This window comes from Flavobacterium xizangense, from assembly GCF_054075145.1.
Genome location: NZ_JBSIPG010000009.1, coordinates 1 through 115,343, shown reverse-complemented (window position 1 = coordinate 115,343; position 115,343 = coordinate 1). Strand labels below are relative to the sequence as shown.

Sequence of the window (115,343 nt, the reverse complement as noted above, 5' to 3'; positions counted from 1 at the left end):
AGTAAATATTAAAGAAGTCAAACCAACTTCAACACTTTTTTACAGACAACAGCATAATACTTTTTCTTTTGCAACAACAATAGATTATCAACCCGCATCTGAAAAAGACCTGGCAGGAATTGTTTGCCTGCAAAGTGAGCGTTTTAATTATGTTTTTGGTATCACCAAAAAAGGGAAGGACACTTATATTGTATTGCAAAGAACAGAAAAGGGTCAATCAAAAATTGTTGCAAGCACTAAAATTGAAATCAAACAGAATATCCGTCTGCAGGTAAAAGCAACAGGAGACATTTATCAATTTAGCTACGCTGTAAATGGCGTTGATTTTGAAAATTTGGGAGGAAGTGTTTCGGGAGATATTCTTTCAACTAATGTAGCTGGTGGTTTTACAGGAGCATTAGTAGGTCTATACGCCACAGCAGCAAACGATGCTCATGCTGAGTAAAAATAGAGAGCTTTAAAAACAATTGAATTTTATAATTCAGGCATTTAAATAATAATTTTTGACACTAAATACCACCATATAATGACATCAATAATTAGATTTTTTGCATTTACTGTTCTTTTATTAATAGGACAAAAAGGATATTCCCAAGACCCAAATTTTCATGTCTACTTAAGCTTTGGCCAATCAAACATGGAAGGTTATGCCAAAATAGAACCTCAGGATATTGCTGCAGTTGATGATCGGTTTCAGGTTTTGGAAACAGTAGATTGTCCTGAAATAGGGCGTTCAAAGGGCAATTGGTATACTGCTGTTCCTCCATTATGCCGCTGTAATACTGGATTGACTCCAGTGGATTATTTTGGGAGAACTTTAATTGCCAATCTTCCAAAGAATATAAAAGTAGGTGTTATAAATGTAGCTGTCGGAGGTTGTAAAATCGAGCTTTTTGATAAGGATAAAACAGCAGAATATGTTGCAACGGCACCAGACTGGATGAAAGGTATTCTAAAACTATACAACGACAATCCGTATCAAAGACTGGTTGAAATGGCAAAAATTGCTCAAAAAAAAGGGGTAATTAAAGGAATTTTACTGCATCAGGGGGAGTCTAATACGGGTGATACACTTTGGCCGAAAAAAGTAAAAATCGTTTACGATAATCTCATGAAAGATTTAAATCTCGACCCTAATAAAGTTCCATTGCTTTCGGGTGAAACCGTAAATGAAGATCAAAATGGTAAATGCGGAAGTATGAATAAAATTATAGCTACACTTCCTAAAACAATAGCCAATTCCTATGTGATTTCTTCAAGCGGATGTAGCGCTGAACCCGATTTTTTACATTTTAATGCAGCAGGCTATAGAGATTTAGGAAAACGTTACGGCGAGAAAATGCTATCTTTATTGGGCTATAAATTGTACAATGGAAAAGATTTTTTCAGGATAACTGCACCTATTGGTTTTGATCAACCAAATTCAAACATACCATCAGGAAAAGTAGAAACCATCAGTTATCCATCCAAAACTGTTGGTACAAATAGAAATGTTACTATTTATACTCCACCGGGCTTTAATACAAAGAAAAAATATGCTGTTTTGTATCTTTTACATGGAATAGGTGGGGATGAAAAAGAATGGCTTAACGGCGGAAATCCGCAGATTATTTTAGATAACCTTTATGCTGAAGGAAAATTAGAACCTATGATCGTGGTTATGCCAAATGGCAGAGCCATGAAAGATGATAGTCCTTCAGGAAATATAATGGCTCCGGATAAAGTACAAGCCTTTTCAACCTTTGAAAAAGATTTACTGAATGATTTAATTCCATTTATCGAAAAAAAATACCCTGTTTATAAAGACAGAGAGCACCGAGCAATTGCCGGCTTGTCTATGGGTGGAGGACAATCTTTAAATTTTGGGTTAGGGAACTTGGATAAATTTGCGTGGGTTGGTGCATTTTCGGCCGCTCCAAATACTAAAATGCCTGAAGAATTAATTCCCAATCCAGAAGAAGCCAAAAAGAAATTAAAACTACTGTGGATTTCCTGTGGCGATAATGACTGGCTGATTATGAACAGCAAACGTACTCATGATTATTTGTATAAAAATGATGTTCCTCATATTTACTATTTAGAACTGGGAGTGCATGATTTCAAAGTTTGGAAAAACGGATTATATATGTTTTCGCAGTTTTTATTTAAACCTGTAGATCAGTCCACTTTTTCAGAATATACTATTTTAGGTGATCAGGCTCAGACTAACATCCGTAATGCTAAATATCCTCAAATATTGCCAGATAACCGTGTAGTTTTTAAAATTAAAGCGCCAGAAGCTTCGAAAGTACAAATTGATTTAGATAAAAAATATGATATGTCCAGAGATTCAGACGGATTATGGACGACTACTACCGGAGTAATCAATAAAGGATTTAATTATTACTCGTTACTAATTGATGGCGTGGCAGTAGCCGATCCGTCGAGCGAAACTTTTTATGGCATGGGGCGCATGGCCAGCGGTATTGAAATTCCGAATAGAGAAGGCGATTATTATGCCTTAAAAATGGTGCCACACGGAGATGTCAGAATCAAACAATACTTTTCAAAAGCAACTAATTCCTGGCGTGAAATGTATGTTTACACACCTCCGGGTTATGAAAATTCAACCGAAAAATATCCTGTTTTATATCTGCTGCATGGAGGAGGCGAAGACCAAACCGGATGGGCTACTCAAGGTAAAGCGAATTTAATTTTAGACAATTTAATAGCCGAAAAAAAAGCAAAACCAATGGTAATCGTTATGCTGGATGGCAATCTGGGAAATACAGGAGGAGTTGCCGGATTTAACGAAAATGCATTGAAAGCTTTTGAAAATGAATTAAAGACGGGTGCAATCCCTTTTGTGGAAAGTAATTTTAAAGTAGCAACAGATGCTAAAAACAGAGCTTTAGCCGGATTGTCGATGGGAGGTTTGCAGACACTTTATGCTGGGGTTAAAAATTCAGACATGTTTTCTAGTATAGGCGTATTTAGCTCTGGTTGGTGGGCAAATAATGACACATTATCTGCACCTCAATATGAGTTTATGAAAAATAATACTGCAACCATTAATTCAAATATTAAAAATTTTTGGATTTCAATGGGAGGGAAGGAAGATATTGCATATGAAAACTGCAAAATAATGATGAGCAAATTTGACCAAATGGGTATTAAATATCAATATAGTGAGTATTCGGGAGGTCATACCTGGCCAGTATGGAGACATGATTTATTTATGTTTGCTCCTTTGTTATTTAATTAATTCAAATGCGTTAATGAATCCCAAAAGACAACAAAAAAGTTATGAAAACATATTTAATTGCCATAGTACTTTTTTTTGGAATTTCATTATCTGCACAACAGACAAATGATTTAAAGCTTTGGTATAAAAATCCTGCCGGTTCAGTTTGGGAAAATGCCTTGCCAATTGGAAATGGTTTTCAGGGCGCTATGATATATGGAAATGTCGATAAAGAAATTTTTCAATTGAATGAAGCAAGCGTCTGTAGCGGAAGTCCAAACAGAAATGACAATCCTGATGCAAAAAATGCATTGAGTGAAATTAGAAGACTTATTTTTCAGAAGGAATATAAAAAAGCTGAAAAACTCATTAATGAAAATATAATCACTAAAAAATCCCACGGACAAATGTTTCAGATCGTAGGAAATTTGGAGTTGAATTTTTTGGATCACAACAACTTTACTCATTATTATAGAGAACTTGATATAGAGAATGCGGTTACAAAAACAGTTTACAAAGTACAGAATGCCACCTATACACGTGAAGCATTTATGTCTTTTCCCGATAGAGTTTTAATAATAAAACTTTCTGCGGATAAACCCGGTAAATTGTCGTTTGCAGCTGCTTTTACCTCGGAACATAAAAAACAGGAAATATCCGTTAACGGCAATAATGAAATATCACTTTCTGGCACTACAAGTGATCATGAAGGCATTCAAGGAAAGGTCAATTTTAACGCATTGGCAAAATTTAAAGTGAAGGGCGGACGAATAAATATTGCCGATAATTCCTTAAAAATTGAAAATGCAGATTCGGTTTTGATTTATGTTTCTATTGCAACTAATTTTATTAGTTATAAGGATATCAGCGGCAATGAAAAGAAACTTGCAAAATCTTTTTTGGATAATGCATTTGACAAGGACTATGACAAAATGAAGAAAGCTCATATTGCTTATTATCAAAAGTATTTTAAAAGAGTCAAACTTGATTTGGGCGTAACTACCGCATCTAAGTTTCCAACAGATGAAAGACTGGCGAATTTCAGGAATGTTTCAGATCCCTCTTTTGTAACGCTTTATTTTCAATACGGACGATATTTATTGATTTCATCTTCACAACCAGGTGGCCAGCCTGCCAATTTGCAAGGTATTTGGAATCACAGCATGAATCCTGCGTGGGATAGTAAATACACCATCAACATAAATACAGAGATGAATTACTGGCCCGCTGAGAAAAATAATTTATCAGAAATGCACGAGCCTCTTCTAAAAATGATTGAGGAATTAGCTCAAACTGGTAAAGAAACGGCAAAAGTAATGTACGGAGCTCGTGGCTGGATGGCGCATCATAATACTGATATCTGGAGAATTAACGGCGCTGTTGATGGCGCAACCTGGGGAGTCTGGAATGCAGGTGGAGGCTGGTTAAGTCAACATTTATGGGAACATTATCTTTATACCGGAGATAAAAATTATCTTAAATCAGTATATGAAATACTTAAAGGTGCGGCCGATTTTTATACTGATTTCTTAGTAAAAGATCCTGCAAATGGTTGGCTGGTTGTAGTTCCCGGAAATTCGCCAGAGAATGCTCCAGAAGCGCATCAAGGTTCAGCAGTTACTGCCGGTTCAACGATGGATAATCAAATTGTTTTTGATGTTTTTAGTACTGCAATTAAAGCATCAGAAGCATTAGGAATAGACAAACAATACGCAGACAGCCTAAAGATATATAGAGAAATGCTTCCTCCGATGCAAATTGGAAAATACAACCAGCTTCAGGAATGGATGGATGATGTAGATGATCCAAAGGATAATCATCGACATATTTCGCATTTGTACGGTTTGTATCCTTCTAATCAGATTTCGGCTTATAAAACGCCTGAGCTTTTTGCAGCAGCTAAGAATACATTGTTGCAAAGAGGCGATATTTCTACAGGCTGGAGTATGGGTTGGAAAGTAAACTGGTGGGCAAAAATGCAGGATGGAAATCACGCTTATAGTTTAATTCAAAATCAATTGACTCCGCTTGGCGTAAATAAAGACGGTGGCGGTACTTATAATAATCTTTTTGACGCGCATCCGCCTTTTCAAATTGATGGGAATTTTGGATGTACATCAGGAATTACGGAAATGTTAATGCAGAGTTCAGACGATGCTGTTCATTTGCTTCCCGCTCTTCCAGATGCTTTGAAAGAATATGGAGAAATAAGAGGTTTGAAAGCAAGAGGAGGATTTGAAATTAAAGATATGAAATGGAAAAACGGAAAATTAATGGCTATCAGTATTCAGTCTAATCTTGGAGGAAACCTTAGATTGAGAACTCCAAATCAAATCATTGCCAAAAATGAAATGAATTTTAAAACTGCTTCGGGAGTTAATTCAAATGTTTTTTACCAAACAAATGAGGTCAAAAAGCCTCTTATAGCTAAAGAAGCTTCTATTAAACCTTTGGAGATACAACAAACATTTTTATATGATATTGGTACTAAAAAAGGTAAAATATACAATTTCTCAATTAAGGAATAAATAATTCAATTGTACTTATTCATTAAAAGTTAACGAAGATTAAAAGACGAATTTTAAAAAATCTTTCTATTAAATTCAAAGAAAACATGAAAAATCATTTTGTATATCTAATAAGTTTAATTTCATTTTTTTGTGCAAATGCGCAGCAATATCCGTTTAAGAATCCTTCTCTTAGTTCGGCAGAACGTGCAAAAGATCTAATTTCAAGATTGACACTGGAAGAAAAAGCAGCGTTAATGTGTGATCAGAGTGATGCAATACCACGATTAGGAATCAAAAAATTCAATTGGTGGAGTGAAGCATTACACGGTTATGCTAATAATGATAATGTGACGGTTTTTCCTGAACCTATTGGAATGGCAGCATCATTTGATGATCAGTTGCTATATCATGTTTTTGATGCTGTTTCAGATGAAGCTCGTGCTAAATACAATCAGTGGATTAAAAATGGTAATGAAAACAAGCGTTTTTTAAGTCTTTCGGTTTGGACTCCGAATGTAAATATTTTTAGAGATCCGCGCTGGGGTCGTGGTCAGGAAACTTATGGTGAAGACCCGTATCTTACTTCGCGAATGGGGATTTCTGTTGTTAAAGGATTGCAAGGTCCTACAGATGCTAAATACCGAAAACTTTTGGCTTGTGCGAAACATTTTGCGGTTCATTCTGGACCAGAGTGGAGCAGGCACGAATTGAATCTTAATAATGTAAATCCGCGTGAATTGTATGAAACGTATCTGCCAGCATTTAAATCACTGGTTCAGGATGCCGATGTTCGTCAGGTAATGTGTGCTTATCAGCGTTTAGATGATGAACCATGTTGTAGTAATACTCGTTTATTGCAAGGCATCCTTCGTGACGAATGGGGCTATAAATATATGGTAGTATCGGATTGCGGAGCGGTTACAGATTTTTATACCACCCATAAAGTTTCGTCTGATGCTACACATGCGGCATCTAAAGCGGTACTTGCAGGAACTGATGTCGAATGTGTTTGGGAAAAATATCCTTTTAAAAATTTACCAGAAGCAGTCGAGAAAGATTTGATAAAAGAATCTGATATTAACAAAAGCTTGCTTCGCGTTTTAATTGGGCGTTTTGATTTGGGCGAAATGGATGATGATGCTATTGTTCCCTGGACTCAAATTCCAGCAACCGTACTCAATAGTAAAGAGCATCAAAAGTTAGCGCTTGAAATGGCTCAGGAGTCAATGACACTTTTGCAAAATAAAAATAATATTCTTCCTTTAAATAAAACAATTCACAAAGTGGCAGTTATTGGTCCAAACGCTGACGATGAGCCAATGCTATGGGGAAATTATAACGGCACGCCTGTTAAAACTATTACGATTAAAAACGGAATAGAATCAAAAATTACGGCTAATAAAATTTTTTATGATAAGGGTTGTGATTTAGTGGAAGACAAAGTAAATCAAAGTTATTTCAGTCAAATTTCATTTGAAGGAAAAAAAGGGATGAAAGCAACTTATTGGAATAACCCGAATAGAGAAGGTGCTCCAGTTGTCTCGCAACAGATTTTAAATCCTATAAAAATGACAACTGCAGGTCAACATGAATTTGCTTCAGGAGTTAAATTAGAAGGATTTTCGGCAAAATATGAGACAGAATTTTTAGCCACGTCAAATGACACACTTGTATTTAAAACAGGGGCTTGCGGTGTTTTCGAATTACTAGTTGACGGAATTTCAAAAGCAAAATATACTACATGGAGAACGCTACCAGGAAAAATTCCATTTGTAGTTGAAGCGGGTAAAAAATATAAAATCGAAATTCTGTATGCTCAATCAAATAATTGGCAGGCAAATCTTGAATTTGATTTCGGAAAAGAATTTGATATAGATTTCGGAGGATTAATCCAGAAATTAAAAGGTATCGATACTGTGGTTTTTGTAGGCGGGCTTTCGACTTTGCTTGAGGGCGAAGAAATGCCGGTTTCTTATCCGGGTTTTAAAGGAGGTGACAGAACGAATATAGAACTTCCTGCAGTTCAAAGAAAATGTCTGCAAGAATTAAAAGCTGCCGGTAAAAAAGTGGTTTTTGTAAACTGCTCGGGTTCTGCGATTGCCTTAACGCCAGAGACATCAAGTTGCGATGCCATTTTACAGGCATGGTATCCTGGAGAATCAGGTGGTCAGGCTGTTGCCGATGTGCTTTTTGGAGATTTCAATCCTGCTGGAAAACTTCCAGTTTCATTTTATAAGAACTCAGACATTTTAGGCGATTTTGAAGATTATTCGATGAAAGGACGCACATACAGATATACAGCAGATGTTTTGTTCCCTTTTGGTTTTGGTTTGAGTTATTCTAAATTCGATTTAAGTACAGCAAAACTGACTAAGGCAAAAATAAAATCGAATGAAAGTACACAATTGAACTTTTTAATAAAAAATCTAAGTAAACATGAAGGAACAGAGATTGTTCAGGTATATATCAAAAAAATAAATGATACGGATGGCCCATTAAAAACCTTAAAGGCTTTTAAACGAATCAATTTAAAAGCTGGAGAAAGTCAAAATGTAGCAATTGATTTGCCATCTTCTTCATTTGAATTTTATGATCAAAATACTAAAAGTATGAAGGTAACTCCAGGTGAGTATGAGGTGTATTATGGTAATAGTTCAGCAACTAAAGATTTAAAAATAATTAAAGTGCTTGTTCAGTAATTTGCCGTAATTCAGCGCCTGCTTTGGGAAATATTATTTTTAGAAGTAAGCTTAAAATTCTAATACTATTTTTAATTAATATGTTAATAATTGCATTTTCAATTAAAAAGTATATATTTAATTTAAATTTCCTCAATAATTTATGGCTCCAAAAAATTGTGTTAGAGCGATAGTTATTTTATTTTTTGTAGTAAACAATTTGTTTTCTCAAGATAAATTTGAAAACTATCAATTTCGATTAGTAGATAAAGAAGCTTCGAAAAGTGGCATTTATACTATTTCACAGGATCAGTCTGGTTTTTTGTGGATGGGTACAAATGGCGCTGGTTTGTTTAAATACGATGGAGTTAATTATCTTGCGTATGAACAAAACTCCAAGAAAAGTAATTCTATTAATAGCAATTTGATTTATGCTACTTATGTAGATACCCGCAACCGGTTGTGGATAGGAACTGATGAAGGATTGTGTCTGTACAATCGAAACTTAGATAATTTTGATAGTATAGATATTCAGAAGAAAATTAAAAAAGAGACTGTAATTTCTATTAAAAGCATCATTGAAGACAATAATGGAAATCTAATGTTAGGAACAGTTAATAACGGTTTACTAAAATTAAATACTACGACGAGGGAAATTACTAAAGTTAATTCTGATGTAGCAAATAACTCAAATTATCTTATCAATTGCCTTGTAAAAGATAAAAAAGGTACAATTTATCTGGGAACAAACTTAGGTTTGAAAGTATTCGACCCTATAAAAAATGAGACTAAAAAGGTTAACATTGGTAATGACAATCGGATACTATCGGCAAGCATCGTGTCAATGTGTTTAGACAGTAATCAAAATTTATGGATTGGCGACGGATTTAAAGGTTTAATAAAGGTCGATTTACATTCCAAGGTCAAGCAGGTATTTTTCTATCCAATTACCAAAAAAAGAATTATGTCAATATTGGCAAGAGATTCTAAAACAATTCTTTGCGCAACTGAAAATGATGGTTTAATCATTGTAGATGATCAGGGAATTGTTCAAAAAAAATATGTAAACAGCAAATTCAATACGCGTAGTTTAAGTTCAAATTCAGTGTGGTCTTTATTATTAGATAAAGAGAATAGAATTTGGCTTGGTTATTATAATAAAGGCTTAGGTGTTTTTGATAAAATAAACAGTAAAGTCAATATCATAGAAAGTTTGCCGGGAAATCCACAATCCTTACAAACAAATTGTGTAACTGGAATTGCCAAAGACCATCAGGGACAATTATGGATTTCCATGGAAGGTGGCGGAGTGGATGTTTATAATCCCATAACCAAAGACTTTAAACATATTACCAAATCAGATCCTAGTCTATATTCTGGATTAACCAATGACAATATCACAAAGGTATTTATTGACAAAAAACAAAATATCTGGTTGTCAAGCTGGAATGAGGGAATTTTTCTTTTAAAGAAAGGAAGCAGGAGTTTTATTAATTACAATACCAAAAATGCTCCTAATCTCGCCTCAGATAATATTATGAGCATTACTGAAGATTCGAGAGGCGTAATTTGGATTGGAACTTTTGCTAAAGGACTGCATTATTATACCCCGTCAGACGGACAATTTCATCACTGTAATGCTAAACCATTTTTGACAAATGCAATAACAAATATTGACATCAGAAATGTAATGGTTGATTCAGATGATGCCGTTTGGGTTGGTTCAACAACTGGACTTTATAAAGTGGTTACGAGTGATTTTGTCACTTTTTCGGTGACTTCTTTTAGAGATAAAATGTCGGAAAAACTTAAAAATCATAAAAGTACTCATACTATCAATGCTTTATATCAGGCCAAAAACAAAGAAATCTGGATTGGGACTGATGGCGCAGGATTGTTCAGTTATAATAAAAAAACAGATGTTCTAAAGTGGTACATAAACTTTAAAGGACTGCATGAAAAATCAATTTCGGCGATTACAGAATCTAATGACGGATGCATTTGGTTAAGCGGAAAGAAAGGAATCACCAAACTGAATTTAAAAAACAATACTACAATTAACTATTCTACATATGATGGTTTGCTAGGGAATGATTTCAATAACAATGCAGTTTTTAGAGATGAAGATGGAATGCTTTATTTTGGAAGTTATGAAGGTTTAAATTATTTTAATCCTTCTAATTTGGTTAAAAGTAAAAAGCAATTGTCTGTTTATTTTACTGATTTAAAACTTTTTAATAAATCGGTCGGACCACTCGAAAAAAATTCGCCACTTATAAAAGTACTTTCTGAAACAAAAAAAATAATTCTTAAACACGATCAGTCTGTATTTACAATTGATTTTATTGCGGTAAATTATTCTTTTCCTGCCCGAAATGAATTTGCCTATTATTTGGAAGGTTTTGATGATTCCTGGAATTATGTCGGAAACAAACGTTCGGCAACTTATACCAATTTAGCTCCCGGAAATTATACATTTATAGTTAAAGCTTCAGAAAAAAATGGCGCTTGGAGTAAGGTGCCGCTGGAATTAAAAATCGAGATATTACCGCCTTGGTGGAAAACATCTTTTGCTTATTTATTTTATACTCTTTTACTGGGGGCAGCAATTCATTTTGCCAATCAGTACTATCAAAATCGATTCAAACAAAAACAAATGATCGAGTTTGAAAAACAAAAAGCCATTCAGATTGAAAAATTAAACAATAAAAAATTACAGTTTTTTACCAATATTTCACATGAATTCAGAACTCCATTAACTTTGATTTTGAATCCTTTAGGCGATATAATTAAAAATAATAGTCAACAGCTTCCAGAAGGTGTACTGAATAAATTGCAAACGATTCAAAAAAGTTCTGACAGGCTTTCAAGACTGATTAATGAGTTAATGGATTTTAATAAACTTCAGTTCAATAAAATGAACCTTCAATTGCAATTGATTGAAGTAGTTGGTTTTACAAAAGAAGTTGTCAGTTATTTTAATGAAGAAGCATTAAGTCGCGGAATTCAGCTCGAATTTGAGTCAAATAAATCGTCATTAAAAGATTGGATCGACCCGAAAATGTTTGAAAAAATTATTTTTAATGTAGTTTCAAATGCTTTTAAAGTTACTCCGGATAACGGAAAAATTATGGTAAAAATTATCATTAATAATGAACCAATTCATTTCCCTTTAATAGATTCACCAGATGCTACTCCTTATTTTACCATAGTTGTTGAAGATACCGGTTCAGGTTTAGATAAAAAAGATATTAAAAGAATTTTTGACCGTTTTTATCAGGTGAACAATCTGAATAAGGCGTATTATGGAAGCACTGGTATTGGTCTGGAAGTTGTTCGCGGATTTGTAGAATTGCATAAAGGAATAATCGAAGTTGAAAGTGAATTGGGAGTAGGTACCGTTTTTAAACTGCTTTTTCCTGTTGGAAAAGAGTTTTTTGATGAAAACGAAATATTGTTTGAAGAATATAAAAAGGAAAACAAAATTAGCTTTAAACCTATAGTCGAAAAAGAAGAAACTCAATTGACAGAGGATGAAGAACATCAGGATCGAACGTATACGATTTTGATCGTTGAAGACAACGTTGAACTTCGGAATTATTTAAAAAATGAGCTCAAAAAAGAGTACAAAGTCATCGTTGCCGAAAATGGGCAAGTTGGTCTGGACTTAGCTTTGCAAAAACTACCTGATTTAATTTTAACCGACGTGATTATGCCTGTTATGAATGGTTTGGAATTATGTAAAAATATAAAAGCCAATTTAAAAACGAGCCATATTCCGTTAATGATGTTGTCTGCAAAAGCTTTGGTTAAAGATAGATTGGAAGGAATTGATTCTGGCGCTGATATGTATTTAAGCAAACCTTTTGATATGGATATTTTGAGATCTAGTTTGGTGCAATTAATTAATAGCAGGCAAATTATGTTCAATAAATTCTATAACGGAATTACCACAACAGCTAAAGAAAAAACTACAACTTTAGATAATGAATTCATAAAAAATGTTCTGAAATACATCAATGAAAATATTCGTGAGACCGAATTAAGTGTCGAAGTCTTGGCTTCAAATGTATTTTTGAGCAGAAGCCAACTGTATCGAAAAGTTAAAACATTAACAGGTGTATCAGTCAATGAATTTATTCGGAATGTTCGTTTAGAAAAGGCTAAAGAATTAATAGAATTAGGAAATGATAATATAACGGAAATCAGTTATAAAGTAGGGTTTAGTTCACCTTCTTATTTTACTAAATGTTATAAAGAAAAGTTTGGATGTCTGCCAACACAAAAAGTAAACAATAATTAATTACGGCAATTTTTTTACTAAAAAAAGACGAAGAATTTCGTCTTTTTTTTTGCTTTGAAATGGATCTGACAGGTTTTTATAAACCGCTTATTATGTTGTTTTTAGCCTTTTTTTATTTTTTTAAAAGAAGAAATATAAGGCTCGATTTCATCTCTTGTTGATTGCGAAATAGAAATTTATAAGTCATTTATTTTTTTCATATCAAAAAAATAAGATGCTAAAATTAGTAATAATATATTTTTCATTTCAATTGATTAAGCGCTGTAAAACCCTGAATTTCCTATTTTTTTAACTACGATGCTACAAATTTGATAGATTATGCATCAAATGTAGTATGTGAAATTTATGTTAACAATCTACTTTTGGTATAATCAAAATTAAAATAAACATGAAACAAATTACTAACAATCTTAAACCAACTAGAAAATGAATTAAAACCATATTTATGTAGTACGAGCGACTTTTTAAAATCAAAATTTAAGGATAGAATTTATCAATTGCGAAAAAAATAAAATGCGTTCCATAATTAGTTTCTGAAATTAAAAAGAAAGCGGCAATACAATAAATAACAAACAAAACTTTACAACCAACAATTATTTAACTAAAACAAAAAACCAATTATGAAGTTAAAATTAAAATTTGCAATAATCGCATTGCTGATGATAAGCTATCAGAATATGATGGCACAATCCAAGACCGTACAAGGTGTGGTTACAGATCCTTCGGGATTTCCATTACCTGGTGCCAGTATTACCGTACAAGGTTCAAACAATAGTGCATCGACAGATTTTGATGGTAAGTACTCTCTAAAAGGAGTTAATCCAACAGATAAAATTATATATTCTTATGTTGGATTAGTAACACAAACGATTACTGTAGGAACGCGTACTACAATTGATGTTTCATTGGCTGAATCAGCGCAGAACTTACAGGAAGTTGTAGTTGCTTACGGTACACAAAAAAGAACAAAAGTAACCGGAGCAATTTCAACCGTTTCATCAAAAGATATTACAGCAGTGCCTATTACGAATGCAGAATCTGCTTTGCAAGGTAGAGCAGCAGGTGTTACTGTTGTAAATGGCGCACCTGGTACTAGTCCAACGGTTAGTATTCGTGGTTTAGCGACAATGGGAAATAGCACACCTTTATATGTAATCGATGGAGTTTTAACAGGTAATTTATCAGGATTAAATCCTAGTGATATTGAGAGTATTTCTGTTTTAAAAGATGCCTCAACGACAGCTTTATATGGTTCTAAAGCCTATAATGGTGTAATTATGGTAACTACAAAAAAAGGAAAAAAAGGAGCAGGTACATTAAATTTTAGTTCTTATGCAGGTTTTCAAAAGATTACTAAAAGATATGATGTTTTAAATACACAACAATATCTGAAATATGCAAAAGATTTAGGAAGTGACTTAACAGCAAGAGCTGCTGAGTTTGGCAATATAAATACAAATTGGCAAGACGAAATTTTTCAGGATGGTGTAATGCAGGATTACAATTTAAGTTTCTCAAATGGGACTGAAAACTCTACAGGTCGCTATTCTGCAGGATATTTAAAGCAAGAAGGAGCTGTTATAAATACTGGTTTTGAACGTTACTCTTTTAGAGCAAACAATACACAAACCATTGGAAGGTTAACAGTTGGAAGTAATATTGGAGTATCTTTTAGCAAGACTAATCCAGAGCGTGCATCAGGTGGTAGAACATTATTAGAGCATGCTATTAAAATGGCACCTTATTTACCTGTTTACAATGCAAATAATTTAGGAGGTTATCAAGGTCCTTCTACTGCTGATGGGCAGGATGCAGAAAACCCAGTTCGTGTGGCAAATTTAGGATATCAATACATTAAGGGGTTATCTATAATTGGAAACATTTATGCAGAAGTAGAAATCATTAAAGGGTTAAAATTCAGATCACAAGTTGCTTTGGATTATTTTACAAATGAAGATCATACTTTTATCCCAAGCTACAGCGATGGTTCAGCTCATAAACAAGCTTATTCATCAACTGCAGAAACAAATTCTCAAGGTCAAACTATTGTTTTTGACAATAGTTTAACTTACAAAACTACCATTGCAGAAAAACATCACTTAGAAGCAGTAGGAGTAATTACTAAAATTGAGAATAAATTTCAGAATCTGGTAGCAAGTAGCCGTTATTATATTTCAGATGAAATTGATCAATTGAGACTTCAAGATGCAAATTTAGCATCAACAAGCAGTGAAACAAATAATTTAGGTTATGTAGCTCGTATTAATTACGACTATGATGATAAATACCTATTCGCAATTTCCGGACGTAGAGATGCATCTTCTCGTTTTGGTTCTAATAATCGCTATGGTAATTTTTACTCTGTTGCTTTAGGTTGGAATATTGCAAAAGAAAGTTTTATGGCAAATTCTATATTCAGTACATTAAAACTTAGAGCCAGTACAGGAACAACAGGTAATGACCTTATCGATAATTATCAGTACAGCGGAACTTTAGCAGCAAATTATATCTATCCAATTAATGGAGCAGCGGCTTCAGGTGTTACAGCAGGTAGAGCTTCGAATCCAGATTTGAAATGGGAGTCTAAAACAGATAGAAATATAGGTTTGGATTTTGGTTTATTTGATGAAAAATTCACTGGAAGCTTTGAATATTTTAACAATAAAGGTAGTGATATCCTTTTCGCAGTACCACTTCCTGCTTCTGTAGGTTCAGCTGGTGGAGGAACTCAAACTCAAAATATTGCTAATACAAAAGTACATGGATTTGAACTTTCACTTGGTTACAATGACAGAAAAGGAGATTTTACATGGTCGGCTGTTGCGAACTTAGGAACAAGCAAAAATGAGGTAACAAGTTTGGCTCCGGGCGTAACTAGCGTATTAGGAGGTCCATCAGGAAGAGCTGGTTTAGAGAATTTCTCAAGATTAGAAGTTGGTCAGCCATTGTTTTATTTCTGGGGTTATCAAACGAATGGAATTTATCAAAATCAGGCAGAAGTAGATGCTGCTTTAGGTGCAGGCCAAACTACAGTACAACCTGGTGATATTCGATTTGTTGATAGAAACGGAGATAAAGTTATCAACTCGCAAGACAAAACAAATATCGGAAATCCATATCCAGACTTCACCTATGGTTTAAACCTTACAGCAGCTTATAAAAAATTCGATTTCAACTGTTTTATAACTGGAGTAAGCGGCAATGATGTTTTTAATTCAAACAAATTTGATTTAGAGGCTATGCAACGTTTATTTAATGCCAGTACAGATGTTTTAGACAGATCAATTGTTCAAAATGGAGTAGTTACTAATCCATCGGCTACATTGCCTAGGGCACTTGGAGCAAGCCAAAACTGGTCATCAGCTAGTCAACGTTATGTTGAGGATGGTTCTTATACAAGATTGAAAAATGTGACTCTGGGATACACTTTATCTGGAGATACTTTTGATAACCATTTTTCAAATATCCGATTCTATGTAAGTGCGCAAAATCTTGTTACAATTACGAAGTACTCTGGTTTAGATCCTGAAATTGCTCGTGTAGATGCTAATGCAAATTCTGCCGGAATTGATATAGGAAGATATCCACAGCCTAAATCAGTAATTTTTGGACTTGATGTTACATTTTAATTTATAAAGATGATGAGAAAAATAAAATATACAGTTGCAATATTGTTGGGAATTTTTACAATAAATTCATGCAACGACAATGATTTAGAATTGAGTAATCCAAATGAGTTATCGCCAGAAACGTACTTTAAAAGTGAAACTCAGGTGCAAGCTTCAGTAAATGCAGCTTATGCCAACTTGCAGACAAGAGGATTATACGCAAGACATATTTTCTTTGCCTTAGACAATATGGCGCAGGAAAATAAGGGAAACCCTCAATTGGAAGGAAATAAAAAGCCTTTTCTTGATTTCTCTTTTGATGCAAGTAGTGATATTATCCAATTTTATTGGGAGACTTGTTACTTAGGAATTTCCAAAGCTAATTTTGTTTTAGATAATGAAGATAAGATTAATGCTTTGCCAAATTCAATTTTATCACAAGAGAAAAAGAATAAGTTTTTAGGCGAAGCTCATTTTTTAAGAGCATACTATTACTTTCTTTTAGTACCGCGATTTGGGGACTTACCAATTTATACTAAACAAACTATTGTGGGTAACCCAAGAAGCCCTAAAGATGAAGTATATAAATTGATTGTTTCTGATTTTGACTTTGCTTCGAAAAATCTATTAAGCAAAAATGTTGAAGACAAAGGACGAGCAACAAAAGAAGCCGCTTTTGCTTATTTAGGAAAAGCATTGTTGTACCAAAAGAAATATGATGAAGCTCTAGCTGCTTTTAGTAAAGTGACAGGATTTAGTTTAGAAGCTAATTTCTACAACAATTTTATGGATGAAACAGAACATGGTCCTGAATCAATCTTTGAAATTGAATATGATGAGAAATTAGGTGTTGCTGATAAATGGGGTAGTGATACTGCCGGAGATGGTGTTGCTGAATCTACACTTAGAGGTCAGGAATATGGAAATCTTGGATGGTACAATGTATATCCATCTGATAATTTATTGGACGAATATGAGCCAGGCGACAAACGTTTTGGAGATACTTTTTATGTACCGGGATCTAAATACAATAACGGAAACAATACAATGACGGCTGCTAATTTCTCTTCATCAGAAGGATTAAGAAGAGCAGGTTGGAAAAAATACCAAAACTATTATAAACGTACTGATGAAAATTTGGATTCAAGTATCAATTTCAAGGTAATGCGTTATTCAGATGTATTGCTTATGATGGCAGAATGTGAAAGCTTAAGATCTGGCGGTGTGCAGGCAACAGCTATTGGTTACATTAATCAGGTTCGTGCAAGAGCAGGTGTACCATTGTTGGCAACAACACTTACAAAAGACCAGGTTTTTACCGCTCTTATTCACGAGCGTAAAGTGGAGTTGGCTGGTGAGCAAGTTCGTTTTGATGACATCATTAGATGGGGAATTGCTAGTACTCAACTAGCAGGAACCGGATTTAAAGCTGGCAAAAACGAATTATGGCCAATACCAAACAGAGAAACTTCTTCTAATCCAAATATTAAACCAAGTAATAATAATCCTGGTTATTAAATGATTAAAGAGTTAGTTAGGTTAAGTTAGTTAGTTTGACAAACAGCACATGAAAATGTGCTGTTTATCAATATGTTACCTTTAGTTATTTCAATGATGTAAAAAGTTGATTTTCAAATGCTAACATAAATATTTAAAAATAAATCTAAGTAATACATCGGTTTATTCCATATGAAAAAAATTGCGGCACTTTTTTTAATCGTAACATTATTTTACAATGTTTTAGGATTTTATATGATGTTTGCTGAACAACAAGAGCAAGTATGGGTGACTGCTATGGAAAAAACGGAAGATTCAAATTTTGAAGTTATCGAAATTCAGATTGATCCCTACGCGTATGTTGTGGATTCTGGTTTTGAAGAGGTCAATGAAGACTTTACAATCGAAAATAAGACCTATCATGTTTTTAAGAAAAGAATTGTAAACAATGTTCTAAAATTATATTGTTTAAAAAATTACCATTTCAAAGTTTTTAGCAAGGATTTGAAAAAAATTGTAGATAGTCAGATATTTGACACTTCTTCTAACAAAGACAATCCCGGCAAAAAAATAATGAAATCCTTTATTTCAGATTATCTTGCTACCAATGATGCAATTGATTTGGTAGTTACGATATCCAAAACATTTTATCCTGCCAAATCGTGTCCTTTTGCACCAAAGAGAGATCTTCTTTCAGGATATTTTACGACGATTTGTCCTCCTCCAGATATGGTATAATATTTCTTTCACGTTAAAAATTTAAAAGATCTTGACTATTAATCAAGTCCTCAATTCAATCTTTGGTTTTGCCATAAGATGAATTCTAAATATTTAAATTTTTCACTTAATCAATTAGAATAATTGATTTAAGAAACTATTACATAACCATATAAACCTAACCAAAAATGAAAATGTATAAATTTTTGTTTAAAGTACTTTTGTTTAGTGCTTTAAGCATATCTGCGTTTGCTCAAAACAAAGACAATAAAAACAAACCTGAACCAACAGGAGCAAGCAATATGGCTTATAAATGGAGCGAAATTGCTATTCGTGCAACGGCAAATGACACGGATAAATTTAAGCCGAGACCAACTGTAACGTCTCGTTTTTTAGGATTAACATTTGTAGCTGTTTTTGATGCCTGGAGCCGTTATGATCAAAAGGCAATTCCGGTATATCTAAAAGATGCGGAAAGAAGACCTCAGAAAGAACAGACACTCAAAAACAAAGAAATCGCTATTAGTTATGCTGCTTATGGTGCCTTAAGTGAATATTATTTTTCAGATAAAGAAATGTTTAAGGCTTATATGATTGAATTGGGATTGGATCCTAACGATAAATCTCTTGATCCTAAAACACCTGTAGGAATAGGAAATTTAGCAGCTAAAGCAGTAATCGAAGCCAGAAAACATGATGGTTCAAATCAATATGGAGAAGAAGATGGATCAAACGGAACTCCCTATTTTAACTATGTAAATTATAAGCCAGTAAATACTGCAGACGAAATGGTTGATGTAAACCACTGGCAACCTAAATATTTTTCAGATGGAAAAGGCGGTAAGTTCGCACCAGGTTGTATGACGCCATTTTGGGGCAAAGTAAAGCCTGTTGGTTTAAAATCTGGAGATCAGTTTCGCGCAATTCCTCCTCCTTCGTTAGATTCAGAACAACTTAAAAATGAAGTTAAAGAATTAATCGACTTGCAACATAATCTTACTAACGAACAAAAGGCATTAGTAGAGTTTATGCGTGATGGCCCAAAGTCCGTACAACAAGCTGGACACTGGCTAAAATTTGCTCAGGATGTTTCAAGACGTGATAAGCACACGCTGGATCAGGATGTGAAAATGTTTTTTTATAATCAGGTGACGGCTATGGATTGTTTTATAGCATGTTGGGATACTAAAATGTTTTACGATTTTGCTCGTCCTTATGCTTTAGTGCATTATTATTTTAAAGACAAAACCATAAATGCCTGGGGTGGGCCTGGTCATGGAAATATAGATATGAAAGGACAAGACTGGAGACCTTATTCACCAGATATTTTTTTATGTCCGGCTTTTCCGGGGTATGTTTCAGGACATAGTACAATTAGCGGAGGCTGTGGTGAAGCATTAAAATTATGGACAGGAAGCGACATTTTTGGAGAGTCTGCAACAGTGAGTACGCCAGGATCAATGACAGAACCAAATAACATCGGAAAACCTGTTGTTCTAAAATTCCCAACCTTTTCAGAAACAGCAAATATGGCTGGAATTTCCAGAGTAATGGGAGGTTATCACATTCAGGCAGATAATGTTGAAGGTCTTAAATTGGGTAGAAATGTGGCTCAGGAGGTTTGGAAATTTTACAATTTTCATATCGGAAACAAAACTGTCAATAAAATCACAGCAATTGAATAAGTTTCCTACTATTCAAAAGGGATTAATCTATTCTAAAGATGTTTTAATTATGAAAATTAAGCCGCTCGTTTTTTTATTTATAATGTCTGTTTTGGCAGTGTCTTGCGATTATTTTTCTAATCCTAATGATAAAATGATTAAGATTTTGGAAGCCAGAAAGAAGATGTATAATGTGAAAAATAACCCGTTTGCAGCTCAGGCAGAAGTCGCTTATTATGATTCTATAATTAACAGTTCTGATGAAGGTTTTTTCAAATTATTCAACGAATTAAATAAAGGAAATGCATTATTGAAATTCGGGAAAGAAGCTGAATCTGTATCAATTATGGAAAGTGCCATCAAAAGAAAAAAAGCGATTGATGGCAAAGATGATCCGCAAGCGTTAAAATGCCTTGCAATTGCTTATATGAGACTTGGTGAAAAACAAAATTGCGTGAATTACCACAATCCGGAATCGTGTATTATGCCCATTCAAAAAAACGGTATTCATACCGTACGTCAAGGATCTCAAAATGCAATTGAAATTTATAAGAAGTTATTGGATTTAGATCCAAATGATTATGAGTCAAGATGGTTGCTTAATATCGCTTACATGACATTAGGCGCTTATCCTTCAGAGGTTCCTCAAAAATGGCTGATACCAAATCTGAATAAAGACAACTCGGACTACCATGTAAAACCTTTTTTGGATGTTGCGCCAAACGTGGGTATAAAAAGCAGAAATATGTCGGGCGGGGTAATTGTTGATGATTTTAATAATGACGACTATTTGGATATAGTAACTTCAGACTGGAGTTTGGATGGTGTCATGCATTATTATCAAAATGATCTAAAAGGAAAATTTTCAGATGTATCCAAAATTTCAGAAATAGGAAGATTTAAAGGTGGTTTGAACATGATTCAGGCGGATTATGATAATGACGGCGATGTTGATATTTTCGTTTTAAGAGGAGCCTGGATGCGTAAATACGGCAGACAGCCCAACTCATTATTGCGCAACAACGGCGATGGCACTTTTACTGATGTCACCATTAAAAGTGGTTTATATTCTGAATTTCCTACTCAAGCCGGTAATTGGAATGATTTTAATAATGACGGCTATTTAGACTTATTTATTGGCAATGAGTCTTCAGATGACGGATCATATCCTTCAGAATTGTATCTTAATAATCAGGATGGAACATTTACGAATGTTGCAAAAGAAGCTAAATGTGGCATTATTGCTTTTGTCAAAGGAGCAACTTCCGCGGATTATGATAATGATGGCGATATTGATTTATTTCTTTCCGGAATGAATAAAAGGAAAATATTATTAAAAAATACCGGACTTAAGAATGGCATTCCGCAATTTAAAGATGTTACCGACGAAGCGGGTTTAGCAGGAATCAATGTCATGACTTTTCCAACCTGGTTTTGGGATTATGACAATGATGGCTGGCAGGATATTTTTGTTTGCGGTTATCAGTATAACGGTTCAATTGCAGGTGAAATTGCAATGGAAGCATTAAATATTCCAAATGGAAGCAGCAAAATGTATCTATATCACAATAATCATGACGGTACTTTTTCTGATGTTTCTGTAATGTCGGGTCTAAGTAAAACTGTTTTTGCAATGGGGTCCAATTTTGGAGATCTTGATAATGATGGTTTTTTGGATATGTACCTAGGCACTGGAAATCCTGATTACAAATCCTTATCGCCTAATAAATTATACAGAAATATGGGCAACGGAAAATTCGCAGATGTCACAGTTTCAAGTCGTATGGGAAATCTTCAAAAAGGGCATGCCGTAGCTTTTAACGATTTAGATAATGACGGCGACAGCGATATTTTTATCGAAGTTGGAGGCGCTTACTTTGGAGATGCTTTTAATAATTCCTTATACCTGAATCCCGGCCAAAACAACAATCGTTGGATAAAAATGAAACTGGAAGGTACAGAAAGCAATCGTTCGGCAATTGGTGCGAAGGTAAAAGTAAGCTTCAAAGAAAACGGTATTTCACGATCTGTGTACAGAATTCTAAATTCAGGTGGAAGTTTTGGAGCCTCGGCTTTGCGAATGGAAGTCGGAATTGGACAAGCAAAAATCATTGATCAAATCGAAATTATCTGGCCAAAAAATCAAAAAAAGCAAGTGTTTAAAAATGTAAAGCCAAATCAATTCATCAAAATTATTGAAGGCGAAAAAGAATTTTCAAACATAAATCTTAAAAAACTTTCCTTTCCTACGGCCGGAGCGAGATCGCCTATCTGTATGTAATAAAATGCATGGAGTTAAGAGGTTAATCCATTAGACAAATTGATAAATTTTAGAAATATAAAAATGAAAAATATAAATACGATAGCTGGTTTTTTGAGCATAGTGAGCTTTTTATTACTTGTGAGCTGTTCCAAAGACTCTGATCAAAAGATCTTTACAACTTTAGATCGTTCTGATACTGGAATTGATTTCAGCAATAACCTGAAAGAAAATGATTCCCTTAATTATTTTACCTACAACTATATTTATTTGGGTGGAGGAGTTGCAACCGGTGATATTAATAATGATGGTCTGGTTGATATTTATTTTACAGGAAATCAGGTATCCAATAAATTATACTTAAACAAAGGAAATTTAAAATTTGAAGACATTACTAAAAAAGCTGGTGTTGGAGGTGATAGCCGTTGGTATACGGGAGTTACCATGGCCGATGTAAATGGAGATGGTTTTTTGGATATTTATTGCAGCGTGGGAGGAAAATTTGGCCCTAAAAACAACGAGCTATATATTAATAACGGAAACGGCACTTTTACAGAAAAAGCCAAAGAATATGGTATTGACGACATAGGAAACAGTGTTCAGGGTACATTTTTCGATTATGATAAAGATGGCGACTTAGATTTGTTTGTAGCTAATTATCCGCCTACGAAATTTAATTCTGCAACGGGCGATTATGTGCAAATGATGCTTCATGTTAAAGACAATGAATCAGGGCATTTATACCGAAATGATGGAAATCGTTTCACGAATGTTACCGAACAGGCAGGCGTAAAGAACTATGGTTTATCATTAAGCGCCACAGTCGGAGATTTAAACAATGACAGCTGGCCTGATATCTATGTTTCAAATGACTTCAACTCACCAGATTTTCTGTATATAAACAATCAGGATGGAACTTTTAAAGAAGTTGTAAAAGAGGCAATGGCGCATAATTCATTCTACGGAATGGGCGTTGATATTTCAGATTTCAATAACGATGGAAATTTAGATGTTTTTCAGGTAGATATGGATGCGAAAGACAATCGTCGTAAAAAAGCAAACATGTCCAGTATGAATCCGAAACTTTTTTGGGACGTAATTGACGCGGGCTTTAATTACCAGTATATGCACAATTGCATGCAGTTAAATACCGGAGTTTACGAAAATGGGATTCCACATTTTGGAAATGTCTCACGTATTACCGGTACATCATCTACAGATTGGAGTTGGGGACCTTTATTCGCCGATTTTGACAATGACGGAAACAAGGATTTGTTTGTAACAAATGGAACAAGAAGAGAAATTAACAACAATGATTTCTTTCATAGTTTAGAGGCCCTTAATCTGCAACCAAAAGACTTGCTTAAAAAATCACAGGAAATTCCTTCTGAAAAAATTGATAATTTCATGTTTCAAAACAAAGGTAATTTAAATTTTGAACAGGCAAATAAAAAATGGGGAATAGAATTTAAAGGTTTTTCAAATGGAGTCGCTTATGTTGATTTAGATAACGATGGCGACTTGGACATTGTAGTAAATAATATCGATGATTATGCGTCAGTTTTTGAAAATTCAAGTTCAAAACTAAATAATTACATCAAGGTAAATTTTAAAGGCAACTCAAAAAACACTTACGGTCTGGGAAATCGTGTGTATGTACGAACCAAAAAAGGAACCCAGCTGCAAGAACTTACCTTAACAAGAGGATTTCAATCATCTGTGGCTCCTGAACTGCATTTTGGAGTTGGCAAGGAAAAAACAATCGATGAGTTAAAAGTGGTCTGGACGAATGGTAAAGTGCAAAAGTTGTATAATGTGAAATCCAATCAAACGCTTCATTTAAAAGAACAGGATGCTAAAGAAGAAGCCGTTGTCGCAACAACCCCTAAAAAACAATTATTTACAACTGAAACCAAGATATTCCCAGTTTTTAAACACGAAGAAAATAAATACGATGATTTTAAAGATCAGGTCTTATTGCCTCATAAAATGTCAACTTTTGGTCCTGTGATTGCTGTAGGCGATCTGAATAAAGATGGTCTGGAAGATTATTTCATTGGAGGTTCTGCAACTTATTCTGGGAAAATGTTTTTTCAGACTAAAAATGGTTTTGTAGAAAAAATCAGTCCGGCATTGGAACTGGATAAAGCTAGTGAAGATACGGGTGCGTTAATTTTTGACGCTGATAATGATGGAGATAACGATTTGTATGTAGTAAGTGGTGGTTATGAATTTTTGATTAATGATCCAAAATTACATGATAGATTATACCTCAACAACGGAAAAGGTGATTTCACTAAAGCGCCAACAGGAGTATTGCCAAGAATGTTGGTAAGCGGTTCAAAGGTATATCCAATCGATTATGATAAAGATGGAAAGCAAGATCTTTTAGTTTTAGGAAGACAGGTTCCGGGACAGTATCCTTCGCCAACTACAACCTATTTGTTGCATAATTTGAGCACTTCAACACAGCCAAAATTTGAAATTTCTAAAAAGGCACCAAAAGAATTTATAAATCTGGGAATGGCGACAAGTGCCGTAATTACGGATTTCAATAATGATAAATTAGATGATATCATTGTAGTAGGTGAATGGATGCCAATTCGTATTTTCCAAAATACAAAAGCAGGTTTCAAAGAAGTCACAAAAGAAATGGGACTTAACGATGACACGACAGGCTGGTGGTGGAGCATTCAGCAAGGCGATTTTGATAAGGATGGCGACATGGATTATATCGTTGGAAACAATGGATTGAATTACAAATACAAAGCGACTCCAAATGAGACCTTTGATATTTTTGTGAAAGATTTTGACAACGATAAACACAAAGATATTGTATTGAGCTATTATAATGATGGTAAGCAATATCCGGTGCGCGGACGTGGTTGTTCGTCACAACAAATTCCGAATATCAAGAAGAAATTCAAAGATTATGAAAGCTTTTCAGAAGCTACATTGGTTGATGTTTATACTGAAAAATCACTTAAAGAAGCCTTACATTATAAAGTCAAATCTTTTGCCAGTATTTATTTAGAAAACAAAGATGGAAAATTTGTAATTCATCAATTACCTGTTGAAGCACAGCTTAGTTGCATTAATCAAATAATGGTGGAGGATTATGATAAAGATGGAAATCTTGATGTGCTCCTCACTGGAAATATGTACAACTCTGAAGTAGAAACTCCTCGAAACGATGCCGGTCATGGATTGTTTTTAAAAGGGAATGGAAAAGGAAAATTCAGATCGATATCAGCAGTTGAAAGCGGATTTTTTACTCCGGGTGATGTTAAAAACATGGAAAAAATAAGCGTACAAGGAAAAACATATCTCTTAGTCACTAAAAATAATTCGTTTTTGCAGAGTGTTAGAATTAATTAAAGTGTTTTTTGAAACTTTCGGATGAATGTCTTAACCTGAAAGGACTAAGACATTCTCAAATAACAATTAATCAAAAATAGTAGAAATGAAAAAAATATACTTGTGCTGTCTCTTCATAATTCCCCTTATGATGAATGCACAAACTGATATTGACGCGCTTATGATGAATAAAAATAATTTTTGTTTTGGGGCGGTCTATCAATATAGCAGTTGGGACAAATACTGGGAAGGAACTTTTAAAAGAGAAAATCGTAATCTTGGAACGGTATCTGCTCAAGGCCCTGCTTTTATGGGAGATTATGGAATATTAGACAAGCTGAATTTTCTTGTCAGCCTTCCTTATGTTGAAACCAAGGCTACAGCAGGAACGATGAAAGGTCAAAAAGGAATGCAGGATTTAACAATGACTTTGAAATACATGCCAATGAAAAAGAAAATTGGTTCAGTTACTTATTCTGTATTGGCTTTAGCAAGTTATTCACTTCCTACCTCAGATTATGTGGCTGATTATTTGCCACTAAGTATCGGGATGCGCAGCAATACTGGAACATTTAGATTAATGGGAGATGTGCAGTATCAGCATTTTTTTGCCACTTTTTCTGCGGCTTATCTTAAAAGAGGGAACATCACAATTGATCGAAATTCTTATTTGGACGATGAAATTCATTATACTAATGAAGTAAATATGCCCGATGTTATAAATGTCAATTTAAGATTAGGATACCGTTCTTCAAGATTAATTGCAGAAGCTGTTCTCGATAATTCGGTTACACAATCGGGAGGTTTTGATATTACAAAAAACAACATGCCTTTCCCAAGTAATACGATGAATGCTTTCAAATTAGGTTTAAATGGAAAATACACGGTTATAAAACAACCTGAATTAGCAATTGTAGGCGGCTATAACGTAGTGACAGAAGGCAGAAATGTTGGCGAAGCAACTTCATTCTACGGAGGCATTTTCTATCTGATTAATTTTAATAAAAAAAGCAAATAAGATGAAAAATAGTATTCAAAAAATAGTCTTAAAAAGTCTGGTTCTTTTAATTTTTGTAACAGGACTACTATATTCCTGCGATGATGATATTACAGAGCGTAATGAGGAATTTCCACAATTGAATCCTAAAAATACAGATGCAGATGCGGGCAGCTGGAAAACATATCTTTTAACTGCGCCTGATGAATTCTCAATAGATGTACCTGTAGCGACAAATTCAGCTGCCTATACAAGGGAAATTAATGAAATTAAGAGTTTTCAGGTTAGTATCACCAAAGAACAAAAAAGCATTATAGAATACTGGAGTGCAGGAAGTGTACTGCGTTGGAATGAAATTTTGAGAACATTGGTTGCGAGACATAATCGTCCGCCATATCAAAATGAAGACGGAACTTATCCAGCTCCTTCAGCAGCAAATCCATTTGCTTATCCTCAATTTCCATTTTCTAATCCTCCTTATGCTGCGAGAGCTTATGCTTATGTAAGTGCTGCGCAATACGATGCGCTTATTGCTGCCTGGCATTACAAAAAACTTTATAACAGAGCAGCACCTTACACTGTTGATCCAAGTTTGCAGGTTTTAGTTCCTAAAAGCACCTTGCCATCTTATCCTTCAGAAGATGCTGTCGTAACGGGAGTTACTGTTGAACTCTTAAAATTATTATTTCCAACTGAAATCGCTTACGTAAATGAAAAAGCGGAAGAAGAAAAACTATACCGTATTATCAGTGGCGCCAATGTTCGTTCTGATGTTGATGCCGGAATAGTTTTAGGAAGAAAGGTTGCGACCAAATTTATAACTCGTGCTTCAACTGACGGTGCCGGAGCAGCTATTGGCACACCTGCAATTTGGGCAGCGTTAGAATCGCAAACTGCAGCAACGGGAGAAATTCCATGGAAATCATTAGAAATACCTGCAAGACCTCCAATGTTGCCGTTATTCGGAAAAGTAAAATCATTTTTGATGACAGAGGCAGATGTTGTGGCAAATCGTCCGCCAGCGCCGCCTTCAACAAAATCTGAAGCTTTTGCTAAAGAATTAGCCGAGATAAAAATGTTTAGTCAGGACAAGTCTCGTGAACATTTGCAAATTGTAAGTTTCTGGGCCGATGGAGTAGATACTTATACACCTCCTGGGCATTGGAACGTCATTGCTTCTGAAACTTTTGTACAGCAATCGTATAGTGAAGTTCGTTGGGCACGAAATTTAGCCTTATTGAATGTTGCCATGATGGATGCTGCGATTAGTTGTTGGGACGCTAAATACGCCTATTTCAATCCGCGTCCTTGTCAAATGGATCCTTCAATTAAAACAACTACCGGAGTTCCTAATTTCCCGGCTTATGTTTCTGGACATTCGACTTTTAGTGCTGCTGCCTGTACAGTTTTATCGCATTTCGTTCCCGCGAAAAAAACAGAATATGAAGCAATGGCTTTAGAAGCATCAAACTCAAGAATGTATGCCGCCATTCATTACAGAAGTGATTGCGAAAAAGGATTATCACTGGGTAAAAAAGTGGCTGGTTTTGCTGTTTCAAGAGCTACGACTGACGGAGCTGAATAATTGAAAAGTAAATAATTGATCGTACAATAGAAATTATTGTTTCTAATTTTAAACCTGACACGTGTAAAAACGTGTCAGGTTTTTTATATTTAGTCGCATAAATAAAGGCCAGGCGATATAGAATGCTCCATAGTGAATTATAAACTTATTGCAGTTCCGTTCCTCTTCTCTCTTTTAGATCGGTTTCAATCTGAATTTCCATTTTTTTATCGATTACGTAGTAGCATAATAAAACGGCACTTATAATGAATATAAAGCCCGGATAAATGCTTACTGAAAGTTTAATTCCTTCTACTGCTGCTGGTACCTGATTGATTTCTTCTGCAACATAGCCATATTTAGACAAAAAAGCGGCTCCTAATGCGCCACCAATACTGATTCCTATTTTTAGCCCTAATAACATGGCCGAAAAAACAGTAGCAGTTGCTCTTCGATTGTTTTTCCATTCGCTATAATCAGCCACATCAGCAATCATAGCCCACAATAAAGGAATTGTTATACCGTAAAGAAAGCCATGAACTAATTGTGTAATAAAAACCATTTTAATAGCAGTTCTGCTGTAAAAATTAAAAAGCAGCAAGCTAATTGCAGATAAGAAAATAAAAGCGATATAGATATTTCTCTTACCAAATAAATCTGCTAGCGATTTTGAGAAAATAATGCCTATAATCATAAAAATAATTCCTCCCGCATTAAAAAGACTAAACGCTGAAGTTGGAACATCTGTTGGCCACTGAAAATCTACAAATCCCATATTTATTAAAAAAATATTCAGTTTTTCGATGAATGAAGTAAAACCAATATCATTCAGAAAAACGGTTTGAGCAGTAGGATCCAGGTAATATTTAAAGTAAAAAACATACATTCCGCCTTTTAATGAAAGGGTTATAAATACTAAAATTGTAACCAGTACCATAACCAGCCAAGGTCCGTTTTTGCACAAATCCAAGAAATCCTGCTTCACAGATGATTCCTGGTTTTTTGATGGTATGATTCTTTCTTTGGTTGTAAAAAAAGTAATCAGCAGACAAATTGTGCCAATAATGGCAAATAAAATCATGGTATTTTTAAAACCAACCGCTTTATCGCCGTGCCCAAATATCAACACTAATGGCAATAAAAGGGACTGAATTACAAATTGAGCAATCAATACGGCGACAAAACGATAAGAAGAAAGGCTGTTTCTTTCTTTCATATCACCCGTTAAAACGCCACTTAAGGCGACATAAGGCAAATTGTTGGCGGAGTAAATCAGTACAAGGAAAAAGTAAGTCAATAAAGTGTAGACAATCTTACCGGTTTCAGAAAAATTTGGCGTTAAAAAAGTAAGAACAGAACCAATTCCAAAAGGCAATGCGGTCCATAAAATCCAGGGTCTGAATTTTCCCCAATGACTTTGAGTACGATCAGCAATAATACCCATTATGATATTAAAAAATGCACCAATAAAACCGCCAATAAATATGATAATACTTGCAGTTCCGGCAGGAATCTTATAAACATCGGTATAAAAGAAAGCTAAAAAGGTAAGCAATGTTTGAAAAATCAAATTCGCCGCAAAATCCCCCAAACCGTATCCTATTTTTTCTATTACAGAAAGTTTTTCAGATGTTTTACTAATACTTATGTATTGTTTTTTGTTTCTATCTGTGAATTGGTTTATAGTTAAAATAGTACTGAGTTTTCTCATCTGTCAAAAAATTTCCCTTCTTTATAATTTGAATAAAATAGTATCTGTAAAAATAGCTTGAAAGTTGAAATAAGTTTGTCACTTTTGAAGCCTTTAATAGAACATTTGAAGCATTCTTTTGTTTCGATAAATCTTTTAAATATAAATTGCTATTTTCGCTTCATAAGTTTTCAAAAGCTTCTAAAATTCAAATCATTATACTCACTTTTTTATTTTATTTTTTATGCGCATTCTACACCGTTTACTAATTGTTTGCTGCTTTTTTTTAAGTTGCAATAAAAAACAGGATGATAAAGAATATCATAAATATACGAATGATTTGGTCAATGAAACAAGCCCGTATCTTTTGCAGCACGCACACAATCCTGTAAATTGGAAAGCGTGGAATAAGGAAGCTTTAGATCTCGCAAAAGCAGAAAATAAACTTATTATAATTTCAGTAGGATATTCTTCTTGTCACTGGTGTCATGTAATGGAAAAAGAAAGTTTTGAAAACGATTCTGTTGCCAAATTAATGAATGACAATTTCATCAGCATAAAAGTAGATAGGGAAGAACGTCCTGACATTGATCAGATTTATATGAATGCCGTACAATTGATGACAGGCGAAGGCGGATGGCCGTTAAATTGTATTGCGCTTCCAGATGGCCGACCTATTTTTGGCGGTACTTATTTTACAAAAGAACAATGGATAAAAGCTTTAACGGAGATTTCTAATTTATATAAGAAAGATCCAAGCAAGGCGAGTGAGTATGCTGATAAATTAGTAAATGGAATTAAAAAATCACAGTTAGTTGCAATCAATAATAATGAAGCCAATTTTAATAAAGCTGAAATTTTAGCGGCTGTAAAATTATGGAAAGAACATTTAGATTTTAAAGATGGAGGTTTAGTTGGTCAAACCAAATTTCCAATGCCAGCTTCTTTGCAATTTTTGCTACGTTACAGTGTTCAGAATAAGGATAAATCCATTCAGAATTTTGTTGACAATACACTTACAAAAATGTCTGATGGCGGAATGTATGATGCTATTGGAGGAGGATTTTCCAGATATTCTGTAGATGCAAAATGGCACATTCCGCATTTTGAAAAAATGCTGTACGATAATGCGCAATTGGTAAGTTTATATTCGGATGCTTATCTGGTTTCAAAAAATGAAAACTATAAAAAAACAGTTTACGAAACACTGAATTTTGTAGAAAAAGAACTTATGGCTTCAAACGGAGCTTTTTATTCTTCTATAGATGCTGATAGTAAGAACAAAGAGAAAAAACTGGAAGAAGGTGCTTATTATGTCTGGGATAAGAAAGAATTACAACTTTTATTAAAATCAGATTATCCGCTTTTTCAGCAGTACTATAATATTAATGAAATGGGTCTATGGGAAAACGGAAAGTATGTTTTGTATAAAACGCAAGCAGATAAAGATTTTGCAATCAAAAATAAATTGACACTGGCAGAACTAAATTCTAAAATAAAAAACTGGAAACAAATACTTTTATCAGCAAGAAACTTAAGATCCAGACCACATGTAGATAATAAAACATTAACTTCATGGAACGCTTTAATGTTAAAAGGCTATGTTGTTGCTTATAAGGTTTTTAAAAATCAACATTATAAAGAAATCGCTTTAAAAAGTGCCAACTTTATTGTTGACAACCAATTACAAAAAGATGGAAGTTTGAATCATAGTTATAAAGAAGGCAAAAGCAGTATTTCTGGTTTTTCAGAGGATTATGCTAGTGTTGTAGATGCTTTTATTGCGCTTTATCAAATTACGCTTGACGAGAAATGGCTCAACAAATCCAAGCAATTAACGGATTATGCAATGAAGCATTTTCAGGATAAAAATTCAGGTCTTTTTTACTTTACTTCTAATACTTCGACAGGCTTGATTACAAGAAAAATAGAAGTTGTAGACAATGTCATTCCGAGTTCGAATTCGATTCTTGCTCATAATTTATTTCTCTTAGGACATTATTATTCTGATGATACTTACGTGAAAACTGCCCGACGTATGCTGAATAATGTAAAAGCCAACACTTTGGACTCGCCTATGGAATATTACAATTGGTTAGATTTAATGCTGAATTATACTGATAATTATTTTGAAGTGGCTATTTCAGGAAGAGATGCCATGGTGAAAACGAATCAACTTCAAAGTTATTATTTGCCTAATATTTTGATTGCCGGATCCACAAAAGAGAGTAGGCTTCCTTTATTAGAAAATCGTTTTGATGAAAATGAAACTTACATTTATATATGTTTAAACAAAGCCTGTAAAAAACCTGAAGTAGATGTTGTAACGGCGGTTAGTAAAATCAATAGCAATATTCAGTAAATAATATTTAAATGTTTCTGATTAATAGGGTTTTACTAGAAAAATACTGGTGATTTCTTTTTACGACTTATTCAAAGAATATTTAATAAGGGTTGTAAATCTGTAAATTTTTTTATCAAAGCCAAAGGTAAAATGTAGATATTGTATTTTTTTAGTATAAAAAAGATAGACATTGTTTTTTTAAGCTGATTTTTTTATCAAAAATTAATATTTTTTATAACACAACCGGTTGTGTATTGAATAATTTTTTTATATTTGTAATAAATACACTTATTCAGAACACCAAATATTATCTTCAGTTTTAAAGCGAATAAATCGTCGCATGTTAAAAATATTGGATAGCAATACATCGAATAAGAAAACTAAGTTCAGTTTATAATTAAAGTTATAAATATTTTACTGTGAGCCAGTTAAATATTGAAACATAAAAAATGGTTTAAAAGTTGGTGGTGGGGTTATAAGTGTTATTTTACAGAATTTGTTTATAACTAAGTGCCTGTTAGTTTTTAAATCGTAAAGCCGGAAGCTTGATCCCTTTCGGCTTTTTCATTCTTCAACAACTAAACTATTTATAACGTGATTAATCGAAGAAAATAATAATAAAAAGAATTATTTAGAATCATGAAAATAAAAATTATTGTTCTGCTTTTCATTTTCTTAGTTTTTTCTCAAGTCTGGTCTCAAAATATACTTTTAAAGTCACCAAATAACAAAATAGTGGCTGCAATGCAAGCTGTTGGCTCGAATGTCAAAGGGGAGTGGTATTTAAAAGTGTCTCACAAAACGGATGCTCATACAATGAATATAATTTCAAAGATAAACTTAGGACTTTCAAGAAGTGATCAGGATTTTTCAAAAGAACTTCGGTTTTTAAAAGTATCGAAGCAAAAAGGCATCAAAGTGCATTATGAACTTCCATTTGGTAAGAAATCGGTACGTGAAAACGAAGCCAATGAAATAGTTGTTTCTTTTGAAAATCCCAGCAAGGCAAAGCTGAATCTTATTATTAGAGTGTATAATGATGGCATTACCTTTCGATATGAATTTCCAGAAAAAAAAGGTTCTTATATAATTAATGATGAATTAACTGCTTATCAAATACCAAAAGAAAGTAAGCGATGGTTAGAAAAATGGAATCCGGCAAATGAAGGACTTTATGATTCGAGCAGTGATGATAAAATACCCCAGCGAGAATGGTGTTATCCGGCGCTATTTAATTCACCGGATAAATCATGCTGGTTTCTGTTACATGAAGCGGATTTAAACCGCAGTTATTGCGGAACAAAATTGAGCAATATAAAAGATATCGATACATACAAACTTACATTTCCCGATCAACAAGATGGTAGAGGCACTGGCGAATCAAAGCCCAAAATTTCACTTCCGTGGAAGTCACCTTGGAGGGTAATTACTATTGGAGGTTTAGCCGATATTGTCGAAAGTACTTTAATCGAGGATGTATCGATTCCAACTGCTTTTAAAACTACTGATTGGATAAAGCCTGGAAAAGTTTCCTGGAATTATTGGTCCAATAATCATGGAACTAAAGATTATAAAATCGTTTGCGAGTTTACTGATTTAGCAGTAAACATGAATTGGCCATATACGCTTTTGGACTGGGAATGGGATACGATGACGAATGGTGGAAATTTAGAAGATGCTTTAAAATATATTGATTCAAAAGGTATAAAACCATGGATGTGGTATAACTCAGGAGGCGATCATACATGGGTGCCTTCGACCCCAAAAGATAGAATGCTGACGCATAAAAATAGAATTGAAGAATTTACAAAACTTAAAAAAATAGGTGTAGCTGGAGTAAAAGTTGATTTTTTTGAAAGTGAAAAACAGGACATGATCAACTATTATTTGGATATTTTGGAAGACGCAGCTCAATTTGAAATGATGGTTTATTTTCATGGCTGTATTGTGCCACGCGGCTGGTCGCGAACTTATCCAAATTTAATGACTTACGAAGCTGTACGCGGGGCTGAATGGTACAACAATGGCCCAGAATTTTCGACCACAGCACCAGAGCACAATACCATTTTACCTTTTACAAGAAATGTTGTAGGAGCAATGGATTATACGCCCGTTACTTTCACAAATTCTCAATTTCCGCATCATACTTCTTACGGGCATGAGTTGGCGCTTTCAGTCATTTTTGAATCTCCTTTGCAGCATTTGGCAGACCGGCCTGAAGGATATTATTCACTGCCTGATGAAGCGAAAAATTTCTTAAAAGAAGTTCCCACAACTTGGGATACTACCAAATTAATAGATGGCTACCCGGGTAAAGATGTGACAATAGCACGCAAAAAAGCAGACGCTTGGTATCTTGGAGGAATTAGTGCATCTGACCGTGAGGAAATTACTAAAAAAATCAAGCTTGACTTTTTAAGTGCCGGGGTTAAATATCGAGCCGTTGTTATTGCCGATGGCATTCATGATAAAGCATTTATGTCGCAAGTTTTGGAAGTAAATAAAGACAGTACTATTGAGGTAAAATTACTGCGAAGAGGAGGCTTTGCAATTTCATTGACTCCAATTGATCACTAGTTTAAAATTAATAAACATTGCATGCATTAACTATAAAACCAAACCAAAAAAAACTACAATGAGAAACCAAACCAAAATTTTATTTGCGCTATTTTGTTGTCTGTCGGCAATAAAAATGGAAGCCCAAAATCCTATCATCAACGATATTTTCACTGCTGATCCGGCACCAATTGTACATAAAGGTACATTGTATTTATATACAGGACATGATGTAGCAACGGAGCAGGACACAAATTACAAAATGGCCGATTGGCACGTATTTTCTACAACCAACATGAAAGACTGGAAAGATCATGGAGCATTGCTTTCACCCAGCACATTTTCCTGGGCTACGGGCGATGCTTATGCAGCGCAATGTATCGAGAGAAATGGAAAGTTTTACTGGTTTGTCTCTACATTTCATAAAAAAGATGATGTAAGCGGTGGCGGTGCCGCAATTGGCGTAGCCGTTTCAGACAGTCCTACAGGTCCTTTTAAGGATGCAATTGGAAAAGCGCTTATAATAAATGAAATGACAACAGACATGAAGTATGCCTGGGATGACATCGATCCAACTGTATTTGTTGATGATGATGGACAAGCGTATTTGTTTTGGGGTAATGGCAGTTGTAAATGGGTAAAACTTAAAAAGAATATGACAGAAGTAGAGGGAGCCATTACTACTTTCAAACCTAAAAATTATATCGAAGGCCCTTGGGTTTACAAAAGAAAAGGACTTTACTATCTGGTATATGCTAGTGCAGGCACAAAACCAGAAATGATAGAATACTGCACCGCTAAAAAAATAACAGGTCCATGGACTTACCAAGGAATCATTCAGGAAAATGTACCCAATAGTTTTACCACACATCCGGGCATTATTGACTATAAAGGCAAATCCTATTTTTTCTATCATAACGGAAGCTTGCCAACTGGCGGTAGCTATAGACGCTCAATTTGCGTCGATTATATGCATTATAATAAAGATGGTACCATTCAGAAAATAATACAAACTACTGAAGGGGTAAAGGAAATCAAGTAAAAGTATCTCAATTTAATTTTTATGAAATGAAAAAAAGAATTAGCATCATTTTTACCTTCTTTATTTTAATTAGTCAGACGGTTGTTTTTTCACAAGAGAAAAAGGCTAAAAATCCAATTGTTCTTGCCGATGTACCTGATATTTCAATAATTAGAGTGGGGAAAAATTATTACATGAGTAGCACTACGATGCACATGAGTCCGGGTTTGCCTATTATGAAATCTACAGATCTGGTCAATTGGAAACTGATTAATTATGCCTATGATGTTTTGGCAGATGTGCCGGAATTAAATTTAACTGAAGGAAAAAGCACCTATGGAAGAGGTTCATGGGCAAGCAGTTTGCGTTTCCATAATGGGACTTATTATGTTACAACTTTCGCGCAAACCACTGGTGAAACTTATATTTTTAAGACGAATGATATAGAAAAAGGAAATTGGCAAAAAGTTTCTTTTCAACCAGCTTATCACGATCACTCTCTTTTTTTTGATGACGATGGAAAAGCGTATTTGATTTATGGAACGGGTCAAATTAAATTAGTTGAACTAAACGATGAATTAACCGGAATCAAACAAAATGTTCCGGAAAAAATTATCATAGAAAATGCCAGTGAACCCGCTGGAAATAATATCATGCTCCAAGCTGAGGGTTCGCAATTATTCAAAATTAAAGGGAAATATTATTTATTTAATATCTGTTGGCCGAAAGACGGAATACGAACCGTAGTTATACATAAAGCAGATCATATTACCGGTCCTTGGGAAGGAAAAATTGGTTTACAGGACTTAGGTGTTGCACAAGGCGGCCTGATCGATACTCCTGACGGACGCTGGTTTTCTTATCTCTTCCGCGATTTTGGTGCTGTTGGGCGAATTCCATATTTGGTTCCCGTAAAATGGGAAAAAGACTGGCCAGTATTAGGTGAAAACAATAAAGTTTCTGAAAATTTAGATTTACCAGCCAGTAAAGGTTTGATTCCGAATTTAGTAGCTTCTGATGAATTCGATAGGAAGAAAGGACAAGAAATTTTTCCATTAGTTTGGCAATGGAATCATAATCCGGATAATTCCCTTTGGTCTTTAAAAGAAAGAAAAGGTTACTTGCGTCTTAAGACGGGAAGAATTGACAACGATTTTCTTTTAGCCAGAAATACACTTACACAACGCACAATCGGGCCAACGAGCAAAGCTTCTGTTTTATTGGATGTTTCACAAATGAAAGATGGCGATTTCGCCGGATTGAGTGTTTTACAAAAAGAGTATGGTTTAGTAGGAGTAAAAGTTGAAAATGGGCAAAAGGTAATCGTAATGGTTAGCGCTCAAAATGATAATACTATTGAAAAAGAGCAAATTCCATTGAAACAAAATCAGGTTTATTTCAAAATTGATTGTGATTTCACGAATAAAAAAGATGAGGCAAACTTCTTCTACAGTTTAGATGGAAAAGATTGGAATCGGATAGGTGAAACATTAAAAATGAAATATACGCTGCCTCATTTTATGGGCTATCGTTTTGGCTTGTTTAATTATGCAACAAAAAATAGTGGCGGATATGCAGATTTTGACTGGTTTAGAATTAACTATTAAAATAAAAAAGAATCATGATTATAGATAAAAATTTCACAAGCGAATCCTTGGTTCGACTTCACTTTTTAGTATTGTTTTTGGGATTGATTTTACCAGTTTTGGTTATTAGTCAAAATAAAAAGAAGGAAGGTAAAGCGGAGTCCAAAACACCTCAATATCGTAATCTTTTTAAGGAAGCAGGTTATAACCAAAATGATATTGATAAAAAATTAGCAAAAGCCTATTATGATGTTTTTGAAGGGCCAAATAAAGTTTATTTTGAAGAAGGCGATTCTTTAGGATATGTTTCGGATATTAAAAATAAAGATGCCCGCACCGAAGGAATGTCTTACGGAATGATGATTGCCGTTCAGCTGAATAAAAAAGAAGTTTTTGACCGAATCTGGAGATGGTCTGTAAAATACATGCAACATCAGGAAGGTCCAAGAGAAGGTTATTTTGCATGGAGTGTAAATCCTGAAACTAAAAAACAAAATTCGGCTGGCTCTGCTTCAGATGGAGAATTATATTATATCACAAGCCTGCTCTTTGCTTCAAATAAATGGGGTAACAGTACAGGAATAGATTATTATAAACAAGCCAGAAGAATATTGGATAATATGTGGAAAAAAGACGGCAGTAATAATGTCCATAATATTATAAATACCGAGCACAAGCAAATTTCATTCGTGCCCGAAGGCGGTGGTTATAATTGGACAGATCCTTCTTATCATGTTCCTGCATTTTTCGAAATATGGGCATTGTATGCGAAAGATGGCCACGAGCAATTTTATAAGGAATGTGCTGCTGTTTCTCGTGAATTTTTGCACAAAGTAACTCATCCTGTAACGGGCTTAAATTCAGATTATACTGAGTTTACCGGAGAACCTCATCCTACACCTTGGATGCCACCTGGATTTCGATATGATTCCTGGCGCGTTCCCATGAATATTGCAATGGATTATAGCTGGTACGGAAAAGATAAAAAATGGCAGGAAGAGTATGCTTCAAAATTTCAAAATTTCCTAAGATCGAAAGGGTTGGATATTTATGAAGATCAATTTAATCTGGATGGTTCTAGACCCGATTTTATTCTGCAGGCTGGTCCGGTCAAAAAACTCAGACATTCTATTGGATTAGTTGGAACTGCAGCAACTGCATCATTAGTTAATAAAGATAAAAGAAGTATCGATTTTGTTCATGCCGTTTGGAATGCCAAACTGGAACCTTATGAAGATGGTTACTTTGATCCTTATTATGATGGGCTAATGTATCTGTTTAGTTTAATGCATCTTAGCGGAAATTATAAAATTATTGCCCCATCAGTTAAATAACTTTTAAACTTAAAAAATAAAAATATGAAACAGTATGTAATTTTTATGTTGCTATTTATTTTGTCAGCAGGAGCAGGTTTTTCACAAACAAACCAAACTTCAATTATCGAAGATTTTAAACCTTCAACAGTTAATCAGCCCGGGCAGGAATATCCACAAGTAAATTCTCAGGGATATGCACGTTTTCAAATTTTAGCTCCAGAAGCCAAATCTGTTGTGGTAAGTCTTGGATTGGGCGGAGCAAAAGGAGGTACTCCACTTATAAAAGCGGACGATGGCTTTTGGAGAGGTACTACTTCCGGAGCAATGGATGAAGGATTTCACTATTATCATGTAACTATCGATGGAGGAGTTTTTAACGATCCGGGAGCACTAAACTTTTATGGTTCAACCCGATGGGAAAGTGGGATTGAAATACCGGCCCATGATCAGGACTTTTATGCATTGAAAAATGTCCCTCACGGAAATGTACAGCAAATTCTTTTCCCATCAAAAAGTACCAACACGTCACGCAGAGCTTTTGTGTACACACCACCATCTTATCATAAAGATAAAAATAAGAGTTATCCTGTTTTGTATTTACAGCATGGCTGGGGAGAAGACGAAACGGCTTGGAGTAATCAGGGACACGTTAATTCAATCATGGATAATTTAATTGCAGAAGGTAAAATTAAACCATTCATTATTGTAATGACTTACGGAATGACAAATGAAATTAAATATGGTGGGCTGGCAAGTTTTAAAATAGAACCATTTCAAACGGTTCTTGTAGAAGAATTAATTCCGTATGTTGATTCAAATTTCCGTACACTCGCCACTCCGGCTAATCGTGCCATGGGGGGCTTATCAATGGGAGGCATGGAAACAAAAATGATAACACTTAATAAGCCTGAAGTTTTTTCTCACTATGCACTGCTTAGTGGAGGAATTTATAAGTCTGAAGACATTAAAGATAAATCAAAAGTTAAACTTGTTTTTTTAAGTTGTGGAAGTAAAGAAAACCCTGACGGTATTAAAAACGCGGTATCAAATCTTAAAAATACGGGCTTTAATGCTGTTTCCTATATTTCAGAAAATACAGGTCATGAATTTCAAACCTGGCGCCGAAGCTTCAAAGAATTGGCACCACTTTTATTTAAAGAGTAGCGATTTTGAGGATTACTAATCTGTTCATCAAATTTACAGTATCTGGCGATGAATTGTACTAGCCCCAAAACATGACAAATAAACAATTCATCAGTCCAGGTACTTGTTTTGGCTTTAATAATTAAATATAAAATTATGCGTAAACTTAATAGTATAGTAGTGGTAATTTTCAATGAATCTTTATTGAAAAAAGTAATTATATTTTTTTGTTTGTTTAGTCTTGCAAACAAGTCATTTTCTCAGAATTTATTAGTAAACGAAAAAGAATATTTCGAAACTCTGGGCCTGAATGTCTGGGTTTTTAATAACGAATACAACGGAATGTTTTTTGACGAAAAAACGGCCGGAATAGAATTTATCCATCATGGTGTCAGAACGGTAACCGGCGGAGCTATCAGACTTCAAAACACACCAGAACAATGGGACTTGATTCCAAAAATGACGAGTCGAAAAGTAGACAAAGCAAATAATACCATTGAAGTTACACTACGATATGAAGAATTTGATTTTGATTCCAAAATAATAGTGACTTCAAAAGGAAAAGGTTTTATAATCACTGTTTTATTGGATAAACCTGTTCCAAAGAAATTAGAAGGAAGAGCAGGATTTAACATGGAATTTTTGCCTTCCTCTTACGTCGAAAGTAATTATCTGGTTGATGGAAGAGCGGAAACATTTCCGAGATATCCTGCAGGAAATACTGAAATTCAACCTTTATCTCAAAAAATACCTCAATTTGCGGGACATACCACATTTGACGATCGTGGAAGAAATGAATTTATAGTGACACAACCACTGGCATCGGGTAAAAATTTGATTTTTGCTCCTGAAAATCCTGAGCATAAGGTAAAAATCCAATCCGAAGATCAGGAAGTTTTACTTTTTGATGGAAGAAATATTGGGCAGAATGGCTGGTTTATTGCGCGAAGTATTCTTCCTTCAAATAAAACAGGAAAAGTGTTGACTTGGTATGTAGAACCGAATGCAATTCCTAACTGGAAAAGAGAACCTGTAATTGGATTTTCGCAAGTAGGATATATGCCAAACCAAAACAAAGTGGCCGTTATTGAATTGGATAAAAATGATAAAGCATTAAGCAACGCATCACTATTTAAGCTTGGCGAAGATGGAAAATTTACTGAAAAACTAAAAGGCGATGTCAAAATTTGGGGAAGTTATCTAAGATATAATTATGCTCAATTTGATTTTAGTACTGTTAAAGAAAAAGGACTTTATTATATTCAGTACGGCGACCAAAAAACAAATACTTTTCAGATTGAAGATGATATTTACTCGAAAATATGGTATCCAACTATGGATGTTTGGTTTCCTGTTCAAATGGATCACATGGAAGTAAATGAGGCGTACAGAGTTTGGCACGGAAAACCATTTTTAGACGATTGCCTTCAGGCACCAATCAATCATGAACATTTTGATGGTTATAAACAAGGTCCTACAACAGACACTAAATACAAATCTTTAGAACGTATTCCGGGAATGTCCGTAGGAGGTTGGTTTGATGCCGGTGATTTTGATATTCAAACTTTTTCGCATGTTAGTGTTATCAATAGTTTTGTAGAATCATGGGAAGCTTTCAAACTAAAAAGAGACGAAACCTATATTGATCAAAAAACACAGTTTGTAGATATTCACCGCCCTGATGGGCAACCTGATTTATTACAGCAAATAGAACACGGCGTATTGAATCTTGTGGCACAAGTCGAGAATATTGGCCATCCGGTTAGAGGAATTGTTGTGCCTAATTTGCATCAGTATCATCATTTGGGCGATGCTTCTACAGAGACAGATAATCTTCCTTATAATTCATCTCTTAAACCTTATGAGTCAAATGGCGTTTCCAGTGGTACGCTTGATGACAGATGGGCATTTACCAACCGAACTTCATTTCTTGATTTTAGAACAGCAGGAGCTTTAGCGGCAGCCAGCAGGGCTTTAAAAGGATATAATGATGCACTTTCTGCAAAATGTTTGTCTCTAGCTATAAAGCTGACCAACGAGGCAACCGAAATAGAAAAAAAGGCAAAACCAGACAATAGCCCAATGTCAAGATGGGGTAAAGGAAGTGATATGATTGCAATACTACAACTTTATCTAAGCACAAAAGAGGAGCAATATAAAAAAGGCTTTTTAGATAGAATTTGGAAAGCATTGGACGATAATTTAGAATTTAATATGAATTCGGCTCTATTAGCTGTGCCTTATATGGATGATAATTATAAACAAAAATTACGTGGCTATGTAGTGAAGTATAAAGAAAAAACGGAGAAAGAAAATGCCGAAAACCCTTATAGTGTGCCGATAGCAAAAAGAGGCTGGGGCGGTACTTCGCAAGTTATCAATTGGGCAAGTACAAATTATTACATTCATAAAATTTATCCGGATATAATGAATAAGGAATATGTGTATCAAGGATTGAATTACATTTTTGGCTGTCACCCTTATTCTAATTTATCTTTTGTGAATGCAGTGGGAAACAAATCCAAAAAAGTAGCTTATGGAGGTAACAGAGCTGACTTTACAACTATTGCGGGAGGAGTAGTGCCGGGACTTATTTTTCTTAAACCAGATTATTTAGAGAATAAAGACGACTGGCCATTTTTTTGGGGCGAAAATGAATGTATTATTGATGGTGGAGCGTGGTATGTTTTTCTTGCGAATGCTGTAAATGATTTGGCTAAAGAAAAATAACAAACTTAAATTAAACTAAATATGAAACAATTTCTAAATATTGCCATTATAATTTTCAGCTTGTGCTTCGAATCAGGCTGGAGTCAGGAAACACAAATTGTTGAAGATTTTAAAACATCATCAGTTAATCAGCAGGATAAACAATTCCCTCAGGTTAATTCACAACGACGTGTACGTGCTAGTATCGCTGCGCCAAATGCTAATAAAGTGCAACTCGATATTGGCGGTGTGAAATATGATATGCGAAAAGACGCCAATGGAGTCTGGACAGGAGAATCCAATCCGCAAGATGAAGGATTTCATTATTATCAATTAAACATTGATGGCGCTTCAGTTCCAGATCCTGGGAGTTTGTATTTTTATGGTGCGGGAAGGTGGGGTAGTGGCATAGAAATTCCAGCCAGGGATCAGGATTTTTTTGCCCTGAAAAATGTGCCTCATGGTTTGGTAAGCGAAAATATTTACTTTTCAAAATTGACAAATTCTTTTAGACGATGTTTTGTCTACACACCTTCTGGTTACAATGAAAGTTCAAAAACACGTTTTCCTGTGCTTTATTTACAACACGGAAGTTTTGAAGACGAAACAGGTTGGTCTGCGCAGGGCAAAGCAAATTTGATTTTAGATAATCTGATTGCGTCAAAGCAGGCAACTCCAATGATTATTGTTATGGATAATGGCTATGCTTATAAACCACAAAGCAATGAATTAAAGGATAAAAAAGAACGTCCGGAATCCATTTTTGAAGAAGTGCTTATTGGCGAAGTTATTCCGATGATCGATTCTAAGTTTCGTACAATCGCCGATCGAGAACATAGAGCTATTGCAGGTCTTTCGATGGGTGCCAATCAAACAATGAGAATTATGATGAATCATTTGGATACTTTTTCATATTACGGAGGATTTAGCGGTACAGCTAATTATCCAAGTGTAGATCCAATTGACGCTTCAGTTTTTTTAGAAGGAAAGTATAAAGACGGCAATGCGCTTAATAAAAAAATAAAACTTTTTTGGCTAGGATTAGGAACCAAGGAGCCAAATCCCTTTCCTAAATCAATTGGAGCATTTAAAACTATGCTAGACCAACAGCGAATCAAATATGTTTATTATGAATCCTCAGAAACTGCTCACGAATGGCTAACATGGCGCAGATGTTTATATCAGTTTGCTTCTAAGTTGTTCAAATAGTATTAGAGTAATTAAGAAAAAAAGGGATAAATTTTTAGACGATTATTGCTAAAGATTTATCCCTTTGTTTTTGCGTAAATTTAATTTCCAAAATGCTTTTGAACCGCCAAAACTAAAAACATGAAATCTGTAGATCCGCCTCCCATAACATATTCGGTTTGTTGCCAAAAGTAGGGCCATTTTTTAAGTTCGGGTAAGTTTGGTCTAATAAGCGCCGTGCCTGAAGTAACTCCGCCAGGAATATAAGACCAATCTGCGCGATTCATACCATACGCTACCAATACTGAATTAGATCCAATTCCCGAAGCAAAAGAAGCTGTATTATTACCCGGATGAACTCCAAGTATGAAATTTAAAGCGTTACTGTATACTTCATAGTTGGCAAACTCTGGCCATGATTTCGAAAAATAATATTGCTGTACACCAAACTCCTGCAAAGTCCATCCAGCTCCCCAAATATTAGGCGTATAAGGAACTCCGTACGGAGAATCTTTAAGGGAATTGTTTTTGGTTTTTACACTCCATTTTTGTGCCTCAGAATTCAACTTGTCAAGGAAGGATTTCTCTTTAATAAGATGTTTTATTCTTCCAACTCTCCATCCTAAATTTTCGAAATCTTTTAAAACATCTCCTTGTAAATCGATAATTTGATTAATGTAGTTTGCTTCGTTAGTGGCCTGCGCCAATTCAACAAGCAATGTTATTTTACTTTCCGCTCTTTTTGATTTTGCAAAAGATGTTTTATATAATGCCTTGGATGTTTCCAGACATTCTCTAGCTAATTTTGGATTACTGTTTTTTAAAACCCTATACGAAGCTGCAAGTCCGGCCGCGACATACAATTCCCGATCAGGATTGTCTTCGGTAAAAACCCATCTATCATCATCTTTACCATTTGGATTTGCAGTCCATTTGTTATCAGTAACTCCTCCAAAATCTCCAAGAAGTACATATTGTTTTAAATCATTAGTAATAATTCCTCGATACAAACGTCCCATAGAACGATAACCTGCCAATATAGACGCCAGTCCGTGTTCCATTTGCTGTAATGCATCAGATTTGCCATCGGGCTGGTGAATTTCAACAATTCTTTTATCTATATCAATACTTGTTGCATCATAAGATTCAATATTAAACTCCTCTAACATGAGTGCCAGATTCCATACCGTTCCTATTTGAGATTCTACTCTTAAGTCATCATCTCCGGCATCGTGCCATCCGCCTTGGTTTAAATTCGGAACAACTTTATTCGATTTATATTTTGTAAGTGTTGAGGGCCCCTGAACATAGCCATCAAAATGGTTAAGATTAACTGGAGCCATCTGAGCATCATCTAAATGACAGAAGTTATGCCAAATCCGATACTTTTCATTTACCCTCACATGACACATTTGCACAGGTAAAAAGTATTCCAGAACAGGCTGCCAAACATTTCGATCATATAATTTTTTGCTTATTTGAAAAGGAGAAGTTTCATTTCCTCTATAACTTAACGTATACATTCCTTCTTCTTTTACTTCAGAAAAATCTATTTGGTAATAGTTATATCTTAAAAAATCTCCCCATTTTTTAGGCTTTATGGTTTTGATATTTTTCTTGCCAGATTCATCATGTTTTATCAAAATTAATTCAGATGGTTCGGTATCATTTGGATCCGTTTCCAAAATAGCTACTTTTGATTGTGTTGGATAATAACCCACTTGTGAAACCTGAACTACCGGTTTGTAAGTCCAATTTGGAATAACATTGGGAGAAACGGTAATATCGATAACTCTTTTTCCGGATTTTGCAGCAATAGGAGCGCGAATGATAAACCATCCGTTATTATGATTAATTCTTCCGTCCCATAATGCAATATCTTCTAAATTAGACTGAATACTTACTCTTGACAAATCGCTTTCTGGAGCAATTGTAATTTTCTTTCCTTTACAAAGCGGTATTCCCAGGTTTTGCCCATCAATTTGTGGTTGAACAGGTCCATAAGGAGAATGCGTGAAAATGCCAAAATTTCCATCACAGATATAAGATTTCCCAAATAAATCACCGGGAAACAATTCAATATTAAAACCAATTTTACTTAACCATTTTGCATCAACTTCATTTTCTAAATCAACGGTTATCCGAAAATTATTCCCTTCTGTAGGCGTTACGTTTACTTTATATTTCAACTTTAAATCTGGATAATCTATTGGATTAAAACCTACATGATTTTTAGTATCATCCGGATAGGATAAGGATTGTGAAATTGTTTGTGTTGCAGGATCTATTTTCTTCTCTACTTCTTTTGGTACTGGAGACCATTGTCCAGGTGAAATTTCTAAGCGCAAATCTCCATTTGCCATAACGCGTTCACCATGTTGAATCATTGTCACACCGGTTTGATGGCCGTCGGGATAAATATCATCAAAAACGGTTACCTCTAATCCCCGGGCAGAAAAATACCCCTTAGGGTGGAGTTTTAAATTATTTTGTGCCTCCATTTTTATTTGTAGCAGCGTTGCTAGTAACACAAAAACAAGAAGAGCTTTGTTTTTCATTATTTTTTTAGGTATTTCGGTTAATATTCTAAAATGAATTGTAGATAGGTTAATGTTAATTAATTGAATAATCAAATAAAACCATTAAGCTCATAAATGTAGTTTTATGCTAATAATCTGAATAACAAAATTGAAGCGTAATATAGAAGAATTGATGCGCTTTTAATCTTTTAATAATTTCCGGTGTATTTTCCCTGATTCCATATTTAATGTATTATCTACAATTTATTTTTTATCATATTAATTTTACCCAAAATAGTATTATACACATTCTGTTGATCGTAAGAATCATAAAATTATAAGCTTTCATTGTTAAAACTTAAAAGTTTAATTTTATCTTTACAATCACATACGCACTTCTTACTTGTCATAACAAAATAATCCTTCCTAATTATTTTGGCAAGTCACTTGTTTAAGAAGGTATTTTCGAAACTCACTTTCATTTACATAAACTTATAATTTCATGTATCAAACTGTAAAATATATTTTGCTGCTTTTTTTAGCATCATTAACTTTAATTTCCTGCAAACAAAAACTGAGCGACAAAATAAAAGTTGGATTTTCTCAGGCTATGACTACAGATGATTGGCGTAAACAAATGAACAGCTCAATGAAGATTGAAGCTTCATTAAGGCCTGAGGTCGATTTAACTATAAAAGACGCCAATAACAATATCGAGAGGCAAATAGAAGATATTGAAGGATTCATTTCTAAGAAAGTTGATGTTATTATTGTATCTCCAATTCAATCTAAACCTTTGACCGCAGTTGTGGAAAAATCAATAAAAGCAGGAATTCCTGTTCTTGTTGTAGATCGAAAAATTGAGGGAGAAAGCTATACTGCTTATCTTGGAGCTGATAATATCGAAATTGGCAGAATTGCTGCCCGATATATAATATCGCACAGTAAAGGTTCTGGCAAAATCATTGAAATAACAGGAGCAAACGGTTCTTCACCAGCATATGAACGCAGTCTTGGATTTGATCAGATTATTAAAGAAAATAAGCGTTTTAAGATCGAAAACACTATAAATGGCGATTGGGAAAAAGAGTCAGTCAAAGTGCCCTTAAAAGCAATTCTTTTGCAAAATCATGACATCGAATATATTTTTGCTCATAATGATCGTATGGCTTTAAGTGCCTGGGAAACTGCCAAAACTGTTGGATTAGAAAAGAAAATCAAATTTATTGGTGTTGACGGACTCAATACAGTAAATGGGGGGATAGAATTGGTAAAAAGTGGAGTTTTAGACGGTACAATACTATATCCGACAGGAGGAAATGAAGCGTTGAAATTGGCTTTAAAAATGTACAATAAAGAAGCAATTGCAAAAAATAATATTCTAAATACAATTGTAATAGATAAGAATAATGCTGAAATTATCGAAAATCAAATGGATAAAGTCGATCAACAGCAAACAGTTATTGAGTCACAACAGGGAGCTATAAAGGTTCAGGAAAGAGAATATGCTTCGCAGAATAACTTGGTTCGGTTGCTCAGTTTTTTCTTAGTGATTATTTTGAGTTTGACGATTTATAGTATTTATTCAACTATTTCTATTTCAAGAAAGAAAAAACAGCTTGAAAGAATTAATCAAACCGTAATTGATCAGAATAATGAAATTCAGGAAATGGCTCAAATTGCTCAAAGAAGCAACGAAGCAAAATTGAATTTCTTTACTGGACTTTCGCATGAATTTAAAACACCCATAACGCTTATTATGAGTTATGTAGAGTCGTTGATTGAAAATGAAAAAATTAAAGGTACAGCACTGATTGACGAAGTAAAACTAATTCATAAAAACTCAAATCGATTGCTCAGATTAATAAATCAATTGTTGGATTTCAGGAAGATTGAAGAACAAAAATTTGCACTTAGAGCTTCCAATACAAAAATTTACGATTTCACAAATGAAGTCATGGCTAATTTTAAAGGCGAAGCTGCCCGAAGAAATATTGATTTTCAGCTTACTTGCAAAAATAAAAACTTGGAATTGTTTATCGATAGAGGATTGATGGATAAAGTGTATTTCAATTTGCTTTCTAATGCCTTTAAATTTACACCCGATAACGGAAAAATCAGCATTTCAATTATCGACAATCAAGATAATACAGTTAAAATCAGTTTTAAAGATTCTGGAATCGGAATACCCGAAAATGAATTATCGAATGTTTTTAATCCTTTTTTCAGGGCTTCAAATAATAATAAAAACAGTTCGGGAATTGGACTTCATCTCTCAAAAGAGTTTGTACTCTTACATCAGGGAACGATAGAATTGAAATCAAAACAGGGAAGCGAATTTGTAATTACCTTATTGAAAGGAGTAAGCCATTTACAGCCTTCTGAAATTATAAATAAAGCTGAGAAACTAAATGAAACACCAAGTTTAATTACAGATAATCTTGATATAGAATCTGATTTGAATGAGAAAAATGTAATTTCTGAATCTGAAAAACATACACTTTTGGTTATAGAAGACAATATAGATTTGGTTTCATTTTTAAAAGCTAAATTATCTAATGAATATGTCATTTATACTTCTGACGGAAGCGATGCTATTGAAAAAGCAATGGAAATTGTTCCTGATATTATCATCTGTGACATTAATTTGGTAGACAAAGACGGTTACGAAATCAGTAAAGAATTGAAAAAAGATTTGCGTTCGTCACATATTCCTATTATTATTTTAACAGCGCAGAGCAATAAAGAATCAGTTTTAAAAGGATTGCAAAGTGGAGTAGATCAGTATCTAACGAAGCCTTTTAGCCTGTCTATTTTAAAACAATCTATATCAAGTCTGCTTTTCAACAGAGAGAAACTTCGTTATTACTATACTAATAATATTTATCGTGTTGAACCGGAGTCGAAATTTGGCAATCAGGAACAATCCTTTATTACCAAAATGAATGACATTATTAAGAAAAACGTCGAAAATCCCAAATTCTCTGTTGAAGATTTAGCCGATAAACTCGGAGTTTCGAGAGTTCAGTTGTATCGAAAAGTAAAAGCAATTATAGGAATTAATATCAGTGACCATATCAATAATGTAAAATTGGAGAAGGCGGCAGAGCTTTTAAAGTCAAATAATATGAATATTTCTGAAATTGCGTACTCACTTGGTTTCTCTTCTCCCAACTATTTTTCTACAGCTTTTAAGAATAAATTTGGAATTTCACCAAAGGAATACAAATCTTCCATTTAATATTGGTTTAAAATTGATACAATTTAGGTATCAATTTTAAACCTAATGTAACAAAATCGAAACTACACGGTTTTCGTAAATAAATTTTAAATTATCTAAAGCCTTGTAAATAAGGCTTTTGTTATTTAAATATCAAACTGTCAGTATTTATAGAATTAAATTGTAACATCATTAAAAATAAGTTGTTTTTTTTGCGGATATCTTAGCAACAAGTTTTTAATACATCTACAATGAACAAGATATTGATTTGGTCTGTTACTGCTGCACTGGCAGGTTTTCTATTCGGTTTTGATACCGTAGTTATTTCTGGAGCTGATAAACAGCTACAGCTTCTTTGGCATTCATCTGATGCTTTTCATGGATCTGTTGTTATGGCAATGGCACTTTGGGGAACAGTTGTAGGTGCCATTTTTGGTGGAATTCCAACTAATAAAATAGGTCGTAAAAGAACACTGTTCTGGATAGGAATTTTATACTTTCTTTCTGCTATTGGTGCTGCTTTTGCAAATGATCCATTTGTATTTGCTGCTTTCAGATTTATTGGAGGCTTGGGTGTTGGGGCGTCAACTATTGCAGCGCCGGCCTATGTTTCCGAAATTGCTCCGGCTGACAAACGCGGACGTTTAGTAGCGCTGTATCAGTTTAATATTGTACTTGGAATTTTAATTGCATTTATCTCCAACTACTTTTTAAAAGATATTGGAGAAAATGCCTGGCGTTGGATGATAGGAGTGCAGGCTATTCCTTCTTTTATTTACATTCTTTTTATACTTACAATTCCAGAGAGCCCAAGATGGTTATTATCTAAAAACCGAGATGAAGAGGCTCGTAAAGTTCTGTTTCAAATTGATCCGTCTGCTGACCTAAAAGACATCATGGATGATTCCAGAGAAAATGGTGTTACAAAACATGAAAATATCTTCATGAAGAAATACCGTTTTCCGTTAGTATTGGCTTTTTTAATTGCATTCTTTAACCAATTTTCGGGAATCAATGCCTTTTTATATTATGCGCCAAGAATTTTTGAAGAAGCAGGTTTAGGACAAAATACGGCTTTATTAAGTAGCATCGGAATCGGAATTACGAATCTTATATTCACTTTAATCGGCGTAGCATTAATTGACAAATTAGGAAGAAAGTTGTTAATGTACATTGGTTCTGTGGGATATATTATTTCTTTAGGATTGGTTTCGGCTGCCTTTTATTTCAATTGGGGAGGCTTATCTGTACCTATTTTGCTTTTCTTATTTATTGCTTCTCACGCCATTGGCCAAGGGGCAGTTATCTGGGTTTTTATTTCCGAAATTTTTCCAAATCACATTCGGGCTTCTGGACAGGCATTTGGGAGTTCAGTACATTGGGTTTTGGCAGCAATTATCCCATCTTTAATTCCGATGCTATTTTCAGAAATTGGCCCGGAAGTAGTATTCTTAATTTTTACATTGATGATGGTGCTGCAATTACTGTTCGTAATTTTTCTGATGCCAGAAACCAAAGGAGTTTCTTTAGAAGTATTAAGTGAAAATCTAACCAAAAAAAATATCAAAAAAAATGAAATCAAAGAAACATCTACCGCTGGCATTTTATAGTGCGATACTCCTCTCAGTAGGGGGACTTAAACCGTATTCGGCTGTGGCGCAAACAACTGCTGTTTCAGTATCAGCGTCTTCAGAGGAGCAAATGTACCGTCCTAATTTTCATTTTACACCAAAAAAAGGCTGGATGAACGATCCTAACGGAATGTTCTATGCAGATGGAAAATATCATTTATTCTACCAGCACTTTCCTGATGGAAATAAATGGGGACCGATGCATTGGGGACATGCCGTTAGTAAAGATCTCATTAAATGGGAAGAGTTGCCTATCGCGATTTACCCGGATAAGAATAAATATATTTTTTCAGGAAGTGCTGTTGTAGATTCAAACAATACTTCTGGTTTAGGAACGGGGAAAACGGCTCCAATTGTAGCAATTTATACGCTGCATGATATGACAAAAGAAAAAGAAAATAAAATTGATGTCGAGCAGCAGGATCTTGCGTTCTCGAATGACAATGGTTTTACATGGCAGAAATTTGAGGAAGGAAATCCTGTCATAAAAAACCCTGGAATTCGAGATTTTCGTGACCCGAAAGTTACTTGGGATGAAACGAATAAGCAATGGATTATGGTTTTAGCAGCACAGGACCGTTCTCAATTTTATAAATCCAAAGACTTAAAAAACTGGGAATATTTATCTGATTTCGGAAAAAATATTGGGGCACATGGAGGTGTTTGGGAATGTCCAGATTTTTTTGAAATAAAAGTACAAGGGTCAGATGAAACCAAATGGGTTTTAATTCAGAGCTTAAATCCAGGAGGTGTAAATGGAGGTTCCGGAACGCAATATTTTATTGGAGATTTTGATGGAACTACTTTTACATTAGACCCAAATTTTGCAAAAAGAATAGAACAGGAAAAAGCCGTTTGGATTGATTACGGAAAAGACAATTATGCTGGTGTAACCTGGAATAATGTTCCAAGTGCTGACGGACGTCGATTATTTATCGGGTGGATGTCTAATTGGGAGTACGCGCAAGATGTTCCAACATTTGCATGGAGAAGCAGCACTACAATTGCCCGCGAAATTCAGTTGATAAAAAAAGGAAATGCTTATAGTCTGATCAGTAATCCGGTAAAAGAAATCAATAAATATGTTTCTAAATCTATAAAAAAGAAAAACCTAAAAGGAAAAGGCAATCTTTCGATTTCCGGATCAGGGAAAATTGATTTAACTAAAGCAATTATTGATTTTAAGCTGAAAAACATAAAACAAGACACGTACACTTTTACGCTTTCAAATGAAAAAGGTGAGTCTTTGACTTTCGGAATCAATAATTCAGATCATTATTTATTTGTAGATCGTTCGAAGTCTGGAAAAAATGATTTCTCTGAAAAGTTTGCAGCAACGATCACAAAAGCAGCTTTAAACGGGAATCAAAAAGAAGGTGTTTTTAAAATTATTTTAGATAAAACCTCTATTGAAATATTTTACAACAATGGCGAAAAAGTTATAACAGAAATCTTTTTCACAAACCAGCCATTTACATCTCTATCAGTTTCCTCAAAGGAGGAAATTGAATTGAATAACCTCGTAATTAACCAATTAAATATAAACTAACTAAAAACCACTAACCTCATGAAAAGTAAAATTATTTATTTTCTATTTTTCTTCTTTCCGGTGCTACTTATGACGGCTCAGGAAAATGGAGTAAAGGGAACGGTATTTTCTGCAGATGACGAAATGCCGCTTCCAGGAGCAACCGTACTTATTTCAGGTACAAGTACCAGTACAGTAACAGATTTTGATGGCAATTTTTCGTTCGGCAATATAAATTCAGATGCGGTTCTTGTGATTTCTTTTATAGGATATGCTCCGCAATCTATTTCTGTTAAAGGCCAAAAAACGATCAATGTAACTTTAAAAGTAGACAACAACCAGCTAAATGAAGTTGTAGTAACAGGATACTCCAAACAAAAGAAAACGGATATCACCGGAGCAGTTGCAGTTGTGAACATGAAGGAAGTCATGAAACAGCCGGAACCAAACCCTATCAAGGCTTTACAGGGAAGAGTTGCCGGAGTAAAAGTATCGTCTGATGGTTCGCCAAGCGGAGGAAATACAAAAGTGGTGATTCGCGGTGTTGGAACACTGAACAACACAGATCCGCTTTACGTTATTGACGGAATGCCGACAAAATCTGGAATGCATGAATTAAATCCTAATGATATTGAAACGATTCAGGTATTGAAAGATGCTTCTTCAGCGAGTATTTACGGTTCCAGAGCTTCAAACGGTGTCATTATCATTACCACCAAAAAAGGAAAAGAGGGTAAAATGAGAATCAATTTCAGTACCTATGCTTCTTTTTCTGATTATTCAAGAAAGTTAGATGTTCTAAACGCTAACCAGTTTGGACAGGCACTTTGGCAGGCCAATATCAACGACGGTTTAAATCCGAATAATAATAATTTGCGCTATCAGTTTGACTGGTCGGTAAATAACAATAAACCGCAGTTGAATAAAGTTTTGGTTCCGGAATATTTAGATACACAGCAAACCCTTAAAGCTTCAAATACAGATTGGTATGATGCAATTTCTCAAACCGGAGTTGCCAATTCTTATGATTTGTCGGTTTCGAATGCTTCAGACAAGGGAAATTATGTTTTCTCGCTGGGTTATTACGGAAATGAAGGTGTTGTAAAAACAACAGATTTCGAAAGAATTTCTGCGAGAATGAACAGTTCATATAAATACTTTGATGGCAAATTAGTTATCGGAGAAAATTTCAGTTTAAACCGTACAAACGAAGTTACTGATCCAGGCGTTTTGGATCCTGCTCTTAGAGCTTTACCAATTATTCCGGTGCACACAGTTGACGGAATTGGTTGGGGAGGTCCGGTTGGAGGAATGAACGACAGACAAAATCCGGTTCGTCTTTTAGAATATAATAAAGACAATAAGTATGATTATTTGCGCCTTTTTGGTAACGCTTACGCGGATTTGGAAATCATTAAAAACCTGCACATCAAAACCAGTTTCGGAATGGATTATGGTTTTTACAAAAAACGTACTTTACAAAGAAGCTACAGATCAGGTTATCTGCAAAACGATCAGACTTCAGTAACTATTGATCAGTCGATCAGCGACAAATGGACCTGGACCAACACTGCAATTTACAGCTTGAATTTTGGAAAAAGCAATCTGAATTTGATGGCGGGAACAGAGATGTACAAAGATACTTATGACACTAATACTTTACGTAAAAATGACTTTTTGATCGAAACCCCTGACTATATGTATCCGGATGCCGGAACGGGTGAATCTTTTACCAGTGGAACTTCGACCGTATATTCTTTGCTATCTTATTTTGGAAAAGCAGATTATGAGTTTGACAATCGTTATTTGGTTTCGGCTACAATTCGTCGCGATGGTTCTTCTCGTTTTGGAAAAAACAATCAGTTCGGAACATTTCCGGCAGTTTCAGCGGGATGGAGAATCAGTAACGAAAATTTCATTAAAAATAGTGCTCCTGTTTTTTCAGATTTAAAATTAAGAGCAGGCTGGGGGCAAACCGGTAATCAGGAAATCAGTAATACGGCTGTTTATTCCCTTTATTTGGCAAGTTATGCTGGCGGAAGCCCGACATGGGCAACCTCGTTTGGAACAGCTTACGATATTGCAGGAAACGGAAACGGATTACTTCCGTCTGGTTTTATAGCAACTCAGTCCGGAAATGATGATTTAAAATGGGAAACTACTACGCAGACCAACATTGGTTTGGACTTTGGTTTATTCAAACAAAAATTAAGCGGATCTGTAGATTATTACATGAAGAAAACAGATGATATTCTAGTATTGCCACCTTATTTAGGAGTTATTGGTGAAGGTGGAAACCGCTGGGTAAACGGAGCCTCTATGGAAAATAAAGGTTGGGAGTTTTCTTTGGGCTATCATGACGAAACCTCATTTGGACTGAAATATGATATTTCCGGAAACATTTCGGCAAACAAAAATAAGATTACACAACTGCCGGATGAAGTGAAAAACAATTATGGTGGCGACGGACTGAATGATAATATTTTAGGACGACCAATTAATTCGATGTATGGCTATGTTACAGACGGATTGTTTACAAGTCAGGATCAGGTGGATAACTCGGCAATTCAGGAAGGAAAAGGTCTTGGAAGAATTCGTTACAAAGACTTAAATGGCGACGGAACAATTACAGATAAAGACCGTACCTGGATCGGAAATCCAAATCCGGGATTGTTGTACGGAATTAATTTAAACTTGTCTTATAAAAACTTTGATTTTACCACTTTTTGGGAAGGTGCAAGTGATGTGGATGTTATCAATAACACAAAATATCAGACTGATTTCTGGAGCGTTGATGATGTGGGATCAAACAAAGGAACTCGTTTGCTGAATGCATGGTCGTTAGACAATCCAAATTCTACAATTCCAGCCCTGACAACAGTTGACAGAAATGCAGAGTCTAGATTTTCAACTTATTATGTAGAAAATGGGAATTATCTTAAACTTAGAGTTTTGCAGTTTGGATATAGTTTTCCTAAAGAATTACTGAAGAAATTGAATATGGAAAGTTTTAGACTTTACATCAGCGGACAGAATTTATTGATTATTGATGCGAAAAGCTTCACTGGGGTTGATCCTGAAAATGCAGGTTTTGGATATCCTCAGCCGACAACTTTTACGGCTGGTCTTAATTTTACTTTATAACAAAAGATTAAAAAAATGAAATCGCCATGATTCGAAATGGGAAATGATAAGAAAGAATGGCGATTCCATATTCCAATAAAAGACAAATATTATATTAATATGAAAAAAATACTATATATAGCAGGATTTGCGGTGATGGGTTTCTTCGCTTCGTGTTCCGATTTTTTAGAGAATGATCCGCGTGGTGTGTTGTCAGAAGAAGATATTGTTACACCACAGTCCGTCGAAGGATTTATGAATGCAGCTTATGCGCAGTTAGGAAATGATCACTACGATTCTCCTTACAGTTTATGGCCGTTTGGTAATGTGCGTTCAGATGATGCTTATAAAGGCGGAAGTGGTACAAATGACATTCAGGATTTTCACTTTTTTGAAGTCTCAAATAATATCCGTCCGGATTTTGGAGAATTGGACAGTTTTTGGTACATCAGTTATGTGGGCGTTTCAAGAGCCAATAAAGCCTTAAAAGCCTTAGAGCAGCTCTCAGAAGCAGATTATCCGTTGAAGAAAACACGTATGGCCGAAATGCGTTTTTTAAGAGGACATTTTTATTTTATGCTGAAAATTATGTTTAGAAATGTACCTTATATCAGAGAAGATATTCCGGTAGAAGATTATAAAACGATTTCAAACATAGCACTTTCAAACGAAGAACTTTGGAATAAAATTGCTGAAGATTTTCAGGCTGCAGCAGATAATTTGCCAGATACACAGCCACAGGTGGGGCGTGCCACTAAAAAAGCGGCTTATGCTTATTTGGCAAAAACAAGATTGTACCAAGCGTATACACAGGATGAAACATTCAAAGTTACAGGTATAAACCAGCAGCATCTGCAGGAAGTAATCGCGGCAACAGATAAAGTAGTTGGAAAAGCTTCTTTAGAACCTGATTTTGCTAACAACTTCCTGCCAGGAACTTACGAAAATGGACCGGAATCTATTTTCTCAATTCAGTTCTCTGATAATGACGGAACGCTTTACGGAAGATTGAATTTCTCAGACGTTCTTTCAACACCACAAGGTTTAGGCTGTTGTGATTTTCATAAACCAAGTCAGAATTTAGTGAATGCTTTTAAAACTGGAGCAAATGGTTTACCAGAGTTTGATACTTACAACAATGAAGATTTTGATTATAAAAATATAGATGCCAATACAGTTGATCCGAGATTGTATCATACGGTTGCGATGCCAGGTCTGCCTTATAAATATGACCCTGAATTTCTGTATGTTGAAGCTTGGGTAAGATCTCCGGGAACCTATGGCTATTTTGCTTCTTTAAAGGAAAATGTTGCCCCAAATTGCAGTTGTGTTGTAAATATTGATCCGTTTTATGGAAATTCTAAAAACAGAATTCAGATTCGTTATGCTGATGTGATTTTAATGCGTGCCGAAGCTTTGATTGAATTAGGAAGACAATCTGAAGCGCTGCCGTTAATTAATGAAATCAGAGAAAGGGCCGCACAAAGTACAGGAAGATTGCCTTACGTGAAAAACTTCAAAATCAATATCTATGTAGATGGCGTAAATTGCAACTGGACTCAGGATTTTGCCCGTAAAGCTTTACGCTGGGAACGTCGTTTAGAATTAGCTATGGAAGGAAGCCGATTTTTTGACCTTGTTCGATGGGGAATTACAGATCAGGTTATGAATGACTTTTATGCAAAAGAAAAAACAAAACGTACCTATTATCAGGATGCTTTTTTTGATGCGCATAAAGAAGAATATTGCCCAATTCCGTTGAAACAAATTAATTTCAGTCAGGGATTGTACAAACAAAATCCAGGTTATTAATCCTTAAAGAATCAGCAATATGAAAAAAGCTTTAAATAAATATTGGACCAAAGTATCTATAATATTGGCAATGATTTTTATGATTACTGCCTGCGAAAATAATTTTGAAACTGGCGGATTTGATGTGAGTTCGCCTTCAAATGTACTTTCCTTCAAATTAAACGGAGTTTCAGGAAGCATTGATCAAACAACAGGAAAAATTACTGTTGTAATGCCTTACGGATCAGATATAACAGCTATAAAGCCGGAAGTTGTTTTTGAAGAAGGAGCAACATCCAATCCAGAATTAAATTCAGCAATGAATTTTACAAATCCGGTTAAATTCAGAGTAGTTAATGGAAATTTATATAAAGATTATACAGTAACCACAACTGTTTTAAGTCCGATTAAGAGTTTTAAGATAAATGGTGTTACAGCTACTGTAAACGATATTAATAAAACGATTAATATGACTTTGCCTGAAGATACTGATTTAAGAGCGCTTAAACCCGTAATCGAAGTAACGACAGGTGTTGCAATTTCACCTGCTTCGGGCGCAACAATTGATTTTACAAATGCAGTCACTTTTGTAATAACATCGAATGGCAAAAGCGTTAACTATACAGCAAATGTTGGAGTTCCGGTTACAGGATTAACAGTTGCATTTTTAGGAACTGCGGCTACAAGATCGGGAATTACAAACATGGATGAAGTTACGGCTTCAAACTGGCTGTTTGATAATTTTCCGGGGGCTAAATATATTTCGTTTGAAAGTGTACAAAACGGTGCTGATTTAAGCGATATCGATGTGATTTGGTGGCACTTTGATTCGGCTACAAATTTACCTTCTGTAGCTTATAATCCTGCGGTTACAAATGCATTGAAAAATTTCAGAACAAATGGAGGAAACCTGCTTTTGACTTCTTTTGCTTCGCAATATGTTGATGCTTTAGGAATTGTTCCTTCAGGAAAAGGACCAAATAATGTTTTTGGTGATTTTCCTCCAAATGGATTTGTAGACGGTAATTCATGGGGAATGTCATTTGTTGGTCATGAAGGCCACCCAATATTTCAAGGCCTAACCACTTTTGAATCCGGAAAAGCCAATTTATTGCAAAGCGGAACTTTCAGATTAAATCATACAGCATGGTGGTTTTTACCAGAATGGGGTGGATACAATAATGGAGAAGGTTGGAGAAACCAAACAGGAGGAACCAATCTGGCAAGTGAAGCCTGGGATAATGAATTGAACGGAAGAGTTACAATTGCAGAATTCCCAAATACAAGTACGAATAAAAATGTAATTGTAATTTCTATGGGAGCTTACGATTGGTACAATGAAACCAACAGCAGTGGAGTGCCAAGTCAGGCAAATGAATTTATTACAAACATTAAATTGCTGACACAAAATAGTATCAATTATTTAGCGGCAAAATAAATCACTTTGAATTTAATAAAAATGAAATATAGAAATATAATCACAATCGCCTTTATCTTCTTTTCACTGGCTTCGTGCAGTCAGGATGAAAATTATATAGGAGGTTCGATTTCAGGAGGCAATTCTGAAATAACAAGTATTTTTCCTGTTCCGCCCGCGCAATGGATGGGTGCAAACGACCCATATTACAGTGCTGGTTATACCGGAGACATTATGCCTTTTTTCGATAACGGAAAATTTCACATTTACTTTCTGCATGATGCGCAGAATAAACCTGCAGGAAAAGGATTTCATGATATTCATGAATATCAGAGTACAGATTTGGCCCATTTTACTTATGAAGGTCAAACAATTCCTTATGGCACAACGCTTGAACCGGATTTTGCTATTGGCACCGGGTCAGTTGTCAAAGTGGGCAATCTTTATTATTTTTATTATACAGGGCACAATGAAAATCCGGCTTTTGCACAGTCGAATGCAAGAGAAAGTGTGTTATGCGCGACAAGTCCCGATTTGATAAACTGGAAAAAAGTTCCATCTTTTAAAATAACAGCTCCGGCCGGTTATTACAGCTACGATTTCAGAGATCCACATGTATTTTATAATGATGAACTGAAAAAGTATTCCATGTTAGTAAGTACACAGACAGAACCGGGAAGAAAAGCCGTTTTGCTGCACTTTACTAGTGCTGATCCAGCATCCGGAAAATGGAATGTTGAAGCTCCGTTATATACTACAACTACCGAGGATAATTATCTAATGATGGAATGTGCGGATATTTTCAAAATGGGAAGTAATTGGTATTTAATTTTTTCTGAGAATTGGAGCGGCAACAAAGGAACGCATTACCGAGTGGCACCATCTATCAACGGTCCGTGGACAAAACCGGAAAATGACAGGATTGATGGAGAATATTTTTATGCAGGAAAAACAGCTTCTGACGGAAATAAAAGATATGTTTTTGGGTGGAATGCCCGAAAAACGCCAGAAAATGATTTAGGAAATAAAGATTGGGCAGGAAATATGGTCATTCATGAATTGGTTCAGAATTCTGACGGAACTTTAGGAACTCAATCTCCTAAATCGGTGAAAGATTTATTTTCGAAAAAAAATACTACTGCTGAAGTAGATGCAATTTCAGCGAATGCAACTGCTAACAATGGAACTTATTCTTTATCTGGAGAAGCAGAAAAAGCATTGGTTATTTTTAAAAGCATTGGAAAGAAAGTCAAAATAAAAGCAGAAGTTACTTTAACCAAAGCTTCCGGAACAACTGGATTTGTTTTTCATACCAATGATACTGGAAGTTATTATAAAGTTGTTTTTGATATTGCTAATAGTAAAATAAGCGGTTATAATTCGGCTTTGCAGGAAGTAACCCGTTTGCCATTCGTATTCCGGGCGAATATAAAATATAATGTTGAAATAATTGCCGAAGGAAGCGTTGTGGTAGTATATATCGATGGGAAAGCGGCTTTGACAAACCGTATTTACGGAAGAGATAAAAACAAATGGGGATTAATTGCTGAAGGACAAACGAGCACAATCTCAAATCTTCAGATAACCCAGCCTGAATAGAAATTAATAATAAAATAATTTTAGAATGAATAACGGAAAAAACCTTAAGGTGGTGGCATACGGAGAAGTGCTTTGGGATGTTTTTGCTAATGAGAAAAAGATTGGAGGAGCACCACTGAATGTAGCACTTCGTATGAAATCGCTTGGTTGTGAAGTGACTATGATAAGCTGTGTTGGAAATGATGAAGACGGAAAAGCGATAAAAAGTCATGTAAAAAAAATGGGGCTTGAAACCGATACGATTGTAGTTTCAGAAGATTTTCCTACTGGTTTGGTTAACGTTACATTAAATGAGCGAGGATCGGCAAGTTATGAAATCAGTTATCCGTCTGCATGGGATAAAATTGAATTGAACGATTTGGCGAGAAATTCAGTTGCTAATGCTGATGCTTTAATTTATGGTAGTTTAGTTTGCCGAGACGATGTTTCAAGACTGGCATTAGAGGAATTGCTGCAAAAAAAAGTCTATAAGGTTTTTGATGTGAATTTAAGAAGACCGCACTATTCGTATGAAATGCTGGAGCGCCTCATGCAATCTGCTGATTTTATAAAGTTTAATGATGAGGAATTATTAGAAATTACGGCAGCTATGTCCTCACCATTTACAAGTCTGAAAGACAATATGAATTTTATAGCTGAAAAAAGCCAAGTAAAGGGAATGTGTGTAACGAGAGGCAAACACGGAGCTTTGCTGATGTGGGAAGGCCAACTTTATGAAAATGGGGGATATCCTGTTGAAGTAGCTGACACCGTAGGTGCCGGAGATTCATTTCTGGCGGCTTTGATAGCTTCTTTATTAAGAGGAAAAGCTCCTCAGTATTCAATTGATTTTGCCTGTGCAGTTGGTGCATTAGTGGCTGAATCTCCCGGAGCTAATCCTGAAATTTCGCTTTCCAGAATTGAAAAAATGATGTTAAAAATTAAAATTTAACTTTATGAAATTTAAATAAGATATAAGTTATTTAAACCAAAATTTCTGTAATTGGCCTTGTTGAAATAATAAGTTTAATATTGCTTATAGGCGTTCTTATTATGCTTTTAAAATTTGAATTTTGGGAAATTTTGGGAGTTTTTTAAAATTGTATTTAATTCCTAATTGCTTCACTTAAATATTTGCTTTTTGAATTAAAGCCTGATATCCATTTGATATTAGGCTTTTGTCATATAATCTATTTTTTTGCTTTAAGAAGTCTCTGCCATGCGTTTAGAGACAATTGAAATAACTTTTTTGCTTTCATACTAATAGAAACTTTTTTTAAAGGACGCCCTTCGTATAATTCATACTTAGGAACAGCGTTTCTGGTAAATTGCACTTTTTCTACACTAATAATCTGATCGGGGATAATTGTTATCTTGATCACAATCGAAATTGAGCGAACCCACTTGTTTAGTCCTTAAATTTTTAATCGATTTGGACCTTATTAAATTTGCTCTTTGTTCACTGATGCTGGAAATTTTTTACTAATTAACATCTTCAGTCTTTCTTGATTCTTATCTCCCCACTGTCCTAAAGCAGCTATTACAGGAATTAAACTCTCACCAAATTCTGTAAGACTGTATTCTACTTTTGGCGGTACTACGGGATATATTTTCCTAACAACGAGTTCATGTTCTTCCAATTCATTTAACTGAATGTTCAGGACCCTGCGTGATGCATCAGGTATTTTGCGCTGCAATTCACTTGGTCTTTTGTGGCCTTCGTTAATAAACCAAAGCAGGCGTATTTTCCATTTACCATATAATACTTCCCCTATCAGGTCAAGTCCGCAGTTTAAGTTCGGTATTGTTTTTCTTTCATACATATTGTAAAAGTACTAGTATGTTACGATTTGTGCAATAGGGGAAAAATTTATCCCTATCCGAATCGTAATTCCGTACTTGTGAGAAAGTTGCATACTTCTGAAATTTGTACAAAAGAAATCAAGATGAAACAAATAGTAGACTATCAAAACGAGTTATCAGGCAAAATTGCATTGGTAACTGGAGGAACAAAAGGAGCAGGCAGAGCCATTGCTGAACGTTTAAAAAATGCTGGTGCTAAAGTAATTATAAGTGCGAGAAATCGACCAGAAGAAGCGGATGAAGATTTATATTTCATTTCGGCGGATTTAAGTAAGCCCGAGGCTGCGGATAAAGTTGCTTGTGAAGTATTTGAAAAATTTGGTAAGCTGGATATCCTTGTAAACAACCTCGGCGGATCTGAAACTCCGGGAGGAGGATTTGCCGCTTTGATCAATAAAGATTGGGAAGAAACACTTCAAGCCAATTTATTAGCACCGGTTAGACTGGATAAAGTGTTCTTGCCTCAAATGATTGTGAACAAAACAGGTGTAATTATTCATATTGCCTCTATTCAGGGAAAACTTCCTTTGTATGATTCCACATTGCCATATGCGGCTGCAAAAGCTGGACTTATTAATTACAGTAAAGGTTTATCTAAAGAAGTATCTCCTAAAGGAGTACGAGTGCTAACCGTTTCTCCAGGTTGGATTATGACAGAAGCTTCTGTAAGAATGATGGAGCGTATTTCTGAAAGTAGTAATATATCTATAGAGGAAGCAGAAAAAAGTGTAATGGATGCATTAGGGGGAATACCCTTTGGAAGACCTGCCAAACCCGAAGAAGTTGCTGAACTCGTCGGATTTCTCGTTTCACCTAGAGCAGGCTATTTGACGGGTACAGAATTTGTAATTGATGGTGGCACAATTCCCACAATTTAATTAATTTAATTTTTCAGTTTATGCTTAAATAAGTGCATGTAAGAATTAAAAAGCTGTGCAAAGGCTGAGTCAACTGCTCCCAAATAGTGTCTAACTTTTTTAGGGCAATTGACTCAGACTTTGCGTATATTTTTGCTTTGAAATAATAAACGTATCAAAAGTCTCCTGACTTTTAATTGCTTTATGTTTTCTTATTTTCCGATACAGAAATTAGCAGTCCAGTATTTACTGGGGTTTACAGATCATGAGGTACGGATGAGGTACAAAATCTGAACAAAATCTTGCAAAAAAAATCAACAAACAAACATTTTTAAATTTCTAAATCAAATGAATATATTTTGTCAGTTTGTACAAGTATATTTTTAATAACACGTATAACCTAGTGGTTAATTCAAAAATATTAAATATACATGAGATTAAAAAATGGTTTATTTAAATTTTTATTGAAATTGAGAGCAGAATTCGAACCTCAGGCTTGAAACCTAAGTGTTTACTGCGTTTTTTGTTTTTCTTTAAAGATGTATTACCACGATTTACCACGAAAACAAAAGTGTTAATATCTATTATCCATGTGTAAATTTTTGAATTTCAGGTTATTGACTTGTTCTGTGCTACGCTTCTTAATGCCGCAATAAGATTTTTATTTGTAATGCTTATTGATTTACCTGTCTTATTTTTTACTTGTATTCTTCGTAGCGATACTTGAGAGCTAAATCATAATTATCGTGAACAGTAAGATATTTATCCACCAGAAGTTCCTTTATGTTGTCCCAATCCTGAAGTTTTCATTTGCGTGCAGATAATTTTTTCTAAAATTTAAAGGACTTTGCTGATAACGTATTTTGAACTGCGAATTGAAATGTGACAAATTATTAAATCCGGATTCCATACTAATCTCCAATACACTTTTTTGTGTTTCGATTAACATCTTTGTGGCGTGGGTTAGTCGTATTTCATTTAAAAAACTGGTAAATGATTGACGGGTCCTTTGACTAAAGTATCTTGAAAATGAATTGTTAGCCATATTAACAAGCCCGGCTATTGTTTCAATTTTAATGTCCTGCTTAAAATTCTGGTAGACATAGTGCAGTATTTTTTTCATTCTTTCAGACTCAACACCATTTCTGCCAATTATGAAATTAGTACTGATTAATTCCAAATGCTCTGATTCTGCAATGCAATTTAGAATTTCCAAAAGTTTGAGCCATCTCGCCAGACCATTTAATTCCATAAGCTCAAAAAGCATTCTGCTTACAAGTGTATTTGTAAGGCCAGTTATATTTATTCCCTTTGACGATTGAATTAAAAGCTCATTAAGATTTTTACTTTCAGGCAGAGAAAGAAATCCATCACTAAAAGTTTCATGATTAAAATGCACCACAATTGATTTGGCCCTAAGTTCAGTGTTAGGCAGATAGAATTCAGGATTGTTCCTGTAAAGATGTGGCAGATCAGGTCCTATTAATACAAGATTTCCGGGGCCAAATTCACTACTGTGGTCTCCTATGATTCTTGTACCAGTGCTTTCCACTACCAGAACTAATTCATACTCTGGATGAAAATGCCAGGGTGTAGGAAAATAATTGTAGTCGAATAATCTTGTGGCAAAAGATTCGTCAAAATTTTTGGCCAAATAATCTAAGACAGGTTTCATTGATTTATTGTTTAGCAACTCAAATATAGATGAAACTATTTTCAGGCGCAAAAAATGTTAGAAAACCATCAGTTTTGAACAGATATCTGGTAGATTTTATCATTGCAGCTGGTCTATCTTAGCAAAAAAAACTAACATGAAAAATGAAATAACAGAAAAACAGATTGCAGAGTATCACGATAAAGGGTTTATCATAGTAAAAAACTTTTGTAGTAAGGAAGAAATTGAACTCCTCTATCAAACTGCCTTGAATGATCAGGCAATGGCAAAAAATGCACTTGATTTAAACGACCAATCTGGAAAGAAAACCAAACTCTCACTATGGTTTACACCCGGAAATGATGTTTTTGGCTATCTGACACGTTCCAATAAAGTTGTAAAAGCCGTAAGTCAGATTTTAGGTAATAATGCTCCCGTTTGCCATTACCATTCTAAACTTATGCAGAAAGAGCCAAAAGTGGGAGGTGCATGGGAATGGCATCAGGATTATGGATACTGGTATAAAAACCAGTTTATGTTTCCTGATCAAATGATGAGTGTACTTATAGCACTCACACCGGCGAATAAAGAGAACGGCTGTCTTCAGGTTATTAGTGAATCTCATAAGATGGGTAGAATCAATCATGGCTTTGCCGGGGAACAAGTTGGAGCTGATATGCAGATGGTTGATAATGCGCTTAAAACAATGGATTTGGTTTATGCAGAGCTGCAACCGGGCGACGCCCTTCTTTTTCACAGTAATCTGCTTCACAGGTCAGAGGCAAATTTATCAGATTATCCAAGATGGTCCTTAATATCTTGTTATACCCTTCAATCCAACATTGCTTACAATGAAACATCTGAGTCCTGGAAAACACCAGTAGATATTGTTCCGGATGAGGCGATATTAACTTGGGATCACGAATCCTTGTCAGCTGCTGATTTCTTAAAGAAAGAAAATGATCCTGCTCTAAAAGAGACCGGATGGGAAGACAAGGTTTGAAATTTAAAGATATCATCTTTGAGTAAACTAATTTAATTGCTAAGGAGAAGCAGAATAAAAAACATTTTGTCTTTTCGAAGATAGCCAGATAAAAACTATAATGAAAATAAAATTCTTTTGCCCAAGATGGGGTTCAGAAAATTTACCATGGGATGAGTTTGTCCAGAAGGCGAAAGCTGCAGGTTATGATGGAATTGAAAGCCCAATACCGTTTGAAGTGAGGCAGAAGTTCAAAATAAAGGATGCTTTAAAAAGTCAGGGTCTGGAATTAATAGGACAATATTATCAATCCTTTGAAGAAGAATTTGAAGCTCATAAAGATAACTTTAAAAAACACTTAGAGAGCATTGCGGAATTAAAACCAATATTGATTGTTTCACAAACCGGAAAAGATTATTTTTCAGCCAAACAGAATAAAAATCTTTTTCAGGCCGCAAGTGAAATCAGCAATAATACAGGAATTACAATATCACATGAGACACATCGTAACAAAGCCTTGTTTGCTGCGCACATTACGAAGAATTTATTGCAGGAAAACCAAGAGGTGAGAATAACGGCAGATTTTTCACATTGGTGTGTTGTTTCTGAAAGTTTATTAGAACAGCAAGAAGATGCAGTCAACCTTGCTATTGCCCGAACTATTCACATACATGCTCGAGTAGGACAGCCTGAATCACCACAGGTTGGCGACCCACGATCCCCTGAATGGAAAATAGCGTTTGATGCACATTTGAAATGGTGGGATCAAATAATAAAGGAGAGATTTGAAGCCGGAGCAGACTTTTTAACCATTACTCCGGAATTTGGCCCAGTGCCTTATATGCAGACAATTCCGTTTTCAGGAATGGCCGTTGCCAATCAATGGGATATTAATATTTATATGATGAACTTCCTTAAAAAACGTTATGCAGAATTCTTATAATATATATTGCACAGACAAAGAATTTTCTTTTTTTGAGTATAACCGTTAAAACGAATTTGTTTAAGTAGTCGAAACCAAAAATAAAACCATGTTGAAAAAAATAATTCTTTTGGTAAGTTTAATCGTACCGTTTGCTGCAGTAAAGAGTAACGGGATTGGAGATTGGGGATTTACCCCCCTGGGACTCCCTTTTTATCACTATACAAGTAATCTTCCGTTTTATGCCAAAGATAAAACCGGCCAGGATTCAGGATTGCCGAGTGACCCTTATTTCTTGCTTGGAAATTATAAAATGTCCTTGATAACGCATGCTAGTGGAATATATGAGTTAGTCAACGCACAAAGAGTATGGACAAGAATAAACGCATCTTCCCAACCCAATTATGGATGGAACGATGCAAGTATTGTTTTGAATAAGAAAAAACGGATTAATTTGGTTGGGTTAAATTCAATATCAACTGACAATAATCTGGTGAAAAAATATTTTGGAGTCGGCTTTGCAAGGTACAGTTATCAGTTACAAAAGGATATTAGCTGCAACAGATTAATTTCAGTAAAGCCATCAAAAGCTATAAATTCTGGAAATCCTTCTTTTGTTGTTTCGGTATTTCTTAAAAACAATAGTCAGACGACTCAGAATTTATTATATAAGGAACGCATGCTTGTTAATTCGGTAGCAAATGCTTTACAATATATACCAATTGCTAAGCGTCCCATAGTATACAATACCACAGCCTCAGTAGATGATAAAAAACAAATAGCAATAGCTAAGATCAATTCTGTTCCCAACACTTTTTTGCTGTTTCCTTCTAAAAACGAGAGATATGTGCATGACGTAAATCCATCCTCAGTATTTATGTACTGTAAAAAAAATGATTTAAAAGAGAGCAGTGTCAGTGTCAGTAAGGACACACTGGTAACAAATATTGAAGTGAACCTAAAGCCAAATGAGAGCAGAACATTTCATATTGTGATAGGGCTTCAGGAATTAAACAATTTTTCTGAAATCGAAAATCAGATAGATGATTTATTTCTGGATGCCGATTTAAATGAGCATTCTGAGGGTGTTTTTGCAAAAATGTGGAAAAGCAAATTACCTGATTTGTCAAATGAAAGCAATCCTATACTTAAAAGAGAAATGTTATGGAACAGCCATTTTATTGAAGCTTCTTCAAAATACAATGACTATTATAAAGAAACATTTATACCTCAGGGATCTGTTTACAGTTATCATTTTGGAGACAATATTTCAAACAGGGATCATCTGCAGGCAGCACTCGCGGCCTGTTATATTAATCCTGAATTGGCGAAATCATCTATTCGTTACGTAATTAAGCACTCAGAGGCTGATGGAGAAATTAAGAGAGGAAATTCAGGATATGGATATTCTGCGCCTTCTATTTTTAAGGAAAGTGATGAGCAGCTGTTTTTCTTTAATACAATTTCTGAATACCTGATGATTACAAAAGATTATGGATTTTTGAATGAACAGGTAGACTACTTTCCTGCCGAATATGGAAAGAGTGATATACTTCTGAATATTTTAAAAAAATATTTTATATACTTAAGAGATGAGGTGGGTACGGGGCCAAACGGCTTGGTAAAGATGTTAAACTCAGATTGGAGCGATAGTTTCTTTCATAAGTATTCCCCAAACGTATTTGCAGGATCTGCAGAATCTCATTTAAACTCAGCGATGGTCCTGGCTATTTTGCCAAAGCTCGAAGATGTACTTAAAAAATCAGGAAATAAGGAAGCATTATCTTTTATTCCTGCTTTGGAAGATTATCGTCTTAAAATTGAAATGGCATATTTAAAAGATCTTGGAGACAGAAAATTCTCACCCAGGGCTTATTTAAATCACAAGCTGAAGTTTGGTGTTGAAAGCGTTTGTATCGAGCCTCAGGGATATTTGCTGCAGATTCCAAATTTGCCAGTGGAAAGAAAAAAAGAGATCTACCAATATGTCAAAACAAAATTACTGGATCCTGAAAAAATAGGAATAAGAACCAGAGAAGAACCTTTATGGGGAGGAAAAGCAGATGGTGAGGATGGTGGGATATGGTTTTCATTAGAATATCCTGTATTGCTGGGCGTCGGTTCTTTCGATAAGCAAGAAGCCCAATCTTTGTTGCTCAAATTTTCTTTTGATAATTTTGCAAAGCAATATCCTGAATATTGGGTAGGGCAGTGGACCGCTGCTGATGAAGTAAATTCAACCTTATATCGTGAAGGGCTTTATAGTTTTTGGGTTGCTCCAAATGAGACCAAAACGGCTTTCCAAGGCTACTGTTCTCATCCGCATACATGGCCCTTGTATTGCTATTTCAAACTAATGGAATACTGATAAATAAATTAAATATATTAAAGAAAATTTGTTCTTGATTGCATAAAAAGCTCATTTATTTTGGGCTTTTTTTGGCTATCGGAATTTAGGAAATAAGTAATAATGAGAAGATAAAAAATATACTTAAAAACTTTATATTTAAGTTTTCTTGTTTATTCCAATAGCCTCAATCTATGAGTTTTAATTGTAATGTTAAACCTGGATTTTAGGCAGGAGTTTTTTCTTTGTCGGTAAAGTCGCTCTCCTCATTAAAAGTCAGATTTTCAATTGTTATGACCTCTGCAGGTATATTGATGATTTTTTGTGGTTCCTGAAAAGTTGCAAGATACCTGTAAAGAAGTTCAACGCCCCTGTATCCTTGCTCGTAAGGTTTTTGATTGATTAGAAAATCAATAACGCCTTCTTTTAAATATTCTATATTATCCTTAACAAGATCAAAAGCCAAAAAGCGTACTTTATTGTCTTTGGTCAATAGTTTAGCAACTATATGTGCTCTTGAATTTGGAATGAAAATACCATCATTTTTAGTAAGTGTACTTAATTTATCCTTTATTTTATCTGATAGGTGTGCATCATTGATGCTCAAATTAATTAAATCTGTTTTTATTTTTTTGTTTTCCTTAAAATAGGCTTTAAACCCTTCAATTCTACTTACTACATTGGGGTTAATATTTTGTTCGTTATAGATATTGAAGATTAGGTATTTAGCGTTGGATTCCTGTCCGTAATTGATGAGTTTTCCTGCCAGTCTTCCTCCTTGTGTAGCATCTTGTCCTAAACTGGTCAATGCACCATACTTTGTATTATTAGTTCCCAATAAAACAAAAGGGATTTTTTTCGTATTACACTTGCGTAAGAAAGCTTTTATAGAAGGATTTTGTGGTTGTGTACTAATAATAGCACTGTATTTTTCAATAAAAATCGTTTTTTCTATATTCTTAAAACTTTCAATGTTATTCTGATCAAAAAAATAATAGCTTATTTTCAGTCCGAAAGGCAAATAGTTTTTTCCAGCTGTTTCCGTTGACTTCACAATTGGTTCCCAATACTCTCCCGCTTTATGTTCCGGTAATATTACAGCAACTTTTAAGCTCTTGCTTAATGCCAGATTTCTGGCATGGGTATTGGGTGTAAAATTATATTCCTTTATAATTTTCTCAATTTTTTTTTGTTTGTCTTCTGCCACATAACCACGTTTATTAACTACACGGTCAACAGTACCTCTGGATACATTTGCAATTTTTGCAATTTCATTAATTGTTAAGTTTTTTTTCATAGTAATCTGGCTAAGTTTTATTGACTTGATTAACAAAAGTAAATAGTTCGCAGGCTATTATCGGCATTCAATCAAAAATATATAAAAATAAAAATATTCTGTAATAACAGCACAATTTCATTTACAGGTGAAAAAGGAGGCCATAAATGTTATCTTTTATATTGTTTTATATGTTTTTTTTTATGCTTAAATTTGTCAAAAGCAAAATTTATTTATTTTTTTATTGCTGTATTCAAAAAAAATTAGATATTTGCTACAAATATATATTTTTTTATTTAATCTGTGCACGGGCACACAATAAAAAAAGTTTGTTAAAACTATTTTGTTGTATAAAATTACTAACCATCATGTTTAAAAACACCTGTCATACTATTTGCGCCTTTTTCAAAAAAAAGCGCTCATTATCAATATTTCTTTTATCAATAGGCCAAGTAATTTGGAGTCAAAGCACGGTTTCGGTAATTAATACAAATTTTCAGCTATCGTTAGAGTTTATTGGAACAGTACAAAATCGTGATGCAAAAGAAATAAAGACCTCTAATTGGATTATTGGCTGTGAGACCCTTGACCGCGACATGGCCGATTACCATCAATATAAAGAATACTTAGGGCCTCTTGGAATAAAAAGATTACGAATGCAGGCCGGTTGGGCCAAAACAGAGAAGGAAAAAGGAATTTATGACTGGGGCTGGCTGGACAAAATTGTAGATGACGCTACAAAACGCGGTTTAGAAATATGGCTGGAAACTTCTTATGGAAATCCAATCTACGAAGGGGGCGGAGGCATTAATTTAAGTGCAGGAATTCCTACTTCTGATAAGGCTCTTCTTGCCTGGGATAAATGGGTTAAAGCTTTAGTATTGAGGTATAAGGATAAAATTAAAGAATGGGAAGTGTGGAATGAACCTAATTTTGGTGATAACAAAATAAATTCACCGGAGAAAGTAGCTGCATTAAACATTCGTACAGCAGAAATTATAAAAAGTATTCAGCCTCAGGCAATAATATCTGGACTATCCCTCGGACATATTGATCTAGAGTATGCCGATAAGTTTTTTAAAGTTCTTCACGATAAAAAGAAACTTAATCTGTTTGATAATATGACCTACCATGATTATGTATATAATCCGGATTCTAATTACGGACGTGTATCGCAATTACGCTCTGTTCTTGATAAGTACAGTCCTATAATTAAATTAAGACAGGGAGAGAACGGAGCCCCGTCTTTTGGTGGTGGTGGACGAGGAGCATTAGGTGATTACGACTGGACGGAACTCTCTCAGGCTAAATGGAATTCACGAAGAATGCTTGGCAATCTTGGACATGATATCCAATGCAGCATACTAGGAATTATTGATATGAACTATGGAATGGCCGGAAGCCCTATTACTAAACTCAATGTAAAGGGAATTATTGAGTCAGATGCAACAAGAAAAGCAGTCCGTCCAAAAACGGCATACTATGCCATGCAAAATATAGCCTCAATTTTTGATGATTCGCTGCATCGTTTGACAGACCTGCATCACACCTATAATATAACTGGAGCAGAAAAAGGGGAACACCGATACAGTTGTGGCACAGACAGGAGTATATCCGTTTATGGTTATGAGCATAAAAATTCAAAAAAACAGGTTTACACAATTTGGATGGACGAGAGTATTCCGTTGAATTCGAACACAGGCAAACTTCAGGATTTTTCTTTTTCAAATGCAAATTTTGAAAATCCCGTATATGTTGATATTATATCTGGAAAAGTTTACAATATACCTGCTGATAAATGGAGTAAAAAAGGAGATATTTTCACTTTTAAAGACATTTTAATATATGATTCCCCTGTTTTGATAATTGATAAAAGTCTCCTGAAAATCAAGACACCTTAGTTCACTTCCCTAATTTTATTTTATTAAATCATGAGATACAAAAAAGTATTTGTACTGCTTCTGCTTGTTTATGCAGGAGCAAGTGCACAGAGAAGCTATAAGCTTACTTCAAATCTTGAAGTATTAAAACCAATCAATATTTTTCCGGAAAAGGCCCAGACTGATTTTGTTCTTAGAGATGGATCAAAAGCTGATAAGAAAGCCACTTTCGAGGGTAAAACGGATAAGGATGGCAATACAATTTTTACAGCAGAAGTTTTTACAACAGCAAAATCACATTACGATGTCAACGTAAAATGGATCTGTGATAAGCCTTTAAAAAAAGGAGATGTTATTTTGGCCAAGTTGACTATGAGAGCCCTTTATGCAAGGCAGGAATCTGGGGAAGCTGTAGTGAATTTTTATATGAGCCGCAGAAACTATGACGGTGATAAAAGCATTATTATTCAGCTTGGCGCCGGACCTGAATGGAAAGAATATGATATTCCGTTTACAGCATTGACTGATATGCCTGCAGGCGAAGGTGAAATTTTTCTTTCACTCGGAGCGCTATCGCAAAAGGTAGAAATCAAAGACTTGATTGTTTTAAATTTTGAGAATAAAATTTCGTTGGAAAAACTGCCTGTAACACGTTTTACTTATTTAGGGCGTGAAAAGAATGCGGCATGGAGAACACAAGCTTTAAAAAAAATCGAAGAAATCAGAACAGCGCCAATTGATATTCATTTAACAGACTCAAAAGGAATTGCTGTTAAGGGGGCAAAAGTTGAGGTCAAAATGAAAACTTCAGAATTTATTTGGGGAACGGCTGTTAACGAAGAAATTTTAGCAGAGGAACTGCCAGATTCAAAAGAATACAAGAAAAATCTTTTAGAACTTTTTAATACAGCAGTTATAGAAAACGGATTTAAAGGTGGTTCCTGGAAACAAAATGAAAAGAAACAGCAGCAAACCATTAAAGCATTTGAATGGCTGGAAAAAAACGGATTCAGGCAGCGTGGACATAATCTTGTCTGGCCGGCATGGAAATTTAATCCGGCACGTGTGAAAACACTTGCAGAGAATGATCCCAAGGCATTCGAAAAATACATTGAAGATGAAATACGTGAAAAAACGTCTATCTTAAAAGGAAGAGTAATTGGATGGGATGTTGTAAATGAACTAGTGCATGAAAAAGAATTTTTTGCGTATCTGCCAAAAGATATCGAAGTAAAATGGTTTCAGATTGCCAAATCTATAGATCCTCAGGCCCAAATGTTTATTAATGAATACGGGATGCTTAACAGTATCGCCAGCCCTAATAATATTAAAGAATACGTAAAGCTCATCAGTGATTTGAGAACTAAAGGAGCTCCTATTGATGCAATAGGGATTCAGGGTCATGTGGGAAGACAGCCAAGAAATCCTGAGCAGGTAATAAGCGATCTCGAATTATTCAAATCTACAGGGCTTCCTGTTCAGATTACAGAGTTTGATATAAACATGAAAGATGAAGAACTTCAGGCAGACTACACACGAGACTTTTTAATTGCATGCTACAGCTCTCCAGTTGTAACAGGATTTACGATTTGGGGTTTCTGGGAACCCAAACACTGGAAACCCGATGCCGCTATGTTTAGAAAAGACTGGACTGCAAAACCAAATGCCCAGGCTTGGCGTGATCTGGTAACCAAGGAGTGGAAAACGAATTTTATACAGGAATCTGACAGTAAGGGTCATGTTAGTTCACGAGGACATTTTGGACTTTATGAAATAACGGTAACAAATGGAAGTGTGGTAAAAAAAGTAATGTATCAGTTGAGTAAGGAAAGCCGAAAATTGGAGATAAAATTATAATACTGGCAGTATTGCGAACAAAGTACTTGCTATGATTTTTTAAAATAATAGAATTGCTTTGAAATATTTAAAAATACTGATAAAATAAAAATATGAAACGGACTATCTTTATAAATTTGATTTTGCTGCTGGCGATTCTGACAACATCAGTTTCAGGTGCCAGAAATATTTATGTCGCAACAACCGGCAACGATTCACCCAATGACGGCACAGTAGACAAGCCTTATCTGACGATAAATAAAGCTGCCCAGGTTGCTCTGGCAGGAGATGTCGTAATCATAAAATCGGGTACCTATTCTCCAACAATGCAGATTGATATGGTAAATTCCGGCACATCGCTCTTGCCTATTACCTACAAGGCAGAAATTCCGGGAGAAGTAATCATAGATGGTTCAGCTTCAGCAACCCCTACAGTTTCAAACAGACGCGGACTTATTACGATCGCAGGACCAAATGCGACAAATTTGAAAAGCTGGATTATAGTTGAAGGCCTGCGTCTTATAAATTCAAAATGGGCTGGAATTATTGCCATTAATAGCTCAAACATTACCATAAAAAATTGCAGTATCTATAATACGGGAGCCTCGGGCATAATTGGCGCTACATCATCAAATATCCAGGTAGTAAACAATAAAGTGCAGCAGGCCTGTGTGCATCCTGATAAAGCAGCAGGGACAAATGAATGTATTACAATGGCAAGTGTGGATAACTTTGAGGTGGCATATAATATCGTTTCTGACCGCACGACGGATCCGTCTAACGGAGGAGAGGGAATTGATGCGAAAAATGCCTGCAGTAACGGAAGCATACACCACAATACAGTTTTTAACTTGTACCGTGTAGGTATTTATGTAGATGCCTATCAGAAAAACATCAATAATATAGAAGTATATGCCAACAAAGTTTTTGATGTAGGAGGTGGCGGAATTACTATAGCCAGCGAGGAAGGCGGTACGGCAAAAGGTATTAAGGTTCACGACAATGTCGTATATAATATAAAAAGAGTAGGTATCAGAATTGCAGGCTATCTTAACAATGGCCCCTTGCAGGAGATTGATGTATATCAAAATACAATCGTTAACTGTGGTACAAGTGGCGGCAATTGGGAGAATTGCGGTCTGTTGATTGAAGCTACAAATGCAGCAAACTACGGATTCAATGTAAGAAACAATATAATAGCCTCATCGCCTGTACAAATCAGGGGAAACAATCAGACCTATCCTGTTGTTATAGACAATAATATTTTATTTGGATCAACTTTGCTCTCTGGGACAAATGCGATTGTACAGGATCCTAAATTTACAGATCCAGCATCAAATGATTATAGATTAAGAGAAGGGTCGCCTGCTATAAATAAAGTGGCAGGATTTCCTTTGTCGACTAAAGATTTTAACGATGTGGGGAGACCTATTGGAAATCAGGGCGATATTGGGGCATTTGAATACAGCCCTAATCTTAGTACAGGTAATTTGATTCAAAAAGAATCAGGGCGAGGATTAAAAATATATCCAAATCCTGCTAAAGAGTCCATAACCATAAATATACGATCAGACGAGGCTGACAAATACAAGGTATTGATATATGACTTACAGGGCAGATTAGTTTACAGTGAAGATGACACTCGCCTGTTCGATGCAGGAACTGACTCTGGAAGTGTTAACACTAGTAAGTTTAACACCGGCTTATATCTACTGAAAGTTGCAGGCGAGAGCGGTAAAAATTTCTCATCCAAATTTCTCATCCAAAAATAATATGAGAGCTGTTTTTTTATATTGTTATTTGACTGTCTGCTCGGTATTTTTATGTCAGGCACAACAAACTAATACGTCCTATGATGTTAGGCATATTATCCAATCAGTTTACGATCAGGGTATTCAGCATACTGAATTGGATTTTTATGCCGGTACCTTGCTTTTGCACGGAATAAGTGAGTTTTCGCTACTGCCGGGAAACGAAGATATTCTTAAAAATACCATTTCGACCTATAAAAGATTTTCAGACGGTTCCATAAATGCAAAGGGAAGTATTATATCCTATGAAGCAGGTGGCTCTGGAGCGGCTTATCTGTCATGGAAAAACTTTGCGCCTGACCTTGATAAGCAAATTTATACTACAGCAGAGAAGATGATGCAGCTGCAAAACCGTTCTCCTGAAGGTTTAATGACTGCTAATTTTGCAACTGGCGATAAAATTTTTATAGACGTTGCATTTGCGGTAAGTCCATATCTATTATACGCTGGTCTTAGAAATGGAAATCAGCAATATATAAACATGGCTGTAGATGAAACGCTGGGCCTCTTTCAGATATTAAAAGATAAAAAAACAGGTTTGCTTCATCAGGCAAGAGGATTTGCCGGACACGGAAGCATCTCTGAGGATAATTGGAGCAGGGGAAACGGATGGGGTGCATTTGCATTGGCTATTTTAGTTCGTGATCTGCCACAGACACATCCTAAATATAAGGAGGTTGAGGAATTAGGCAGGCAATTCTTTACAGCTGTATTGAAATATCAAAATAAAGAAGGTCTGTGGCATCAGGAAATTACGGATAAGACTTCTTATGTCGAAACTTCAGGAAGCGGATTGCTATTGTATGGTCTGGGGATTATGCTTGAAAAAAGAATACTTGATCAAAAATATATGAAGGATTTCAAACTTGGCCTTGCAGGCTACCTGTCCTATATAGGCACAGACGGTTCTGTGAGTCATGCCTGTTTCAGTTGTCTGGCGCCAAATAATGGAACAAAGCAAGACTACAAATCCCGCCCATGGGTATTTAATGATCATCATGCTTTTGGTCCCGCCGTGCTGGCTTTTAGTCAGGCAGCCAAAATGGGTATAGCCAATGTAAAGCCTTTAAAAAGAATGGGAATCTATTCTATTGCTGATTCACCAAAAACAGTACGAACCTATATGAAATTTGAAAGGGGAAGTGATATAGCATGGGAGAATGACAGAATTGCATACAGACTCTATGGCCCTTCCGTAAGGTCTAAAGTCGGCAATGGTATAGATGTATGGACTAAAAAAGTAGAATATCCAGTTATAGATAATTGGTACAAACTAAACGACGAAGGAAAGGATTATCATATCGACAGGGGAGAAGGTCTCGATTTTTATCACATGGGAAAACTTAGAGGTTGCGGAGCTATAGCGGTTTGGATAGATGGAAAACCTTATCCTTCAGCAACTTTTGACAGCTATAAATTTCTTAAAAACCAAACCGATGGTATTGGTGTACAGCTTAATTATCAAACGTGGAATGTTCCGGGTATAACCGCCTTGGAAGAAAAAAAAGTCATTGAAATGGGACTTGGAACCAATCTTTTTAAAGTCACAAGTACCATAAAAAGTGATAAGGATATTGAACTTACTATTGGCATTGGGATAACAACTTACGGACATCCTGAAGTGAGTAAAGATCAAAAAGCGGCAACAGTAAGTACATGGGAAAATACCAGTACTGAACATGGAAGTATAGGTTCGGCGGTTTTGGCTGATCCTAGAAATTTTATTGGCTATGGCTGCTATGAGGGGGATCAATATGTTTTGATCAGGGTAAAAACAAACACCCCATTTGTTTATTATGCCGGAGCAGGATGGGATCATAGTTCTTTTTTTAAGAACAAGAAAGATTGGTTTAGTTATATCAAGTTACAAGCCAGTGCAATTGACTTCATGGACAAGACAGCTGTTTACAAATGATGATTCAATAAGTAGTGAAATTTTTTTCGACAACTAATCAATTTCATAAATCTTGTTTTCAAAGTAAAAGCTGTTGTCTCGATAATGAGCTATTTTTTCTATTTCCTGAACCATGCGTCCTACCGCGGTAACGGGTATGCTAATATATTTGAAATCTAAGTTTTTAATCATTATAACCGAAAACAAGAATGACGGCAAAAATGATTTTCCTTTTTGAAAAACGTAATTTTTAACATAGAAATAAGTTTCTAAAATACTTCTTAATTATGATATATAAGTGCTTTAAGAATGCTGCATCGGCTAGAATAATACTAACCTGCTTGTTTTTGACTAGTATCATTGGATATTCACAGCAGGGAGAGAAAACTGCAGTTGATTTTGTGGACAATTTTATAGGTGTTCGAGATAAAAACACTAGTTGCATATTAGGGCCACAGCTTCCTAATGCGTCTATAAGTCCAAGTCCGCAGACGGCTCCCGGATCTGTAAATTATGATATGGATGGATACATTATGGGAGAGCCGATAAGAGGATTTGCACAGTTGCACGTAAGCGGAACCGGATGGGGCAAATACGGTCAGATTTTGTTTTCACCACAAATTGGATTGGCTGTAGGAGAATCAGAGCACGATTCTCCTAAAACAGATGAAACGGCGCTTCCTTTTGAGTATTCGGTGGCTTTGACCCGCTACGGAATTAAAACCCAAATTGCTCCACAGCAGCATTCTGCAATTTACAGATTTACTTTTCCGAAGTCAGACAAATCAAATATTCTCTTTGATCTCAGTCATAATATTACGGATATAGCAAGGGTCATGAAAAGTGAAAAAGGAAATTTTTTAGAAGGAAAAGTAACCTTTAGCAACTCAGACGGCACAGAATTGAAAGGTTACGGTCAATACATTGGAGGTTTTTCTAATGGTCCCTACAAAATTTTCTTTTGTATAAGACTAAGCAAAGCGCCGCAGTCAAAAGGTACATTTAGTAATGGCATTATCAATAATGGAAGTAGTGAGCAGGTAACAGATAAGGTAGAAGACCGTATTGGCGCCTATGCCCAATATACCACAGAAGAGGGTGAGGCTGTTTATTTGAAAGTAGCCGTTTCGATGCAGAGCGCGGAGAATGCAGCAGCCTGGCTTGATACCGAAATCCCTCAATGGGATTATGACCAGGTAAAAGAAAATGCCAGAAAAAAATTGAATCAGGAATTGGGAAAAATTGAGATACAAGGAGGAACAGAAACAGAAAGGCGTATTTTTTATACCGCCCTGTACCATAGCTCCATTATGCCACGCGACAAAACAAACGATATGGTAGGCTTTGATAAAGATGTAGCGGTATGGGACGATCATCTAGCGGTATGGGATACCTGGCGTACGCTTTATCCGCTAAAGGTACTCACCAATCCTGATATGGTTAGCGGAACAATTAACTCGTTTATAGCCCGCCTGAAAAAAAATGGCAGGGTCAAAGACGCGTATGTCGCAGGGAACGACATGATGGCTGAACAGGGAGGTAATAACATTGATAACATAATAGCAGATGCTTTTGTCAAAGGAGTTAAAGGAGTGGATTGGAAGCAGGCTTATGAGGTTGTTAAATTTCACGCCGATAGTGAGCGAAACGGTATCAGCTATGGCAAGCCGGATAACAGCAAAATGTATAAAGAACTCGGATGGATTCCGGCTGGAAAAATGAGTTGTTCTGTGACTTTAGAATACGCTTATAATGATTTTTGCGCATCAGAACTCGCTAAATCATTAGGTACCAAGGCGGATTATAAGAAATACCTTGACAGAAGCGCCAAATGGGTGAACCTGTGGGACCAAGACGCGCAAAGTGATGGATTTAAAGGATTTATAGTCCCTCGAAATTTAGAGGGACAATTTGTAACCATAGATTTAAAAAAGAACTGGGGTTCGTGGAAGGACTATTTTTATGAAGGTAGTTCCTGGACCTATTCTTATTTTGTTCCACATCAGTTTGAGAAGCTCGTTGAAATAAGTGGAGGAAAAGAAGCATTTGCCAAAAAGCTGCAATACGCATTTGACAACAATCTTATTGATTATGGCAATGAGCCAGCGTTTTTAGCAGTGCATGCATTTCATTATGCTGATCGTACAGATCTTGCGAGTTTTTATATAAGAAGATTAATGAAAGAAAGATTTACTCTTCAAGGCAATGCAGAGAATGACGACAGCGGTGCAATGAGCAGCTGGTATGTGTTTTCAGCAATGGGATTTTTTCCTAATGCGGGTCAAAATATATATTATCTGACGGGATCTCCTTTTGAGAAAACGGTACTGACCCTTGGTAACGGAAAAAAAGTAATCGTAACAGCAAAAAATGCCTCGGATAAAAATGTTTATATCCAGTCATGCAAAATTAATGGCAAGACATGGAAAAACTCCATTTTCACTCATAACGAGATTGAAAATGGAGGTACCATTGAATTTGTAATGGGAGAAAAGCCGTTTTTGCATAAATAGTTTTATTTACATAAGTGCAGAATCTGTATATAAAATTTATATAAAGCAAAATACATCATATCACCATGGCAGTACTGCTTATTTCTTAGATTTTAGTTTCTCATAAGATGATCAATAGCATTTATTGAGGAGAGCTGGAAGATTCAGTTACAAATTAGAGTTCTGAAAAGTGCCTTAAATGCAAAATATTAAAGCCGATAAATTCAAATAACCACAACAATCCGGGCGAGCGTATGGCAGCAAGCTATAAAACTATTACTAACTATCAAGAAAACCAATTATGAAGATTAACACATTAAAAAAAGTATTTTGCCTCAGTGCCATATTGGCTGCGGGGTTTTCCAGTTGTGCAAAATTAGAAGAAGAGGAAATAGAAAGCGGAGTTGAAAAAATCAACATAGTAGCGCAAAAGGAAACAGCAGCATCGACAGCTGTTCTAAAAGTGCCGCCAATCATTAGCCAGTCTACCATTGACAATTTCAACACTACAAACAGTTCCAACCCGCTTAAGCACTTGACCATTTCCAATGACTATAGGGTTGAAGTAAAATTAAGTTCTTCCAGTATCTATCAGGAAGTGCAGGTCTTTAAGACAGATAATTATGCCATAGCAAATGGTTCTGACAGGCGACCTCAAACCTCTGCTTCTTTTGCGAACTTTTCTTTTGAAAGCGGAAACACAATCGATATTCGCATAACAGGCATCCAGGCCTTATCGGGTTGTGTGGTTAGGCCTAAACGCCTAGGAATTAACCCAGTGAAGATAAATGCCTACCAATATACATTCTCTATAAATGCGCATCAAAAGCTTTCTCTCGACATGAATGGCAATAGGCTTAATCCGCTTTTCATATTTGGCAACCCTCCTGAACCAACTTTAGAAACTGGTGGTGCAGGAGCGATCAACTTTGCACCAGGAACTATTACAAATGTGGATCACATGGTTATTAATTCAGGTGCCAGAGTAAATATTCCCGCGGGTGCTATTGTTCAGGGAAATTTTGTATTGCCAAAAGGCACAAATAATGTAAAATTTCTTGGACATGGAATCATAACAAGCGGTAATCTAAATTTTAGTTCCACCGGTAATATCAAATGGGACAATTCTACATTCGCACCAGATCAGGGACATCGTGCATGGAACGGCGTTAACAATGTTAGCTGGGAGGGGCTTACCATTGTAAATGCGGCACAATGGGTTTTTGCCTGTACTTATGGTAATGAAGGCACTAATAACGAAACCCACTCGAGCCACCATAATACTTTTAGGGATCTCAAACAAGTACACTGGAACCCTGAAACAGATCCAGTCTGGTTTGACGGTGATTATAATACCGTTAACGATTGCTTCTTATTCGCTAACGATGATGTAACTTCACATGGTTCGAATAACTGTACTCTATCAAATATTGTAATCTGGCAGGGCGGAAATGGCGGGCATCTGCTTATGTTAGATAATTGGAGTTCTTCAAACAACATAACTTATGATAACATAGATCTTATTGGACAGGAGAATGTTATGGAAACAGTGCTCTTAAAAGCGACACAGCCACTTAATAAAACATTCAATAATATTACTATTAAAAACGTGTTTGTAGAAGAACGTACGGCACCAAGCTCATATTGGAAAAACAGATTTTTTAGTATGTATTCCCCGACCAGTACTGGCAAATATTCAGTATCTAATTTTGTGTTTAATAACATACAACTTCCTAATCAAAACCCGGCTACGGATGGTGAAGGTATCCTGGCGCCAGCTTTAAGTGTTACAGGATTAAAATTTACTGACCTTTATATGGGTGGCACTAAGATGATGAGTCTGAGCGCGGCACACATTACTAAAAATGCAAACGTAACGGGTGAGCTGTTCGAGTAAATTAACATTTCAAATGGAACACCTGAAAATCGGATACATTTAATCTGAAATTAAAAAGCAGTAGACTAGGCTCTATTGCTTTTTGTTAAGCCAAGATCATTAAAATTTGTGATGTGATTCCCAACAAATGTATTTGTCATCTGGATGGAAATAAGTCGATGAAGATCATTGCCAAGAATCTGAGCGCTAAAAATAGATCGGTAAAATCTGCGATTTCCAATAATAAAATTTTTAATAAATCCTGGATTGATCATGATGAAAGTTATGAAGGCAGGAATTTTAGTGTTCGAGATGGCTGAAAATCCCGGTGATTGGTTCAGCAAAACGTTACCACCTTCAAAATGGGTTAATGAAACTTAAAGCCATGATTTTCATGGCTTTTTTTATAGTCCTTTTTATCTCATAGATTATTTTTTTTCCATAAAATTCTTTTAAACTAAATGTTCCATTGAAAAAAATGGTACTTATGTGATTGAAGCACTTTTAAAATACTGATGATTTTTTAGCTGTTTTGCGGAATAAATAAAGGATTGTGAAAATTATAAAAAAAAATGGTTAGTTCTTATTATAATCTCAAAAATTGGTTTTTTAATAAAAAAACACTATTTATTTGGAAGTAAATACAAAAAATAGTTGATATTTGTATGTTTTTAAAATCTGTGCAGGGGCACATATTATGAATTTTTGATTTATTCGCTGATTACTAACTAAATAAAACAACCACAAATGAAAAAGAAGATCATTTTTCAAACATTATTAATTGCAGTATTATTAGCATTTAGCTGTAGTGACAACAATGATCCGGTTAAGGATGAAAGTACAACGGTCAATACAGAGGCGCCAACTCCCATAACAGGGAAAACTTATTATGTTGATGCGTCTGTTACTGCAAGTGGAAACGGATTAAGCGAAGCAACAGCATTTAAAACACTCTCAGAGGCTGCCGCTGTTACGGCTCCCGGAGATGGCGTTTTGGTAAAAAATGGTACGTATTCAAATTTCGAAGAAAAAACATCAGGAACACCTACGGGATGGGTTGTTTGGAGAAATTTTCCGGGCCACAAACCAAAAATCACCTATACAAGTTGGGTTGGTATCTACATTAAAGGATCTTATATTGAAATAGACGGGTTTACCGTACAAGGAAATAATGATAATATAACGCTAAACGATGCATTAAATCAGCCCGGGGGATGCAAAGTTACAGGTGCTCCACAATCTATTTACAATGGTAATGGAATTTTAGTAGACAGCAGAACCTCTGCATTTAACAATCCTTTGGGAGAATTTTATCATCATGTCAATATAAAAAATTGTGTTGTTTACGATTGTGGAGGTGCTGGAGTAGCCGCCATAGATTGTGATTATATCAGAATTGAAAATTGTACCATATTTGATAACGCGTGGTATTCAATTTATGGTACTAGCGGTATCAGTTTATTGGAATTAAAAAATTTCAATACAGATACAGATGCTAATAGAAATATTATACGTAACAATATTCTTTACAACAACAAAATGCTGGTTCCATGGCGAGATGGAAACTGCAAATTTACGGACGGTAATGGGATTATTATTGATTATGCTAATGTAAATGATTACAGTGGTAAAACACTAATTGAGAATAATGTTGTTTATAATAATGGAGGCAGGGGAATCCATGTTTACAATTCAAGTTATGTCAATATTGTAAACAATACCTGCTATCAAAATTGTTCAACTCCTGAAATTAACGAAGGCGAGATTACAATTATTGGAAAATCAGCAACTATTAAAAATAAAAATTGCTCCGTTTATAATAATATTCTTTATGCAAGAACAGGCGAGAAAGTAAATACTGTGGCCAATGCTGAAAACTATAGCCAGCGAAACAACATTTATTTCAATAGTACTTCGGGTGATGACTTAGCAACCTTGGGAGGCACAGTAAATCCGATGTTTGTGAATGCGGAAGCCGGTGATTTTAAACTCAAAGAAAGTAGCAAGGCAATTGATTATGGTTATATAAAAATGTATTACCCTGCTTTTGATATTTTAGGTATTGCACGATACAAAGGGGCGAGTATTGACTGTGGAGCTTACGAAATTAAATAACTGTTTTTTTATAAACATATATCTCAAAAAAGATTGGTAAATGGGCACTTCTCAAACAAATTAGGCTTCGTTTTCTTATTCTCTATTGTACCTAAAAAATAAAATACCATTCATCTTTAAAATATCATTTTGAGAACTTTTTATTTCTTCTTCTTTTTTGGTGCTCTGTGTTTTTGCACGGGAGGATCGCTATTTGCACAAAGTGACAGGAAGCAGAGATCTCCAGGGGTTTTAGAAATTATGCCCGAAAATTTCTCTAAATCAAATACTTGGGTTTTTATAATGGCAGGTCAGTCCAATATGGCGGGCCGTGCCAAAGTGAGTCCTTTGGATACGATTAGCAGCCCCAGGATCTTTTCAATTAACAAGGAGGGAAATTTAATTAGGGCAAGGGAGCCGTTGCATGATTTTGAAGAGCGTATGAAAGGGTTGGACTGTGGAGTTTCTTTTGCAAATGAAATTCTTGCACATGTAAATGATTCTGTCAATATAATTTTAGTTCCAGTGGCAGTTGGTGGAAGTTCGATAAATAAATGGATTGGAGACTCTATTCACAGAAATATAAAATTGCTATCGAATTTTCGTGACAAACTGCAAGTGGGATCAAATTACGGGACTATAAAAGCCATCCTGTGGCACCAGGGAGAAAGCGACGCAACGGCGCAGGGAAGTAAGGATTATCAGCTAAAACTAAAAAATATTTTTGCCTCCTTCAGAAGTATTGCCGATAACCAGCAAATGACTGTTATAACAGGTCATATTGGTGAATTCGTTGATAATAAATATATAAAAAACATTAATAAGGCCATAGATGCAGTGGATACGGAGGATGAAAATGTATATACGATACCTACGGAAGACTTTACCAATATAGGAGACAATTTGCATTTTGATGCTCTATCCCAAAGAAAAATGGGTATCAGAATGGCTCAAAAATATCTTGAAACATTAAAATAAATATCATAATTAACCCTGGCAATGAACAAAATTAAAATTTTTACCCTAGTGCTCTTGATTTACTCATTTGGATTATCGGCACAAAATATACTTTCAACCGTTACCTCCCTTGCTAATGAAAAATGGTATGGTGCATATACAGCAAAGGCATTCTGCAACACACCGCTGAAGGATATTACCTTTCAGCCCTACGGGCCGGATGAGAAACTAAACAATCTGGGTACGGACAATCGCGGTAACCAGGCAGCACCACTTTTAATTTCCAATAAAGGGCGTTACATCTGGAGCGACCAGCCTTTTGCTTTTGAACTCAAGCAAGGCAATGTAATCCTGCATTCCGATTTTGAAAAGATAAATGCAGTTCCTTCAGGTTCATCTCTTCGTGATGCCTATCTATCGGCAATGAAACTACATTTTCCTGCCTCGGGCAAAACTCCTGATGAACTGATGTTCAAAATGCCGCAATACAATATGTGGATTGAGCTTAATTACAATCAGGATCAACCAAAAATATTAAAATATGCATCGGATATCCTTGCCAATAATTTTCCTTCAGGTGTCTTTATGATTGATGATATCTGGTCAAAAGACTATGGGAACTTTGATTTTGATACCTCTAAATTCTCTGATCCCAAAGGCATGGTGGAAGAACTTCATCAAAAAGGTTTTAAAGTCATGTTATGGTTAACTCCTTTTGTCAGTCCTGATGGGAAAGAGTTCGGATATCTGTCAAAAAACAAAGCCCTTGTGCTGAGAAAAGATTCAGCCAGACCTGCCATTATTAAATGGTGGAATGGATATAGTGGCTGTTTGGATTTAAGTCAGCCGTTTGCCGTTGATTGGTTGAGGTCTAAACTGACCAAACTCCAGAAATCCTATAACATTGACGGCTTTAAGTTCGATGCCGTTGATTCTGATTTCTACACAAAAGGATCAAAGGTGTTCCCTAATGAAGACACCAATACCAGTGGTCCTGTGCAGGCAGAGCTATTTGGAAAACTGGGAGCGGAGTTTAAATTTAATGAATTTCGAGCAGGCTGGAAAAACGGAAATCAGCCCCTCGCGCAACGCCTTCAGGATAAGGGGTATTCGTGGGATGAATTAAAAATATTGATTCCCGATATGGTATCTGCTGGATTAATAGGGCATCCCTTTACGTGTCCGGATATGATAGGAGGAGGCCTGCTGTCTAATTTCGAGAATATTGATTATTCCAAATTCGATCAGGAACTGATGGTCCGTTCAGCTCAGATTCAGGCATTAATGCCAATGATGCAGTTTTCTGTTGCCCCATGGAGGGTCTTGGATGAAAAACATTTAGTAATTGTAAGGGAAGCTGCCCAGCTGCATGCTAAAATGGGCGATTACATAGTTGGACTGGCACAAAAAGCCGCGATTGATGGAGAGCCAATTGTGCGTCATCTTGAATATTCGTTTCCTAATCAGGGTTTTGAGTCCTGTGATACGCAGTTTATGCTGGGCGAAAAATATTTGGTTGCTCCCATGGTAGTAAAAGGAAATACAAGATCTGTCAAACTGCCTAAAGGAAATTGGATCGATGATTTAGGAAAGAAATATAAAGGAGGTCAGACCATCACTATTGAAGTTCCTTTAAACCGCTTGCCGTATTTTATACTAGAGAAATAATATTGAAAATAGTATTTCTTAATAACAAATTATATTATGAGTAGTAAGAAGATAAACAGGAAGGGTATAGCTTATATATATATGCTATTGTTCTTGTTTGTAAGCATTGCAAGTATCACAGCCCAGGAGAGACTGCTTAAAACTCCGGGTACATTTGCGGTCGGGGCTAATTATTGGTCCTCGCATGCAGGAACTCACATGTGGAAGGACTGGAAACCCGAGATTATAGAAAAAGATTTCAAGCAGCTTTCTGAAAACGGAATTAAGGTATTAAGGGTATTTCCACTCTGGCCCGATTTCCAACCGCTGCATATAGTCTATGGTGGCCGTGGAGAAGTTAAATATTTCGCAGGCATAAACGAGCAGCCCCTTCCCTTAACAGGTATTGGGAGCGATGGCATGAGCGAAGAGCAATTAAAGCATTTTGAGCTTTTGGCTGATTTGGCGCACAAGTACAACTTAAAATTAGTTGTGGGACTTATAACAGGCTGGATGAGTGGACAATTATATGTTCCGCCTGCTTTGGAAGGAAAGGATATCATGACCGATCCAGCAGCATTGGTTTGGCAACAGAAATTTGTTACTTCTTTTGTAAAACGTTTAAAAAATAAACCTGCTATTATTGCGTGGGATTTTGGAAATGAATGCAATGAAATGCAGAAATTAGAAAATAATAATCAGGCCTATTTATGGTCGTCTGTTATTTCCGGTGCCATTAAAAGTGAAGATAATACAAGGCCCGTGATATCGGGTATGCACAGTCTGCAGGCAGAGAAAAATGCCGTATGGAGAATTATTGACCAGGCCGCAACCACCGATATTTTAACCACCCACCCATATTCTTTATGGACCAGGTTTACCAGTCAGGACCCAATTAATTCAATGCGAACGATTCTTCATGCTGCGGCTGAAACCAGACTATACGGCGATGTGGGAGGAAAACCTGCCCTGACTGAGGAAACAGGAGTTATGGGCCCCATGACAGGCGGTGAAAAAGAAAAGGCCGCTTTTGCCAGAACTGCCTTGTTCTCTAATTGGGCTCATGATTGTATGGGTACATTTTGGTGGTGCGCGTATGACCAGCTCAGTTTTAAATATCCGCCTTACAATTATGCTTCCGTTGAAGCTGAGTTAGGACTTATCAAAGAAGACAGAACCCCGAAACCTGTTATGACCGTCTTTAAGGATTTCAGCAGTCTTATTGATAAGCTTCCTTTTAAGACGCTGCCAGCCAGAAAAGCAGAAGCGGTATGTATTTTGACAGAAGGACAGGATACATGGTCTGTCGCCTATTCGAGTTTTGTTCTTGCTAAGCAGGCAGGCTTTGATTTTCAATTCCAGAAGGCTGATCAGGAGTTGGCTGATGCCCCATTATATTTGCTGCCTTCACTGAAAGGGATAGATCCTTTCTTCAAGGATTACTGGTTTAAGCTTTTGGAAAAGGTTAAAAATGGCGCAACTTTGTATATGTCACTGGACGATGCCTATCTGCATACTTTTAATGAACCTTTGGATATTGAAGTGTTAACCAATATGAAACGCAGGGGATCGGTGGGTTTTAATGCAATCATAGATGGAACGGTGCTGAACTTCAGTACAAGATCAGAGCGTAAATTAGCAATAAACCCTAAAAATGCAACCGTGCTGGCTTCCGAGGAAGATGGTAATCCGCTGTTTTTAAAAACCACTTATGGAAAAGGTTTTATTTACCTGCTGACCTTTCCGCTTGAAAACAACCTTACCACCACCGTTGGGGCTTTTGATAAGCAACAGCCTGCCTATGCAGCGATATATAAAGAAATTGCCAAACCGTTAATCAACAAGCGCATTTTGCAACAGTCTAATGTTTTTATTGGTACAACAGAGCATGAGATTTCTGCCAGTGAGAAAGTAGTTATCCTGATTAATTACAGTGCAGAAAACAGTGCTACTGAAATTAAGATAAAAGAGGGCTGGAATGTAAAATCAGCATTATACGGAAGTAAGCCTTCAGGATCATCTTTAACTATTGCGGCTAATGATGCAGTTGTTTTGATGTTGACAAAGCAATAGCATAAATTAAATTTCAAAAAAATAATTATGAAAATATTTAAAACCGGCATTTTAATTTTAGTTTTTTGTCTGACAGCAATAGAGGCTTCAGCACAAAACTTTGTTATAGAAGGACCCTGGAAAATTTCGTTTGAGGACAAAAGCGAATTCAGCCAGATGCAATATAATGATCTTTCCTGGGAAGAGTTGAAGGACCTGCAGTGGAGCGACGATCATAAGACTACCGCAAACAGGACGCTTTGGATTCGCAAGAAAGTCATAATTCCATCTTCACTTCAGTCAGAATTCAAAAAAACAGGATTGCTTACCTTGAGCATGGGAAAAATTCTGCAGACAGACGATACATACCTCAATGGAAAGCTGCTGGGTTCTACCGGATCAGGGGATACCTATAGGAATTACCTTGTTTCCAAAGAGGATATTTTATGGGACAAGGAAAATACAATTGCCATCAGGGTAGGACATTGGGGATCCTTTAAAATTTCAAAAACGCCTGCCTTTATCGCTGCTGCGCCTGCGAATTTTTTTGCTTATAAAACAAACATCAGCAATGCAGACACAAAAGCGCCAATCCAGAATAAAGATTTGGAGTACCAATTGATAGTGGTAAACAAATCCCCAAATATCATTTCAGGGGTAATTCAGGCAGATTTTTACGATTTTCAGGGCAATAAAATTTATACTGAAAAAAAACAAACTGACCTTGCTGTTGGAGAAAATAATATAGGATTCCGTTATAAATCCAAAACTTCTTTTGTGAAAGTAGTCTACACTGTGTCTATTGCTTCAATGGAATATATTCAGAAGTGGAATGCAGAGTATGGGTTTGAAGACATCGTCTATAAAAGGGCTATGCCTGTGGTCAATTATAAAGCCGAGCAAAAGTATGTTCCGTCAGACTTAAATAATATAGCGATTCAGGGCTGGCTTGGCGAAAGAATTAAAGCCAATACAGAGAAGCGCCTTTATAATGTGGACGAGGATGCATTGCTGGCAGGTTTTATCAACCGTCCGGGTAATCATTCCTGGATTGGGGAACATGTTGGCAAATTTTTGGAAGCAGCCTGCAATTCGTATGAAAACCATCCTAATGCCATATTGAAAAATCAGATAGACAGGACTGCCCAACAGCTTATAGGTGCACAACTAACGGACGGTTATCTGGGGACATATGATATTGACAGCCATTGGACGAGCTGGGATGTCTGGAGCCACCGTTATGATCTGATGGGATTACTGCGTTATTATGAACTGTCGGGATTCAAGCCTGCACTAAATTCCAGTGAGAAAATAGGCGATCTGATCATGAAAACCTTTGGCACTGAGAAAGGGCAGAAAGACATCGTAAAGGCAGGAGGCCATGTAGGTATGGCTGCGACCTGTATTTTGGAATCTATGGCCGAACTGTATCGCTTTTCGGGCAATAAAAAATACCTGGATTATTGTTATACGGTGATCAAAGCTTTTGATAATGCAGGCGGACCCAAAATCATAACCACTTTGAATTCAGAAAAAAGAGTCGATAAAGTTGCCAATGCCAAAGCCTATGAAATGATGTCGAACTTTTTAGGCGTAACAAAATTGTATCGTCTCACGGGCGATCAGCAATTTCTGGATCCTATACTGACCGCCTGGAATGATATTGTTGCCAACAGGCTGTATATAACCGGGACGACAAGCTCTTTTGAACATTTTCAGGATGATCATGTTCTCCCTGCAAGTGATAAGGACAATATGGGAGAAGGCTGTGTGACCACTACCTGGGTACAGCTCAATTACCAATTATTCTGCATTACGGGGCAGATTAAATATCTGGATGAATTGGAACGTTCTGTTTATAATCATCTTACAGGTGCAGAAAACCCGCAGACTGGAGCTGTAAGTTATTATACGCCCTTGGTGGGTAAAAAACCGTATCGCAGTGTCATTACCTGCTGTATGAGCAGTGTACCGAGAGGAATTGCGATGATACCGTTGTTCGGCAACGGAAAACTAAACCAGAACCCGGCTTTTCTATTGTATCAGCCTGGAACATATAACACGACTTCAGGGAGCGATAAAATTTCTTTTACCACAACAGGAGATTTTCTAAAAGATGAAAAAGTACTTATTACTGTGAACAATACATCAAAAGATAAATTTTCAGTTGATTTTAGAAAACCCTACTGGGCGACTGATTTTACCATTAAGATAAATGGGCAAAAGCAATCTGTAGGAAATACCGAAACCATTTCTATCGACAGGGTTTGGAAAAAAGGCGATCAAATAGAGGTCCTGTTTCATTTGCCTGTTCTGGTACTTCAGGGAGGCAAAAGCTATCCCGACCAGTTAGCCTTGCAGCGCGGCCCTCAAATACTTGCCTTCGATAAGAGCCTTAACGGTGATCTTGATTTGAGCGCTATCAGCTTAAATCCAAAAGATCTTGAATTGCAGCTCTCGGGTTTTTCTTTGCCGAGTAATTGGATAGGCGGTGAAATATTTAAAGTAAAGGCAGAAGCAAAAAACGGCCCTCAAGATGTTTTGTTAGTGCCGTATGCTGATGCCGGCCAGAGTGGAGGGGTAATTTCCACGTGGATTAAAACAATAAAATAAGCCATGAGCAAGAGTAAAATAATTGTAGTAGGAAGTTCTAATACCGATATGGTTTTAAGGACAGAAAGATTTCCAAAACCGGGTGAGACGATTCTTGGAGGTGATTTTTACATTTTTCAAGGAGGAAAAGGTGCCAACCAGGCTGTTGCAGCTGCCAGGGCCGGAGCAGCTGTCAAATTTATCTGCAGGGTAGGAAGCGACACTTTTGGGAATGATGCCATGGCGCATTATAATCAGGAAAATATTGATATAAGCTGTATTGCACAGGATCGGAATGCACCCACGGGAGTAGCTGTTATAACCGTTAATTCGGAGGGTGAAAATTCCATCATAGTGGCATCAGGTGCCAATGCCTTGCTTCAATCAAATGATGTATTGGCAGGGATTGAAAAAGCAGCTGATTCCAAGTGGATTATTACACAGCTGGAATCGCCTATAGCGGTGGTTATAGACTTGGCAAAGTACACAAAAATAAACAATAAGCATCTTATATTAAATCCTGCTCCTGCGGCGATTCTGCCCAATGAAGTGTATGATGGCTTATTTCTGATTACACCCAATCAGACCGAAACAGAATTGCTGACAGGAATAAAAGTCACCGATGCCATTTCAGCGCAAAAGGCTGCAGAAATTTTCAAATCAAAAGGAGTGCAAAATACCATCATTACAATGGGAAGCAAAGGCGCTTACGTGTATGCTGAATCTTTTAAGGGGCTTATTGATTCTCCAAAAGTAAATGCAGTCGATACAACAGCTGCCGGAGATATTTTTAACGGTGCCCTTATTGTTGCTTTGTCGGAGGATAGGAGCTGGAAAGAAGCAGTTGGGTTTGCCTGCAGGGCTGCCGCAATATCAGTAACACGAATGGGAGCCCAGGTGTCCACACCTTTTAGAGAGGAAATAATTATGTAGCGATGTGGCGTAAGTACATACCAGAAATAGGCCACAATTTTATCATTAATAAAGATCAGACTATGTTTGTAATTCATTCGTATAATACAGCAATTTTATTTTGTTTTATCACCATGCTATGCTGGGGATCGTGGGCCAATACCACCAAATTAAGTTCTTCGCACTGGCGTTTTGAGCTTTTCTATTGGGATTATGCAATAGGCATTTTGCTTTTGTCCTTATTGATGGCCTTTACTCTGGGAAGTTATGGTAGTGTCGGAATGCCATTTTTAGAAAATATTGCACAGGCCAATAAAGAAAATATATTTTCGGCACTTATTGGCGGAATTGTTTTTAATCTCGCCAATATACTTTTGGTTTCCGCCATAGCCTTGGCCGGAATGAGTGTCGCGTTTCCTGTTGGTATAGGAATAGCTTTAATATTGGGAGTTTTGGTAAACTATGCTGACAATCCACAGGGCAATGCAATACTGCTTTTTGGCGGAGTTGCACTAATTGCGATAGCCATTTTACTCAATGCGAATGCCTATAGAAAAGTTTCAAGAATTGCAGGTTCCTTTTCAGTTAAAGGACTCTTGCTTGCTATTGCTGCCGGAGTCCTGATGGGTTTTTTCTATAAATATGTTGCTGCTTCCATTTATACTGACTTCGCAATTCCTGAAGCCGGTAAACTTACTCCGTACACTGCCTTGGTGTTTTTTGCAGTGGGTATCGTAGGGAGCAATTTTATTTTTAACGGTCTGTTAATGCGTTTCCCTTTTTCGGGAACGAGATTAAGTGCCCGTGATTATTTCAAGGGCTCCGCAAAAGATCATCTAATAGGGATTTTTGGTGGTGCTGTCTGGCATCTTGGGATGTCTTTTAACATTATTGCATCCGGCATGGCCGGTTCTGCCATATCCTATGGATTAGGGCAGGGGGCAACGATTATTGCAGCAATCTGGGGAATTTTTATCTGGAAAGAATTTGCAGATGCTTCTCCCCGAACAACCAGAAAATTGTATTTGATGCTTGCCTTATATCTTGTTGGAATTCTTTTAATCATTTTGGCAAAAAAATAAATTATTTATTTATGAGACTCAATATAATTCAAATACTGGTTGCCATTTTTACAATGAACATGGTTAGTGGGCAAGTGCCCTTGTATAAAGATAAGTCAGTAAAAGTGCAGGAACGAGTTGCTGATTTAGTCAAACGAATGACTCTTGAGGAAAAAGTGCTTCAGCTCAATCAATATACTTTCGGACTCAACAGCAATCCCAACAATATTGGGCCAGAGATTAAAAAACTTCCTGCGGGAATAGGATCCCTAATCTATTTCAGTGCTGATCCGGTTTTAAGAAACGCAGTCCAAAAGAAAGCAATGGAGGAGACCCGTCTTGGAATTCCGGTACTTTTTGGTTTTGATGTCATTCATGGTTTCCGTACCGTTTATCCAATTTCCATTGCGCAAGCCTGTTCGTGGAATCCGGAGCTTGTAAAATTAAATTGTGCCGCAGCAGCAAGGGAGTCAGTGTTATCTGGTGTAGACTGGACTTTCTCCCCTATGATTGATGTTGTAAGAGATCCAAGATGGGGACGAGTTTCAGAAGGTTATGGAGAGGATCCTTACGTAAACGCTGTCTTCGGAGCCGCATCGGTAAGAGGCTATCAGGGCGCCAAACTTTCAGATCCTTTTTCTATTGCCGCCTGTCTAAAACATTATGCAGGTTATGGAATGAGCGAAGGCGGACGCGATTATCGTTTTAGCGACGTCTCGGCTCAGTCGCTGTGGGAGACTTATTTGCCGCCTTATAAAGCCTGTATTGATGCAGGCGCCGCCACTGTTATGAGTGGTTTTAACGATATCAGCGGTGTTCCTGCTACTTCTAATTATTATACCCTGACGGAAATACTAAAAAAGCGTTGGAAATTCGATGGTTTTGTCGTATCAGATTGGAATGCAGTAGAGCAGTTAATTTATCAGGGAGTTGCAAAAGATAAGAAAGAAGCTGCTCAGAAAGCTTTTACGGCAGGAGTGGAAATGGACATGAAAGATAATATTTATTTTGAAAATTTTGAAGCACTTCTAAGAGAGAAAAAAATCACACTGAAGGCTATTGACGAAGCCGTAAGCCGTGTGCTCAAAGTGAAGTTTGAGCTTGGATTATTTGATAATCCATATACAGAAATTATAGAGGAGAATCTGCGTTATCTTCAGCCGCAGAGTAAGCAGTTGGCAGCGAATCTGGCATCAGAATCCATGGTACTCTTAAAGAATAAAAATAGTACGCTTCCACTTGGATCGCAAGTAAAAAAAATCGCTTTGATCGGCCCCATGGCTAAAGACAAGGAAAATATAATGGGATCATGGTCTTTTAACGGACAAGCGAAAGATGCGGAATCAATTTTTGAGGGCTTAACTAATGAATTTAAAAATGTTTCGATCAATTATGCCAAAGGGTGTGATTTTGATGGATCAGATGAGAAAGACTTTGCTGAAGCTCTTGAAAAAGCACAGCAGTCAGATGTTGTTATACTTTGCCTGGGAGAGAAAAAGACATGGAGCGGGGAGAACGCCTCCAGATCTACAATTGCACTACCTGAAATACAGGAAAGACTTGCATTGGCCCTTCAAAAGGCTGGTAAGCCAATAGTCCTTGTATTGTCTAATGGCCGTCCCTTAGAATTAGTAAAACTTGAGAAAACGGCAGATGCGATCGTTGAGATATGGCAGCCTGGAATTGCCGGAGGAACTCCTTTGGCTGGAATTCTTTCAGGAAGGCTGAATCCTTCAGGCAAACTAGCCATAACTTTTCCGTTAACTACAGGACAAATACCTCTGTATTACAGTATGCGCCAAAGTGCCAGACCGTTTGATAAACAAGGCGATTATCAGGATATTTCGACCCAGCCGTTATATAATTTCGGGCATGGTTTAAGCTATACAGACTATAAGTACAGCCCCGTAGAATCGTCGGCGGTAAAAGTCAGCAAGAAGGAAAAGATTAGGTTTCAGGTCACTATTTCGAATACAGGAAAATACGATGGGAAAGAAACGGTGTTGTGGTATGTTTCTGATCCTGTAGCATCGATTTCAAGACCTTTAAAGGAGCTGAAGTTTTTCGAGAAAAAGGAGATAAAATCCGGAGAAAAAGCGGTTTACACCTACGAGATAGATCCCATACGTGATTTAAGCTTTCCCGATTCAGACGGAAAACCTTTATTTGAACCCGGAGCGTTTTATTTACATGTAAGTGATCAAAAGATAAAATTCGAAGTTACCGAGTAAGTACGGTTCTTTCAAAAATACTAACTATGAATATTCCTTTGTCAATGCCTGTTAATTTCAATAAAATAATACTTTTTTTTTGTATTTTATTTTACCAGTCTAAACTGCAGGCACAAAATAGCTACAACAATCCTAAATACACCATCGAGCAGCGGGTAGAGGATCTGCTCTCCAAAATGACTCTGGAGGAAAAACTGAGCCAGATGGTCAATAATTCACCTGCTATTGAAAGATTAAATATTCCAGCCTATAATTGGTGGAATGAGAGCCTTCATGGCGTAGCCCGAACCCCTTATAATGTGACTTCCTATCCGCAGGCAATTGCTATGGCTGCTTCATGGAATCCAAAGTCAATTCATCAAATGGCAGAGTACTGTGCCGTTGAGGGACGGGCTATATATAATGACTCCAAAAAGAAAGGAAAATCAGGTATTTATCTTGGACTTACCTACTGGTCTCCCAATATCAATATATTTCGTGATCCACGATGGGGGAGAGGACAGGAAACCTATGGCGAAGATCCGTTCCTGACCGGCTCACTTGGCAAGGCATTCGTGGAGGGACTTCAGGGTGATGACCCTGTATATCTTAATGCGTCGGCTTGCGCCAAACATTTTGCCGTGCACAGTGGACCAGAATGGAGCCGCAGTACCTACAATGCCCAGATTTCAAAACATGATTTGTGGGATACCTATCTGCCTGCTTTTCGTGATTTGATAGTAGATGCGAAGGTAAGCGGCGTTATGTGCGCTTACAACCAATTTGAAGGCAAACCTTGCTGCGGAAATGATATTCTTATGCAGGATATTCTTCGAAAACAATGGAATTTTACAGGTTATGTTACCTCAGACTGCGGAGGAATCAGCATGTTCTGGAAAACCCATAAAACGCATGCGGATAAAGAAACAGCAGCGGCAGATGCAGTTTTAAAAGGAACAGATTGTGAATGCTCGTCGGATCCTACTTATAAAGCACTAAAAAACGCAATTGCCCAAGGACTTCTTTCGGAACAAAATGTGGATGTTTCGGTTAAAAGGCTATTGACGATACGTTTTCGATTGGGAATGTTTGACCCAGAAGGATCAGCTCCGATGTCAAAAATCGATATTTCTGCTTTGGAAAGCCCTTTGCATAAAGCTCATGCTTTAAAAATGGCTCAGGAGTCGATGGTGCTTCTTAAAAACGAAAACAACCTTCTTCCACTGAGTAAAAGAATAAAAAAAATAGCACTGGTCGGTCCAAATGCAAACGATAAGTCGGTCATGCTGGCCAACTACTATGGTTATCCTTCAAATATTAGCACCCTTTTGGAAGGAATTAAAAGCAAGGTTGCTGGGGATGTGCTGTTTGAACAGGGAATTAACTTAGTCGATAACAAAGTATTCAAGTCGCATTATAATGAAAAGGAATTTGTCTCAGAAGGAAAGCTAGGTTTTAGGGCCACTTATTTTCAAAACACAAAATTTGAAGGCAACCCACTTATTGAGAAACTTGATAAAAATGTGGATTTTAAGTGGGGAGACGGACATCTGATCGATAATAAAGTTATAATAAGAGATATTTCAGTTCGATGGACAACCGATTTTGTGCCCAATGCTACCAAGGAAACAACCTTTAGTTTGATGGGCGACGATCATGCGGTTTTATATCTTGACGGAAAGAAAGTCATAGATACGGATTTAAAAACCTCCTACTATACCTTTAGGGCTGAAAAGGGGAAAAAATACAAGCTTGCAATAGAATATGTCCAGTATAACGATAATGCTGAGGTAAAATTTGATGTGGGGCTTACTGAAGCAATTTCTCCTGAGGCTTTGGCCGAAAAAGTAAAGGATGCTGATGTTATTATTTTTGCCGGTGGTATATCGGCGCAGCTTGAAGGAGAATCAATGCCGGTTTCAGTCGATGGATTTAAAGGAGGTGATAGAACCAATATCAATCTTCCTGCATTACAGACACAAACGATGCAGGCTTTAATGGCAACAGGAAAACCAGTAGTTTTTATCAACATGTCAGGCAGTGCAATGGGATTTGAGTGGGAAGCAAAAAATCTTCCTGCTATTATTCAGGCATGGTATCCTGGACAGGCCGGCGGGCAAGCCATTGCTGATGTCTTGTTTGGAGACTATAATCCGGCGGGAAGGCTTCCTGTTACTTTTTATAAGAATGTGGGAGATCTTCCGGACTTCGAAAATTATTCAATGGATAACAGGACATATCGATATTTTAGAGGCGAACCTTTGTATCCTTTTGGCTTTGGTCTTAGCTACACCAGTTTCAGGTATAGTAATCTGCAGACAGTTTCAAGTGCTAAAAAAGGGGAGGATATTTCTATTTCTGTTAAAGTAGAGAATACAGGCAAACGAGCAGGAGATGAAGTTGCTCAATTGTATGTTTCACATATCGGTTCTGACGTAAAGGTGCCCATTCGTTCCCTTAAAGGTTTTCAAAGAATTCATTTGAAAGCAGGGCAGAGTCAGACTCTTATGTTTAAAGTTTCCCCAAAAGATTTGAGTGTAACAGATGACAACGGTCTGGCAATTGAATTGGCTGGAAACATTGTGATTTCCGTTGGCGGCGCGCAGCCATCATCACAATTTCTTAAAGATGGAAATGTTGTCGAGAAATCGATAAAAATTTTACCGTAGTCAAGTTCGAGGTTAAATCGAAAATTCTTCTCTTGGTTTGGTTTTGATTTTATTGAATTTTTCTTACTAATTATATTTTTAATCGATAATTATTTAATATAATAGCTTTAATATTGTTGAATGTCTAGCAATAAATATGTAATTATCAGTTCGTATTTTGTTTAATTATTATTTAAAGTCGTTTTATATTCAGTTATTCATTTTTTTTAGTCAACTTTTTTAAGTTATTAGAAATTAAATTAGGAAAATAAAATTTTAAATATATATTTGTATTTATAATATGTGCGGGGGCACAGACTAAAAAGCTTGTAAAGCTTTTTTTAAAAACAGGCTCTGTGCACGGGCACAGATTTAAAAACTAACTAACTATTTTAACCAATTTATTATGAAAATGAAAGAGCATTTTAATTTATTTATTTCATTTGTGTTGTTTTTGGTTGTCCATTCTATGAATGCGCAAGGAAAAACTGTAAATGGAGTTGTTGTTGATTCGCAAGGTCAGCCGATTCCGGGAGTAAATATTCTGGAAAAAGGAACCACAAATAGTGGCTCGTCAGATTTTGACGGTAAGTTTACAATGAAGTTGCAGGATTCAAAATCTATAATGATATTTAGTTTTGTAGGTTTTAAAACTAAAGAAACTCCTGCGGGCCAGGGAGCGTCTATAAAGGTAGTTCTTGTAGAGGCAGGGACAGCTTTGGATGAGGTAGTAGTTGTAGGTTATGGTACTCAAAAGAAGAAGGACTTGACAGGCGCTGTTGGTTCTGCAAATTTAAAACAATTTGAAGATTCTCCCAATACCAGTATTTTACAGTCTCTTCAAGGATCCCTTCCTGGAGTAACAATCGGACAAACCGCTACAGCAGGGACCGATCCCACAATTGTAGTCCGTGGAAGAAATACTCTTGGAGGTAATACCGGAGTTTTGGTTATTCTGGACGGTGCCGTATATCGTGGGGCTTTTACCGATTTAAATCCGGCAGATATTCAATCCGTAGATGTTTTGAAAGATCCTAGCAGCAAGGCAATTTATGGTGCTCAAGCAGCAAATGGTATAATTATGGTTACATCAAAAAAGGGTAAAAAGAGCCAGAAAACAGAGGTCAATTATTCTACTTTTTACTCAATTCAATCTCCAATTAAAAACAGAACGACCTTAAATAGAGAGGAGTTCATTGAGTCCTCGAGATTAAATCAATATACAAAAGGATTTCTGCCTAGTGACTACACGACGCCAAATCCAAATTACAATTATTTAACAGATAGTGGTATAGCGGCCAATCTTGACATTCAAAATTCCATTAATAACGGAACTGATTTCAATTGGTTTGAAGCAGGTAAGAATAAGAGTCCCTTTATAGTAGATCATCAGTTAAGCGTAAGAGGAGGAAGCGAAAAAACCACATTCTTTTTGTCCGCTGGATATACCGATCAGCTTGGCTGGATTTTAAATGATAATTATAAACGTAATTCGGTACGTGTAAATATTGATACTCAGGTGAATGATTGGCTTAAAGTTGGTGTTAATGCTTTTGGAGCTTTTTCTGATCGTTCGGGAGTTTCTCCCAATCTTCAGACCTTTGTTTTAATGAGCCCGTTAAATACCCCTTATAATGCAGACGGCAGCTTGAGACTAAACCCTGCCGGAAATTCTTTAGAAAATCCATTTTTAGCAGTTTTATCAGATGATTTGGATAAGCAAAATAATATCGGCGCCCAGGCATATGCTTCTATTGATATTCCGGGAGTGAAAGGACTAAACTATCGAATTAACTATAATAACAATTACCGATGGAATCAAAGATTTAATTCAAATCCAAACGGAGCCAACAAACAGGGTACGGCTTATAAAAATAATGCAAGCACCTATGATACCGCTTTAGATAATATCTTAAGTTATACTACTCATTTAGATGAAAAACACCTTCATGGATTAAATGCTACATTGGTTTATGGTTGGAACAGAATTGAGAATGAATTCACCAATGCATCGGCAAGCCAATTTTCAAATCAGACTTTAGGATACAATAACTTAGGGGTCGGGCTTATTCCCAAAATTGGTTCAGGAGGCTATAAAGAATCTTTCCTTTCAACGACAGCCAGAATAATTTATGATTACGATGGTAAATATCTATTTAATGCAAGTATTCGCAGGGACGGACATTCTGCTTTTTCAGAAGGAAATAAAATAGGCTATTTTCCAGCAGCTTCTGTAGGATGGGTGATGTCAAAAGAAGAGTTTTTGTCTAAATATTCAAAGATTAACCTGCTTAAATTGCGCGCTAGTTATGGTTTAAATGGTAATACTTCACCACGTTATTCTTCACAAAGCACTTATTCTTCAAGCACTGACAGTCAATATGTTTTTGGAGACAATACTCAGACAGTGAATAGTTTTACCTTAAACGGACTTGTAAGCCCGGATTTAACATGGGAAAAAACGGAAGGTTATAATATTGGACTGGATTTCGCTTTTTTTAATAACCGTATTTCAGGAAGTGCAGATTATTATCTTTCATCAACTAATGACATGCTTTTTGACAGAGCTTTAAGTGCTACCTCGGGTGTTAATTCTGTAAGGGTTAATATTGGAGAAGTTCAAAATACAGGATTTGAGTTTAATTTAAGTTTTAATCCTGTTAGAACCAAAGACTGGAATTGGGATCTTGGTTTCAACTTTTCACATAATGACAATAAAATTAACCACTTAACGGGGGAAGATTTAAATAATGATGGTAGGGAAGATGACTTAGTTCAAAATAATTTTTTTATTGGAAAATCTATAGGGGCCGTATATACATATGTTGAAGATGGAATTTATCAACTTGGCGATGTAATACCTGCAGGTTCGGAACCAGGTTCTTACAGGTTTAAGGATCTGGATGATAATGGAATAATTGATGCTAAAGACAGAACATTTATCGGACATACAGAAGCAAATTATCAATTCGGTATAAGCAATAACCTTACCTATAAAAATTTCTCTTTTAAGTTTTTTATTAGCTCAATTCAAGGAGGCATTGCCTTGAATGATCCTTGGGTAAATTCTGGAGGATTTTATGGACTGACGACTTATGTTGCCAATAATCATTTTAACGATATTGATTCCTGGGCCCCTAATAATCCTAATGCGGAATATGCCAGACCTAACTCGATCTCGCCGGTAACGGACTTCTCACCATACAAAGACAGAAGTTTTGTAAGGTTGCAGGATATATCATTTGCCTACACGATGGATAAAGAACTGGTTAAAAAAGCCGGACTTGCTAATGTAAAATTATATGTAAGCGGTAAGAATCTTGCAACCTGGACTAAATGGAAAGGATGGGACCCGGAAACTGTCTCAGGTTTAGGAATTAACACCACAACTGGTTTACCAGTCATGAAGAGTTTTAATTTAGGACTTGACCTTACTTTTTAATAATTTAAAATATATCTAAGATGAAAAATTCTAATTATACTAAATTTTTTGCTGCATTACTTTTATTGGGAGTATTCTCATCCTGTAATGAGGACGAGTTTCTAAAGGAAGATCCTATAGCTCTCTATACAGCAGAAAACGTATTTTCAAATAGTGCCGGAATCGAAGGCGTTATTGCTAATTTTTATGTTAAGGAACGATACATATATTATATCGGTGCTTCTGATGTATCCTACGCCTTGCTTTACGCAACAGATTCCTTCTTTTCCTCAAGAGGAACAGGAACTAATGAAAAGATGGGATCGTTGGTAACTGCTTTGGTGCCTTCTAATTATGCCCCAACTTTCTATTATCAGGAAAATTTTAAAATTATAGCACTGGCTAATTTATTAATTGACAATGTTAATAAATCTAGCTTAACTCCTGAGCAAAAAATACCGGTAATTGCTGAGGCTAAATTCTTTAGGGGAAAAGCTTATAGAGACATGGTATACTTATATGGAGGTGTGCCATTAGTTACCGAATTTTCTCAAACACCAGTTTTGGACAGGGTTCGTGCTACGAAAACAGAAATTCTTAATCAGATGGCCCTTGATTTTAAAGATGCGGCGGACGGTATGCTGCCGATCAATAAAGTGAAAGACGGAAGGGTCTCTAATATAGTGGCAAGTTTTTATTTAGGGGAAACGTTAATATCATTAGGGCGCCATGCAGAAGCAGTTACCGAAATTTCAAAAGTGGTCAATGATCCTAATGTGGCTCTAATGAAGACACGTTTCGGTACCCGCTCCACAGTTTTCGGAAAGGATGTTTTTTGGGATTTATGGCAAAGAGGAAATCAAAACAGATCTTCTGGTAATAAGGAAGCACTTTGGGTAGCCCAGTTTGAAACTGATGTACCAGGGGGAGTTATAAAATCTACAGATGCAGGTGGAGCAAATATGTTTGAGCGAAACTGTAATCCCGCTGTTTGGAGTATTACAGATCCAGATGGAAAGCCCGGCTTCCTGGGAAGACGTTCTGATGATAATGTTGGGGGTAACGGTGTATCGTTTTTACAGCCAACTGCCTATACCACCAATACGGTTAATGATGTAGGAGGTGGGTTATGGCCGGCAAATTATGCAGGTGATATCCGCTGTAATGATGCTAATTTAATTAAAGATGCTGTATATGATAATCCAGCTTCTGCCTACTTTGGAAAAAAAGTATCGCAGTTCAGAGGGAAAAATATGGGATCTGGAGTAGGTACTCCACTGCAGGTGGCTAATGCCGGAGGCTGGAGATTTTATAAGTGGTTTGTTAAATCAACAACTCCTGGTGATCATCCGGCTGGTTTATATGATCCGGCCAATCCACTTCTTTTAGGAACCGGTGCTGCAGCTACATATCATGATACTTATATTCTTCGTTTGCCAGAAGCCTACTTATTAAGAGCTGAAGCATATCTAGCGTTAGGTAATTTATCTTCAGCTGCAGCCGACATTAATGTTGTGCGTGCAAGAGCAGGCGCAACGAATGTTGCTCCTGGAAATGTTTCTATTGACTACATTTTGGATGAGAGAACAAGAGAAATGGTTTTTGAGGAGCAGCGTCAGATTACTTTGCGCCGCGTTGGAAAATATGGAGAGCGTGTAGTTAAATATAATTGGCTGACAGGACCTACATATGCACCTAAATACGACTTATGGCCTATTCCTCAAAAGGAAATTGAAGCCAATACAGGTGCAGTTCTAGCACAAAATCCTGGATATTAAGTTTGGTTTACTTTGTTTTTGTTTTTAGAGTAGCCCCGTATATGTAACTGTATACGGGGTTATATACAATACCATTTTCTTACTAACAGACTTTGAATATTTATTCAGACATATAAATGACTTTGAATTACATACACCACTATAAATGTCAAACTTTAATTTTCTTGGACAAGATTATTTTCTGGAAAACCCTACGGCTGCATTTCTTTTTCATGAGATAGCCCAAAAACTTCCAATTGTGGATTACCACAACCATATCAATGCAAACCATTTGGCAAGTAATAAAAAATTCAGCAATATTGCCCAATTATGGGTATGCAATGATCCCTACAAACACAGGGCAATGCGTATCAACGGTATCGCGGAGCGTAATATATCCGGTGATGCGAGTGACAAGGAAAAATTTATGGCGTGGGCCAGGACATTTCCAAAGACAATGGGCAACCCTCTTTTTCATTGGTCGTATTTGGAACTTAAAAATATTTTTGGAATTGAAGAGCTGCTGACTGAAGAAAGCGCCGAGAGAATTTGGAGGCGCTGCAATGAATTGCTGCAGGAAGATGAATTCTCGGCCAGGTCCCTAATGGAAAGATTCAATGTGGATACTTTATGTACCTCAGACAATTGGTTTGATGATTTGACAGTGCACAAATCAGCTTCAGGAAATTCTAATTTTACAGTTCTTCCATCCTTACGAAGTGATCTCGCATTACAGATCGATGCATGGGAATCGGCTGGTTTTCTACAGAATTTATCCAAACATTCAGGGATAGCAATAAACAATTACGCTGACTTTAAGTCTGCGATCCAATTCCAGCTTGATCATTTTCATATAAATGGCTGCAGGCTGGCAGATCAGGCGCTGGATTCCGGTTTTATTTTTGTAGAGGTGACCGATAATGATGCTTCACAGCTTTTTGATCTTATATTGAATAAGAAAACATTAAGTGTTGAAGAAAAGCAACAATTGCAGTCGCATATTTTAGTAGTACTTGGAGCGGAATTTGCTTCGCGAAAATGGACTTTACAATTGCATATAGGCGCACAGCGATACACCAGTTCACGCCTTAGAAACTTGGCGGGAGCTGCCGGAGGATATGCCTCCATTGGAAGCTGCGCTGCTATAGCCAGCATCTGCAGTTTTTTAGATACACTGGAACAACATAATAGGCTGCCTAATATATTGCTTTTTACATTGAATCCGTCAGATAACGAAGCTTTTGCTACCCTTACGGGTTCTTTTGCAGAGGACGGCACGCCTGGAAAAGTCCAGTTCGGACCTGCCTGGTGGTTTAATGACCATATCGAAGGTATAAGATCGCAGTTATTGGCTTCTGCCAATTATTCGTTGCTTAGTCGTTTTGTAGGGATGACCACAGATTCACGAAGCATACTATCATTCTCCAGACATGATTATTTCAGAAGAATTTTGTGCAATATAATTGGTGAATGGGTAGAGAAAGGACTGCTGCCAAAAAATGACTTGTACTTAAAAGAATTAATAACCGATATATGCTATAACAATAGTAAAATAATGATATCAAATGAATAATACACAATCAAAAGTTGCGGTGGTGACGGGGGCGGGAGGAACGTTATGTTCGGAGATGGCTCGTAATCTGGCATCTCAGGGATATAAGGTAGCACTGCTTGGCAGAACACTTGAGAAATTAAAATTGGTAGAGGAACAGATTAAGGAACAGGGTGGTACTGCTATTTCTATAGCAGTTGATGTATCGGATACTGAATCAGTAACCGAGGCCAACAATACTGTAAAGAAAGAACTCGGCATCTGCAGTGTACTTATCAACGGAGCAGGAGGAAACCAGATGGAAGCCCTGACTAATACGGTTGAATTTCAGGAAGACGAACTTAATGGTAAAGAGGGCGTTAAGGGTTTTTTTAATCTAAATATGGACGTTTTTCAAAATGTAATCAATGTTAACACTATGGGTACCGTCATTCCATCCTACGTATTTGGAAAAGATATGGCGGCACAAAAATCGGGCGTAATTATAAATATTGCCTCTATGAACAGCTACCGTCCCTTGACTAAAGTAGGGGCATACGGAATGGCAAAAGCAGGAATAGCCAATTTCACACAATGGCTGGCCACTTATCTTGCACCGGCCAATGTGAGGGTAAATGCAATTGCACCTGGATTTTTCTTAAATGAAAGAAGCAAAAAAATAATGTACAATGAGGACGGTTCGCAGACAGCCCGTGCCGAAAATGTATTGGGGCATACTCCCATGAAACGTTTTGGAGAAGCTTCGGAATTAATCGGATGCATGAACTGGCTTATCGATGATAAGGCAGCTTCGTTTGTAACCGGAATTGTTGTCCCGGTAGATGGTGGTTTTTTATCATCATCAGGAGTTTAACCTAAATTGAAAAATTTAAAACAAAAAGATATGAGTACAGATCAATACAAAAAAGAAGTAAGCATGATGAAGCTTGATAAGCTAATTGAAATGCGCGAGAATATTTCGACGGCAACCTTTCCGGTTTCAGATGATGAATTATTGAACAGGTTTCAGGAATTATATACAGGTGCTATCAATGATGTTCTTAGGGAATTCTGTTTGATGAATCAGGCCCTGCCAAATTATATTTTGCCTTTAAGAGAATATAGAACTGTAGCTGGGTTTGCCTTCACCGTTAAGAGTTCAACAAGTACAAAAGTTTCAGGAGAGATGGAATTTCGTACTCAGATGCTCGATGAAATGCATGAAAATGCTTTTGTCGTATGGGACAGCAGCAAAGACGAAGAATCAACTTCATGGGGCGGTGTAATGACTGCGACTGCAAAGGGAAAAAAAATCAGGGCAGCCTGTCTGGATGGTGGAATTCGTGATACCCATCAGATTCTTGAAGCTGATTTTCCTGTCTTTTATAAATACCGTTCGTCTAATGGAAGCCTTGGACGTTGTCTGATTACGGATTATCAGGTACCGCTTCAGATCGGACATGTCATTATAAAGCCAGGTGATATCGTTCTGGGTGATGTTGATGGCGTATTGGTAGTTCCAAGAGATATTGCATTTGAGGTACTTGTTCGTGCTGAGGAAATTAAGGAAAACGAGAAAAAAATATTCGGTTGGGTTGCTGAAGGTCAGAGTGTAAGAGATATTACAGACAAAGGAGGTTATTTTTAATTTCAAATAAAATACAATGAAATTATCATTTTTATTTTTTGGTAATACCCCTGATGAAAAATGGGAGCTGTGCAGACAGATGGGAATTGATTATGCAATTGCAAAATTAGCCCCTGAACTAACAGGAATGCCTTCCATCGACCATTTTGATTCTTTTGAAAAGTCAAAGGAAATTTATACCAATGCAGGCTTTGAGTTATACGGACTGGAAGGAGATCAGTTTGATATGACCCGAATAAAATTGGGGCTTGCGGGCAAAGAACAGGATATTGAAAAATACTGCCGCATGCTTGAAAATATGAACAGACTCGACGTGAGATTGCTCTGTTACAATTTTATGGCCACCGGCTGGTACAGAACCCGCAAAGATCTTAAGGAAAGGGGCGGAGCGATTGTCAGCGGATTTTCCATGAAAGAGGCTGCTCTTGAGCCATTATCGAAATATGGCGTATTTACTGAAAATCAAATTTGGGACAATTACCAGTGGTTTGTAGAGCAGATTATGCCCGTGGCGGAGTCAAACGGAGTAAAAATGGCGCTTCATCCTGATGATCCGCCTATTACCCCGCTGCACGGCATCAGTAGAATTTTAACATCGGCAGATGCTATAGACAGGGCTTTGTCTTTTTCACAAAGTCCCTCCCACGGTCTTACTTTCTGTCAGGGAACCTATACCACCATGAATGAAGATGTAGAAGCTATGATCGAAAAGCACGGAAAAAACAATAAAATATTTTTCGTCCACATAAGGGATGTTGTTGGCACTCCAGAAAATTTCAGGGAAACTTTCCATGATAACGGGCCAACTGATATGTTCAGAATGATGCAGGCCTATAAAGCAGTAGGATTTGACGGCCCGCTGCGATCAGACCACGTACCAACAATGGCCGGAGAGAGCAACGAACATTTCGGTTATGAGATGAAAGGAAATCTTTTTGGAATCGGCTATATAAAAGGACTTATGCATGGCTGCGGAATTAAATAAAAATTATTTAATTCCATTGATCAATTAAAATAAACTGCTTCCTTTGGGAGCAAATCCAAAATAGAATGCTTTCAGGTAATTATAAAATATTGTATGACAAATTAGTTCCCACTATCGATAAGCAAAGGGTCTTTCATGATTCGTTGTCGCTTTTGGCCTATGGAACTGATGCCAGTTTTTACAGACTGATACCTAAAATAGTCATCAAGGCAAAAGACGAGCAGGAGGTCGGCTTTATTTTAAGGGAGTCATCTGCACTGGGCCTTGCCGTCACTTTCAGGGCAGCGGGAACTAGTTTGTCAGGACAGGCCGTAACAGATTCTGTCCTAGTGGTTGCCGGACAGCATTGGAAAGATTATAAGATATTGGACAATGGAAATGCCATCCGTCTACAGCCCGGAATTCTAGGTTCAAGGGCTAATATTTTACTGGATCCCTATAACAAAAAAATAGGTCCGGATCCGGCTTCGATAAATGCGGCAATGATTGGAGGTATAGCAGCCAATAATGCAAGCGGTATGTGCTGCGGTACAGCTCAGAATTCGTATAATACCGTAAAGTCCATGCGCATCATATTTGCTGATGGGACAATTCTTGACACAGCCGATGCCGTCAGCAGGGCAGATTTTCAAAAACAACAGCCTGAGCTTCTAAAAAAAATACAGGAGCTTGCTCATCGCGCCAAAGAAGATACTGCCCTTGCCCAAAGAATCTCAGGCAAGTACAAGATGAAAAATACGACGGGCTACAGTTTGAATGCCCTGATAGATTATAATGATCCCTTTGAGATTATCGAGCATCTGATGATCGGTTCGGAAGGCACCTTGGGTTTTATTTCAGAAATTACGCTGCAGACAGTAGAAAACCATAAGTACAAAGCGGCTTCTCTGATGATTTTTCAAAACGTCGAGAGTGCCTGCAGGGTGGTAAGTTTATTAAAAAATGCTCCTGTTGCAGCGGTAGAACTGATTGATCGCTCAGGACTTAAATCTGTTGAGAACGATAAAGGTGTTCCGGCTTATATTAAGACCTTAGGACAGGATGTCTGTGCATTGCTTGTGGATACAAGAGCATCAGATTTAAAGGCTTTACAAGTACAGATCACGTCTGTTTTAAATATTGTAGCACCGCATCCTATGGAACTTCCGGCAGTTTTCACTGATGAACCATTGGAGTATGCCCTGTTATGGAAAATCCGGAAAGGACTTTTTCCTTCAGTCGGTGCTCTGAGGCAAAGCGGTACAACTGTTATTATTGAAGACATTGCCTTTAGAGTGGAACAGTTGGCAGAGGCAACCCTGGAACTGCAGAAGCTTTTCGTGAAATGGAACTATAAGGAGGCCGTAATTTTTGGGCATGCACTGGAAGGTAATCTTCATTTTGTTTTTACCCAGAATTTTGATTCTAAAAGTGAGATTGACCGCTATGCCAATTTCATGGATGATGTGGCAGATCTTGTGGTACATAAATTTGACGGATCCCTTAAGGCGGAGCATGGCACAGGTAGAAATATGGCCCCTTATGTAGAAATGGAGTGGGGCACGCAAGCCTATGGATTAATGAAAGAAATCAAAGCCATATTTGATCCCAACAATCTTCTAAATCCTGGCGTTATTTTAAATGAGGATCCTAAAATTCATTTGAAAAATCTAAAACCTATTCCTGTTTCTAATGCTATTATCGACCCTTGTATTGAATGTGGTTTTTGTGAACCCAGCTGCGTTTCGGCTGATTTTACGCTCTCCCCAAGACAGCGCATAGCAGTTAATCGTGAGATCAGCAGGCTTCGTACCACTGGCGAAAATGCAAAAGGGCTTGCAGCCCTTCTTGATAATTTTCAGTTTAAGGCTGACGACACCTGCGCAACAGATGGACTATGCGCATTAAGTTGTCCGGTGAATATTGATACCGGGACATTTGTCAAGGAGCTTAGAAAAAACAATATAGGAAAACCTTCCGGGACAGCATATTGGATTGCGGCCCATTTATCATTTGTAACAGCAGTTTTGAATAAAATGCTTTCCGTGGTACGTTTATTTCAATTATTGCTTGGTAATAAAATGATGTACAGAATTTCGGGTTTTATGAGATTTGTTTCAGGAAACAGGATCCCGCAATGGAATAAATTTATACCTGGTGGAGCGTCTTCTTTGAAGTCTTTAGAAAATCAGATAACAAGTCATAGAAAGGTAGTGTATTACGCTTCCTGTATTAACAGGACAATGGGGGTTTCTTCTGAAGACAGTTGCAAGCAACCGCTATCCCATGTAATTGTCAGTCTATTGCAAAAAGGCGGTTTTGAGGTTATCTATCCTCCAAAGCTAAATACGCTGTGCTGTGGCATGCCTTTTTCAAGCAAAGGATATTCCGATATCGCTGCTCAAACTGGTCTGACGCTGGAGAATGTTCTTATTGAAGCCAGTGAAAACGGGAAATGGCCAATACTATCAGACATGAGTCCATGTCTTTATACCATGCGCGAAAACGCAAAAAAAACAAATAGCAAGCTTAAAATTTATGAACCTGTGGAGTTTATAAATGATATCTTATTGTCTTTTTTAAAAATTAACCCGATTAGCGAACCTGTGACCATTTTTCCTGTATGCAGTATGAAAAAAATGGGTATTGAGGATAAACTGACCGAACTGGCCAAAAAATGTACCTCGAAAGTAGTTATACCTCAGACTAATTGTTGTGGCTTCTCCGGTGACAAAGGCTTTGAAATGCCGGAACTTAACGCATCAGGTCTCTCAGGTCTTCGGGAGCAAATAGGTCCCGAGGTAAAAAAAGGATATTCTAACAGCAGGACGTGCGAAATTGGGCTAAGTCTGCATTCTGGTATTTCCTATCAATCTATTGTCTATTTAGTAGACGAGGTTAGCGAAGCACTCTAAAAATTATAGTTTATAAATAGCGAAAGAATTCTATTTTTGAGACAGGCAATAAATAAAAAAAGAAAAAATATAAAATAAATTAACAAATCAGAAGAGATGAATCAATTACAAACGCTGGATTATGTTACGATTATCATTTACATGCTGCTTATGGCTGGTATTGGTATTTTTCTAGGCAAATACATTAAAAATATTGGCGATTATTTTAAAGGCGGAAGTGCCGTCTCATGGGTAGCAGGAGGTATCAGTAATTTTATGACCAAATTCAGCACATTTGTATTTGTGGCTTACGCAGGGATAGCCTATTCAGACGGACTGGTAGCCATAACTATAATGTGGTCTACTATCTTTCCGTCTTTAATAGCCGTGTTTGTTTATGCCAAACTTTGGAAACGTGCAGGCATTATCAGTCCTGTAGAGTTTCTGGAAACCAGGTTCAACGCGCCTATACGCCAAATATTCTCGTGGTGTGGTGTTTTATTGAAGTTATTGGACGACATGATTAAATTATATTCCATCGGTATTTTTGTTATGGCGGCCTCAGGGATACCTTTTCAAACAGCTATTATATATTGTGGAATTGTTGTTTCCGTATATACTGTAGTGGGTGGATTCCTGGCAGTAATTGTGACGGATGTTGTTCAATTTGTAATCTTGTTATTTTCAACTTTTATTTTAGTACCATTGGCCTACGATGCTGCGGGAGGCATTGCACATATGCAGGAAGTGATCCCAAATAATATGAATTGGTTTAACGGTGAGAAAGGAATGCCGATTTACCTTATGGTTTATTATCTGACCATCATTATTAAATATTTAGGGAACTGGACTTTCATACAGCGATTCTACAGTGCCAAGAGTGAATCTGATGGAAAGAAAATAGGAATATTGTCTGCAGTTCTGTTTCTTATATTTCCAGTAATTTTTCTTTTTCCTGCCGTAGCGGCAAGGGTTATTTTGCCTGATTTGGAAAATCCTGAAATGTCCTATGTTGCCTTATGCTTGAAATTGCTTCCTCCTGGAATTATGGGGCTGATGATAGCTGCGATGTTTGCAGCAACAATGTCTGTTTTAAGTGCAGAGTTCAATGTTACGGCAAGTGTATTGACCCGCGACATCTATCAGCGCCTTTTTAGGAAAAATGCATCTCCAACAGAATCACTTTGGGCGGCAAGGATTATGACTCTTTTGGTTGGCACCATTGTATCGATTGGCGCTCTGTACGTTCAGAAACTTGGAGGAGCCTTTGAAGTAAACCAGTATTTATCAGGTATTTTTTCAATTCCGATGATTATACCGGTAATTATGGGAGTGATTTTCTGGAGGCCTCAGCCTTGGGGTGCCCTTGCTTCGATGATTATCGGGATTATACTGGGCATCATATTGAATTATACCAAAGCATTTAGTTGGGAAATTGCTACCCTTATAGAAGTTGTAGTCTGCGTTGGAGTATTCCTTTTTTCAGGATTATTCTTATCTAAAGACAGCCGCTACAATGAAAAAGTTCAGGCCTTCTTTCTCAAATTAGCCACACCAAGCACTAAAACAGAAGAGGAAAATGATGGGGTTGTAGGCGGGCTTATGATGCTTTATGCTGTTGCTTTTGCCGTAACAGGTACTATGTTTGTTGTGATGGGATTCCCTTCCATTTCCGGTATGAGTGGAAAGTTAGCTATTGGTTCAGGTATCATATGCCTTATTGGAGCAGTAATTTTCTACAGTAAAGGACGCAAGGCAAAGAAAGCATAAAATACTAGCAGAAAAAGAAATGGGATCATTCAATCCCGTAACAATCGTTTAGAATTTGATCTTCTGCCAGACTAACGTGCCGGGGGTAATTTTATTTAAAACAATTATATGAACTCAAGATTTTTCATGAAGAACATTAAAAATATAGTGGCAGTTTTGATAATGTTCGGTGCATTTGAAACTACCGCCCAAAGCGATAAGCAAATGGATACGAAAGTTTCAGCGCTGCTCGGTAAAATGACGTTGGAAGAAAAAGTGGGCCAGCTAAATCTGGCTACCTATGTCAATGAAAACAACACCACTAATTCTCTGGAGAGCCTAATTAAAAAAGGAGCAGTTGGAAGCATTTTAAAAAGTAACGGGGCAATGACCAACCTTCGACTTCAGAAAATTGCGGTAGAAGAAACCCGTCTTGGTATTCCAATGATGTTTCAGGAAGATGTCATTCATGGATATAAAACTATTTTCCCTTCTCCTTTGGGAGAGGCGGCAAGCTGGAATCTGGAGAATATCGAAAAATCCGCTTCAATAGCTGCCAGAGAAGCTGCCGCAGGAGGTATTCACATGACTTATGCCCCAATGGTGGATATCACTTTTGATCCACGATGGGGAAGAATTATTGAAGGCGCTGGTGAAGATCCTTATTATGGCAGCCTTGTGGCCGCAGCACGCGTAAAAGGATTTCAGGGAACAGAGATGAAGGGTGGTAAGAATGTTATGGCCTGTGTCAAGCATTTTGCCGGTTATGGTGCAGCGCTGGCAGGTCGCGACTATAATATTGCGGATTTCTCAGAGCGTACCTTAAGAGAGCTTTATCTTCCGCCTTTCAAGGCTGCCATAGATGCGGGAGCAGGATCACTAATGACTGCTTATTCTGCCTTTGACGGTATTCCGGCAAGCGCAAATAAAAAATTGCTTACTGAGATGCTTCGTAAGGAACTAGGCTTTAAAAACCTTGTAATTACAGATTGGGAAACTATAAATAATCTGGTAAAAATTGGCGCTGCCCAAGATCTGAAGCAGGCTGCCCTGCAGGCAATTGATGCCGGGGTTGAACTGGATATGACAAGTGGTATTTATTTAAAGTATCTTGGGGAGCTTGTCAATGAGGGAAAGGTTGATATCAAAGTTATTGACGCGGCAGTGAGGCATGTGCTGGAAGCCAAATACAAGCTCGGGCTTTTTGATAATCCGTATGCCTTTTTTGATGCAAAAAGAGAAAAAGAAACCCTTCTTAACAAAGCCCATCTTGAGTTTGCCAGAAAAGCGGCCAGGGAGTCCATGGTATTGCTTAAAAATGAAAATAAATTACTTCCCATTACAGGACAGGTTAAAAAAATTGCAGTGATCGGTCCGATGGCCAATGCAAAAAAAGACATGCTTTCATGGTGGGGAGGCAATTATTCTCAAGGGAAAGCAGAGGATGTGGTTTCTCTTGTGGAAGGTCTTAAGCAAAGTGTGGATCCATCGGTTGTAATCTCGTACGCAGAGGGGGTAAAACTGGACGGTTTTGAGTCCAAAGGATTAGAGCTTATCCCTGAAGCTCTAGCATTGGCAAAAGAATCAGATGTTGTCATATTGGCACTTGGGGAGCAATACTGGATGAGTGGCGAAGGAGCAAGCATATCTAATATTACATTGCCGGGCGGACAGGAAAAATTAATTGAAGCTATGGCTGCGGCAGGAAAGCCGATCATTAGCGTTCTATTTAGTGGAAGACCTTATGACCTTCAATTGGTAAGCAAGGTTTCTTCGGCTGTCCTTCAAGCCTGGATGCCCGGTACAATGGCTGGTCTGGCTGTTTCGGATGTTTTGCTTGGAAAATACAACCCATCCGGTAAGTTGACAGTAACCTTTCCAATAAATACAGGGCAGATCCCAATAAATTACAATTACAAAAGAACATCTCATGATGTGAACGAATCTAATAAAAATGTGCGCTGGACCAATAAATATTTGGATATTCCTATTACTCCTTTATACCCATTTGGGTACGGCTTAAGTTACACGACTTTTGAATATTCAAATTTAAGTCTGTCCAATAATCTCATAAATTCAGGGGAAAGTATAACTGTTTCTATAGACATCACCAACACAGGAAAAGTGTTTGGAGAAGAAGTGGTGCAATTATATCTGGCAGATTTGGTATCTTCTGTTACAAGGCCTGGCAAGGAGCTGAAAGGATTTTCAAAAATCGGTCTGGCATCAGGTGAAAAGAAAACTGTGAAAATGATTATTGAACCTAAAGATATGTCATTTTTTAATAAAGATATGAAGTGGTCGCTGGAGCCGGGAACTTTTAAAGTAATGATTGGCGCCTCTTCATCTGATATTAAAATGACTGAAGACTTTACTGTGAAATAATAATCCTATCTGGTTTCTTAAAGAAGAAATGTGTAGGATGAAGTATTGAAGTTGTGCATCCTGTTGCGTTCTGGCAACTAAGTGATTACAATAGAAAAATGCTGGTTAAACAAAAAAAAATATGAGTAAAATAGTTGCCTTCGGCGAAATTATGCTTCGTCTATCGACAGAAAGACATTTGCGTTTTTCGCAATCTACAGCATTTGGTGCTACGTACGGAGGTGGAGAATTTAATGTAGCAGTTTCTTTAGCAAATTATGGCGTGAATGCAGAATTCGTTACAAGATTGCCTGAAAATGAAATTGGTTTTTCTGCCTTAAAAGAAATCCGAAAAATGAATGTCGAATCTAAAAACATTGTTTATGGAGGAGACCGTTTAGGTATTTATTTTCT

Annotated in this window: 64 protein-coding genes (1 of these 64 running past the window's edge); 58 read left to right on the top strand and 6 right to left on the bottom strand. The window is 36.4% G+C overall.

From position 1 onward, the window contains the following. The 13 genes from ACWA1B_RS17680 to ACWA1B_RS17620 form a co-directional block, all read left to right on the top strand. Nucleotides 1-445, top strand: the 3' end of a protein-coding gene (locus ACWA1B_RS17680) for a glycoside hydrolase family 43 protein (protein ID WP_456909181.1). Its footprint begins 1,289 nt before the window's first position; 445 of the gene's 1,734 nt are visible here — the last part of the coding sequence; the start codon falls outside the window, past its left edge; the stop codon is at nt 443-445. An 81-nt stretch (nt 446-526) separates the two neighbouring features. After that, entirely contained in the window at nt 527-3,244 is a 2,718-nt protein-coding gene (locus ACWA1B_RS17675; protein ID WP_456909179.1) for an alpha/beta hydrolase-fold protein, read from the top strand. A 41-nt stretch (nt 3,245-3,285) separates the two neighbouring features. Continuing rightward, nucleotides 3,286-5,751 carry a glycoside hydrolase family 95 protein gene (locus tag ACWA1B_RS17670; RefSeq protein WP_456909177.1) on the top strand — a complete coding sequence of 822 codons (2,466 nt, stop codon included), beginning with the start codon at nt 3,286-3,288 and terminating at the stop codon, nt 5,749-5,751. An 86-nt stretch (nt 5,752-5,837) separates the two neighbouring features. Continuing rightward, on the top strand, nt 5,838-8,432 hold the full coding sequence (gene xyl3A / locus ACWA1B_RS17665) for a xylan 1,4-beta-xylosidase (RefSeq protein ID WP_456909175.1): 2,595 nt from the start codon (nt 5,838-5,840) through the stop codon (nt 8,430-8,432). Nucleotides 8,433-8,574: 142 nt separating this feature from the next. Further along, the gene (locus tag ACWA1B_RS17660) at nt 8,575-12,714 is read left to right on the top strand and encodes a hybrid sensor histidine kinase/response regulator (RefSeq protein WP_456909173.1); all 4,140 of its coding nucleotides are present in this window, start codon (nt 8,575-8,577) and stop codon (nt 12,712-12,714) included. Nucleotides 12,715-13,334: 620 nt separating this feature from the next. After that, nucleotides 13,335-16,343: a SusC/RagA family TonB-linked outer membrane protein gene (locus tag ACWA1B_RS17655; protein WP_456909171.1), complete on the top strand. Its 3,009-nt coding sequence runs from the start codon at nt 13,335-13,337 to the stop codon at nt 16,341-16,343. A 9-nt stretch (nt 16,344-16,352) separates the two neighbouring features. Beyond that, a complete protein-coding gene (locus ACWA1B_RS17650; RefSeq protein ID WP_456909169.1) occupies nt 16,353-17,840 on the top strand; it encodes a RagB/SusD family nutrient uptake outer membrane protein in 1,488 nt (495 codons plus the stop codon). A gap of 171 nt (nt 17,841-18,011) precedes the next feature. Further along, nucleotides 18,012-18,557 carry a hypothetical protein gene (locus ACWA1B_RS17645; RefSeq protein WP_456909167.1) on the top strand — a complete coding sequence of 182 codons (546 nt, stop codon included), beginning with the start codon at nt 18,012-18,014 and terminating at the stop codon, nt 18,555-18,557. Nucleotides 18,558-18,724: 167 nt separating this feature from the next. After that, on the top strand, nt 18,725-20,221 hold the full coding sequence (locus ACWA1B_RS17640; RefSeq protein WP_456909165.1) for a vanadium-dependent haloperoxidase: 1,497 nt from the start codon (nt 18,725-18,727) through the stop codon (nt 20,219-20,221). Between the two features lie 49 nt (nt 20,222-20,270). Beyond that, a complete protein-coding gene (locus tag ACWA1B_RS17635; RefSeq protein WP_456909163.1) occupies nt 20,271-22,481 on the top strand; it encodes a CRTAC1 family protein in 2,211 nt (736 codons plus the stop codon). A gap of 63 nt (nt 22,482-22,544) precedes the next feature. Further along, the gene (locus tag ACWA1B_RS17630; protein ID WP_456909161.1) at nt 22,545-25,838 is read left to right on the top strand and encodes a VCBS repeat-containing protein; all 3,294 of its coding nucleotides are present in this window, start codon (nt 22,545-22,547) and stop codon (nt 25,836-25,838) included. 85 nt (nt 25,839-25,923) lie between these two features. Beyond that, nucleotides 25,924-26,835: a hypothetical protein gene (locus ACWA1B_RS17625; RefSeq protein ID WP_456909159.1), complete on the top strand. Its 912-nt coding sequence runs from the start codon at nt 25,924-25,926 to the stop codon at nt 26,833-26,835. A 1-nt stretch (nt 26,836) separates the two neighbouring features. Then, the gene (locus tag ACWA1B_RS17620) at nt 26,837-28,399 is read left to right on the top strand and encodes a vanadium-dependent haloperoxidase (RefSeq protein WP_456909157.1); all 1,563 of its coding nucleotides are present in this window, start codon (nt 26,837-26,839) and stop codon (nt 28,397-28,399) included. 145 nt (nt 28,400-28,544) lie between these two features. On the opposite strand, the gene ACWA1B_RS17615 is transcribed toward ACWA1B_RS17620, so the two are convergent. Next, the gene (locus ACWA1B_RS17615) at nt 28,545-30,089 is read right to left on the bottom strand and encodes an MFS transporter (protein WP_456909155.1); all 1,545 of its coding nucleotides are present in this window, start codon (nt 30,087-30,089) and stop codon (nt 28,545-28,547) included. Between the two features lie 223 nt (nt 30,090-30,312). Here ACWA1B_RS17615 and ACWA1B_RS17610 point away from each other — a divergent pair, with 223 nt between their 5' ends. The 8 genes from ACWA1B_RS17610 to ACWA1B_RS17575 all read left to right on the top strand — a co-directional run bounded on the left by ACWA1B_RS17610 (nt 30,313) and on the right by ACWA1B_RS17575 (nt 43,952). Beyond that, nucleotides 30,313-32,430: a thioredoxin domain-containing protein gene (locus ACWA1B_RS17610; protein ID WP_456909153.1), complete on the top strand. Its 2,118-nt coding sequence runs from the start codon at nt 30,313-30,315 to the stop codon at nt 32,428-32,430. Nucleotides 32,431-33,051: 621 nt separating this feature from the next. Then, nucleotides 33,052-34,989: a glycoside hydrolase family 97 protein gene (locus ACWA1B_RS17605; protein WP_456909151.1), complete on the top strand. Its 1,938-nt coding sequence runs from the start codon at nt 33,052-33,054 to the stop codon at nt 34,987-34,989. Nucleotides 34,990-35,047: 58 nt separating this feature from the next. Then, nucleotides 35,048-36,010 (top strand): glycoside hydrolase family 43 protein, encoded by a 963-nt coding sequence (locus ACWA1B_RS17600; protein ID WP_456909149.1) that lies wholly within the window; start codon nt 35,048-35,050, stop codon nt 36,008-36,010. Nucleotides 36,011-36,036: 26 nt separating this feature from the next. Then, nucleotides 36,037-37,596, top strand: coding sequence for a glycoside hydrolase family 43 protein (locus ACWA1B_RS17595; protein WP_456909147.1), 1,560 nt, complete (start codon nt 36,037-36,039; stop codon nt 37,594-37,596). A 14-nt stretch (nt 37,597-37,610) separates the two neighbouring features. Next, complete coding sequence (locus ACWA1B_RS17590; RefSeq protein WP_456909145.1) at nt 37,611-38,909, top strand: glycosyl hydrolase family 8; 1,299 nt, start codon at nt 37,611-37,613, stop codon at nt 38,907-38,909. A 24-nt stretch (nt 38,910-38,933) separates the two neighbouring features. Next, nucleotides 38,934-40,055 carry an alpha/beta hydrolase-fold protein gene (locus ACWA1B_RS17585; protein ID WP_456909143.1) on the top strand — a complete coding sequence of 374 codons (1,122 nt, stop codon included), beginning with the start codon at nt 38,934-38,936 and terminating at the stop codon, nt 40,053-40,055. Between the two features lie 135 nt (nt 40,056-40,190). Further along, nucleotides 40,191-42,764 carry a glycoside hydrolase family 9 protein gene (locus ACWA1B_RS17580; RefSeq protein WP_456909141.1) on the top strand — a complete coding sequence of 858 codons (2,574 nt, stop codon included), beginning with the start codon at nt 40,191-40,193 and terminating at the stop codon, nt 42,762-42,764. Between the two features lie 21 nt (nt 42,765-42,785). After that, nucleotides 42,786-43,952 (top strand): alpha/beta hydrolase-fold protein, encoded by a 1,167-nt coding sequence (locus tag ACWA1B_RS17575; protein WP_456909139.1) that lies wholly within the window; start codon nt 42,786-42,788, stop codon nt 43,950-43,952. Between the two features lie 80 nt (nt 43,953-44,032). Here ACWA1B_RS17575 and ACWA1B_RS17570 read toward each other — a convergent pair whose 3' ends face one another. Next, the gene (locus ACWA1B_RS17570) at nt 44,033-46,489 is read right to left on the bottom strand and encodes a glycoside hydrolase family 9 protein (RefSeq protein ID WP_456909137.1); all 2,457 of its coding nucleotides are present in this window, start codon (nt 46,487-46,489) and stop codon (nt 44,033-44,035) included. A gap of 463 nt (nt 46,490-46,952) precedes the next feature. On the opposite strand from ACWA1B_RS17570, the gene ACWA1B_RS17565 reads away from it, so the two are divergent. The 8 genes from ACWA1B_RS17565 to ACWA1B_RS17530 all read left to right on the top strand — a co-directional run bounded on the left by ACWA1B_RS17565 (nt 46,953) and on the right by ACWA1B_RS17530 (nt 61,690). Then, on the top strand, nt 46,953-49,691 hold the full coding sequence (locus ACWA1B_RS17565; RefSeq protein WP_456909135.1) for a substrate-binding domain-containing protein: 2,739 nt from the start codon (nt 46,953-46,955) through the stop codon (nt 49,689-49,691). A 230-nt stretch (nt 49,692-49,921) separates the two neighbouring features. Beyond that, complete coding sequence (locus tag ACWA1B_RS17560) at nt 49,922-51,280, top strand: sugar porter family MFS transporter (protein WP_456909133.1); 1,359 nt, start codon at nt 49,922-49,924, stop codon at nt 51,278-51,280. Next, nucleotides 51,243-52,850, top strand: a complete 1,608-nt coding sequence (locus ACWA1B_RS17555) for a glycoside hydrolase family 32 protein (protein ID WP_456909131.1) — start codon at nt 51,243-51,245, stop codon at nt 52,848-52,850. The genes ACWA1B_RS17560 and ACWA1B_RS17555 overlap by 38 nt, the downstream gene beginning before the upstream one ends. Before the next feature lie 18 nt (nt 52,851-52,868). Continuing rightward, nucleotides 52,869-55,973, top strand: a complete 3,105-nt coding sequence (locus tag ACWA1B_RS17550) for a SusC/RagA family TonB-linked outer membrane protein (protein WP_456909129.1) — start codon at nt 52,869-52,871, stop codon at nt 55,971-55,973. A gap of 99 nt (nt 55,974-56,072) precedes the next feature. After that, the gene (locus ACWA1B_RS17545) at nt 56,073-57,764 is read left to right on the top strand and encodes a RagB/SusD family nutrient uptake outer membrane protein (protein WP_456909127.1); all 1,692 of its coding nucleotides are present in this window, start codon (nt 56,073-56,075) and stop codon (nt 57,762-57,764) included. Between the two features lie 19 nt (nt 57,765-57,783). Continuing rightward, nucleotides 57,784-59,181, top strand: a complete 1,398-nt coding sequence (locus ACWA1B_RS17540; protein WP_456909125.1) for a DUF4960 domain-containing protein — start codon at nt 57,784-57,786, stop codon at nt 59,179-59,181. A 21-nt stretch (nt 59,182-59,202) separates the two neighbouring features. Then, nucleotides 59,203-60,759, top strand: coding sequence for a glycoside hydrolase domain-containing protein (locus tag ACWA1B_RS17535; RefSeq protein ID WP_456909123.1), 1,557 nt, complete (start codon nt 59,203-59,205; stop codon nt 60,757-60,759). Between the two features lie 25 nt (nt 60,760-60,784). Then, nucleotides 60,785-61,690 carry a carbohydrate kinase family protein gene (locus ACWA1B_RS17530; protein ID WP_456909121.1) on the top strand — a complete coding sequence of 302 codons (906 nt, stop codon included), beginning with the start codon at nt 60,785-60,787 and terminating at the stop codon, nt 61,688-61,690. 490 nt (nt 61,691-62,180) lie between these two features. On the opposite strand, the gene ACWA1B_RS17525 is transcribed toward ACWA1B_RS17530, so the two are convergent. Continuing rightward, nucleotides 62,181-62,561 carry a winged helix-turn-helix transcriptional regulator gene (locus ACWA1B_RS17525; RefSeq protein ID WP_456909119.1) on the bottom strand — a complete coding sequence of 127 codons (381 nt, stop codon included), beginning with the start codon at nt 62,559-62,561 and terminating at the stop codon, nt 62,181-62,183. Nucleotides 62,562-62,684: 123 nt separating this feature from the next. On the opposite strand from ACWA1B_RS17525, the gene ACWA1B_RS17520 reads away from it, so the two are divergent. Further along, a complete protein-coding gene (locus ACWA1B_RS17520; protein ID WP_456909117.1) occupies nt 62,685-63,479 on the top strand; it encodes an SDR family oxidoreductase in 795 nt (264 codons plus the stop codon). Nucleotides 63,480-64,239: 760 nt separating this feature from the next. On the opposite strand, the gene ACWA1B_RS17515 is transcribed toward ACWA1B_RS17520, so the two are convergent. Beyond that, nucleotides 64,240-65,133, bottom strand: a complete 894-nt coding sequence (locus ACWA1B_RS17515) for an AraC family transcriptional regulator (protein WP_456909115.1) — start codon at nt 65,131-65,133, stop codon at nt 64,240-64,242. A gap of 136 nt (nt 65,134-65,269) precedes the next feature. Here ACWA1B_RS17515 and ACWA1B_RS17510 point away from each other — a divergent pair, with 136 nt between their 5' ends. The 3 genes from ACWA1B_RS17510 to ACWA1B_RS17500 all read left to right on the top strand — a co-directional run bounded on the left by ACWA1B_RS17510 (nt 65,270) and on the right by ACWA1B_RS17500 (nt 69,384). Continuing rightward, nucleotides 65,270-66,115, top strand: coding sequence for a phytanoyl-CoA dioxygenase family protein (locus ACWA1B_RS17510; protein WP_456909114.1), 846 nt, complete (start codon nt 65,270-65,272; stop codon nt 66,113-66,115). 100 nt (nt 66,116-66,215) lie between these two features. Next, complete coding sequence (locus tag ACWA1B_RS17505; RefSeq protein WP_456909112.1) at nt 66,216-67,037, top strand: sugar phosphate isomerase/epimerase family protein; 822 nt, start codon at nt 66,216-66,218, stop codon at nt 67,035-67,037. 88 nt (nt 67,038-67,125) lie between these two features. Continuing rightward, the gene (locus ACWA1B_RS17500) at nt 67,126-69,384 is read left to right on the top strand and encodes a GH36-type glycosyl hydrolase domain-containing protein (RefSeq protein WP_456909110.1); all 2,259 of its coding nucleotides are present in this window, start codon (nt 67,126-67,128) and stop codon (nt 69,382-69,384) included. Between the two features lie 205 nt (nt 69,385-69,589). Here ACWA1B_RS17500 and ACWA1B_RS17495 read toward each other — a convergent pair whose 3' ends face one another. After that, complete coding sequence (locus ACWA1B_RS17495) at nt 69,590-70,660, bottom strand: sugar ABC transporter substrate-binding protein (RefSeq protein WP_456909108.1); 1,071 nt, start codon at nt 70,658-70,660, stop codon at nt 69,590-69,592. Between the two features lie 347 nt (nt 70,661-71,007). Between ACWA1B_RS17495 and ACWA1B_RS17490 the strand changes: the two genes are divergently transcribed. The 5 genes from ACWA1B_RS17490 (at nt 71,008) to ACWA1B_RS17470 (ending at nt 80,573) form a co-directional block, all read left to right on the top strand. Continuing rightward, a complete protein-coding gene (locus ACWA1B_RS17490) occupies nt 71,008-72,540 on the top strand; it encodes a beta-galactosidase (RefSeq protein WP_456909106.1) in 1,533 nt (510 codons plus the stop codon). A 30-nt stretch (nt 72,541-72,570) separates the two neighbouring features. Then, nucleotides 72,571-74,376, top strand: a complete 1,806-nt coding sequence (locus ACWA1B_RS17485; protein ID WP_456909104.1) for an endo-1,4-beta-xylanase — start codon at nt 72,571-72,573, stop codon at nt 74,374-74,376. Between the two features lie 92 nt (nt 74,377-74,468). Continuing rightward, nucleotides 74,469-76,127, top strand: a complete 1,659-nt coding sequence (locus ACWA1B_RS17480; protein ID WP_456909102.1) for a T9SS type A sorting domain-containing protein — start codon at nt 74,469-74,471, stop codon at nt 76,125-76,127. A gap of 1 nt (nt 76,128) precedes the next feature. After that, nucleotides 76,129-78,081, top strand: coding sequence for a DUF4861 family protein (locus ACWA1B_RS17475; protein WP_456909100.1), 1,953 nt, complete (start codon nt 76,129-76,131; stop codon nt 78,079-78,081). A 326-nt stretch (nt 78,082-78,407) separates the two neighbouring features. After that, complete coding sequence (locus ACWA1B_RS17470; protein WP_456909098.1) at nt 78,408-80,573, top strand: GH92 family glycosyl hydrolase; 2,166 nt, start codon at nt 78,408-78,410, stop codon at nt 80,571-80,573. 258 nt (nt 80,574-80,831) lie between these two features. Here the strand turns inward: ACWA1B_RS17470 and ACWA1B_RS17465 are convergent, their stop codons facing one another. Beyond that, nucleotides 80,832-81,044 carry a hypothetical protein gene (locus tag ACWA1B_RS17465; protein WP_456909096.1) on the bottom strand — a complete coding sequence of 71 codons (213 nt, stop codon included), beginning with the start codon at nt 81,042-81,044 and terminating at the stop codon, nt 80,832-80,834. A gap of 349 nt (nt 81,045-81,393) precedes the next feature. Here ACWA1B_RS17465 and ACWA1B_RS17460 point away from each other — a divergent pair, with 349 nt between their 5' ends. From ACWA1B_RS17460 to ACWA1B_RS17365, 20 genes are all read left to right on the top strand, one after another. Continuing rightward, a complete protein-coding gene (locus ACWA1B_RS17460; protein ID WP_456909094.1) occupies nt 81,394-82,449 on the top strand; it encodes a hypothetical protein in 1,056 nt (351 codons plus the stop codon). Nucleotides 82,450-83,175: 726 nt separating this feature from the next. Next, nucleotides 83,176-84,543, top strand: coding sequence for a right-handed parallel beta-helix repeat-containing protein (locus ACWA1B_RS17455; RefSeq protein ID WP_456909092.1), 1,368 nt, complete (start codon nt 83,176-83,178; stop codon nt 84,541-84,543). A 129-nt stretch (nt 84,544-84,672) separates the two neighbouring features. After that, nucleotides 84,673-85,500 carry a sialate O-acetylesterase gene (locus ACWA1B_RS17450; protein ID WP_456909090.1) on the top strand — a complete coding sequence of 276 codons (828 nt, stop codon included), beginning with the start codon at nt 84,673-84,675 and terminating at the stop codon, nt 85,498-85,500. A gap of 21 nt (nt 85,501-85,521) precedes the next feature. Further along, nucleotides 85,522-87,147 (top strand): glycoside hydrolase family 31 protein, encoded by a 1,626-nt coding sequence (locus ACWA1B_RS17445; RefSeq protein ID WP_456909088.1) that lies wholly within the window; start codon nt 85,522-85,524, stop codon nt 87,145-87,147. A gap of 36 nt (nt 87,148-87,183) precedes the next feature. Continuing rightward, nucleotides 87,184-89,199, top strand: coding sequence for a glycoside hydrolase 5 family protein (locus ACWA1B_RS17440; protein ID WP_456909087.1), 2,016 nt, complete (start codon nt 87,184-87,186; stop codon nt 89,197-89,199). Between the two features lie 27 nt (nt 89,200-89,226). Further along, on the top strand, nt 89,227-91,791 hold the full coding sequence (locus tag ACWA1B_RS17435) for a beta-L-arabinofuranosidase domain-containing protein (RefSeq protein ID WP_456909085.1): 2,565 nt from the start codon (nt 89,227-89,229) through the stop codon (nt 91,789-91,791). A gap of 3 nt (nt 91,792-91,794) precedes the next feature. Beyond that, complete coding sequence (gene rbsK / locus ACWA1B_RS17430) at nt 91,795-92,703, top strand: ribokinase (RefSeq protein WP_456909083.1); 909 nt, start codon at nt 91,795-91,797, stop codon at nt 92,701-92,703. Nucleotides 92,704-92,765: 62 nt separating this feature from the next. Beyond that, complete coding sequence (locus ACWA1B_RS17425; protein ID WP_456909081.1) at nt 92,766-93,764, top strand: GRP family sugar transporter; 999 nt, start codon at nt 92,766-92,768, stop codon at nt 93,762-93,764. Between the two features lie 11 nt (nt 93,765-93,775). After that, entirely contained in the window at nt 93,776-95,974 is a 2,199-nt protein-coding gene (locus ACWA1B_RS17420; RefSeq protein WP_456909080.1) for a glycoside hydrolase family 3 N-terminal domain-containing protein, read from the top strand. A 26-nt stretch (nt 95,975-96,000) separates the two neighbouring features. Further along, the gene (locus ACWA1B_RS17415; RefSeq protein WP_456909078.1) at nt 96,001-98,622 is read left to right on the top strand and encodes a glycoside hydrolase family 3 C-terminal domain-containing protein; all 2,622 of its coding nucleotides are present in this window, start codon (nt 96,001-96,003) and stop codon (nt 98,620-98,622) included. Nucleotides 98,623-99,007: 385 nt separating this feature from the next. After that, entirely contained in the window at nt 99,008-102,043 is a 3,036-nt protein-coding gene (locus ACWA1B_RS17410) for a SusC/RagA family TonB-linked outer membrane protein (RefSeq protein ID WP_456909076.1), read from the top strand. A gap of 20 nt (nt 102,044-102,063) precedes the next feature. Next, nucleotides 102,064-103,800: a RagB/SusD family nutrient uptake outer membrane protein gene (locus ACWA1B_RS17405; protein WP_456909074.1), complete on the top strand. Its 1,737-nt coding sequence runs from the start codon at nt 102,064-102,066 to the stop codon at nt 103,798-103,800. A 145-nt stretch (nt 103,801-103,945) separates the two neighbouring features. Then, nucleotides 103,946-105,352 (top strand): glucuronate isomerase, encoded by a 1,407-nt coding sequence (gene uxaC / locus ACWA1B_RS17400; protein ID WP_456909072.1) that lies wholly within the window; start codon nt 103,946-103,948, stop codon nt 105,350-105,352. Continuing rightward, nucleotides 105,345-106,184 carry an SDR family oxidoreductase gene (locus ACWA1B_RS17395; protein WP_456909070.1) on the top strand — a complete coding sequence of 280 codons (840 nt, stop codon included), beginning with the start codon at nt 105,345-105,347 and terminating at the stop codon, nt 106,182-106,184. The genes uxaC and ACWA1B_RS17395 overlap by 8 nt, the downstream gene beginning before the upstream one ends. Before the next feature lie 30 nt (nt 106,185-106,214). Next, on the top strand, nt 106,215-106,958 hold the full coding sequence (locus tag ACWA1B_RS17390) for an RraA family protein (RefSeq protein WP_456909068.1): 744 nt from the start codon (nt 106,215-106,217) through the stop codon (nt 106,956-106,958). A 16-nt stretch (nt 106,959-106,974) separates the two neighbouring features. Continuing rightward, nucleotides 106,975-107,943 (top strand): mannonate dehydratase, encoded by a 969-nt coding sequence (locus ACWA1B_RS17385; protein ID WP_456909066.1) that lies wholly within the window; start codon nt 106,975-106,977, stop codon nt 107,941-107,943. A 65-nt stretch (nt 107,944-108,008) separates the two neighbouring features. Beyond that, complete coding sequence (locus tag ACWA1B_RS17380) at nt 108,009-110,837, top strand: FAD-binding and (Fe-S)-binding domain-containing protein (RefSeq protein ID WP_456909064.1); 2,829 nt, start codon at nt 108,009-108,011, stop codon at nt 110,835-110,837. Nucleotides 110,838-110,933: 96 nt separating this feature from the next. Beyond that, nucleotides 110,934-112,586 (top strand): sodium:solute symporter family transporter, encoded by a 1,653-nt coding sequence (locus ACWA1B_RS17375; protein ID WP_456909062.1) that lies wholly within the window; start codon nt 110,934-110,936, stop codon nt 112,584-112,586. Between the two features lie 108 nt (nt 112,587-112,694). Then, nucleotides 112,695-114,950 (top strand): beta-glucosidase BglX, encoded by a 2,256-nt coding sequence (gene bglX / locus ACWA1B_RS17370; protein WP_456909060.1) that lies wholly within the window; start codon nt 112,695-112,697, stop codon nt 114,948-114,950. Nucleotides 114,951-115,071: 121 nt separating this feature from the next. Then, the coding region (locus ACWA1B_RS17365) for a PfkB family carbohydrate kinase (RefSeq protein WP_456909058.1) at nt 115,072-115,343 on the top strand (272 nt) is incomplete at its 3' end.

Excerpts from the sequence above, each read along its gene's own strand:
- ACWA1B_RS17515 (WP_456909115.1), bottom strand. The coding sequence starts at position 65,133 with ATGAAACCTGTCTTAGATTATTTGGCCAAAAATTTTGACGAATCTTTT.
- ACWA1B_RS17650 (WP_456909169.1), top strand. The coding sequence starts at position 16,353 with ATGATGAGAAAAATAAAATATACAGTTGCAATATTGTTGGGAATTTTT.
- ACWA1B_RS17640 (WP_456909165.1), top strand. The coding sequence starts at position 18,725 with ATGAAAATGTATAAATTTTTGTTTAAAGTACTTTTGTTTAGTGCTTTA.
- ACWA1B_RS17390 (WP_456909068.1), top strand. The coding sequence starts at position 106,215 with ATGAGTACAGATCAATACAAAAAAGAAGTAAGCATGATGAAGCTTGAT.
- ACWA1B_RS17415 (WP_456909078.1), top strand. The coding sequence starts at position 96,001 with ATGAATATTCCTTTGTCAATGCCTGTTAATTTCAATAAAATAATACTT.
- ACWA1B_RS17535 (WP_456909123.1), top strand. The coding sequence starts at position 59,203 with ATGAAATATAGAAATATAATCACAATCGCCTTTATCTTCTTTTCACTG.
- ACWA1B_RS17385 (WP_456909066.1), top strand. The coding sequence starts at position 106,975 with ATGAAATTATCATTTTTATTTTTTGGTAATACCCCTGATGAAAAATGG.
- ACWA1B_RS17610 (WP_456909153.1), top strand. The coding sequence starts at position 30,313 with ATGCGCATTCTACACCGTTTACTAATTGTTTGCTGCTTTTTTTTAAGT.
- uxaC (WP_456909072.1), top strand. The coding sequence starts at position 103,946 with ATGTCAAACTTTAATTTTCTTGGACAAGATTATTTTCTGGAAAACCCT.
- ACWA1B_RS17380 (WP_456909064.1), top strand. The coding sequence starts at position 108,009 with ATGCTTTCAGGTAATTATAAAATATTGTATGACAAATTAGTTCCCACT.
- ACWA1B_RS17600 (WP_456909149.1), top strand. The coding sequence starts at position 35,048 with ATGAGAAACCAAACCAAAATTTTATTTGCGCTATTTTGTTGTCTGTCG.
- ACWA1B_RS17420 (WP_456909080.1), top strand. The coding sequence starts at position 93,776 with ATGAGACTCAATATAATTCAAATACTGGTTGCCATTTTTACAATGAAC.
- rbsK (WP_456909083.1), top strand. The coding sequence starts at position 91,795 with ATGAGCAAGAGTAAAATAATTGTAGTAGGAAGTTCTAATACCGATATG.
- ACWA1B_RS17575 (WP_456909139.1), top strand. The coding sequence starts at position 42,786 with ATGAAACAATTTCTAAATATTGCCATTATAATTTTCAGCTTGTGCTTC.
- ACWA1B_RS17375 (WP_456909062.1), top strand. The coding sequence starts at position 110,934 with ATGAATCAATTACAAACGCTGGATTATGTTACGATTATCATTTACATG.
- ACWA1B_RS17595 (WP_456909147.1), top strand. The coding sequence starts at position 36,037 with ATGAAAAAAAGAATTAGCATCATTTTTACCTTCTTTATTTTAATTAGT.
- ACWA1B_RS17480 (WP_456909102.1), top strand. The coding sequence starts at position 74,469 with ATGAAACGGACTATCTTTATAAATTTGATTTTGCTGCTGGCGATTCTG.
- ACWA1B_RS17605 (WP_456909151.1), top strand. The coding sequence starts at position 33,052 with ATGAAAATAAAAATTATTGTTCTGCTTTTCATTTTCTTAGTTTTTTCT.
- ACWA1B_RS17540 (WP_456909125.1), top strand. The coding sequence starts at position 57,784 with ATGAAAAAAGCTTTAAATAAATATTGGACCAAAGTATCTATAATATTG.
- ACWA1B_RS17475 (WP_456909100.1), top strand. The coding sequence starts at position 76,129 with ATGAGAGCTGTTTTTTTATATTGTTATTTGACTGTCTGCTCGGTATTT.
- ACWA1B_RS17510 (WP_456909114.1), top strand. The coding sequence starts at position 65,270 with ATGAAAAATGAAATAACAGAAAAACAGATTGCAGAGTATCACGATAAA.
- ACWA1B_RS17615 (WP_456909155.1), bottom strand. The coding sequence starts at position 30,089 with ATGAGAAAACTCAGTACTATTTTAACTATAAACCAATTCACAGATAGA.
- ACWA1B_RS17645 (WP_456909167.1), top strand. The coding sequence starts at position 18,012 with ATGAAAAAAATTGCGGCACTTTTTTTAATCGTAACATTATTTTACAAT.
- ACWA1B_RS17410 (WP_456909076.1), top strand. The coding sequence starts at position 99,008 with ATGAAAATGAAAGAGCATTTTAATTTATTTATTTCATTTGTGTTGTTT.
- ACWA1B_RS17660 (WP_456909173.1), top strand. The coding sequence starts at position 8,575 with ATGGCTCCAAAAAATTGTGTTAGAGCGATAGTTATTTTATTTTTTGTA.
- ACWA1B_RS17675 (WP_456909179.1), top strand. The coding sequence starts at position 527 with ATGACATCAATAATTAGATTTTTTGCATTTACTGTTCTTTTATTAATA.
- ACWA1B_RS17520 (WP_456909117.1), top strand. The coding sequence starts at position 62,685 with ATGAAACAAATAGTAGACTATCAAAACGAGTTATCAGGCAAAATTGCA.
- xyl3A (WP_456909175.1), top strand. The coding sequence starts at position 5,838 with ATGAAAAATCATTTTGTATATCTAATAAGTTTAATTTCATTTTTTTGT.
- ACWA1B_RS17500 (WP_456909110.1), top strand. The coding sequence starts at position 67,126 with ATGTTGAAAAAAATAATTCTTTTGGTAAGTTTAATCGTACCGTTTGCT.
- ACWA1B_RS17485 (WP_456909104.1), top strand. The coding sequence starts at position 72,571 with ATGAGATACAAAAAAGTATTTGTACTGCTTCTGCTTGTTTATGCAGGA.
- ACWA1B_RS17625 (WP_456909159.1), top strand. The coding sequence starts at position 25,924 with ATGAAAAAAATATACTTGTGCTGTCTCTTCATAATTCCCCTTATGATG.
- ACWA1B_RS17440 (WP_456909087.1), top strand. The coding sequence starts at position 87,184 with ATGAGTAGTAAGAAGATAAACAGGAAGGGTATAGCTTATATATATATG.
- ACWA1B_RS17405 (WP_456909074.1), top strand. The coding sequence starts at position 102,064 with ATGAAAAATTCTAATTATACTAAATTTTTTGCTGCATTACTTTTATTG.
- ACWA1B_RS17505 (WP_456909112.1), top strand. The coding sequence starts at position 66,216 with ATGAAAATAAAATTCTTTTGCCCAAGATGGGGTTCAGAAAATTTACCA.
- ACWA1B_RS17530 (WP_456909121.1), top strand. The coding sequence starts at position 60,785 with ATGAATAACGGAAAAAACCTTAAGGTGGTGGCATACGGAGAAGTGCTT.
- ACWA1B_RS17635 (WP_456909163.1), top strand. The coding sequence starts at position 20,271 with ATGAAAATTAAGCCGCTCGTTTTTTTATTTATAATGTCTGTTTTGGCA.
- ACWA1B_RS17435 (WP_456909085.1), top strand. The coding sequence starts at position 89,227 with ATGAAAATATTTAAAACCGGCATTTTAATTTTAGTTTTTTGTCTGACA.
- ACWA1B_RS17570 (WP_456909137.1), bottom strand. The coding sequence starts at position 46,489 with ATGAAAAACAAAGCTCTTCTTGTTTTTGTGTTACTAGCAACGCTGCTA.
- ACWA1B_RS17460 (WP_456909094.1), top strand. The coding sequence starts at position 81,394 with ATGAATGGCAATAGGCTTAATCCGCTTTTCATATTTGGCAACCCTCCT.
- ACWA1B_RS17670 (WP_456909177.1), top strand. The coding sequence starts at position 3,286 with ATGAAAACATATTTAATTGCCATAGTACTTTTTTTTGGAATTTCATTA.
- ACWA1B_RS17545 (WP_456909127.1), top strand. The coding sequence starts at position 56,073 with ATGAAAAAAATACTATATATAGCAGGATTTGCGGTGATGGGTTTCTTC.
- ACWA1B_RS17590 (WP_456909145.1), top strand. The coding sequence starts at position 37,611 with ATGATTATAGATAAAAATTTCACAAGCGAATCCTTGGTTCGACTTCAC.
- ACWA1B_RS17425 (WP_456909081.1), top strand. The coding sequence starts at position 92,766 with ATGTTTGTAATTCATTCGTATAATACAGCAATTTTATTTTGTTTTATC.
- ACWA1B_RS17550 (WP_456909129.1), top strand. The coding sequence starts at position 52,869 with ATGAAAAGTAAAATTATTTATTTTCTATTTTTCTTCTTTCCGGTGCTA.
- ACWA1B_RS17585 (WP_456909143.1), top strand. The coding sequence starts at position 38,934 with ATGAAACAGTATGTAATTTTTATGTTGCTATTTATTTTGTCAGCAGGA.
- ACWA1B_RS17465 (WP_456909096.1), bottom strand. The coding sequence starts at position 81,044 with ATGGTAGACTGGCTAATGATTGGCGGCACTTTTAGAACAGCTGTCGAT.
- ACWA1B_RS17455 (WP_456909092.1), top strand. The coding sequence starts at position 83,176 with ATGAAAAAGAAGATCATTTTTCAAACATTATTAATTGCAGTATTATTA.
- ACWA1B_RS17525 (WP_456909119.1), bottom strand. The coding sequence starts at position 62,561 with ATGTATGAAAGAAAAACAATACCGAACTTAAACTGCGGACTTGACCTG.
- ACWA1B_RS17395 (WP_456909070.1), top strand. The coding sequence starts at position 105,345 with ATGAATAATACACAATCAAAAGTTGCGGTGGTGACGGGGGCGGGAGGA.
- ACWA1B_RS17555 (WP_456909131.1), top strand. The coding sequence starts at position 51,243 with ATGAAATCAAAGAAACATCTACCGCTGGCATTTTATAGTGCGATACTC.
- ACWA1B_RS17495 (WP_456909108.1), bottom strand. The coding sequence starts at position 70,660 with ATGAAAAAAAACTTAACAATTAATGAAATTGCAAAAATTGCAAATGTA.
- ACWA1B_RS17445 (WP_456909088.1), top strand. The coding sequence starts at position 85,522 with ATGAACAAAATTAAAATTTTTACCCTAGTGCTCTTGATTTACTCATTT.
- ACWA1B_RS17580 (WP_456909141.1), top strand. The coding sequence starts at position 40,191 with ATGCGTAAACTTAATAGTATAGTAGTGGTAATTTTCAATGAATCTTTA.
- ACWA1B_RS17630 (WP_456909161.1), top strand. The coding sequence starts at position 22,545 with ATGAAAAATATAAATACGATAGCTGGTTTTTTGAGCATAGTGAGCTTT.
- ACWA1B_RS17490 (WP_456909106.1), top strand. The coding sequence starts at position 71,008 with ATGTTTAAAAACACCTGTCATACTATTTGCGCCTTTTTCAAAAAAAAG.
- ACWA1B_RS17655 (WP_456909171.1), top strand. The coding sequence starts at position 13,335 with ATGAAGTTAAAATTAAAATTTGCAATAATCGCATTGCTGATGATAAGC.
- ACWA1B_RS17565 (WP_456909135.1), top strand. The coding sequence starts at position 46,953 with ATGTATCAAACTGTAAAATATATTTTGCTGCTTTTTTTAGCATCATTA.
- bglX (WP_456909060.1), top strand. The coding sequence starts at position 112,695 with ATGAACTCAAGATTTTTCATGAAGAACATTAAAAATATAGTGGCAGTT.
- ACWA1B_RS17620 (WP_456909157.1), top strand. The coding sequence starts at position 26,837 with ATGAAAAATAGTATTCAAAAAATAGTCTTAAAAAGTCTGGTTCTTTTA.
- ACWA1B_RS17560 (WP_456909133.1), top strand. The coding sequence starts at position 49,922 with ATGAACAAGATATTGATTTGGTCTGTTACTGCTGCACTGGCAGGTTTT.